75 protein-coding genes and 1 pseudogene are annotated in these 91,406 nt (G+C 62.9%); 38 read left to right on the top strand and 38 right to left on the bottom strand.

Annotated elements, in window-relative coordinates; genetic code table 11:
• The first annotated feature begins 58 nt into the window (after window positions 1-58).
• From nth to F4X08_12650, 5 genes are all read left to right on the top strand, one after another.
• Window positions 59-697, top strand: a complete 639-nt coding sequence (gene nth / locus F4X08_12670) for an endonuclease III (GenBank protein MYD26656.1) — start codon at window positions 59-61, stop codon at window positions 695-697.
• A gap of 218 nt (window positions 698-915) precedes the next feature.
• Complete coding sequence (locus tag F4X08_12665) at window positions 916-1,593, top strand: response regulator (GenBank protein ID MYD26655.1); 678 nt, start codon at window positions 916-918, stop codon at window positions 1,591-1,593.
• Between the two features lie 8 nt (window positions 1,594-1,601).
• Entirely contained in the window at window positions 1,602-3,464 is a 1,863-nt protein-coding gene (locus F4X08_12660; protein MYD26654.1) for a HAMP domain-containing protein, read from the top strand.
• A 417-nt stretch (window positions 3,465-3,881) separates the two neighbouring features.
• The gene (locus F4X08_12655) at window positions 3,882-4,211 is read left to right on the top strand and encodes a hypothetical protein (protein MYD26653.1); all 330 of its coding nucleotides are present in this window, start codon (window positions 3,882-3,884) and stop codon (window positions 4,209-4,211) included.
• A gap of 113 nt (window positions 4,212-4,324) precedes the next feature.
• Entirely contained in the window at window positions 4,325-4,654 is a 330-nt protein-coding gene (locus F4X08_12650) for a hypothetical protein (GenBank protein MYD26652.1), read from the top strand.
• Between the two features lie 132 nt (window positions 4,655-4,786).
• Here the strand turns inward: F4X08_12650 and ppk1 are convergent, their stop codons facing one another.
• Window positions 4,787-7,030, bottom strand: coding sequence for a polyphosphate kinase 1 (ppk1, locus tag F4X08_12645; GenBank protein ID MYD26651.1), 2,244 nt, complete (start codon window positions 7,028-7,030; stop codon window positions 4,787-4,789).
• Between the two features lie 336 nt (window positions 7,031-7,366).
• Between ppk1 and F4X08_12640 the strand changes: the two genes are divergently transcribed.
• The 6 genes from F4X08_12640 (at window position 7,367) to phoU (ending at window position 16,454) form a co-directional block, all read left to right on the top strand.
• Window positions 7,367-10,315 carry an outer membrane beta-barrel protein gene (locus F4X08_12640; GenBank protein MYD26650.1) on the top strand — a complete coding sequence of 983 codons (2,949 nt, stop codon included), beginning with the start codon at window positions 7,367-7,369 and terminating at the stop codon, window positions 10,313-10,315.
• A 98-nt stretch (window positions 10,316-10,413) separates the two neighbouring features.
• Window positions 10,414-12,141, top strand: a complete 1,728-nt coding sequence (locus F4X08_12635) for a T9SS type A sorting domain-containing protein (GenBank protein MYD26649.1) — start codon at window positions 10,414-10,416, stop codon at window positions 12,139-12,141.
• 96 nt (window positions 12,142-12,237) lie between these two features.
• Window positions 12,238-13,368 carry an ABC transporter permease subunit gene (locus F4X08_12630; GenBank protein ID MYD26648.1) on the top strand — a complete coding sequence of 377 codons (1,131 nt, stop codon included), beginning with the start codon at window positions 12,238-12,240 and terminating at the stop codon, window positions 13,366-13,368.
• A 34-nt stretch (window positions 13,369-13,402) separates the two neighbouring features.
• Window positions 13,403-14,830, top strand: a complete 1,428-nt coding sequence (gene pstA / locus F4X08_12625) for a phosphate ABC transporter permease PstA (GenBank protein MYD26647.1) — start codon at window positions 13,403-13,405, stop codon at window positions 14,828-14,830.
• 74 nt (window positions 14,831-14,904) lie between these two features.
• Complete coding sequence (gene pstB, locus F4X08_12620) at window positions 14,905-15,702, top strand: phosphate ABC transporter ATP-binding protein (protein MYD26646.1); 798 nt, start codon at window positions 14,905-14,907, stop codon at window positions 15,700-15,702.
• 47 nt (window positions 15,703-15,749) lie between these two features.
• A complete protein-coding gene (phoU, locus tag F4X08_12615) occupies window positions 15,750-16,454 on the top strand; it encodes a phosphate signaling complex protein PhoU (protein MYD26645.1) in 705 nt (234 codons plus the stop codon).
• On the opposite strand, the gene F4X08_12610 is transcribed toward phoU, so the two are convergent.
• Window positions 16,387-17,391, bottom strand: coding sequence for a tRNA dihydrouridine synthase DusB (locus F4X08_12610; protein MYD26644.1), 1,005 nt, complete (start codon window positions 17,389-17,391; stop codon window positions 16,387-16,389). The two genes, phoU and F4X08_12610, sit on opposite strands and share 68 nt — an antisense overlap.
• A gap of 188 nt (window positions 17,392-17,579) precedes the next feature.
• Between F4X08_12610 and F4X08_12605 the strand changes: the two genes are divergently transcribed.
• Together F4X08_12605 and F4X08_12600 are read left to right on the top strand one after the other, a co-directional pair.
• The gene (locus F4X08_12605; protein ID MYD26643.1) at window positions 17,580-17,897 is read left to right on the top strand and encodes a cupin domain-containing protein; all 318 of its coding nucleotides are present in this window, start codon (window positions 17,580-17,582) and stop codon (window positions 17,895-17,897) included.
• 345 nt (window positions 17,898-18,242) lie between these two features.
• Window positions 18,243-19,430, top strand: a complete 1,188-nt coding sequence (locus F4X08_12600; GenBank protein ID MYD26642.1) for an LbtU family siderophore porin — start codon at window positions 18,243-18,245, stop codon at window positions 19,428-19,430.
• A gap of 52 nt (window positions 19,431-19,482) precedes the next feature.
• Here F4X08_12600 and F4X08_12595 read toward each other — a convergent pair whose 3' ends face one another.
• The 17 genes from F4X08_12595 to F4X08_12515 form a co-directional block, all read right to left on the bottom strand.
• A complete protein-coding gene (locus F4X08_12595; protein ID MYD26641.1) occupies window positions 19,483-19,737 on the bottom strand; it encodes a hypothetical protein in 255 nt (84 codons plus the stop codon).
• Window positions 19,738-20,013: 276 nt separating this feature from the next.
• The gene (locus F4X08_12590) at window positions 20,014-20,538 is read right to left on the bottom strand and encodes a 3-hydroxyanthranilate 3,4-dioxygenase (protein MYD26640.1); all 525 of its coding nucleotides are present in this window, start codon (window positions 20,536-20,538) and stop codon (window positions 20,014-20,016) included.
• 16 nt (window positions 20,539-20,554) lie between these two features.
• Window positions 20,555-20,968, bottom strand: a complete 414-nt coding sequence (locus F4X08_12585) for a RidA family protein (protein ID MYD26639.1) — start codon at window positions 20,966-20,968, stop codon at window positions 20,555-20,557.
• An 80-nt stretch (window positions 20,969-21,048) separates the two neighbouring features.
• Window positions 21,049-22,491, bottom strand: coding sequence for an aldehyde dehydrogenase (locus F4X08_12580; GenBank protein MYD26638.1), 1,443 nt, complete (start codon window positions 22,489-22,491; stop codon window positions 21,049-21,051).
• 224 nt (window positions 22,492-22,715) lie between these two features.
• Window positions 22,716-24,104: an FAD-dependent monooxygenase gene (locus F4X08_12575; GenBank protein ID MYD26637.1), complete on the bottom strand. Its 1,389-nt coding sequence runs from the start codon at window positions 24,102-24,104 to the stop codon at window positions 22,716-22,718.
• 58 nt (window positions 24,105-24,162) lie between these two features.
• Window positions 24,163-25,449 carry a kynureninase gene (kynU, locus tag F4X08_12570; GenBank protein ID MYD26636.1) on the bottom strand — a complete coding sequence of 429 codons (1,287 nt, stop codon included), beginning with the start codon at window positions 25,447-25,449 and terminating at the stop codon, window positions 24,163-24,165.
• A gap of 3 nt (window positions 25,450-25,452) precedes the next feature.
• A complete protein-coding gene (locus F4X08_12565) occupies window positions 25,453-26,505 on the bottom strand; it encodes an amidohydrolase (protein ID MYD26635.1) in 1,053 nt (350 codons plus the stop codon).
• A gap of 140 nt (window positions 26,506-26,645) precedes the next feature.
• Complete coding sequence (locus F4X08_12560) at window positions 26,646-27,596, bottom strand: phytanoyl-CoA dioxygenase family protein (protein ID MYD26634.1); 951 nt, start codon at window positions 27,594-27,596, stop codon at window positions 26,646-26,648.
• Window positions 27,597-27,632: 36 nt separating this feature from the next.
• The gene (locus tag F4X08_12555) at window positions 27,633-29,042 is read right to left on the bottom strand and encodes a sulfatase-like hydrolase/transferase (GenBank protein ID MYD26633.1); all 1,410 of its coding nucleotides are present in this window, start codon (window positions 29,040-29,042) and stop codon (window positions 27,633-27,635) included.
• Between the two features lie 9 nt (window positions 29,043-29,051).
• Complete coding sequence (locus tag F4X08_12550) at window positions 29,052-30,488, bottom strand: amino acid permease (GenBank protein ID MYD26632.1); 1,437 nt, start codon at window positions 30,486-30,488, stop codon at window positions 29,052-29,054.
• A 42-nt stretch (window positions 30,489-30,530) separates the two neighbouring features.
• Entirely contained in the window at window positions 30,531-31,526 is a 996-nt protein-coding gene (hpaD, locus tag F4X08_12545; protein MYD26631.1) for a 3,4-dihydroxyphenylacetate 2,3-dioxygenase, read from the bottom strand.
• An 11-nt stretch (window positions 31,527-31,537) separates the two neighbouring features.
• Complete coding sequence (gene hpaE, locus F4X08_12540; protein MYD26630.1) at window positions 31,538-33,013, bottom strand: 5-carboxymethyl-2-hydroxymuconate semialdehyde dehydrogenase; 1,476 nt, start codon at window positions 33,011-33,013, stop codon at window positions 31,538-31,540.
• A 53-nt stretch (window positions 33,014-33,066) separates the two neighbouring features.
• The gene (locus tag F4X08_12535) at window positions 33,067-33,822 is read right to left on the bottom strand and encodes a 2-hydroxyhepta-2,4-diene-1,7-dioate isomerase (GenBank protein ID MYD26629.1); all 756 of its coding nucleotides are present in this window, start codon (window positions 33,820-33,822) and stop codon (window positions 33,067-33,069) included.
• A gap of 22 nt (window positions 33,823-33,844) precedes the next feature.
• Window positions 33,845-34,717, bottom strand: coding sequence for a hypothetical protein (locus tag F4X08_12530; protein ID MYD26628.1), 873 nt, complete (start codon window positions 34,715-34,717; stop codon window positions 33,845-33,847).
• Window positions 34,718-34,752: 35 nt separating this feature from the next.
• Window positions 34,753-36,411 carry an acetolactate synthase gene (locus tag F4X08_12525; GenBank protein ID MYD26627.1) on the bottom strand — a complete coding sequence of 553 codons (1,659 nt, stop codon included), beginning with the start codon at window positions 36,409-36,411 and terminating at the stop codon, window positions 34,753-34,755.
• Between the two features lie 34 nt (window positions 36,412-36,445).
• The gene (locus F4X08_12520) at window positions 36,446-37,417 is read right to left on the bottom strand and encodes a D-glycerate dehydrogenase (GenBank protein MYD26626.1); all 972 of its coding nucleotides are present in this window, start codon (window positions 37,415-37,417) and stop codon (window positions 36,446-36,448) included.
• Window positions 37,418-37,455: 38 nt separating this feature from the next.
• Window positions 37,456-38,232 carry a phytanoyl-CoA dioxygenase family protein gene (locus F4X08_12515; GenBank protein MYD26625.1) on the bottom strand — a complete coding sequence of 259 codons (777 nt, stop codon included), beginning with the start codon at window positions 38,230-38,232 and terminating at the stop codon, window positions 37,456-37,458.
• 326 nt (window positions 38,233-38,558) lie between these two features.
• Between F4X08_12515 and F4X08_12510 the strand changes: the two genes are divergently transcribed.
• Window positions 38,559-39,599, top strand: coding sequence for a site-specific DNA-methyltransferase (locus F4X08_12510; protein MYD26624.1), 1,041 nt, complete (start codon window positions 38,559-38,561; stop codon window positions 39,597-39,599).
• Window positions 39,596-40,522: a hypothetical protein gene (locus tag F4X08_12505; protein ID MYD26623.1), complete on the top strand. Its 927-nt coding sequence runs from the start codon at window positions 39,596-39,598 to the stop codon at window positions 40,520-40,522. The genes F4X08_12510 and F4X08_12505 overlap by 4 nt, the downstream gene beginning before the upstream one ends.
• Window positions 40,523-40,555: 33 nt before the next feature.
• Here F4X08_12505 and F4X08_12500 read toward each other — a convergent pair whose 3' ends face one another.
• The 6 genes from F4X08_12500 to F4X08_12475 all read right to left on the bottom strand — a co-directional run bounded on the left by F4X08_12500 (window position 40,556) and on the right by F4X08_12475 (window position 46,552).
• A complete protein-coding gene (locus F4X08_12500) occupies window positions 40,556-41,566 on the bottom strand; it encodes a DUF523 and DUF1722 domain-containing protein (GenBank protein MYD26622.1) in 1,011 nt (336 codons plus the stop codon).
• Window positions 41,567-41,598: 32 nt separating this feature from the next.
• Window positions 41,599-42,345 (bottom strand): phytanoyl-CoA dioxygenase family protein, encoded by a 747-nt coding sequence (locus tag F4X08_12495; GenBank protein MYD26621.1) that lies wholly within the window; start codon window positions 42,343-42,345, stop codon window positions 41,599-41,601.
• Window positions 42,346-42,435: 90 nt separating this feature from the next.
• A complete protein-coding gene (locus F4X08_12490) occupies window positions 42,436-43,560 on the bottom strand; it encodes a mandelate racemase/muconate lactonizing enzyme family protein (protein MYD26620.1) in 1,125 nt (374 codons plus the stop codon).
• A gap of 2 nt (window positions 43,561-43,562) precedes the next feature.
• The gene (locus tag F4X08_12485; GenBank protein ID MYD26619.1) at window positions 43,563-44,174 is read right to left on the bottom strand and encodes a hypothetical protein; all 612 of its coding nucleotides are present in this window, start codon (window positions 44,172-44,174) and stop codon (window positions 43,563-43,565) included.
• Window positions 44,175-44,205: 31 nt separating this feature from the next.
• Window positions 44,206-45,324: a hypothetical protein gene (locus F4X08_12480; GenBank protein ID MYD26618.1), complete on the bottom strand. Its 1,119-nt coding sequence runs from the start codon at window positions 45,322-45,324 to the stop codon at window positions 44,206-44,208.
• Window positions 45,325-45,358: 34 nt separating this feature from the next.
• A complete protein-coding gene (locus tag F4X08_12475) occupies window positions 45,359-46,552 on the bottom strand; it encodes a phytanoyl-CoA dioxygenase family protein (protein MYD26617.1) in 1,194 nt (397 codons plus the stop codon).
• A gap of 315 nt (window positions 46,553-46,867) precedes the next feature.
• On the opposite strand from F4X08_12475, the gene F4X08_12470 reads away from it, so the two are divergent.
• Genes F4X08_12470 through F4X08_12455 form a run of 4 tightly spaced genes read left to right on the top strand, consistent with a single transcriptional unit; the run spans window position 46,868 to window position 51,943 of the window.
• Complete coding sequence (locus F4X08_12470) at window positions 46,868-47,473, top strand: cysteine hydrolase (GenBank protein ID MYD26616.1); 606 nt, start codon at window positions 46,868-46,870, stop codon at window positions 47,471-47,473.
• A gap of 17 nt (window positions 47,474-47,490) precedes the next feature.
• Window positions 47,491-48,531, top strand: a complete 1,041-nt coding sequence (locus tag F4X08_12465; GenBank protein MYD26615.1) for a Gfo/Idh/MocA family oxidoreductase — start codon at window positions 47,491-47,493, stop codon at window positions 48,529-48,531.
• Between the two features lie 40 nt (window positions 48,532-48,571).
• Window positions 48,572-51,361, top strand: coding sequence for a protein kinase (locus F4X08_12460; GenBank protein ID MYD26614.1), 2,790 nt, complete (start codon window positions 48,572-48,574; stop codon window positions 51,359-51,361).
• Between the two features lie 54 nt (window positions 51,362-51,415).
• Entirely contained in the window at window positions 51,416-51,943 is a 528-nt protein-coding gene (locus F4X08_12455; GenBank protein MYD26613.1) for an adenine phosphoribosyltransferase, read from the top strand.
• Between the two features lie 39 nt (window positions 51,944-51,982).
• Here the strand turns inward: F4X08_12455 and waaF are convergent, their stop codons facing one another.
• From waaF to F4X08_12400, 11 genes are all read right to left on the bottom strand, one after another.
• A complete protein-coding gene (gene waaF, locus F4X08_12450) occupies window positions 51,983-53,149 on the bottom strand; it encodes a lipopolysaccharide heptosyltransferase II (GenBank protein ID MYD26612.1) in 1,167 nt (388 codons plus the stop codon).
• The gene (locus tag F4X08_12445) at window positions 53,041-54,081 is read right to left on the bottom strand and encodes a glycosyltransferase family 9 protein (GenBank protein MYD26611.1); all 1,041 of its coding nucleotides are present in this window, start codon (window positions 54,079-54,081) and stop codon (window positions 53,041-53,043) included. Before F4X08_12445 ends, waaF begins: the two co-directional genes overlap by 109 nt.
• 88 nt (window positions 54,082-54,169) lie before the next feature.
• On the bottom strand, window positions 54,170-55,315 hold the full coding sequence (rlmN, locus tag F4X08_12440; protein ID MYD26610.1) for a 23S rRNA (adenine(2503)-C(2))-methyltransferase RlmN: 1,146 nt from the start codon (window positions 55,313-55,315) through the stop codon (window positions 54,170-54,172).
• A gap of 175 nt (window positions 55,316-55,490) precedes the next feature.
• The gene (locus F4X08_12435) at window positions 55,491-58,178 is read right to left on the bottom strand and encodes a TonB-dependent receptor (protein MYD26609.1); all 2,688 of its coding nucleotides are present in this window, start codon (window positions 58,176-58,178) and stop codon (window positions 55,491-55,493) included.
• Window positions 58,179-58,859: 681 nt separating this feature from the next.
• A complete protein-coding gene (locus tag F4X08_12430; GenBank protein MYD26608.1) occupies window positions 58,860-59,621 on the bottom strand; it encodes a CPBP family intramembrane metalloprotease in 762 nt (253 codons plus the stop codon).
• 49 nt (window positions 59,622-59,670) lie between these two features.
• Window positions 59,671-60,933: an inorganic phosphate transporter gene (locus F4X08_12425; protein MYD26607.1), complete on the bottom strand. Its 1,263-nt coding sequence runs from the start codon at window positions 60,931-60,933 to the stop codon at window positions 59,671-59,673.
• Between the two features lie 190 nt (window positions 60,934-61,123).
• Window positions 61,124-62,773, bottom strand: a complete 1,650-nt coding sequence (locus tag F4X08_12420) for a thiamine pyrophosphate-binding protein (GenBank protein ID MYD26606.1) — start codon at window positions 62,771-62,773, stop codon at window positions 61,124-61,126.
• Window positions 62,774-64,183: a DUF4340 domain-containing protein gene (locus tag F4X08_12415; GenBank protein ID MYD26605.1), complete on the bottom strand. Its 1,410-nt coding sequence runs from the start codon at window positions 64,181-64,183 to the stop codon at window positions 62,774-62,776.
• Between the two features lie 2 nt (window positions 64,184-64,185).
• Window positions 64,186-66,906, bottom strand: coding sequence for an ABC transporter (locus F4X08_12410; GenBank protein MYD26604.1), 2,721 nt, complete (start codon window positions 66,904-66,906; stop codon window positions 64,186-64,188).
• Complete coding sequence (locus F4X08_12405; GenBank protein ID MYD26603.1) at window positions 66,903-67,727, bottom strand: ABC transporter ATP-binding protein; 825 nt, start codon at window positions 67,725-67,727, stop codon at window positions 66,903-66,905. Before F4X08_12405 ends, F4X08_12410 begins: the two co-directional genes overlap by 4 nt.
• 486 nt (window positions 67,728-68,213) lie before the next feature.
• Window positions 68,214-68,408 carry a hypothetical protein gene (locus tag F4X08_12400; protein MYD26602.1) on the bottom strand — a complete coding sequence of 65 codons (195 nt, stop codon included), beginning with the start codon at window positions 68,406-68,408 and terminating at the stop codon, window positions 68,214-68,216.
• Window positions 68,409-68,536: 128 nt separating this feature from the next.
• Between F4X08_12400 and F4X08_12395 the strand changes: the two genes are divergently transcribed.
• Window positions 68,537-69,187: a type 1 periplasmic binding fold superfamily protein gene (locus F4X08_12395; GenBank protein ID MYD26601.1), complete on the top strand. Its 651-nt coding sequence runs from the start codon at window positions 68,537-68,539 to the stop codon at window positions 69,185-69,187.
• 97 nt (window positions 69,188-69,284) lie between these two features.
• Window positions 69,285-71,633, top strand: a complete 2,349-nt coding sequence (locus tag F4X08_12390; protein MYD26600.1) for a TonB-dependent receptor — start codon at window positions 69,285-69,287, stop codon at window positions 71,631-71,633.
• A 469-nt stretch (window positions 71,634-72,102) separates the two neighbouring features.
• On the opposite strand, the pseudogene F4X08_12385 reads toward F4X08_12390, so the two are convergent.
• Window positions 72,103-72,189, bottom strand: a pseudogene (locus tag F4X08_12385) (MarR family transcriptional regulator).
• 319 nt (window positions 72,190-72,508) lie between these two features.
• Here F4X08_12385 and F4X08_12380 point away from each other — a divergent pair.
• From F4X08_12380 to F4X08_12330, 11 genes are all read left to right on the top strand, one after another.
• Window positions 72,509-73,135, top strand: a complete 627-nt coding sequence (locus tag F4X08_12380) for a type 1 periplasmic binding fold superfamily protein (GenBank protein ID MYD26599.1) — start codon at window positions 72,509-72,511, stop codon at window positions 73,133-73,135.
• An 81-nt stretch (window positions 73,136-73,216) separates the two neighbouring features.
• Window positions 73,217-75,565, top strand: coding sequence for a TonB-dependent receptor (locus tag F4X08_12375; protein MYD26598.1), 2,349 nt, complete (start codon window positions 73,217-73,219; stop codon window positions 75,563-75,565).
• A gap of 4 nt (window positions 75,566-75,569) precedes the next feature.
• Window positions 75,570-77,849 carry a carbohydrate binding family 9 domain-containing protein gene (locus tag F4X08_12370; protein MYD26597.1) on the top strand — a complete coding sequence of 760 codons (2,280 nt, stop codon included), beginning with the start codon at window positions 75,570-75,572 and terminating at the stop codon, window positions 77,847-77,849.
• A 35-nt stretch (window positions 77,850-77,884) separates the two neighbouring features.
• Window positions 77,885-78,244 carry a DUF2237 domain-containing protein gene (locus tag F4X08_12365; protein MYD26596.1) on the top strand — a complete coding sequence of 120 codons (360 nt, stop codon included), beginning with the start codon at window positions 77,885-77,887 and terminating at the stop codon, window positions 78,242-78,244.
• Between the two features lie 165 nt (window positions 78,245-78,409).
• Window positions 78,410-78,571, top strand: a complete 162-nt coding sequence (gene rpmG, locus F4X08_12360; protein ID MYD26595.1) for a 50S ribosomal protein L33 — start codon at window positions 78,410-78,412, stop codon at window positions 78,569-78,571.
• A gap of 23 nt (window positions 78,572-78,594) precedes the next feature.
• Window positions 78,595-78,834: a 50S ribosomal protein L28 gene (gene rpmB / locus F4X08_12355; protein MYD26594.1), complete on the top strand. Its 240-nt coding sequence runs from the start codon at window positions 78,595-78,597 to the stop codon at window positions 78,832-78,834.
• 11 nt (window positions 78,835-78,845) lie between these two features.
• Window positions 78,846-79,361 carry a MogA/MoaB family molybdenum cofactor biosynthesis protein gene (locus F4X08_12350; protein ID MYD26593.1) on the top strand — a complete coding sequence of 172 codons (516 nt, stop codon included), beginning with the start codon at window positions 78,846-78,848 and terminating at the stop codon, window positions 79,359-79,361.
• Window positions 79,362-79,583: 222 nt separating this feature from the next.
• A complete protein-coding gene (locus F4X08_12345) occupies window positions 79,584-81,002 on the top strand; it encodes a M28 family peptidase (protein ID MYD26592.1) in 1,419 nt (472 codons plus the stop codon).
• A 10-nt stretch (window positions 81,003-81,012) separates the two neighbouring features.
• A complete protein-coding gene (locus tag F4X08_12340) occupies window positions 81,013-81,621 on the top strand; it encodes a hypothetical protein (GenBank protein ID MYD26591.1) in 609 nt (202 codons plus the stop codon).
• A gap of 2 nt (window positions 81,622-81,623) precedes the next feature.
• Window positions 81,624-82,196 carry a HupE/UreJ family protein gene (locus tag F4X08_12335; protein MYD26590.1) on the top strand — a complete coding sequence of 191 codons (573 nt, stop codon included), beginning with the start codon at window positions 81,624-81,626 and terminating at the stop codon, window positions 82,194-82,196.
• Between the two features lie 24 nt (window positions 82,197-82,220).
• On the top strand, window positions 82,221-82,643 hold the full coding sequence (locus tag F4X08_12330; protein MYD26589.1) for a SufE family protein: 423 nt from the start codon (window positions 82,221-82,223) through the stop codon (window positions 82,641-82,643).
• A 29-nt stretch (window positions 82,644-82,672) separates the two neighbouring features.
• On the opposite strand, the gene F4X08_12325 is transcribed toward F4X08_12330, so the two are convergent.
• Window positions 82,673-83,614 (bottom strand): aldo/keto reductase, encoded by a 942-nt coding sequence (locus F4X08_12325; protein MYD26588.1) that lies wholly within the window; start codon window positions 83,612-83,614, stop codon window positions 82,673-82,675.
• A 250-nt stretch (window positions 83,615-83,864) separates the two neighbouring features.
• Between F4X08_12325 and F4X08_12320 the strand changes: the two genes are divergently transcribed.
• From F4X08_12320 to F4X08_12295, 6 genes are all read left to right on the top strand, one after another.
• Window positions 83,865-84,512, top strand: a complete 648-nt coding sequence (locus tag F4X08_12320; GenBank protein ID MYD26587.1) for a DUF1326 domain-containing protein — start codon at window positions 83,865-83,867, stop codon at window positions 84,510-84,512.
• Window positions 84,513-84,586: 74 nt separating this feature from the next.
• Window positions 84,587-85,468 (top strand): DMT family transporter, encoded by an 882-nt coding sequence (locus F4X08_12315; protein ID MYD26586.1) that lies wholly within the window; start codon window positions 84,587-84,589, stop codon window positions 85,466-85,468.
• Window positions 85,469-85,498: 30 nt separating this feature from the next.
• Entirely contained in the window at window positions 85,499-86,026 is a 528-nt protein-coding gene (locus F4X08_12310) for a dCTP deaminase (GenBank protein ID MYD26585.1), read from the top strand.
• Window positions 86,027-86,196: 170 nt separating this feature from the next.
• Window positions 86,197-87,912: an SIS domain-containing protein gene (locus F4X08_12305; protein MYD26584.1), complete on the top strand. Its 1,716-nt coding sequence runs from the start codon at window positions 86,197-86,199 to the stop codon at window positions 87,910-87,912.
• Window positions 87,913-87,931: 19 nt separating this feature from the next.
• Window positions 87,932-88,840, top strand: coding sequence for an HAD-IIB family hydrolase (locus tag F4X08_12300; GenBank protein MYD26583.1), 909 nt, complete (start codon window positions 87,932-87,934; stop codon window positions 88,838-88,840).
• Window positions 88,841-88,982: 142 nt separating this feature from the next.
• On the top strand, window positions 88,983-90,860 hold the full coding sequence (locus F4X08_12295) for a bifunctional homocysteine S-methyltransferase/methylenetetrahydrofolate reductase (GenBank protein ID MYD26582.1): 1,878 nt from the start codon (window positions 88,983-88,985) through the stop codon (window positions 90,858-90,860).
• The last annotated feature ends 546 nt before the right edge of the window (window positions 90,861-91,406 follow it).

Below are 91,406 nucleotides of genomic sequence, written 5' to 3'. Positions count from 1 at the left end.
CCCCTGGCCTACCTTCCCCCGCCTGTCCCGGCCCGAATCCCACAGGAGATGCTGAAACATGCCGACCGTGAAAGCGCAGCGTGAACGAATGGCGGAGGTCCTGTCCCGCCTGAAGAAGACCTACCCCGACGTGGGACCGGCATTGAGGTTTACAACGCCATTTGAACTGCTTGTCGCTACCATACTCTCGGCACAGTGCACGGATAAGCAGGTAAACGTAGTCACGGAATCCCTCTTCAAGAAGTATCCGTCTCCCAGGCACTACCTGGATGCCGCGCCCGGTGCATTGGAAGCGGATATCTTCACCACGGGCTTCTACCGCAACAAGGCGGCCAATATCCGGAAATGCTGCCGGTCTTTGGTCGATCTCCACGGCGGCGAAGTGCCCTCGGCCATGGAGGACCTGACGAATCTGGCCGGCGTGGGGCGGAAGACCGCCAACGTCGTGCGCGGCAACGCCTTCGGGATTCCGGGGATCGCCGTGGACACCCACGTGAAACGGCTGTCCGGGCTCCTCGGGTTCGCGAAACATGCCGACCCCGACCGGATCGAGCGCGACCTGATGAAGGTCGTGCCGGAATCGGACTGGACCGGCCTCGGTCACCTCCTGGCAGCCCACGGCAGGAAGACGTGCATCGCCCGGCGTCCGAAATGCGACGAATGCGTCCTGAGCGACCTGTGCCCTTCGGCAAAGTAGGCGTCATTGCCGGCCCGTACACAGGCCCGGCCGCCGGTCCGTACACACGCCCGATCGCGGGTCCGGCCGCCGTTTTGTGTTTTCAACAGACCCCGCGCCGGGTATATTTCGGATACCTCGATTGAGCCGCCTGCGCGCCGATGGCCCGCGGTGCGCACGCGAACAGTTGACCCGCGCGACGCGCGCGAGGTGGTCCCTTTAAGCAGACAGGAAGGGGAATGCGCCAAACGATACTGGTCGTAGACGACGAGCCCGATATCGTGGAAATCATCCAGTATAATCTGGAGAAATCCGGCTTCGACGTCATCGTGGCGTCGGACGGCTCGGCCGCGCTTGAAAAAGCCCGCGACGAGGCCCCTGATCTTATCGTGCTCGACCTCATGCTGCCCGGACTCGAAGGCACCGATGTTTGCCGCATTCTGAAACAGGACGAACGCACGAGGTCCATACCCATCCTGATGCTGACCGCGAAGAGCGAGGAAATCGACCGGATCATCGGTCTTGAACTGGGGGCCGACGACTATGTGGTCAAACCCTTCAGCCCCCGGGAAATCGCCCTGCGCATCCGGAACATCCTGCGCCGCCGGACCGAGCCGGAAACCGCGGGCCCCGTCCGTGCGGGACCCCTGGTCATCGACATGGAAGGCCACCACGTGTCCGTATCGGGATGCACGGTGTCCCTGACGGCCACCGAGTTCAAGCTCCTGGCCGTTCTCTTTCAGCGGCGCGGCAGGGTACAGACCCGGGAAGAACTGCTCGACGTGGTCTGGGGATATGACTACATGGGGTACGGACGCACCGTGGACGCCCACATCAAGCGATTGCGAGAGAAACTCGGCGAGGCCGCCGGCATGGTGGAAACGGTGCGGGGGGTCGGATACCGCTTCGCCAGGTAGGCCCTGTCATGCGATTTTCGCTACAGACAAAGATCCTGGTCGGCTATGTCGCCTTTACCCTGGTGGTGGCGGGCGCCGTGTACATCTATCTGAACACGTCCCTCCGCGAGGACGTCAGCGGCCATACCCGCGAGCAGTTACTCAATGACGCCCGCCTGATCCAGTCCTACCTGGAAAACGCGCCGCTTCCTTCCCTTTCCCCCGAGACGATCGATCCGATTGCGGACCGCCTGGGTGAGCAGTGCGGCGCCCGCGTAACCGTGGTGCGGGACGACGGCGTCGTGGCCGGTGATTCGTCCATACCCCTTTCGTCCGTTCCCCTCATGGAGAACCATGGCGACCGGCCGGAGATCCTCGAAGCCATCGCGTCGGGGATCGGTAACAGCATCCGCTACAGCAACACGCTGGAAACCGACATGGCCTACGTGGCGGTCCCCTTCCGGACCGAACAGGCAAGGGGCGTCGTGCGGGTCGCACTGCCGCTGCAGCAGTTCCGGTGGATCGAATCCCATATTTGGAAGATCGTGCTCGCGGCCCTCGGCATCGGCCTCCTGTTGAGCGTCGTGCTGAGCTGGGGCACGGAGAGACTGGTGTCCCGACCGATCGAACGCATGACGGAAGTCGCCCGTCGCCAGGCCGCCGGCGACCTCGAGGTCACCGCTTCCGCGCCGGCGCACGTCGAACTCTCCTCACTGGCGGCCGCCTTGAACGAGATGGCCGCGCAATCAAAGGAAAGGCTTTCGCGGATCCGGGAAGAGAACGCCCAGCTCGAAGCGGTGTTGTCCGGTATGGCGGAAGGCGTAATGGTGACCTCCGCGGAAGGGCGGATCCTGATGGTCAATCCGGCTTTCAAGCGCATGATGGACGTGGACGCGTGGTGCCTGAACAAGCGACCGATCGAGGTCGTGCGCAACCACGACCTGCAGAGCGTGGTGGACGCCGCGATCGATTCGGCGCCGTCCCTGCACGAGGATACCGTGTTCGACCTGACCCTGGAGTGGAACCAGCGCATCTTCCAGGTGCACCTGACTCCCGTACGCATCGGGGAGCAGCTGCACGGCGTGGTCGCCGTGTTCCACGACATGACCGAACTGCGCCGCCTTGAGCAGGTCCGGAAGGACTTCGTGGCCAACGTGTCTCACGAACTCAGGACGCCGTTGACGTCCATCAAGGGTTTTGTGGAGACGCTGCTGGACGGCGCCATGGAGGATACCGCCGCGCTGCGCCGTTTCATGACGTCCATCCAGCACCATGCCGACCGGCTCCAGGCCTTGGTCGAGGACCTGCTGCAACTGTCCAGCATAGAATCGGGCCGGTACGAGGTCGAATTCACGTCCTGCCGCCTGGACCGGATTTCGGAACGGGTCGCCGAAATCTTCGCGAAACAGGTCGACCGCAAGCAACTGGCTCTCTCCCTGCGGTTCGAAACGGACAGACCGGCGCGCGGAGATCCCGAACTCATGGAGCGGGCCCTGTCCAACCTGGTGGACAACGCCGTGAAATACACGGAGAATGGCGGATCGATCACCATCGGCACCGAGGAGCGGGTCGATGAGATCGTCCTGTCGGTTTCCGACACCGGACCGGGCATTCCGTCCGAGGCGCTTCCCCGGATCTTCGAACGTTTTTTCCGGGTTGACCGGGCGCGGTCCAGGGCCCTGGGCGGAACCGGCCTGGGCTTGGCGATCGTCCGGCACACCATGGAACTGCTCAACGGCCGGGCTTGGGTCGAGAGCAGGCTCGGCGAAGGCGCGACCTTCTACCTCTCCCTGCCCGCGTGGATCGAAGACGAGCCTTCCGAAGCGACCGGACGCCCCGCGCGGGCGCCGGGAAAACCGGTCAGCGAAACTTCAACGGGCGGAACTACTTAGACCGCACCATCCCTCCCTCGCGGTACACGACCGTGTGATCCCGCCGGGACCGTACGCTCCCAGGTCCCCTCGATCAACGGACCGCCGTAATCATCCGCTGCATTTCCGGTGTTTTTTGGATCAAAATACACATTTACCCTTGACAGTGCTTCCCTTCCGATATTAATTGGATACATAACTCAAAAACCTAATAAACCATCGGGACCACGACCCCGATACGCAGGACTCCGGCCAGGCTTCTGAAGGCAGTCGCACGATGCGCGGACGCGCGCGTCCGACTGAACCGTTTCGAAGGAAGTTAGTGACAGGTGCGGCTTACTGTGCGTACGCGACGCAAGTTCGTCTCGCCGTAGTTCCCGCCACGGCAACGCGCTGGTGCGGGCCGGTGGCAAAACCAATCTCCTCCAGGAGGTAGATATGGCAACCAGAGTAATTGTGGGATTGATCGCCCTTTTGGCGATCATCCAGGGGTTGGCTGGTGGCATGATGAATGATGGCGGGGCCATAATGATCCTGATTGTGCTCCTGGGTATCGTCTACGGCTTCATGGGGGTAGACGCTGAGGACGCGACGGACTACCTGGTCGTGACTATCGCGGTAGGCGCGGCGGCAGGCGCAGACGTGTTGAGTGGCATACCGGTCATCGGAATGTCCCTGGACGGCATTCTGGATCCGGCCAGCTCAGCGCTGTACGCCAGCGTGTTTTCCATCCTGATCATGCGTACGTTAAACCGGCTCAAGGGATAGGCGGCCGCGACCCGCGGCCTTCCGTGCCGGGGACCCGCGGTCTTCCGTGCCGCGAAGGTTCACCCGGCCTTCCCTGAACTGAGTCGTTTTCAAGTGCTTAGGAGGTAAGATATATGGCATCCCGGATAGTCGTTGGACTCGCGGTGCTGCTGGCGTTGCATGAGGGGCTGGTTAGCGGTATGCTGCTTGACGGTACCGTTGTCGGGCTGTTGCTGGTCATCCTCGGCCTGTTGCACGCGCACCTGTCGGTCGACGCGGAAGACGCCACGGGCTACCTGGCGGTCACCATTGCCGTCGGCGCGGCAGCGGGCATGGACGTGCTAAGCAACATACCGGCGATCGGCGCGACCCTTGACGCGATCATCGATCCGGTCAGCACGGTCCTGTACGCCGGCGTCGTTACCATTCTCCTGAAAAGGACGAAGGCCCGTATCGGGTGGTAACATTGAGGTAGTCGGCGTAAACACACAGGCGGACCGGGGAATTCACGACCTCCCTGGTCCGCCTGTTTTTTTTGTGTACCGGTTGTCCCCCGGCACCAATTGTCCCTGGTACCGGTTTTCTCCCGAATCCCCTCAGTTCCGGGCGGTCAGCGCAGTCCGGGAAGCCGCGGAGCGCTTCATCTTCAGGTCCGCGTTTATCCTCACGGTCTCGCAGGCCAGTTCGTACAGTTCCCGCTGCGACTGGAAGCGCCTTCCCGCTTTCTTCACGTACCGGTACGTCCCGTCCGACTGCAATTCACGCGCCTTCACGTTGTCCTTCAACTGTATTTTCAAATACGCCCACAGCTCCGCCTGGAGCGCCCGGTCGATGACCGGGAACGATATCTCGACCCGGCGGTTGAGGTTCCGGTCCATCCAGTCCGCGCTGGAAAACAGGTATTCCGGGTCTCCGTCGTTGTAGAAATAGAACAGCCGGACGTGCTCGAGGAACCGGTCGACGATGCTGATGACGCTGATGTTCTCGCTCAATCCCGGTACGCCCGGTCTCAGGCAACATATGCCGCGGATGATCAGCTGTATCCGCACGCCGGCCTGGGAGGCCTGGTACAGGGCCACGATCATGTCCGGGTCGACGAGGGAATTGATCTTCGCGATCACCAGGGCCGGATGCCCGGCGCGGGCCCGGTCGCTCTCCCGCTGAAGCCGCTTCACCATGTCCTCCCGCATCGACGTGGGCGAAAGGATGAGATGGTGAAAGCGCGAGGGCAGCGCGTAGCCGGTCAGCAGGTTGAACAGCTGCGTCACGTCTTCGCCGAATTCCTCCTTGTCGGTGAACAGGCCGAAATCGGCGTAGATACGCGCCGTCTTGTCGTTGTAATTCCCCGTACCCAGGTGACAGTACCGGTGTATCCCCTCGCCCTCCCGGCGCACGACCAGGCAGGCCTTGCAGTGGACCTTGATGCCCGGTATGCCGTAGATGACATGGGCCCCCGCCTCCTCCAGCTGCCTGGCCCACTGAATATTCGCGGCCTCGTCGAACCGGGCCTTTAACTCCAGCAGCACCGAGACTTCCTTGCCGTTCAGCGCCGCCCGCGTCAACGCCCGGGTGATGGGCGAATTGGCGCTGACCCGGTACAGCGTCATCTTGATGGCGAGTACCTGGGGATCCTCCGCCGCTTCCGAAACGAACCGGACCACCGCGTTGAACTGATGAAAGGGGTGGTGCAGCAAGATATCGTCCTTCTTGATGGCCTCCCAGATGGAAGGCGCGCCTTCGAAGGGCGTCGCCGGCTGGGGCGGGAAGGGTTCGTCCATGAGATCGGGCCGGTCGACGGCGTCGTACAGTTCGATGAGATCGGAAAAAGCGGTGAAGCCTTCCGTGGGGTAGAGATCCTCCGGCTCCAGTTCCAGTTCGTCCACCAGGACGTCCAGGATGCGCGAAGACAGCTCTGGGTCGTACTGCAACCGTACCGCGGCCCCGTTGCGCCGGTTGCGTATGCCCTCCTCGATGACCTTGAGCAGGTCCTCCGCGCCTTCCTCCTCGTAGTCCACGTCGGCGTCCCGCGTCACGCGGATCGACGCGCAGTTCAGCACCTCGTAACCGTTGTAGAACAGGTCGAGGTTCATCTGGATGACGTCCTCCAGCATGAAGAACGCCTGCCGGCCGTTTTCGGACGGGAGTTCGAGGAACCGCGGCATGACCGAGGTGGGCAGGTGAATGACTGAGAGGTTCGTATGAGGGAAAACGGATTTCTGGATCTTGCGGATTTCAGCCACGAGACAGAGCGTGCCGTTGGCCAGGTAGGGAAACGGATGGCCGGGGTCCACCGCCAGCGGGGTCACCACCGGCAGGATGGTCTTCCGGAAGTACTCGTCCAGATAGGCCTTCTGCGAAGGGCTGAGTTGCTCCGGTTCGAGGATGTCGATGCCCTGCTCGGTGAGTTGCGGGAAGATCTCGTTGATGAAGAGGCCGTGCTGCTTGTTGACCAGTTCGTGCATCCGGGACGAAAGCGCGGTCATCACCTCCCGGGGACTCAGGCCGTCGGCGGTCCGCGTGGACTGGACCTGCGCGTCGATCTGTCTCTTGACGCCGGCGACGCGGATCATGAAGAACTCGTCCAGGTTGGTACTGAATATGGCCAGGAACTTCACCCGTTCCAGCAGGGGAACCGTCGGGTCGAGCGCTTCCTCCAGCACCCGCGCGTTGAATTCCATCCAGCTCAGTTCCCGGTTGAAGAAGTGTTCCGGACGCCAGTAATCCGTCACCAGCGGCGCGACGGGAGGCCGGGGCTTATGGGTGAACCGGCGCCCCGCTCTCCTCGAAGCGATGGTTCGAACCGTGGCGTTACTGGTGTTGTTCCCATTCGGGGAAGACATGACTGAGCCACCTGGAGGATATGCGGATACACGTTGCGTGGCGGGCCCGACGCGTGCGATAACGCATTGCGACTGCCGTTCCGTATGTCTGCGGTTTCGTGCCGGATCAAGTATTCATAAAGCAAGACGGACGGCGGTTTTGTCAAGCCGTCTTTGACCCGCCGGTCGCATCCTACCGGAAAAACCAAACTTTATTCATATCGTCATGGCCTTGTATGCTGTTCGTAACAGAATCGTCAAATAACCTTTTTATATTTGCACCGTGTTCGATTCAAGCTTGCGTTCCAGGCACCCGCAGACGGATTGATTCGACGAAAACAAGGGGAGACGCCGTACATGACGAAGACATACCGGTTCCGGAACGGCCTTTACGCGAAATACGACAGAAGCCGGCTGGCCCCATCGATGCGGGCAGCGGTAGTCGTGGCCGCACTCGCGCTCCTTGCCGGCACAGCGATGGAGGTCCGGGGACAGGCGTCCATGGGCCGTATATCGGGTACGGTCGTCGACGCGGAGACGGGCGATCCGCTTATCGGCGCCACGGTGGTGGTGGTGGGACTGGAGCTTGGCTCGATGGCCGATCTCGAAGGCTTCTACTTGATCCGGAACGTCCCGGCGGGACTGCACACCGTCCGGGTATCCATGATCGGATACGCGGCGAAGCGGGTCACCGAGATCCAGGTCGAACCGGACCAGGTGAGCAGAATAGACATAACCGTCGAACAGGAACTCATCGTGGCGGACGTGGTGGAGGTGACGGCCCGGTCCCTGGAAAACACGGAAGCGTCACTGCTCAAGCGCCGCCAGAACGCCCTTTCCATCAGCGACGCCATCAGCGCCGAGGATATCTCCCGGGGCGCACAGGGCGATGTGGCCGCGGCCATGACCCGCGTTACCGGCGCATCGGTGGTGGACGGCAAGTACGTCTACATTCGCGGACTGGGCGAACGCTACAGTACCGCGCAGCTGAACGGCACCTCCCTGCCGAATGCCGATCCAAACAGCAAGTCGGTCCAGATGGACATCTTCGCTGCGAACCTGCTGGACAACATCACCACGGAAAAGACCTTCACGCCGGACAAGCCGGGCAACTTCACCGGCGGCAGCGTCAACGTGAAGACCAAGTCCCTGCCCGAGTCTTTCACCATGTCCTTTTCCACGTCCACGAAGTACAACACCCAGTCTTCCTTCAAGGACATGCTGAGCTACGAGGGCGGTGAGTACGATTTCCTGGGCTTCGACGACGGCACCCGGGATATACCCCTGCCCCTGCTGAATCCCGACGTGGAGATTCCCAGCATCACCAGCGCGCTCCGGGACCCGGAGGCCGCGCAACTGCTGGATCTGTATTCCAAGTCGTTTACCGACAAGTCTATGACGCCGACTACCATAGAAGGTGGGCTCGGCCAGAGCTACGCGTTATCGATCGGAAACCAGACGGAGATCGCGGAACGCCCGTTCGGGATGCTGGGCAGCGTGAGCTACAACCGGAACGTCTCGGCGTATGACAATGGCGCGTCCGGGATATGGAAGCGCGTGTCCCGGGAGGCCGAAGGGTTGAACAGGGAGCGATTCGCGACGGACATGAGCGGGTCCGAAGAAGTACTTTGGGGCGGCCTCGTGAACGCTACCTACCAACCGAGCATCACCCACGAGATCGGCGTCAACGTGCTTTACAACCGCAGCGGCGAAAAACTGTCCCGATTCCAGACCGGTGCGTGGCCATCCTCACTGCCCGGCGAAAACGTGCGGTACGAGACCCGCGTGCTGTCCTTCATCGAGCGCGAGATGCGGTCTCTGCAGTTCCGCGGCAAGCACGTAATGCCGTCCGTATCCAACATGGAAATCGAATGGACCGGCGCCTTCATCAGGTCGAACCAGGACGAGCCCGACCTTCGTTACTTCACCAACGAATTCCAGACGGTCGACGCGGCCGGCGAAGGTGCGCCGGATTTCGACAGCTACACGATCGCCCTGTCCAATTACGCGGCGCCGACCCGTTACTTCAGGAACCTTGAAGAATCCAACCGGGACTTCAAGATGGACGTGACGCTGCCCTTTACGCCATGGTCCGGACTCACGGCCCGTCTGAAGTTCGGCGGGGCCTACCTGGACAAGGACCACACCTTCCGGGAGCGGCGTTTTTCCTTCAGGCAGGACGCCCTGCAGTACCGGAATGATCCTGTCGTCTTCTTCTCCACGGCGCGCACCGGGATCCTGCCCGATGAATTCCAGGATACGCCCGGGTTTACCCGGTTCGGTAATTTCGTATCCGAGGACTCGGACCTGAGGAACAACTACGACGGCGACCAGGAAGTCCGGGCCGGATACGTGATGCTGGACGTGCCGATCACCAGGCGGTTCAAGGTCACGGGCGGCGCGCGGTACGAGTCCACCCTGCTGGACGTGGCCAGCCATGAAACTTCGCTTACGCCCGGCAGACTGGATGAGAAGGACTGGCTGCCCTCGATCAACACGGTGTACCAGGTCGTGGACAACATGAATTTCCGGGGCGCTTACAGCCGGACCCTGGCACGGCCCTCCTTTCGCGAACTGGCTCCATTTGCCTCTTTCCTCTTTGTCGGCGATTACATCTTCGTGGGGAACAGCGAACTGAAGCGGACGCTGATCGACAACTACGATTTCCGCTGGGAATGGTTCAACCGTCCCGGCGAGATCTATGCCCTCAGCTATTTCTACAAGAAGTTCGAGAACCCGATTGAACGCGTAATCGTGACGACGAACGGCGAAATCCAGTTTCAGAATGTCGACAGGGCGCTCGTCTCCGGGTTGGAACTGGAGTTCCGGAAGCAGCTCGACCAGCTCCATCCGTCCCTGGGCAACTTCCAGCTCGGCGGCAACCTGTCCCTGATCAGTTCCGAGGTGGATATCGCGCCGTCGGAACTCGCCATCATCCGGGCGCTCGATCCGGGTGCGGCGGAGACCCGCAAGCTGCAGGGCCAGTCTCCCTACGTAGTCAATATCGACGCCATGTACGACAACACGGACACCGGTACCCTGGTGAGCGTCCACTACAACGTTTTCGGCGAGAGGCTTTCCGAAGTGAGTACGGGCGGGACGCCCAACGCCTTCGAGCAGCCCGCCGGCATGCTGGATATCACGGGCTCGCAGAGGCTGTGGGACCGGGTAACGCTTAAGTTCTCCGCCAAGAACCTGCTGGACCCGGACATCAAGAAGGTGCATCCGTACAACAACGAGGAGTTCATCCGAAGCCTGTACAAGCGGGGACGGACGTTCTCCCTGGGATTCTCGTACGGGATATAACAGACCCGCCGACGGGCCGGTCCGCCGACCCGCTGGCCCGAGAGAACGACTATGACTTCATCTTCACAACTCGACCGCAAGCCCTTCAAGGAGAAGGTATGTTTCGGTGGATATCCATCGCCTTGGTTTCCGCACCATTGGTTTACCCGGTCCTCGCAGAAGCACAATCCCCCACCAGTCCCGTAGTAACCATCACCGACGCAGACATCGTCGGCAACACATCCTTCTCCTCGGACAACACCTATCTGCTGTCCGGCCTGGTCTTCGTCGAAGACGGCGAGACGCTGACGATCGAGGCGGGCACGGTGATCAAGGGCAAGTCCACGACCATCGAGGGCGAGGATACCGCCCTGATCGTAGCCCAGGGCGGCAAGATCATCGCCGACGGCACGGCGAGGAATCCCATTATCTTCACGGCCGAAGCGGACGACGTCGATGATCCGGACGATATCCTGCTGTCATCCCCCACTGCTTCCCGCGGGCTGTGGGGCGGTATCATCCTCCTCGGACGGGCGTCCATTAACACCGCCACCGGTGAGAACAACATTGAAGGCATCGACGCGACGACCGAACCCCGGGGTATCTACGGTGGTGGATCGAATCCCGACGACGACGACGACTCGGGCGTGCTGCGGTACGTGTCGATCCGGCACGGCGGCGCGGTCATCGGCGCGGACAACGAGATCAACGGGCTGACCATGGCCGGCGTGGGCCGCGGCACGACCATCGAGCACGTGGAGGTGTTCTATAACCAGGACGACGGCTTCGAATGGTTCGGCGGCACGGTGAATACGCGCTACCTGATATCCGCTTTCGCGGGCGATGACGCCTTCGACTACGACGAGGGCTTCCGGGGCGAGCACCAGTTCTGGTTCTCGATCCAGGACCCTTTCCTGGGCGACCATGCCGGCGAGCACGACGGCGGCACGGATCCCGAGGACGGCAGGCCCTACGCCCGTCCCACGATCATGAACGCCACCTACATCGGCCGCGGCGCTTCGTCGACGGGCGGCAAGGACAACAACGCCCTCATCTTCCGCGACAACGCGGGCGGGATGTATTTCAACAGCATCTTCACCGAGTTCCAGGGCCACGCGCTGTCGATCGAGGACCTGGATCCGACCCGCGGCGCGCAGGACAGCAAGGCGCGCCTGGACGCGGGAGACCTGGCCTTCCGGTATAACATCCTGGGCAGGTTCGGCACCGGGAGTTCACCCGCGGACCTGGGAGGCGACTTCCACACGACGGAACTGCTCGCCAACGAAGGCAACGCCAACCGGATCACGGATCCATTGCTCCAGGGCATCAGCTGGAACCGGAACCTGGGGCTTGATCCGCGTCCCGGCAACTCCAGTCCCGCCTGGGATGCGAGCAGGCTCATGGAAGAACCGCGGAACAGCGGGTTCTTTACGGACGTCGATTACGTGGGCGCATTCGGAACGGAAAACTGGGCGGACCATTGGTCGGCGCTTGCGGCATTGGGTTATTTCAGTACCGCACCGGCACCCATACCCCCGGAACCGGCTGAACCCGGCGTAGATGCACCCGACGGCTTCAGCCTGGCGCAGAACAGTCCGAACCCCTTCGGCATGGCCACGAACATCGATTACACCGTATCGTCGACGAGCCACATACTGATCGAGGTATACAATCTCCTCGGCCAGCGGGTGGCGACAGTGGTGAACGATATCAGGCTTCCGGGGCGCTACACCGAGCACTGGGAGGCGCGGCATCTCTCGAGCGGCGTGTACTTCTATCGCTTCGAGGCTACCGCGGATGGACGGACCGCCCACGTCTTCAACCGGAAGATGACCCTGTTGAAGTGATGCGCCGGTGTTGACGCCGTACGGACCCATCGTTTAACTTCCACTCGTTGCCCTCGTCCGATAGTGCCCTATTGAATCCCGATCCAGGACCCCCGGATGACCGATCGCCCCCAAGGACGCCGGTTTGACCGGCGCCTTCTGCTGGACCTTTTGGTTGGCCGACTCGCCGCCCTTGGCGGCGTGGTGTTGATCCTGACCATCCTGTCGGTCTTTGCCGTGATCATGTGGGTGATTTACCCCTTGTTCACGTCGCCCGCGGGATTCCGCTGGGGAGTTTCCGATCCCGGGGGGATCGACGCCGGGTACAGCATCCTGCCGCTGATCTCCGGGACCTTGAAAGGGGCGGTGTATACCTTGCTTTTCGCGGTGCCGGTCTCGGTACTCGCCGCGCTCTACGCGTCGCAGTTCCTGCCGCGGGCGCTTAAGGAAAGACTGAAACCGCTGGTGGAAATCATGGCCGCGGTACCGAGTGTCGTGCTCGGTTTCATCGGCGGCATCTGGCTTGCACCGTTCCTGGCGTCCCACGTCTTCGCCCTCTTCCTGGCGCCGGTATTCATTTCTGGCGCGGTGGTGGCCGCTTTTCTCATCAGGCACCATGCCCCGGTGCGGTTCCGGGCGTTCAATCCTCCGGGCCGGGAAATCTGGCTGCTTCTGGTTGCCGTGCTCGCCGGGGGATGGCTGGCCCTGGAATGCGGGGCGATGCTGGAGGCCGCCTGGCTGCAGGCCGGCTACGCGACCTGGTTCGAGGAATCCCTGGGACTGACCTATACGCAGCGGAACGCGATCGTCGTGGGTATGGTCATGGGCCTGGCCGTCACCCCGATCATATTCACCTTGTCCGAAGAAGCGCTTTCCGCCGTGCCCCGCTCATTCCTGGAAGGATCGATGTCGCTGGGGGCCACGCGCTGGCAGACCGCCGTGCGCATCGTCCTCCCCGCCGCGGGATCCGGCATACTGGCCGCCGTTCTGCTGGGGTTCAGCAGGGCGATCGGGGAGACCATGATCGTGCTGTTCGTCTCGGGCAATGTCCCGGTGATGGACTGGTCCGCCTTCTCCGGGTTCCGGGCTCTGTCCGCCAGCGTGGCCCTCGACCTGCCGAACGCCGCGCGGGACGACACGCTCTACCGGGTCCTGTTTTTCGCCGCCTTTCTCCTGCTCGTTTCGACTTTTGCGATCAACACCGTGGCCGAACTGGTACGACGGCGGCTGAGAAGGCGGTATGCTTAAGCGCCGGATGTTCCACCGGCCGCAGGGAGATGCGATGGGTTCGAAGTGGTCAAAGGATGACGCCCTGATCTGGCTGTCCGGCGGGGCCCTGGTCCTCGGCTTCCTGATGGTCGCGGGACTGATCCTGGTCATCGTCGTGCACGGACTGGACCGGTTCTGGCCCCAGGAACTCACGCGGTACGAGCTGCGCGACGGCAGGATTGTCCTGGGCCACGAGACTTCCCGCGTCAGCATTCGGACAACCGGCTCGTTGGGTGAGCGGTCCATGGCCTATCGATTGAGGGTCCGGACCGGCGACCGGGAACGGTTTCCGGTCGAATACGTCTGGCTGGAAGAAGGCCGGATCGCAGGGCGGGACGCCCCCCGCGAGGCCGTGGTCGTGGAGCAGGTTTGGGGCGGGGACATCTTCGGCTTCCTGGAATCCTTCGTGGACGACGGTACGGTCGTCGCCCGGGGTTACGAAGCCGTTCGGGCCCATTACCGGGAGCAGGCCCCGGAACTGGAACGCCTGCGCAGGCAGCGGGCGCTGTCCATCGTCCTGTCTTTTGCGGATGGCCGGCAGCACACCGTTTCCCTCGCGAACGTCCAGCGGATCTACACACCCAATGCGATGACCACGTGGACGAGGATCCGTCACTATATGGGCGGCGCCTGGTCCTACCTGTGGTCTCCGCCGAGAGACGAAAACCGGCTCGGCGGGGTCTATCCGGCGATTTTCGGCACGGCGGCGATGGTCATCCTCATGTCGGTCGTCGTTATGCCCTTCGGCGTGCTGGCGGCCTTTTACCTGAGAGAATACGGTAAACCGGGCCCGTTCCTGAACGTGGTGCGAATCGCCGTGAACAGCCTGGCCGGCGTACCCTCCATCGTATTCGGGGTTTTCGGACTCGGTTTCTTCGTGTATTTTCTGGGAGGAACCCTGGACCGTCTGTTCTTTCCCGCGGAACTCCCGGAACCGACTTTCGGCCGCGGCGGCATCCTCTGGTGCGCGCTGACCCTGGCCCTGCTCACCCTGCCCGTGGTCATCGTGGCCGTGGAGGAAGGGCTGGCCGGCGTGCCCCCGGGACTCCGCGAGGCGTCTCACGCCCTGGGTGCGACGCGGTTCGAGACGCTGTGGCGTGTCGTCGTGCCGGTGGTGCTGCCGTCCATACTCACGGGCCTGATCCTGTCCGTGGCGCGGGCGGCCGGTACCGTGGCGCCGCTGATGATCACGGGGGTCGTCGCCTTTTCCGCCGAGTTGCCCGTGGACGGCGCCTGGCCCTTCGTGCACCTGGAACGGGAGTTCATGCACCTGGGGTTTCACATCTTCGACACGGGTTTCAGGCCGGACGGCGGGGAGGCGTCTCTACCCATGGCGTACACGTCCACCCTGTTGCTGCTGGCCATCGTGGTCGCGCTGAACGCGGCGGCGATCGGGCTCAGAAGCCGGCTGAGGAGACGCTATTCACTGGCAGTGGGCTAGGCGTCCCCGGCGCGCGCCCCTGCGGCGCGCACAAGCATAGGCGATTTCCCCGTGCGCATAAGAGGTTCTAGCGAATGACGACGGAAAACGTACCGGTCAAGCCGAAGATCCTGCGTGAGGAAACGATCATCGATGTCGAGCACGTGTCCTTCTGGTACGGTGACCGGGCCGCGCTGAAGGACGTGACCATGGCGATCGACCGCCAGGTCATCACGGCCTTCATCGGTCCGTCAGGCTGCGGCAAGACGACCTTGCTCAGGTTGATCAACCGTATGAACGACCTCGTTCCCCAGGTCCGCATGACGGGTATGATCCGGATGAACGGGGTGGATATCTACGGGCCGGACACCGATGTCACGCGGCTGCGCCGGCGCGTCGGCATGGTCTTCCAGCAGCCGAATCCCTTCCCCAAGTCCATCTACGAGAACGTGGCCTACGGTCCCCGGATCCACGGCGTGAAGTCCGGCGGTTTCCTCGACGAGATCGTGGAACGGTGCCTGCGCCGGGCCTTCCTGTGGGAGGAAGTTCAGGCACAGCTCGAGGAAAGCGCCCTCGGGCTTTCTCTCGGACAGCAGCAGCGGCTCTGCATCGCGCGGGCGATCGCGGTCGAACCGGAAGTCCTGCTCATGGACGAGCCGTGCTCGTCGCTGGACCCCGTCGCCACGTCCAGGATCGAGGAATTAATGCTTGATCTGAAGGACGATTACACCATTGTTATCGTGACGCACAACATGCAGCAGGCGGCGCGTGTGTCCGAATACACCGGGTTCTTGCTCAAGGGCGAGCTGGTGGAAATGGGCGTGACCGACGCGATGTTCACCACGCCCAGCGACCGGCGCACAGAAGACTACATCACGGGCCGTGCGGGATAGCGCCGCGGACGGACAGCGCCGCGGCCTGAATCCCCTGGACAGCGATCATGGAAACCCAACTTCAACAACAACTGGAAGGTCTGAGGTCCGCGCTGCTGAGCATGGCCGCGCTCGTGGAGGAACAGATCGCCCGGGCGATCACGGCGCACGTGGAGCGCGACGTCGACTTGTGCGATCAGGTCATCGCCGGCGACGGGCCCATCGACGCCATGGAACTGGAGATCGACGAGCAGTGCATCCGGCTGCTGGCGCTCCAGCACCCCATCGCGCGGGACCTGCGCTTTGTCGCGGCCAGCATGAAGATCACGATCGACCTGGAACGGCTGGGCGACATCGCCGTCAACATCTCCAAGAAAACGAAACAGCTCGCCGGGATGCCCCTCCTGAAACCGCTCGTCGACCTGCCGCGCATGGCGGACCTTTCCCAATCCATGGTCAAGGACAGCCTCAACGCCTTCGTGCGCGGAGACGAGCAACTGGCCATGGACGTCTGCGACAGGGACGAGGAGGTCAATCAGTTGCAGGACCAGATCTTCGAGGAACTGCTGGCCTGCATGAAGGAGGATTCAGGGTCGGTGCCCCAGGCGATGCAACTGATCTTCATTTCCCGCCACATCGAACGCCTGGCCGATCACGCCACGAACATCGCCGAAGGCGTGGTGTATTTCTCGGAAGGCCGCGTGATCAAGCATCATACGGTTGACGATCCGAATCAGTCACCCATTGGTCAAGAATCCGGTGGGCCTGGGTGACGGTGTCCACCTGCACCAGGCTGGTCCTCAGGTGGGATGCGTTGGGGAAGCCTTTGAAGTAGGAGGCGAAGAACTTGCGCATTTCCATCACGCCCACCTTCTCCCCCTTGTACTCCACCATCATGCCCAGGTGGTCCCGGGCGAGCCGGACCCGCTCGGTAAACGTCGGTATCCGCGCGCCGGAGAAGATGTAGGGGTTGTCCCGCGCGGCCCGGGCGATCATCACGCCGGCGCACCCCGTCTCCTCCACCATGCGCACCGCGTCCTCGTAAATGAACACGTCGCCGTTTCCGAAGATCGGCACGGGGGAGACTTCCACGGCGCGGGCGATCCATGACCAGTCCGCGGTCCCGTTGAACTTCTGCGCCACGGTGCGGGCGTGCACCGCCACGGCGTGGGCGCCGGAATCCGCGGCGCGTTTCACCACTTCCAGGATGCTGATATTGTCGTGGTCCCAGCCCAGACGCGTCTTGATGATGACCGGAATCGAGACGGCCTCGGCCACGCTGCGCACCGCGTTCATCATCCGGTCGATGTCCTTGAGAAAAGCGGCGCCGGAATCGGACCGCAGGATCTTGGGCACGGAACACCCGAAGTTGATGTCCATGATCTGCGCGCCCTTTTCCTCCAGCACCAGCGCGCCTTCCACCATGCGGCCGATATCGTTCCCGTAGATCTGCGCCGCGAGCAGCGACATGCCGGTATCGCGGTAGATGTCGGCGTCGCAGAAGTTCATCATCTGAAGCGTCTTCGGGTTCTTGTGGAGAATGGCGTTGCAGTTGATGAATTCCACGCCGACCATCTGGGCGCCCATCTTCGCGCAGATCAATCGGAACGGCCAGTTGCTGATGCCCGCCATGGGCGCCAGCGTGAGGATGGGCATGCCGGGTTTAAGCGACTTAATGCGGTGCGGACCTATGGCGATTTCGTGGGTCATGCGTGCTGGACGACTCCTCGTTTTTCCCTTGCACGAACTCGCGGTCCGCACGTGACGCCCGTTGACAACAAGGCGTTGCGCAGGTACATTCAGTCGCGTTCAAAGTAAGCCGGGGTACCGATTTATCGCAAGGTCTTTGTCTGCCCGGCGACTTGTCCCTCAACCTGTCATCACAGGAGCCAGCCATCATGCCGGTGGCATACGTACCGGATCAGAAACGCTTCTCGGACGACAAGTTCCAGAAGGTCAATCTCTTCGATACGGATCGCATGTTCTGCGATATCTACTGTTTCGAACCCGGCCAGGAACAGAAGGCCCACAGCCACGCCGAAAACGACAAGATCTACTACGTGTTGGAAGGGAACGGCGATTTCACGGTCGGCGACGAAACCGTGAAGGGCGTTCCCGGTACGGCGGTGCTGTGTCCTCCCGGGGTGGCCCACGGCGTACTTAACTCGAGCGAAGGCCGGCTGGTGGTCCTGGTGTTCATGGCGCCCCATCCATGAACCGGATCGATCCGCCGGTAACGGGGATCCACAGGTACCGGGCACATCCCACGTCCGCTCGCCGGCATATCCGGCGTCCGCTCGAGAGCCTTCCCAGCGCCACTCCCCGTCCGCAGCCGATCATTGGTGTATCCCAGGTCGATTTGCCGTCCAGCGGGTGTGAAATCCACCTCATGCGCCGTCCGTACGTGAAAGATAGGGCTTGCGGTGATGACGGCCGACGGGACGCCATCAGGATTTTCTAAATCTAATTATTGACACATATCTCATATAACTATTTATTTAGTGCAGACTAAAAACTTGCATTGGCTTTCTGGATATTTCAAGTAAGCGTAAGTACCAAACATGGAGATTAGCCCGTTGAGAAGAACAGTAAAGATCCTGGTTGCCTTTGCCATGATGTTCCCGGTCGTGCTGTGCATTGGCTTCGCCTCCGCACAGGAAACCGACGAGAAGCCCGGCGAGGAGTCATTGTTCAGGTTTATTGAAATCGGGGGCGTGGCGGAGTTTACCGTTTCGCGCAAACAATCGTCCGAGGGGGAAACTTCCACGTCCACGGCGGCCGAGCAGTTGGAAATGGGCGTTGGCATCGAGCCCCACCCGTGGATCGGATCGGAGTTCGGATGGATCCACGAGCACGAAGAAGATCACGGTGAAGAGGAGGAGGGACACGAACTGGGGATCTTTACGGGTACGATCATCGTCGGACCGCCCGACGGCAACTGGTGGCTCAAGGGTGGGGTGCAATTCCTTCCCTTCACCATGTTCGAACTGGCCGAAGTCCACGCGGCGCACGATGCCAGTATCGGTCCCTTCGAGACCGGCGCGATTGTCGATCCGCTGTCTTTCGAGTTCGGATCCAAAAGGGAGAAATCCCTGCTGCTGGGTGTTTCACTCGGCGAGTTCCTGGGCAGCGTCTACGGTTACTATGGAGACGATGCGCGTTCGGATGAACCCCGGTCCGGTTTCGGCGCCGCGGTTGGTTACAAAAAGCACGTGGACGAAGAAGACGAAATCGCCTTCAACCTGTCGTATATCGATGACCTGGGCACGCTGGCGGGTTTTCAAGAAGAACTGTTCGGACATGAAAGCGAAGCGCACGGCGCCGACCACGGTGGCCTACCCGCCGGCAGTGATGATCAGGTGCCCGGATGGTCGGTGGCTACGGCCATTCACTACAGCGGCGTTGCGTTTTCCGCAGAGTACATGATTTCCCAGGATCGATTCGCGCCCGGCGTGCTGGCGCACGATGGCCGGGGCGCCCGTCCGGCGGCCTGGTCTCTTGAGGCCGGTTATGGATTCGAACTGGTGGGAAGGGGAGCCGACCTCACGCTGGGATACCAGGGCACTTCAGAGGCGGCGGAACTGGGCATACCGTCGATACGCTACCTGTCCGTAGTCACCGTCGACTTATGGAAGGACACACTCTTCAGCACGTTTGAATGGATCCACGACAGGGAATACGGAACAGCCAGGGGCGGCAGCGGCGAGAACACGAACAAATACACCCTTCAGCTGGGCGTCGAATTCTGAGCAGCGGATACAGCCGATTCGGATTCCACCAGTCGTTCTCCGCCAGCCGCGATCAGTGCATGGCGATTCCGTCTCCGAAGGGCGTGGTCGGTATGTGCCGCTCGTTGAGGGCCAGTCCCAGGCGGGACAGGCCTTCGGGATCTCCCCAGGCCAGGACGGATTTGCCGGCGCGCGTTTCGTCCAGCACCCGGCTGATGCACCGGTTGTAGAAGGGCTTAGCCGGAAACATCACGCTGACCCGGTCCGAGTCTCCCCGGCACCACTTGAACACCCTGTTGCCTTCGAATCCGCGGTAAATCAGGACCATATTCTACCCCCTTTCCGAAAGCATCACCGGACTACTAAACAAAGGATAAGCACAAATCGGCAATTTGTCAACTTTTTGTCGATTTTTGCTTCTAAATCCGGACAAAGAACGCGTTTTTTCGCAGAAATCCGCAATTCGTGTCGATTTCAGTGCGAAGGGACGTTGAATCCCTGTAAACGCGATCCTCGATGCTTGTACAGGCAATAGTCGGAAAAGGCCTGCATTTTCCCGCAGAAAACTAAAAGAGTACGTCTTCGAAGGGTATGGGTCTCCCGATCACCCGCCTTCCGGTTTCGGCATGACCGCGCCGCATATCCTGCAGGTACGGTGTTCTTCGCTGTTGAAGAACCGGTTCATGACAGGCGGCAACTGGCTGACGATATCTTCCAGTTCGAATCGTTCCTCGTAGAGTTTCTCCCCGCAGCTTTCGCAATACCACATGAACCCGTCGATCTCACCGCTTCTGCGCTTGGTTTCCATGACCAGGCCCACGGTGTCCGCCGGTCTCTGGGGCGAATGAGGGACCCCGGCCGGCAGGAGGAAGATCTCGCCTTCCCGGATCGGGACGTCCACCGGCTTTCCGTCGTCGATGATCTTCAGGACGATATCGCCCTCCACCTGATAGAAAAACTCTTCGCCTTCATTGAAGTGGTAGTCCTTGCGGGCGTTCGGTCCGCCGACGACCATGACGATGAAGTCTTCGGCCTCTGTATAGACGCACTGGTTGCCGACCGGAGGCTTGAGCAGGTGCCTGTGTTCGTCTATCCAGGCCTTGAAATTGAATGGAGCCGTTACGGCCATGATCGGACCTCCTTGTTCAGATCGTAGCGATACATTTCAATTCGATGGCAATCCGGGTGGGGAGCCGGGAAACCCCGACCGTGGTGCGACAGGGCTGATGCTCCCTGAAATACTCACGGTAGATCCGGTTGAATACCGTGAAGTCCTTTTCCATGTCGGTGAGGTACACGGTGATGTCCACGAGGTTCTCCCAGGCGCTGCCCGCGTCTTCCAGGATGGAGCGGACATTGTGGAAAACGGCGTGGCACTGCTGCTCGATATCGTAGGACGCGATCTCGCCGTCCGGCCCCAGGGTCACGCCCGGAATGTCCTGTCGTCCCCTTACGCGGGGCCCGATGCCCGACAGGAACAGCAGGTTCCCCACCCTTCGGGCATGGGGATAGGGTCCCACCGGCTCGGGGGCCCGATCGGAATCGTAATGCTGTTGCATCGCCGTGTCTCCGCGTTCCGACTGGTCTTGCGGGATATCGTCCGTACCGTCCATACCGTCCATACCATCCATACCGTCCGCTACATCTTGATGCACACGTTCTTGGGCTCGGTGAAGAACCGCAGGGCTTCAAATCCACCCTCGCGGCCCACGCCCGACTGCTTCATGCCGCCGAAGGGCGTGCGGAGGTCACGCAGCATCCAGCAGTTGATCCAGATGATACCCGCGTGCAGGCGTTCGGCCACGCGGTGGGCGCGGCCCAGGTTGTCGGTCCAGACCATGGCGGCCAGGCCGTAGGGCGTGCCGTTGGCCTGGTCCACCGCTTCGTCGTCGGAATCGAAGGGCAGGAGCGTCACCACGGGACCGAAGATCTCTTCCTGGTTGGTCCGGCAGTCCGGCGACAGGCCCTCGATCACCGTGGGCGCGACGAACCACCCGTCCTTGCAGCGGCCATTTACCCGTACCCGCTGCCCGCCGCAGAGGACCCGCCCGCCTTCTTCCCTGGCCAGTTCCACGTAGGACAGGATCTTGTCCATATGCGCCTCGGACACGACGGCGCCGAGCCGGTTGCCGGCATCCCTCGGATCCCCGACGGCCAGCCTGCGGGTCCGTTCTACGAAATCGTCCCGGAAGGTCTCGTACAGGGGCCGTTCGATGAGGATGCGCGGACCGCACAGGCAGATCTCTCCCTGGTTGGAAAAGGAGGACAGCAGGGCGGTCTGCAGGGTATCCTCGTAGGGACAGTCCGCGAAGACGATATTCGGGTTCTTGCCGCCCAGCTCCAGGGAGACCCGCTTGAAGTTCGGCGCGGCCGCGGCCGCGATGCTCCTGCCCGTCGCCGTCCCGCCCGTGAAGGAAACGACCGGAATGCCGGGATGGTCCGCCACGGCGGCGCCCGCCTTGTGGCCGTGGCCGTGCACGATGTTCAGCACCCCGGCGGGCAGTCCCGCTTCGATGCATATCCTGGACAGCAGGAACGCGGTCGTGGGCGTCAGTTCCGAGGGCTTGCCGATCACGCAGTTGCCGGCGGCAAGGGCCGGCGCGATCTTCCACGTCAGCAGGTAGAGGGGCAGGTTCCACGGGGAAATGCATCCGGCGAGGCCGATCGGCGCCCGGAGGGTGTAATTCAGGGCCGATCTGCCCATGGCGTGGGCGTCGCTGGCGAAGTGCTCGATGGCCGTCGCGTAGAACCGGAAGTTGCTCGCGGCGCGGGGGATGTCCACCGTTGCCGCCAGGGCCACCGGCTTGCCCGTATCGTTTGATTCCGCCAGGGCCAGTTCTTCCCGGTTCTCCTCGATCAGGCCGGCGATGCGGAGGAGGTGGGCGGATCGTTCCTGGACGGACAGGGACGACCAGGCCGGAAAGGTCTTTTCCGCGGCGACGACCGCTTCCTCCACGTCCCCCGTGCCGGAGTCCGGCGTCCTGCCGATCACGGCGCCCGTAGCGGGCTCGATATTGTCCAGGTACGTGCCGCCGGCCGGTTCGCGCAATTCACCGCCGATGTAGTTGAGTACATGCATCATGCCGCGAAACCGCCTGAAATGTGGTCTTGGATACGTGAGGCCGGGTGCGCCGCGCCAGATGTGCCGCGCCGGGTGCACCGCGCCGGGTGCGCCGCGCCAGATGTGCCGCGCCTGGTTACAGGTTAATGTAGAACGGTCCGGGAGACCTGTCAAGCCGGTGGACAGCCTCCATCGCGATCACCCCGCCATGTTCCTCCTGCCGGCCGTCACCCGTCATCCTGGCGTCATCCTGGCGTCATCCTGGCGCCGAGCCGTTCCCCGACGAGTCGCTCCGCCGTGTTCCAGTCGACCTGGTCCGCCGTGGAGATGGAGGCGCAGAGCTCCCGGAGGATGCCTTCCTGGATCTCGCCGCAGTGCAGTGCCTCGCTGTAGGGGTACCGGTGGAACGACACCATGGAATACCGCGGGATGAACCGGTCGGGGTACTTCTGTTCCAGCAGGAATCCCACCTTCTGCCGCAACTGGAAACCGGGATCGCTTACCAGGTCGCGCATTTCGACGTAATTGGCCAGCGCCATGTCGGCGATGGCATCCGTGTCTTTCTTCCGACGGCGCCCGAAGGACTCGAATACGCTTCCCCAGTCCGGCCAGTGCGTCTCGATACATTCGTCGAGGATGGTGCAGTCTTCGAAAGCGCAGTTCATCCCCTGGCCGAAGAACGGCACGATCGCGTGCGCGGCGTCACCCAGGAGCAGCACCCGGTCGCGGTAATGCCAGGGAGAACACTTGAGGGTGACCAGGGACCCGGTGGGATTGTCGCGGTACAGGGTGGCCAGATCGGGCATCAGCGCCGTCGCATCGGGAAACTGCATCTTGAAGAAGTCCAGTATCTGGCGCGGCTCCAGGAGACTGGCGAAACTGTACTCGCCTTCGTGGGGGAAGAAGAGGGTGCAGGTGTAACTGCCGTCCAGGTTGGGCAGCGCGATGAGCATGTACATGCCCCGTGGCCAGATATGGAGGGCATTGGGCTCCATCCTGTACGCGCCGTCCGGTCCGGCGGGAATGGTCAGTTCCTTGTAGCCATGGGTCAGGTACTGCTGGGAGAGGTCGAACCGGCCCACGTTCATCATGGCGGTCCGGATGGCCGATGCCGAGCCGTCCACGCCAATGACCCGGTCGGGGCGGAGGGAGTGGACGTGATTGGTCGCGTCGTCGCGGACGTACAGCACGCCGGTTCGGAATTCCAGTCCGGTGCACCGGGCGTTGAAATGCAGCCGCACGCCGTCTTCCCGTTCCGCGGCGTCCAGCAGGAACCGGTTCAGTTCGCCGCGGGATACGGAGTAGATGACCTCGTCCTCCCGCTGGCCGTAGGGCTGCAGGACCCGGTCGCCTTCCACGGGATGGATCAGCCGTCCCACCATGGGGATCGCCATGGCCAGGACTTCGTCTCGCAGGCCTACCTGCCCCAGCGCATGAAGGCCCCGCACCGACATGGCCAGATTGATCGACCTGCCGGCCTGGCCGGCGTGACCGGCGCCAGCCGATTCGCGGCGGATATCGGACCGCTTCTCGTACACCTCGACTCGGAATCCGCGGCGGGCGAGGAAGATCGCCAGCAGGGATCCGGCAAGGCCCGCGCCGATAAGGGTTACGGTTTCCCGCTTGGCTCCCATGACAACCCTCGATTGCTTCCGGACCGGATCGTAATCCTGCTCATCCTGCCCGCCTGGATCACCCGGCCCGCTTGGACCGCTCCATGCCTTCCGCCATGACCTCCACGAAGCGGCGGACGTCCGCAAAACTATTGTACAGCGGTACAGGGGCGACGCGGATCACGTCGGGCTCCCGCCAGTCGCACCAGATGCCGTGTTCCGCCAGATGCCGGTGCACGTAGCCGCCTCGCGGCCCCGTCCTGAGCGAAAGCTGGCATCCGCGCTGCTCCGGGTCCGACGGCGTGATGATGTCCAATTCACCCGGGAAGCGGTCACGGAGCAGGTGTTCCAGGTACCCGGTCAGCCCTCTGCTCTTTTCGCGCAGCCTGTCTATGCCCGCCTCGTCGAAAAGCTCCAGCGAGGCGCGCAGGGCCGCCAGCGGGAGTATGGGCGGATTGCTGAGCTGCCAGCCTTCCGCGCCCGGGATCGCCTCGAATGCCGAGGGCATCCGGAACCGGGTGGACTTGTCGTGTCCCCACCATCCGGCGAACCGAGGCAGGTCGTCTCTCCGTCCGTGCCGTTCGTGGACGAAGCACCCGCCTACGCAGCCGGGTCCGCCGTTCAGGTACTTGTAGGAACACCAGACGGCGAAGTCCACGTCCCAGTCGTGCAGCCGCAGTTCCAGGTTTCCCATGGTATGAGCGAGGTCGAATCCCACGACGCAGCCCTGGCGATGGCCCGCCGCCGTGATCCGGTCCATGTCGAAGGCCTGGCCGGTCAGGTAGTTCACCCCGCCCAGGAAGACCAGGGCGATGGACGCGCCTTCCCGTTCGAGCAGGTCCTCGATATCCCCGGTGCGGACCGTGTTCTCCCCTTCCCGCGGCCACAGCTCGATCACGCTCTCCGCGGGGTCGTATCCGTGCCAGGCCGCCTGCGAGGCGACGGCGTACTGGTCGGAGGGAAAGGCGGCCCCTTCGACGAGGATTCGGAATCTCTCCGGGGTCGGCCGGTAGAAGGAGACCATCATCAGGTGGAGATTCACCGTGAGCGTATTCATGGCGACGACTTCACCGGGCAGTGCGCCGGCAAGGCGGGCCAGCGGGTCCGCCAGCGCTTCGTGGTAAGGCATCCAGGGGTTCTCTCCCTTGAAATGCCCTTCGACGCCCAGGCTTCGCCAGTCGTCGAGTTCACGTTCCACGTATTCCCGTGCGGCTACGGGCTGGAGTCCGAGCGAATGGCCCACCAGGTAGACCGCCTCCGCCCCGTTTCCGGCCCTCGGGAAGTGAAAACGCGACCGGAAGGCTGAAAGCCCGTCCCTGGCGTCCATCTCGCCGGCGTCCGTTCGCTGGTCGGGTCGCGTGTCCATAGGCTAGTCGTTTCCACCGAAAAACCGGTCTGCTGCCAGGTTCAGCCACGCGAGCGCGGAGCGGTACAGCAGCCTGGACTTGACGTCATCGTCCAGGTGGCTCATGGACTCGATCATCCTGCCCGGCACCGCTTCACCGAGCGGGAAGGGATAGTCCGATCCCAGGGCGATGTGGTCCGGTCCGATGAGCTGGATCAGGTAGTCCAGGATGCGGCTGTCGTGGACGAGGGAATCCAGGTAGAACCGGCCCAGGTAATCGCTCGGCAGCACGTCGTTGTCCACCGCGCACAGGTCGGGGCGGATCTGGAACCCGTAGTCGATCCGTCCGATGGTCGCGGGAAAGGACCCGCCGCCGTGGGCAAAGGCCACGCGCAGGTCGGGCAGGCGCTCGAGCACTCCGCCGAAGATCATGGAACAGATTGCCCGTGAGGTCTCGGCGGGCATGCCCACCAGCCAGGGCAGCCAGTACTTCTCCATGGACTCCTGTCCCATGATGTCCCAGGGATGGATGAACACCGCCGCGCCGAGTTCAGCCGCCGCTTCGAACACCGGGAACAGGTGGGGTTCGCTCAGGTTGTTGCCATTGATGTGGGTCCCGATCTCAATGCCGGACAGGCCCAGTTCCCGGACGCACCGCTCCATTTCCCGGATGGCCAGGTCGGGCGCCTGCATGGGCACCGTGCCCAGGCCGATGAAACGCCGGGGCCAGGTATGGACGACATCGGCGATGTGGTCGTTGAGCATGCGGGACAGGTCCAGCGCGTCCGCCGGCTGCGCCCAGTAGCTGAACATCACCGGGACGGTGGAGAGGACCTGGACGTGCACGCCGGCGGCGTCGCATTCCCCGATCCGGGTCGGCGGGTCCCACGAGTTGGCCTGTATCTCGCGGAACTGCCTGCCGTCGATCATCATGCGCGCGCATCCCGGCCGGTAATGGTCCAGTTCGACGAACCCGCCGTACCCGTAGCGCTTGTGCAGGTCGGGCCAGTTCTCCGGCAGGATATGGGTGTGGATGTCGATCTTGGGTATGGGGTTGGGGCCGGTGTATTCGCACATGGTTCAAGGAGAGGTGCTGGGGCGGCGTCGGGACCATCTGACCGCCTGTCCGAAGCGTATTACGGCGACGCGTCCCGCGACCTGAAAGGGAACGGACGATGCAACATCAGGATAACGGGAAACGCCCGTTGATGTCAAGGTCATGATGCCCGGTGCAAAGCCTGGCGATAGGGGTCCAGGTCGATACCCGGGAAGGCCCGCGCGAGGAGGCCCAGGGTCTGTTCCGTGTAGTAGGGATGGCCGGGCTCGGGCCAGCCGAACAGCGACCGGACGCGCGGGGTCGTATCCGTTATGAATGGTAGCATGTACTCCCGCTCGCCGTAGATGAATGGATTCGAGAAACGTGTAAACCGGTCGGCGTCGCGGCGGCACATGGAAAGGGTCCAGAAGGCCCGCTGCTTTTTCTTGTCCTGAAAGGGCTGCGCCGAATGGAGCAGGTAGGACGAATAGAAGGCCGCGGTTCCCTTCGTGCCCACGGCCGGGACCGGATCCTGCAGGCCGGCCTTGCGGATGTCCCGGACGTGGCTGACGCTCGCCATGTTGCCGGTGTCCCATCCGTCGGCAAAGACCTCGGCCGCCCGTGTGTGCGAACCGGGTACGAGCAGCATGGGCGCGCCGTCGTCTTCGACGTCATGGAGATACACGCCGGAGTTGATGTAGGAGAATCGCGCGGCGTCCTTGGACGGTGGAAGAACGCAGTTCGTGTTGTGGTCGACGTGGTATCCGCTCCAGGATTCGTCGGGATACCGCTCGTCCACCGGTCCGGTGCGCATGAACAGGTGGGCGTTGCAATAACTAGGCCGGTCGTCCAGGAACAGCTCGAATAGATCAAGGTAGCGTTCGTTCTCGATGAGCCGGTCGAGCGCCGGATCGCCCACCGGAAACTGGGACCGTCCCACCACTTCGTCCTGCTTCGTGGTGAACCCGTCTCCCACGGATCCCTGTTCGCCCCGTTCGAAGTTCCCGAGCCAGGACGCGTAGGATTTGCCGTAGAAATTCCGCTCCATGGCCTCCAGCGCGGCGTCCATTTCTTCGGCGCTGAAGACGCCGGGAACGAGGATGTAGCCGTCGCGTTTGAACTGTTCCAGCATGTCGTTCCCTCCTGGATTGGGCAGGATACGCCTTCGTCAGGCGTTGCGTATCAGGTCGTCCCACGACGGCGCGATGCCGTCCCGCCGGCGACGGGAAATGTTCAGGGCCGGACCGTCGGGACGGACGCCGTGCTGGACGATCACGTCGAAATAGGGTTCCCGCGTGGCTTCCAGCAGGCTTAGCAGACGCGTCCGCATGTCCGCCAGCCGGACCGGATCCGCGTCCGCCAGGTTACGCGATTCGTACGGGTCTTCCCACAGGTCGAAGAGCACTTCGTGGCCGGTCTCGTAGAAGGCGTACTTCCAACGGTCCGTGACCAGTCCGCGCCAGTCCGCGTAGTCGAAGTGCACCCTGGGCGCCCCCACCATTTCGAGTAGTACTTCCCCGGGCCCGTCGAAATCCGCGCCCCTCAAGGCCGGAGAAAAGTCGGCGCCCTGCATGTGGACCGGCACGGGCACCCCGGCCAGTCCGAGGGTCGTGGGCGCCATGTCCACCAGGCTGAACAGGTCCGGCCGCGCGCCCTGCGGCTCGAGGACCCCCGGGGCGTAAAAGACCGCGGGTACCCGTACGGACTCTTCGTGGGGATGTCCCTTGTCCTCCATCTGGCCGTGGCTTCCCATGAAGTCGCCGTGATCCGAGAAGTACACCGTCACCGTGTTGTCCCGGAAACCGTCCATGCCGCCCACCGCGTCGAGCAGGCGGCCGATGTTCCCGTCCAGGTTCTCGATCATGGCGTAGTAGGCGGCCAGCCGTTCCCTCAGATCGGCTTGACCGCCGAAATTCGGGCGGGTCCTCAGGGACGCGGGATCGAACCGCATGTCGGCATCCGGCGCTTCGAGCGGCCAGTGGGGCGGCTCCACGCTGAGGACGAGAAAGAGCGGCCGGTCCCCGTCGTAGTCCCGCAGGTACGCGATGGCCATGTCGGTCAACGCGTCGGTCTGGTAACCCGGCATGCGCGTGGGGTCCACGTCGCCGTCCCGGTAGTAGAATCCCCTGAACGGCGCATTGTTCATCTCGAATCCGTACCAGTCCTGGAAACCGCCCCGGTGGAATTCCGGCGTGCGCGCCGCCCCTTCGAGGTCGTAGTAGCCCGGGTCGCGCCGAACCTCCGGGGGGATCTGGTCGCGCACCGTCCCGCAGTGCCACTTACCGAAATAGGCGGTGTGATAGCCGGCTTCTCGAAGCAGCGTAGCCGTGCTCGGCGCCGCCGGCTTGTACACGTCGTGAAACCCCTGCACCGGTCCGGCGTGGGCGTGGCGGCCCGAGAATATGGTGCCCCGCGAAGGCGTGCACACGGGACAGTTGGCCCGGGCGCGCATGAAACTCACACCCTCCGCGGCCATGCGGTCCATGTTGGGGGTCCGCAAGTTGGGATCCCCGGCGTGGCCCATGGCCTGGCCCGCGTGTTCGTCGGACAGGATGTAGATGACGTGCGGTCGGGACATGTGCCGGGTTTACTCCATGGCGGTCGAGCCGGCCGTCGAGTCGGCCACCGGGTCGGTCGTCGATCCGACCGCCGGGTTCGCCCGCTGCTGCCTCTTCCAGTAGAAATAGAAGGGCAGTCCGATGGCCAGGATGACGAGGCCCAGCAACGGGCGCGTAAAGTCGCCGATCAGGGCATTGGCCAGCACGCCCGCGGCGATCACGAGGAAAAGTACGGGGGTCACGGGATATCCCCACACCCGGTACGGCCGGTGCAGGTCCGGTTCCTTCCTCCGCAATATCATGAGACCGATCACCGCCAGCGTCAGGAATACGTAGGTGTAGAACATGGCGAAACTGACGATCTCGACGAAGGTGCCGGTCAGCGCGAAGACCGAAGCCCACAGCCCCTGCATCACGATGGAAACCACCGGCGTCCTGAAACGGGGGTGCACGTACTGGCACACGCGGAAGAAGATCTCGTGATTCGCCATGGCGTGATAGACCCTGGGCGCCACCATCAGCTGGGCGTTGACCGTGCCGAAAGTCGTCAGCATGATGGCCGCCGATATGGCCATCGCACCCGATGGTCCCACCAGGGCCTGGAGGGTATCGGCCGCCGGCCGGCGGGACGCCTGGAGTTCTTCGAAGGACAGGACCGTAAGGTAGACTACGTTGGCCAGGATATAGACCGTGGCCACGATCGCCAGTGCGGCGAAAATCGCCCGTGGAATGCTCCGCGCCGGGTCCTTGATCTCGGTCGCGATGAACGTCACGAAAAACCAGCCGTTGTAGGCGAACAGCGCCCCCAGGATCGCCAGGCTCAGGCCGCCGAGGAGCGCGGTCCCCGTCCTTTCCTGCACCAGCGGGGTCCAGGCGACTTCCGTTCCCGTTGCCATGGAAAAACCGAGGAGGATCACGGCCAGGACGGCGCCGACCTTGATGAAGGCGAACACGTTCTGGACCGATCCGCCGATCTTGACGCCCAGGCAGTTGACCACGGTCAGGAAGAGGATGCATCCCACGGCCAGCCACCGCTCGGTCCAGAGGTCTTCTATGCCGAAGAGTCCGCCGGCGTACCGGGCGAATACGGTGGCCACCGCGCCCATGGCCCCGGTGATGATGATGAAGAGAAAGGCCCATCCGAAAAGAAAGGCGACCAGGTCCGTGTTGTACGCCCGCCTGAGGAAGGCATAGGTACCCCCGCTGCGCGGTATGGCCGCGCCGAGTTCCGCGTAGCACAGGGCGCCCGCCAGGGCCAGCACGCCGCCGATGATCCACACGAACAGGCTGAGCGCGGGCGAACCGACCTGCGAGGCTACCGTGCTCGGCACCATGAAAATGCCCGATCCGATGATCGCACCGATGATGACCGCCGTACCGGTTTTTGCCGTCAGTACCCGGAGCAGCCGGGGTTGGCCCGCCGGCAGTATCTCTTCTACGAGTTCGTCGTCATGGGTATGGGACATGAGCGCTCCTGTTGGATTGCGGCCTGGATGTTCGTCATGTACTCATTCCGGTGCGATGACCGGTGCGGCTTCAAGTCGCGAAGGGACGGGTTCGACCCCGTTAAATCGGGTGCCGTGCTCGAACCAGGACCGCGGGGCGGCCTGCCCCCACAGGGTCTGGCGCCGGGTGTCCTTCAGGTCCCAGACCCGCGCGGGATGATCCGGGTCGACGGTGACGTAGTCTCCCGTGAACAGCTCGATCCGGTGGCCGTCCCGGTCGAAGAGGTACAGGAAGAAGGCGTTCGAGATGCCGTGGCGCCCCGGTCCCCGCTCGAAGGCGTCGCGGTGTTCCGAGCTGGCCAGCCGGTCGCAGAAATGGATGATGTCCATAGCCGTGGGCACGTAGACGCCGATGTGATGCAGGCGCGGCCCCAGCCCGTTAGTGAAGGCGATGTCGTGGACGCCGCCCCGGCGGTGCAGCCAGGTGGCCCAGAGGTCGGAGTGCTCGTCCCCGATGTCGGCCACGGTCACCTCCGTCGGCCGGAACCCCAGCGACTCGGTGTAGAAGGCCGTCATCCCGTTCACGTCATGGGAGAACAGGTTGAAATGGTCGATGCGCTGGATATGGGCGCCGTGGTAACGGTGGTACTCCTGCAGCAGCAGGTCCCGGCGCTCCATCTCGTGATAGAACTCCAGGGGGATGCCGAAGGGATCGTCCACGTGCAGCGTACGGCCCTGGGCGTACCGGTCAACGAAAGCCGTCCGGCAACCGGCGTCGTCATAGAAGGCTTCGGCCCGGTCCAGGTCGGCGTCTCCGGCGACCTTGAAGGCGATGCGGTGCACGACCGGTTCGTCCGCCTTCGTCAGGATCAGCGAATGGTGGTTCCGTTCCTCCATGCCGCGCAGGAAGAGCCTGTCCCCCGCGTCGTCCTCGCATACGTACCCTAGCAGGTCGATATAGAAGTCGCGGGCGTAGTCCAGGTCCGTCACCCCCCACTCCGCATGGCTGGCGCGGACGATATTGAAGGGCGGGGAAGGATTCGCTGCGGGAAGGGCCACGATGCGTCCTCTTATTTTCCCAGCTTCGGCACTGGGTGGTGTCCGAGGGCGATGTCGATGTTCTTCGTTTCCATGTAGAAGTCGAAGCTGTAGTCGCCCCCGTCCCGCCCGATCCCGCTCGCCTTCATGCCGCCGAAGGGCGTGGGCAGGTGGCGCACGTTCTCCGAGTTCACCCAGACCATGCCGGCTTCGAGGCGCTGGGCGAAGGCATGGGCCCGGGTGACGTCGCGCGTCCAGAGATAAGCGGCCAGGCCGTAGTCGACGTCGTTCGCCACCTCCAGCGCTTCCTCTTCCGAGTCAAAGGGAACGGCCGTGAGAAAAGGGCCAAAAACCTCCTCCCGGGCGATGCGCATGGACCGGTCGGCGTCGCCGAAGAGCGTGGCCTCGAAGTAGTTGCCGGCGCCGGCGAGCTCCGGGCATCTCCCCCCGGCGATCAGCGTGGCGCCCTCCTCCTGCCCTGCGGTCACGTAGCTCCGGACCTTCTCCAGGTGCTGCGGGTGGATCAGGGGACCCAGTTCGGTGGCCGGGTCGAAGGGGTTTCCCAGGCGGATGCGCTTCACCCGTTCCGCGAGCCGGCCGGTGAATTCGTCGTAGACCGCCCGCTCCACGAGCACCCGGCTGCCCGACGTGCACCGCTCCCCGTTGAGACTGTAGATCATGAATACCGTGGCGTCCAGTGCCCGGTCCAGGTCCGCGTCGGCGAAGACGACCACCGGGTTCTTGCCGCCCAGTTCGAAATGCACCCGCTTCAGCGTTTCGGCGCCCTGGCGCATGATGGCCCGCCCGGTCCTCGTGTCGCCCACGAATCCGATGGCCTTGATGTCCGGATGCTCGGTGAGCGCCCGTCCCGCGGTCTCGCCGATACCGTTGACCACGTTGACCACGCCCGGGGGAATGCCCGCCCCGTGGACCAGTTCGGCCAGGCGCGTGGCCGTGACCGGACTCCATTCCGCGGGCTTGTGCACGACCGTGCAGCCGGCTGCCAGCGCGGGCGCCATCTTCCACGTGCTGAGCATGAAAGGCGTGTTCCAGGGCGTGATGATGCCCACCGGCCCGATGGGCTGTCTCAGGGTATAGTTCAGGTGTCCGGCCGCCGGCAGGGAGAGGCCGTCCGACGCGCTTTCGGCCCGGTCCGCGAAGAACCGGAAGTTCTCGGCGGCCCGCGCCGCGGCCTTCGACATGAACCGGATGGGCTGGCCCGTGTCGTAGGTCTCCAGCAGGGCGATCTCCTCGCCGTTCGCCTCGATCAGGTCGGCAACCCGGTGCAGCAGCCGTTTACGCTCGGTCCCGGACGTATCGCGCCAGTCGACGAAGGCCTCCGTTGCAGCACGGGCCGCGGCGCCGACCTCCTCCGGTCCGCCGCTCGCCACGGTGCAAAGCACGGAATGGTCGATGGGCGTGGCGTTCTCGAAGGTGTCGCCGCCGGCGGAGGGGACGGACGAACCGCCGATGAAATGCCCGATGCCCTCCTCGCGGAAGCGGGCCATGAACCGCTTCGCTTCGGCCTCGTTCGGGTGTGCCTGCGTGGAAACCTGGATGGCTATGATCCGCCCTCCTTGAGACTGGCCACCACGTCGTTTTCCAGGGCGCCCAGTCCGTCCACTTCCAGCCGGAGGCTGTCGCCCGCGTGGATGTGGGATATGCCTTCCGGCGTGCCCGTCCAGATCATGTCCCCGGGGTTCAGGGTCATGTAGGCGGTGATGTACTCGATGAGTTCGGCGACGCCGTGGCGCAGGTCGCCGGTCCAGCCTTCCTGTCGGAGTTCCCCGTTGACGTAGGTGCGCAGGTGCACGTCGGTGGGATCGATTTCGTCCGCGGTGGTCAGGAAGGGGCCGAGCGGGCCGAAAGTATCGAAACCCTTGGCCTTGATCGGCGGCCTGAAGTAGTTGCTCACGAAGTCCCGGATCGTCAGGTCGTTGCCGATGGTGTAGCCCCCCACGTAGTCCAGGGCCTGTGCGGCCTTCACCTTCCGGGCGGGCCGGCCGATCACGGCGACGAGCTCGCATTCGTAGTGCAGGTAGTCGAATTCCGGGGGCACGACGATCTTCGCCCGGTGGCCGATAAAGGTCTGGGGCATCTTGTTGAACAGGATGGGTTCCTCGGGCAGGTCCAGGTTCAGTTCCTTCGCGTGCTCGGTGTACCCCAGCGCGACGCCGATGGCCTTGCTCGTATGGGCTACCGGCGGCAGGAACATGACGTCCTCCGGATCGTAGGCGACCGTGCCCACCATGAGTTGTCCGTTCTCGAAGACGGCCTCGAGGACCTGGCCGTTGCAGGCGAAGCGTGCGGTTTTCATACTTGATCTCCGTTATGCACTGTTACACCTCATACCACTGTTCCACGGCTTGCGCCAACGCTTCGGGACGGGCATACCGGTCTTCCATTTCCTGGATGGCGGCTTCCACTTCCGGCGCCGACGGGACGAGGTCCCGCTGTCCGGCGGAAAGGTCGTAGACCGACCGGCCTTCCGTGGACAGGAGCATGTCCAGGTCGATCCGGCCCGCGGGCCGGCGCTTGAGCAGGGCGGAATAGGTGTCGCAATACAGGTCCGGATCGTACTCGCCCGCCCCGCATGCCTGCCCTGTTTCATCGAGCAGGCCGAATCGCGACGCCACCTCCCGCAGGTCTTCCCACAGCGCATACATGATGTCGGGCTGCGCGTCCCCCTTCTCCCGCTCGTGCAGCGGGCTGACGCTACGTTCCTTGCGCTGTGTCTCGATGAGCCGCCTGACCCGCCGGGAGGGCGTCGGTATGGCGAAGCAGGCGGATTCCCCGTCCGAGAGCAGGGCCTCGACGGGGTCCTGCTCCCTGCGGACGAGTTCGACCAGCCGGTTGCCGATGATCGGGACCTCGCCGATGAGGATATCCCGGTCGTCCCGGTGCGCATCGGCCCAGTGCCCGACGGCGCGCCTGGCCCACAGGCCCACGGCCTTGCGGACGCCGGCGTGGGTGATCCCGTCCTGCTCGTGATAATGTTCCTTCACGCGGTCGTTTGTCAAGAACGGCAGCCGGCAGACGTCCCACTGGAGCAGGTGGGGCGTGCGCCCGCGGCCGTGGGCCAGGATGGCCAACTGCTGCAGAAGCAGGCTCTTTCCTGTGCCCGGCAGTCCGGCGAGGAAAACCATCTTCCGGGTGTCCACCAGATGCCGAAGGGTCCGAAAAAGTCCGCTGTCTTCGGGTATCAGAAACATGTGCTGTGCGTGTCCTGCGGGCTGGCTGCCGGGCCTTACCATTGCAGGGCGTGCTCGGAGCGTTCGGCCGTGCCCCGTACGCGGGCCCCCCGCTTGAAGCGGTCCACGTCCGGCATCTCGCCCACCGGGATCTCCACCAGGGTGGGACCGTCTTCGGCAAACCCCTCGCGGATGGCCCGGCGCAGTTCCTCCGGGGTCTCCGCCCTGATGCCCCGGGCGCCGAAGGATTCGGCCATCCGGACGAAATCGGGGTTGTGCAGGTCGGACGCGATCACCCGGTTGCCGTACAGTTTCTGCTGCATCCGCTTCACGTTGCCGTAGGCGTTGTCGTTGAAAAGGAGTGTCACCAGGCCGATGCGGTGCTGGACGGCCGTGGCCAGTTCCTGCACGCCGAACATGAACCCGCCGTCGCCCGTTACGGAGATGACGGGTTTGTCCGGGTGGGCGACCTTCACGCCGAGGGCCGTCGGGAAGCCCCAGCCCAGGGTGCCCTGGTAGCCCGTGGAGACAAAGGTGTAGGGTTTGTACACCGGCATGATCTGCCGGGCGGCGTAACCCACCTGCGTCAGTTCTTCCACGAAGAGGCCGTCCTCGCCCAGTTCTTCCCGGATCACCCGCAGAAAGGAAGTCTGGGGTTCCAGGAACGCGAACATCTCCTCGGTCTCCGCTCTAAGCGCGCGCATTTCGGCTTCCCTGGACGCACGAACGCGGTTGTGCCTTTCCACCGCTTCGACCAGCAGGGGCATGGCGTCTTCGGACCGTGCGGTGATGGCGATGTCCGGCCGGGCGATGCGGTCCTGGGCCCTGGCGTCCACTTCGATGCGGATGGTCGTCAGGTGCTCGTCCACGCCCCAGTAAAGCTGTGGGATCGCCAGGCGGGATCCCACGGCGAGGACGACGTCCACCTTCGGCCAGAGCTTGTGGGCCGCGGGATTGGGATGGCTCAGATAGTGGCGGCTGTCGAGCACGCCGCGGCCCGTCCGGTACCCGATGACCGGCGCCTGAAGCAGTTCGGCGAGCCGCGTGATCTCCCCGGAAACGTTCATGGCGCCGCGGCCGACGAAGATCATGGGGTTTTCGGCCCGGCCCAGTTTCCGCGCGGCGGCTTCCAGCATCTCCGTGTCCACCGGGGGATTGGATATGGGTAACGGTTCCGGAATGGGCGGCGCTTCGCCTTCGGACGCGAGCACGTCCCAGGGACATTCCAGGCCCACGGGGCGCGGCCGGCCGGAATTCAGCTGCCGGATGGCCTCGGCCGTTCTGGAAGGCGCACCGGCGGTACTGTCGATCCGTGCGGCCCACTTGGTCAGGGACCGCAGCACATCGAGCTGGCCGTTGATCTCGTGCAGCTGGCCCGTGTGCCGCCCAAGGTACTTCGTAGGGATCTCGCCCGTCAGGCAGAGCACCTTCGCGTTGGTGGCATAGGCCGTGGAAAGGGCGGCGGTCCCGTTGAGAAACCCCGGTCCAGGGACCACGTTGTAGACCCCGGGCCGGTCCGTCGAGAGGGCGTATCCGAGCGCCATGTACGCCGCGCCCTGCTCGTGGCGCGTGTGGACGAGGCGTATTTCGTCCCGATGGTCGTAGAAGGCGTTGTAGAGGGCGTCGTTCTGCACGCCCGGCAGTCCGAAGACGGTATCGATTCCGTGACCGATCAGCGTCCGGACGATGGCTTCGGCGGTGGTCATCTGTTGCATGGAGGTCGGGTTTCCGGGATAGGTGGCCGGCAGGTCACAGGTCGATCCGGTACAGGGGTTCCAGGCCCTGGGCGACCCGGTCCGTGTTCTCCGCGGCCGCGGCGGCCCGCCGGCGGGAGGTACCGTCCGTCACCCCGGCGATATGGGGCGTGACGACCACGTTGGGCAACTGGTAGACGGGCAGGGAAGGATCGGGCGGTTCCTGGGCGAAGACGTCGAGGCCGGCCCCGCCGATCTTCCCCTCGACCAGGGCGTCGTAGAGGGCCGCTTCGTCCACGAGGGCGCCGCGGGCCACGTTGATGACGCTGGCCGTCGGTTTCATGAGCCCCAGCCGCCGGCCGTCGATGATATGGCGGGTCTCGTCGTTCAGATGCAGGTGCAGGGAGAGGAAGTCGCTTTCGGCCACGACCCGGTCCAGGTCGTCCGGGCCGCCGATGAAGTCCGGCTCAATGTCGTCAAGCACCTCGGATTCGATCTCCCGGACGTCGATCCCCAGGATCCGCATGCCGAAGGGTTTCGCCCGGCGGGCCAGCGCCTGGCCGCTCGCGCCGAATCCCACGATGCCCAGCGTCTGGTGCTCCAGCTCGTATCCGAGCGGATTGTACATGCGGCCTTGTCGTAAATTGTCCACCGCTTCCCGGTACCGCCGCGATACCATAATGATGAACATCATGGCGGTCTCGGCCAGGGCGACGTCGCTGAACAGTCCGGGGGTATTGGCCGTGGGGATGCCCTTCGTCTTGATATAGGCCAGTTCGAAGTGGTCGAATCCCGTGCCCACGATCTGCCACAGCCGGCAGTCGGCCGCCGCGTCCATCATCTCCCGCGTGCCCCGGCTTCCGCCCTGGTCGATCACCACGTCCACGCCGGCGAACTGGGGCGCCAGGGGTCTGGCATCGTCGAGGTCCCGCAATTCGTGGCGGTCGCCGATGGCCGTCCGGATGTCCACGCACCACGGGCTGTAAATGGGGCGTACGGGAAGCAGCAGGACGTTCAGGCGTTCCATCGATTCTCCAGGAAATGAATCTCCAGTATAAACCTGGGTCAGGCTCCCGGCAGATCCACCGGGGTTGTATCCTGTACGTCGGTCCGGAACACCCAGGTGCCGTCCTTCACGTAGTGGACGGCGAAGGCCAGGCGCGGCCGGGTGTGCGACCGGTTGGCGTAGGAACCGTGCACCGTCCTGCTGGTAAAGAACACCCCGCTGCCGCGCGGCACCGTCAGCCGGACGAGGTCTTCCTCCTCGATGCCCACCACGTCGAAGGAGTAGAGCTTCTCGGTCCATTCGCGGCCGTCCGGCGATCTCATGCCGTAGTCGTTTTCCCAGCTCATGTGCTCCGGATTGGTATTCAGGGTTGTTTCCCGAAGGGTGTCCTTGTGGCTGCCCGGCGCCACGCAAAGTCCGCCGTTCTCCGGATCGGTATCGCTCATGGCGATCCAGCAGGCCATCAACGTGTCGGGCTCGTTGGGCAGGTAGTGGGAATCCTGGTGCAGCGAGATGCCGGCGCCGCCCAGTTCCTCGTCCGGCTTGGCCGGTTCCTTGGCCATGTACATGGTCTGTACGATGCGGGGCCGTCCGCCCAGGATCCGGCGGGCGACGCCGGCCACGTTGGGATGGTGGGACAGCCGGCGCCAGAAGGGGTCCGAAAGGTGGGTACGGAGCCCCTGCTTCAGGGACTCGGCTTCCGGATCGGCCTGGTGCCGGACGAACGCCTCGACTTCATCCGCCGTCAGCAGGTCCGGGACGACGAGATAGCCTTCTTCGTGGAACCGGGCGACCTGCGCGTCGGTGAGCTGGATGGAAACCAGGTTATCTACCATAAAAGCCGATCACCATGAATTCCTAAGGTGTATATTACGACCACGATACGTTCTCACTCAAACAAGGGAAAATTCATCTAATGGATGTAACGGTCAAGTACTTTGTAGAAAGGATTTAGAAACATCAATAGTAAGCCGAGAAGGTTAAACCTGTCACTAGATTCTGTTGCAAATGGAATCCACTTGACACTACCACGATAGCTTCTTCTAATAGAACTACCCTAGTCCGCGCCTTCGTTAGACTTGCTTAAAACTCATGACTCAGAAAAGCGATTAATCAACTGCACACAAAATATAATATGTGTTACACAACAATGGTTTATTGAATGTCAGTTCAACTAAGTGAAAAACAATCCACAAATTCACCAGAAAAAGGTGAGTCTTACACTCGCAATCAGGTGTCAATTCACTTTGACCATGCAGAAAGTCAATACGCAAACTGGCCACCGCCATCTTGTATAATCTCTGATGGTCCTTACGGTATCGGGGGGTTTCCTGGTGACAGTCATACCGCTGATTCATTGGCAGATTGGTACGAGCAACACATAAAAGCTTGGAGCATGTTTTCTACACCATCTACCACCCTATGGTTCTGGAATACCGAAGTAGGTTGGGCTACGGTACATCCGGTCCTTGTATCGAACGGGTGGGAGTATCGTTGTTGTAACATCTGGGATAAGGGAATAGGACATATTGCAGGAAACGCAAACACCCAGACTCTAAGGAAGTTCCCTGTAGTTACGGAAGTGTGCGTACATTATGTTAAAGCTACCAGATTTCAAGTTGATAGTGAATCTTACAATATGCAGGAATGGCTAAGGTACGAGTGGAAACGAACAGGTTTACCTTTGCGTTTAGCAAATGAAGCGTGCGGTGTACTCAATGCTGCGACAAGGAAGTACCTGACAGCCGACCATCTTTGGTACTTCCCGCCAGTTGAAACGTTTATAAAGCTGGTAGAGTTTGCAAATACACACGGTGAGCTCAAAGGTAGACCTTATTTTAGCGTGGATGGCAACAATCCGGTAACAGGTTCTCAGTGGGAAAAGATGCGAGCTAAATTTAAATGCGAAGTTGGTATCACGAATGTTTGGCGAGAACCCCAAGTCGGAGGTTCTGAGCGTATCCGTGGATCTCGCAGTGCGATGAAGTACAAATTCCGTAGTTTGCACGGGAGTCAGAAACCACTGAAATTCATTGATCGTATTGTCCGCGCGTCAACGGTTTCGGGCGATGTTGTTTGGGAGCCCTTTGGAGGTCTATGTCCCGGTGCCGTAGTGTCTTATCGATCAAGCCGAAGGTATTTTGCTACCGAGATAGTACCTGAATTCTATACTGCTGCGATAGAGAGATTGGCCGAACAATGAATAGTAACGAAAACCCAACCGTACCAGAAGCTCCAGTCAAGGAAGCACCCAACAGTGACTGGGAGCATTATCAACTTTATTGTGACGTTATAGAAGCGATAGCGAGCCTTCCAGTTTATTACCGTACGGAGACGCAGATATCTGGAATTATGGCAACTGATCTGCACACACTCAATACGGTCTTAGGAGCGACAATAGAAGAACAGGTAGTCGGTACTCTCAACCATATGCGAAATACTTGGGATCCTTTAGAAAAGTACCCTCTATACAGTTTTGTTCGACAAGCGCAGACTTTCCCTGATGTCCTATTACGTAAGGCGTCAAGTGGTGAGATCCTCATGGGAATCGAGCTCAAAGGTTGGTACCTCCTGGCAAAAGAAGCTGAGCCAAGTTTGAGATTCCAAACTACTGCCGCTGCTTGCACGAAGCAGGACCTGATTGTAGTCGTTCCATGGGTTCTCGGTAACGTAATAAGCGGTTCACCTATACTCTTTGAACCGTATATTGAATCTGCAAAATTTGCTGCTGAGTTTCGCAACTACCACTGGCAACATATTAGAAGAACTCAACTGAGTACGGTCATAAATATCCCAAACGGAATTGCTCCTTACCCACAAAAATCAGATCCAGTATTAGATAAACCTGAATCTGACGGTGGAGGGAACTTTGGTCGTTTAGCTCGTACTGGGATTATGGATTCTTACATGACGAAGTTAAACGACGTACAACTAAGTGGAATCAAAACAGTGTTTTGGCGCGAATTCCTTAAAACATTTCAGGAAGGAACAAACGACGAAGAGGCGCGAACAGCAATTTACCGACTGAAACAGAAAGTCCAGCAAACATCCGATGAACTTTCCCCCACAGTTAGTTCAACACTGGGAATAGTCGCAGAACTTGATCGACTATTAGACTCAACTTGATAACAGTATTTCTTGCGGAACTCGAGATCAGGGCTACAACTGGTTGAGCAGCATCAGTTCGCCGGGAAAGGGTTGGAGGTAGGTCTGGTCCTGCAGGTAGGTGATGTCGAACTCGCGCACGTAGTGCCGCAGCATGACCACGGGCACGATCAGGGGCAGTAGCTCCTCGTGGTACTTCTGGATCATGCGCGTCAGTTCACGGCGCGTACGGGCGTCGAGCCGGTCGGAGACATAGCCCGCCATGTGCTGCAGCACGTTGGTGTGATTCCGCCGGGACGGCGTTCTTTTCATGACGCGGTTGAATTCGCCCAGGTAGGCGTCCGACAGTTCCCCGGTGGTGGCGTAGCGTTCCGGTTTCGCCAGCAGCCGTCCGAGACGGCGCGTGCCCTCCTGGCTGTGCGCCATGAGGAGGTACTTGTAGGCCCGGTGATAGCTCATCAGCGATTGCCGGGTCAGGCCCGAATCGGCGAGCTGCAGCCAGCGGTAGCAGGCGAAAACCCGGCTGATGAAGTTCTCCCGGACCCGCGGGTTATGCAGCCGCCGCTCTTCTTCCACGGGCAGATGGGGCAGGGCATCCATCAGCCGCCGGGCGAATATCCCGCGCCCGTTACGGAGCGCGGCGCCCTCAGGCTGGACCACGGGCACCCTTCCCATGCCGCAGGAGGGTGACCGGCTCTTCAGGATATAGCCGCTGAGCCGGGCCTGCTCCAGGGTCTGCACGCGTTGGCGGGCGAACCAGTCCACCATGTCGGTGTGGTCGACCCCGTTTTTCGTCAGCATCCGGACATCGCCGTCGACCCGGGTCAACTGCACGGTCTCCCGCGGGGTACCCATGCCTGCTTCCACTTCCGGACACACCGGGATCCACTCCACGTAACGGCCGACCACGTCCACCAGGTAGTCGTCGCGCTTGTGCCCGCCGTCGTAGCGGACGCGCTCCCCGAGCAGGCAGGACGAGATGCCGATGCGTACGGGCATTTCGGCCCGATGGATATCCATCATGGACAATTCGCTCATCTCGTTCAACTCGCTCATCTCGCTCATCTCGCTCAGGGCAGGACGTCGGTCATGTTACGCTACCAGCGGTCGATTGCGCCGAGCAGCAGTTTCTGTTCCCGGGTTCCCTTCTCCCGCATGGCGGTCACCCGTGGGCCGTCGAAGGGTTCCCGGGACTTCATCCAGGCGTTCTGGTAGCACATCAGGCAGACCTTGCGGTTGCGGTCCGACTGGTTGGCGGCCCCGCGGTGAAAGAGCCAGCCGTCGAACAGGACGGCCTGTCCCGGCCTCGCCAGTACATGCTTCTCGTCCGGAAAACGGGCCTGGGTCTCCGGCGGCTTAAAGGGCGCCCGGTGGCTGCCCGGCACGATGACGATGGGTCCGTTTTCCATGGTCAGCTGGTCGAGGTAGTACCCGCAGTTGATCTGGCCCGGCTCGTTGCCGTAGGGCGGCGGCTCCGGATCCTTGGGCCAGGGTATGTCCCTGTGCCAGTTCTGGTCCGGTTCGCCCGGTTTCGTAACCCGCGCCGTCGCGCTGTGCAGCTGGATGCAGTTGCCGAGTATGGCCTTCATGCGGTCCAGGACGGGTGGGTTGTCCAGCAGGAATGCAAACCGTTGGTCCTCTTCCAGTAGTTGGTGAATGAAGGACTCGCCGCGCCGGGTGAAGGTCTCGTCGAGGGCGTCCCGAAGCTGCTCGATCTGCCCGGAGGTCAGCGCATCTTCCACGATCAGATAGCCCCATTTCAGGAAGAAGGCGGCCTCCCGTTCCAGTTCGGGGGTCAGGTCCGGGTTCATTCGCGGGCCGACGATTTCGGCATCATATCCCATGGTATCCGTGGTCTATTGGAATCCCAGGTCGGTCATGTGCTTCTCGGCCGGCAGGCGTCCCGGCCGGCCGCGCACATTCCCGGTCCATGATCAGAAGAAACCGAGGTCCTCCCGGGCCGCGCGCCGGGCTACTTCCTCGTCCAGCGTAACGCCCAGGCCCGGCGTCATGGGCAGGTCGATATGCCCGTCCCGGATCAGGTCCCGTTCCACCGTCAGCGTATTCCACACTTCGTCGTCCAGGTGATGGAATTCGAGCACCTGGAAGTTGGGTACTGCCGCGCACAGGTGGCACACGGCCATCGTCCCGATGGGGCCGCAGATGTTGTGCGGTGAAATGGGGATGTAGTACATGTCGGCCAGATCGGCAATCTTCCGGCCCTCCAGCAGGCCGCCCGCCTTGGCGTGATCGGGCGAGATGATGTCCGCCGCCTGCGCCTCGATGAGGTCCCGGAATCCGTGGCGCGTATAGAAGTTCTCCCCGGTGCAGATGGGGACACGCGTGGCCTGGGTGACCTTCGCCATGGCCTCGATGTTCTCCGGCGGCACGGGGTCCTCCAGCCACATCAGGTCGAGGTCCTCGATGGCGTAGGCCACCTTGAGGATGTCCACCGGAGCGTAGTTCCAGTGGGCGTCGATGAGCAGGTCGGTATTGGGATCCAGGGCCTCCCGCAAGGCGGTGATGACGTCGACGAAGTAGGCCACGTCGTGGTTGCTGATGGTCCGGTTGTACCGGTCCCGCCGGGAAGGCTGCGGATCGATGTCGAACTTGATGGCGTCGAAGCCCCGGGCTTCCACGGCCTGGGCCTTCTCCGCGTAGGCTTCCGGCGTTTCTTCGTCTCCCGCGTGACAGTCGTTGTATACACGGATGCGGTCCCTGAACTTGCCGCCGAGCAGTTGCCAGATGGGCACGCCACAGGCCTGTCCCGTGATGTCCCACAGGGCCATTTCGATCCCGCTGATGGCGCTCATGACCGCACCCTGGTAGAATCCGGAGGCGGACATGGAACCCATCATATCGTGAAAAAGCTTGTCCACGTTCCGCGGGTCCTGGCCGATGAGCGCCCTTTCGACCAGCCGGGGATCGGTGGCGATCTGGTGGACACCGGCGCCGTGATAGGCCTCGCCGATGCCGACCAGCCCCTCGTCGGTCTTCACCTTCACCAGCACCCAGGGCATGGGATGGAGCAGTACGGCCCCCACGTGTGTTATTTTCATGCTCATTGCATCCTGGTCAACGCATCCCGGGTGTTGAGAAAGGGAACCGATCGTTCAAGGAAGGTCTCCAGCAATTCCCCGGGCGTCAGATCGGACGTGTCGATGTCGAACTTCCGGTGGATCCACGACTGCGCGACCTCTTCATCGAACCGTTCCAGGATGCGTTCGACGTCCTCCGCCGGGACCAGTTGCCGGGGATGGGGGTCCGTCTCCATGCGCCGCCGGATGACCTCCGGACGAGCGTGGAGATGGACGAGGATCGCGTCGTCCGGCATGTCCGGTTCGTACTCGCGCACCGCGATGTTGATCCCCGGGTAATAGTACCGGGGTCCGTACACCATTTCCTCGATGTGGAACCCGCCGAGGAGAATGTGATCGAACTTGTGCATCAGGCGGACGTGGTACACGATCTGGAACCGCTGGAACCGCTCTTTGATGGCCGGCAGCATGTCGATGAATCCCTGCTGCTCCGCTTCGTCGAGGTGGTACGCGTCCGGTATGGTGAAGTGGTCGTCGAGGTGGTGGTGGACGCCCCGTTCGTTTCCCCAGGCGTAGAGGCCGTCGATCAGCGTCGTGACCCCGGCGTATTCGCAGCCCACGGCGATCAACCGCATGGACGCTCCTTCCGTGGTTCCGCATGGCGCATCAGTTCAGCTCCTCGTGTTGCTGCGTGTACCGCTGCAGCGCGTCGTAGTCCAGGTCGCAGCCGAGTCCCGGTTTCATCGGCGTGGGCACGTGTCCGTCCGCGAAGGAGATGGGCTCTACGATGAGATCGTCTTCCCGGGTCCACCCGCCGACGAAATCGGAGGCCATGGTGCAGTTCGGCGCGGCGGCGGCGGCGTGCACGAAAGAAGTGTCCGAGATCCCCAGGTCGTTTCCGGAACCGTGCCAGCAGGGAAGGCCGGCCGCGGCGGCCACGGCGGCGTTGCGCTGAAAGCCGAACATGCTGCCGCCCAGGTTCACGCAGTCCACCACGCCCCGGCCCCCGTCCGCCTGCAGGGCGCGCACGACCCCTTCCCCGTTCCCCAGGTGCATGGCCAGGGGGAAGGGGATGGCCCGGTGGATCTCCTCGTAGCCCGCGATGTCCGTCTTGGGTATGGGATCCTCGAAGACCTCCACGTTGCCCAGGGTTTCGAGACGGCCGGCCAGCTCGATGGCCTGGGCGGCCGTGTAGAACCGTTCGTTGGGGTCCACCGTCACCTTGAATCCCGGACCGGCCACGTCGCGCATGGCCTTCAAGCGCTCGTACATGGGTTCTTCGAGCCGACACTTGATCTTGACGCCCGTGAATCCCAGGCGCAGCCCTCTTTCCACGGCCTTTGCGCCGTCCTCCGGCGTCTGGTGGCCCATCCAGTAATCGGCCCGGACCCGGTCCCGGACCGCGCCGCCCAGGAGGGTGTGCACGGGCAGCCCCCGGACCCGTCCCACCAGGTCGAGCACGGCCATCTCGTAGGCGTCGTAGGCCGGCCCCGCTCCCACGGTGAGGTCGTCCGCCGCCCGTTCGGCGCGGCGCCCGAAGATGTCCTGCGGCGTGATTTCCTCGGGATCGCGGCCAATGAGCAGCCCTGCCCCTTCTCGGACCTGTTCGATGGGCAGGCCCCGGCCGGTCTCCCCGATCCCGGCGTACTCGGTGTCGGTATCGACCCGAATGATGTGCTTGGGCACCTCGTCCCACCCGGTCTTCTCCGCGTATTCCGGACTGTGCACCCGGCCGGGTATGGTGGGTACGACGACGGTCCAGACGGAAACTGCGGTGATCTTCATCGTGGTCTCCCCGGGAGGGCGCGATAGCGGCTCGTCAGTTGTTCCGCCATCCCGCCATGAAAGATCCCATATTCAGGCCGGAAGGCATTTCCTCGAAATAGTAGTGCATGGGATCCGACTGGAATCCCGGCACGTACTGGAGCGCATCGGACTGCATTTGTTCGTCCAGCGGCTCGAAGCGCCGCCAGAGCGTGTCCAGCTCGCCTTCGGTGAACCGTGGTTTCAAGTCTTCGTCGTGCGAGATGTCGCTGCCGTAGTGCGGTCGGACCGGATGGGTGGCGAACCTCATCTTGTACACGATCTTGGAAAGGAGCACGGCGCATACGATCCGTCCTGATTCACCGGGATGCAGCGCGGCGACGCCTTCCTGGAAAGCGTCCTCGTCGCCGTCGATGGCCGCGCGGAAGATGTACTCGATCCGGTCGGTCTCATCGTCATATCTGCGCCGGATGTCCTTGAAAACCGTCTGCATATCGGAAGGCAGGCATTCGATGAAGCCGAGGTCGCGGAAGGTCCGGTTGACGTAGGGGAAAATCGGCCCGCCGTAGGAACGGAAGCCCAGGTGGATGGTGCGACGGGTCCTGGCGCTGTAGTCGCTCCCCCAGTGCAGGATCGTGTTGGTATAGACCACACCGTCGCCCGCGTTGAGCTCGACCTGCACGCCGCCGGGCAGCGGTTCGCGGGGGTTTTGTGCCAGGCAGCGATTTTCTTCGGCCGTGTTCCCCCTGCGGTGACTCATCGGCACGACCCAGAGCACGTTGTCATCGTAGAGGGGGATGTTCCACTGGAGGTAACCGGGCGCGTTGTGCAGCAGGTCGTCCTGGAGACCCCGCAGCGGCGCCTGGTCTATGGGGTGTATGTCCCGGTGCCACGGCGCCGGTCCGCGGTCGGTCACCGGGTTGCACATGAAAAAGAAACCCGTGTTGCCGGCGGCTTCCGCGCCCATGATGCGCCGGCTGACGCCCATGGTGTTCTCGTGGAGGCAGAATGCCATCGTATTGGCCGTGTCCCCGTCCACGAGGGTCTCGAAATTCAACCTGGGCTGGTGGCCGGTTTCCCACGCTCCGCCAGGCGGATCGTCCGGTTTTCTTTCCCGGGCCCAGATCTCCCGCTGGCGGTCCACCAGGCACTCGAAGCTGTCCCTCAGCGGACCGAGCCAGTCAGGGGGAACCACTCCACGAAGCACGACGAAACCGTCTTCGAACAGTTTCCGAGGATCGAAATGCATGTAAGGTTTACCGTAAAACGATGCGACGCGGGACGATGCCCGCGCCGTAGAACAGGGTTAGCATTCAATCTACACCGGTCCACGGGAATGTCAAGGGCGGGAAGGCAGAAATATCCGTATTGATATAAAGGTTTTTTGACGGGAACGAAATTCCACCGGCAACTACTGCACCGACTGCACCGACTGAGCAATTCACCTTGCCCGAAGCCGGACTTAACACATGATTGATAGAGAAGAACAACGCGTTTCCACGGGTCAAAGTGGAACGACATTCTTTCGCCTTCAGACGAATCACCTTCAGTCGAAAGCAGGTCCATGGCTGACCAGACAGACTGGCGCCGGTTTGTGCTGTTGCTCATCGATGTCCAGCGTGATTTCTGGCCTGCAGCAACCGCGAAGGCATTTCCGGATTTCCCGTCGAATGTCGAAAGGCTGCTGGAATATGGCCGATCTTCGGGCCTCGACATCGTGCATGTGCGGGCGGAGTTCGAATCGGACGGGACGGACTGGATGGCGCCTTACCGCGTCAAGGGGGAGACGCCCTGCGTCCGGGGAACGTCCGGCGCCGGCGTGTTGCCTTGCGCCGCCGAACGGACCGGAGAAACGGTCCTGCGCAAGCAGACCTTCGATGCCTTCCTGCAGCCGGACCTATTAACCCATTTACATCGCGCGCGTAAATCCTTTATACTGGTTGCGGGACTGGAAACTTCCGTCTGCGTGCTGTTGACCGCGGCTTCCGCCGTGCAGCGCGGGTTCCTTGCCGCGGTCGTCGAGGACTGCTGCGCCGACGATCCATTCAAACATGCGGCGGCGATCACCGCTTATCCCTTCGTCTTCGAGCGGACCTCCCTCGCCACGATGGAAACCGACCACGGCCGGTGGATGACCATGTTGAACGACCTGCAAAGCTCCGGAGGCTGACCGTGAATCAACGGACCGTGGACCCACTGAACGTAGGCATAGTCGGCCTGGGCTGGGTGGCCGGGGCGCATATCGACGCGTTCAAGGCCGTGTCCGGGGCGGACGTCACCGCCGTCTGCTCCCGCAGGACCCATGACGACGCGGCGCTTTCGGATCAGTTCGGCACGCCGCTGAAGTCCTGCGTCGATTACGACGACCTGCTCTCCGACCCGGACATCCACGTGGTCGACATCTGCACGCCCCATCCCTTTCACGCCGATCAGGCCGTGGCCGCCGCGGAGGCCGGCAAGCATCTCATCATCGAGAAGCCCATCGCCCTTACGCCCGGGGACGCGGCGCGCATCCAGTCCGCCGTGGACCGGGCCGGCGTGTCGGTCTGCGTCTGCTTCGAATGTCGCTACAGCGCCCATTTCACCCTGATCCGATCCGTCATCGACCAGGGGCTTCTCGGCGATCTGCACTACGCCGAAGTCGACTACTATCACGGCATCGGACCGTGGTACGGGCAGTACGACTGGAACGTGAAGAAGGCCATGGGGGGGACCAGCCTGCTGACGGCCGGCTGCCACGCCCTCGACGCCCTGTTGTTCTTCATGGACGGCACGGTGGAGGAAGTCACCAGCTACAACACCAAGTCTTCAAGCCCCCACTTCGCGCCGTACGAGTACGACACGACCAGCGTTTCCATGCTGAAATTCGAGGGCGGAAGCCGGGTCGGCAAGGTGACCTCCTGTATCGACTGCCTGCAACCCTACTATTTCCACGTACACCTGGTGGGCAGCAAGGGCAGCCTGCTGGACAACCGGTTCTACTCCGAAAAGATCCGGGGGATGGACCGAAGCCGGTGGAGCACCCTCGAGACCTCGCTGATCGATTCGGGCGACGTGCAGGATCACCCTTACGAGCCCCAGTTCCAGGCCTTCGCGGACAGCATCCGAAGCGGCGGCTCCATGCCCCTCACCGACATGGCCGCCGCCTACGAGTCCCACCGCGTCGTGTTCGCGGCCGACCGGTCCGCGGCGGAGGGCCGGCCCGTGCGCCTGGACGAGCTGGACTAGCGATCGGCAGCTGGACTATCTATCGCCATGGAGTAAGCGCATGCAACAGGGCGACGCCGTCCTCCATTACCGCATCGAACGCACGCTCGGACGAGGAGGCATGGGTGAGGTCTACCTGGCCGAGGACACCCGTCTGAAGCGGCGGGTTGCCCTGAAGGTGCTGCCGGAGGACCTGTCCCGCGACCCCGCGCTGCTCCAGCGTTTCCGGATCGAGGCGGAGGCGGCCGCCAAGCTGAACCACCCGAATATCGCCCAGGTGTACGCCATCGAGGAAGCGCGGACGGGCGGACCGGGCGAGCCGGGCGGTTCCGCCACCGTGTACTTCATCACCATGGAATACGTTTCCGGCCGGCCGCTCCACGAGCACCTGTCCGGTACGCTCCTCCCGCTGGCATCCTTCTACGACTGGTTCATGCCCATCGTGGAGGCCCTGGACCACGCCCACGAGCGGGGTGTGGTGCACCGGGACCTGAAGCCTGCGAACGTCATGATTTCCGACGACGGCGTCCCCAAGGTCCTGGACTTCGGCCTGGCCCGGGTCGTCTCCGGGCCTTCCGACGAAACCGATGGCGCCGGGCCCACGATGAGTCTCACCCAGGCCGGCACGGTACTGGGCACGCCGGCGTACATGTCGCCCGAACAGGCGACTGGCAACAACGGCGATCACCGGAGCGATATTTTCAGCCTGGGCGTCATGATGTACGAGGCGCTGACGGGCGTCCGGCCCTTCACGGGTGATAACTACGTGTCCGTCATCAGCAGTACCCTGAAGGATGACCCGGAACCGGTGAGCGCGGCGAACAGTAAGGTGCCTCCCCTACTGAACCGGGTCGTCCGGCGCTGCATGGGCAAGGAACCCAGGTCCCGCTACCAGTCCGTGCTCGACGTGTGCCATGACCTGTCCGACAGCCGGAACGAACACGAGGCGGGGCCGGCGGCCGGTACGGCCGGCGGCGTATCGCAGCCGGGGTCCGCCCTTACCCTCCTGCGGAATCCAGTCGTGCTCGGTGTCTGCGCCGCCTGCCTGGTCGCCGGGTCGCTGATCGCCGCGGCGCTAATGGGTACGGTGAATGAGAATCCCGGCGCGACGCTGCGCAAATTCCAGATGGGCATGGACAACCTGGGCCGCGACAACGCGGCCATCTCGCCGGATGGTTCGATGCTCGCCTATGTCCACGAAAACCACCTCTGGGTACGATTTCTTGACCAGGACGAGGGTCGGGCGATTCCCGGAACGGAGGATATCGAAAGGGTATTCTGGTCACCCGACAGCCGCCATATCGGATACGTTGCCAGACGGTCGCTCTGGAAGGTCGCGGCGGACGGGGGCGGTCAGATACATCTCTGCGATCTGCCGGAACGGGGTCTCATGGGGATCTCCTGGGGCGGTGACGGCCAGATACTCTTCAGCACGGCCGGCGTAAGGCCCGGCGGCGGGATATTCGCCGTATCCGAAAACGGGGGTGACCTGGCCCTGTTGCTGGAACCGGACGGGACGAATGACGAAAGGGCGTTGATTTCCCCTCTCGTCCTGTCCGAGTACGGCCTGCGTCTGTACACCGTGGTCTCGTCCTCGGGCGATCCGCAGGTGATCGCCGACCTCAGCGAAAAGTACCGGGGGAATGGGGATCTGAGTATGATGATCTCGATGGCCCGGATCACGGCCTCCCGCATTGCCGTGGAGTTCCCCGGACCGCCCAGTCCGTCCCGGTCCGGCCGCCGCATACTGTCCCTGGAGGGCGACTTTCTCGCCGTTGCGGGATATGCGTCGGGTCACCTCCTGTACTACCGGGAGACCACGACCCATCCCGAGGATGACCTCTGGGCCGTTCCCTTTTCGCCGGGATCCGGTGAAATGACGGGCGAGGCTTTTCTGGTTGCCCGGCACGTTAATTCGCTGAGCGTATCCGACGACGGGATCATGGTTTACCGGAAAACCTACCAGTCACCCAAGCACCTCGCCCTGGTGGATCGTCGCGGCCGGATCGACCGGATCATCAGCGAGCCCATGGAAGAGATCAGAGAACTGGTCCTTTCCCCCACTGAAGACCAGGTCATAGTGGAAAGGGAGGAAGGGGGACAGTCCGCGCTGTGGCTGTACGAGCTCGATAGCGGTATCGGTACCCGGCTTACCTTCGCGGATCTGAACTACAGCAGACCGAGCTTCACACCGGACGGCGGCTCGATCGTGTTCACGGTTACCCCGGCCGTAAACCCCGGGCGTTCGAGGGAGAATGCCCTTTTCATGCGCTTGGATCTCGACGTCCTGGACGAAATGACGGTCTTTTCCGCCGATTCGCTGAGGGGTCGGGGACCCATGCTCTCCAGTGACGGCCGGTTTCTCGTTTATTTCCACCAGGGGCAGGTTCGGTATGTTTCAACGGAAGAAGGCGCCGAATCCCAGGTGCTCGTGGCTGACCAGGGACGCGTGGTTCAGGCCGCCCTTTCGCCGGACAACCGCTACCTGGCCTACGTATCGAACCAGGGGGCCGGCTGGCAGGTTTTCGTGACCCGGTTTCCCACGAGTACGGGACGATGGCAGGTTTCGTCAATCAGTGGATGGACGCCCCGCTGGAGCCCGTCGGGCGATATGTTGTATTTCGTTGAGGGCAACAGGCTGATAGCTGTACCCGTGGTGGAAGGCCAGGGTTTCCGGTTTGGCCGTCCCGAAACGCTCTTCGAAGGCGTCCCGGTCGGCGCCGACGACCTGCGGTTTCCCGGTTACGAAGTGTACAGGGGAGGGGAATCGTTCATCATCGCCGCCAACGCGGAAGAAGCCCGCCCTTCCCTCACCATCGTGCAGAACTGGATACGTGAATTCGAACAGTGACCTGCGCGGTCTGCACCGCATCGGGTTTCGAAGGTATCTGAATCGAGGTGTGAATTGGACGTCCTGAAACAGAAGATCCGCAACGTGCCGGACTTTCCCATTCCCGGCATCAACTTCAAAGACGTGACCACGCTCTTCAAGGATCCCGCCGCCTTTCGCAAGGCCGTGGATCGTTTCGTCGATGAATACGCGGAGCGTTCCATCGATCTCGTGGCCGGAATCGAGGCCCGGGGGTTCATCCTGGCGCCGGTGCTCGCCTACCACATGGGAAAGGGAGTCGTTCCCTTGCGCAAGCCCGGCAAGCTCCCGGCGGAGACGCGGCGGATCGAATTCGAACTGGAATACGGCACGGACGCGTTGGAAATGCACCTGGATGCCGTGAGGCCCGGAGACCGCGTGCTCATCGTGGACGACCTGCTGGCCACGGGGGGGACCGCGACGGCGGCGTGTCAGCTGGTCGAAGACGCGGGCGGGGTCGTGGCCGGCGTAGGGTTCCTGATCGAACTATCCTTCCTGGACGGCCGGAAAAAGCTGGGTGAGCGTCCCGTATTCTCGCTCCTCGAATACGGCGCCGACGAGTAATTCTGCACCGCAGCCGCCGGTCAACCTGCGTTATTTCCGCTAAACCGGTACCCGGCGCTCCGCCTCGGCAATTACGCGCGAGGGATCGAGATCAACCATGCACGCGTGCGTGTGAAACCGGCAGGCCCGGTTCCCGTGCAGGCTGCAGGGGCTGCACGGCAGGTCGAGCGTTATGGCGGCGTCCGCCGGTCCGACCGGCGCGAACCCCAGGCGGGGATGGGTGGCGCCGAATACGCCGATCACGGGTGTGCCCACGGCCGTGGACACGTGCATTGGGCCGGAATCGTTGCTGACCAGGAGCGCGCACCGCCGCACGGCCGCGGGCAGCATCGCGAGATCGGTCGCCCCGGTCCAGTCCACGGCCGGACGCTCCATGGCATGGACCACCTCGCCGGTGACCGGCCGGTCCGCCTCGCTGCCCAGCAGCAGTATCTTCATGTCGCGGGATTCCGCCATGTGGTCCGCTACCCGGGCAAACCGCTCCGGCGGCCAGCGTTTCGGACCATGGGAGGCCCCCGGCGCTACGCCGAGTATACGGACATCCGGCCCGATGCCGGCACCGGCCAGTCGTTCCTCCACCATGGCCGCCGACGCTTCGTCGACTTTCAGTTGCGGCAGCCTCTTCTCCGCTGCGTTTTGTGCGCCTTCCAGGCCAGGTGCGGCGCTTGCTTCGAACCGGTCGAGCACTTCCAGATAACAGTCGATCGTATGAGGTACGGGCCTGGACCGCCTTCGCCTCCTGACGATGGCCATCCGGGCGAACCGGCGTTTGTCGTAACGAAGCACTCGCCTCGCGATGCCCGTCATGGCAACGAGTCTGCTGCGCAGGTTCCCGTGCAGGTCGATCGCCAGGTCGTAGCGTCTTTCGCGCAGGCGGGAGACGAGGCTCAAGAGGCCGGTGCCTGGATCGAAGCGCTGCACTTCGGCGACCCCGGGGAGCGCGCGGGCCAGGGGAGCGTATTCACTGCGCGTGAGGAAGTCGATCTCCGCATCCGGAAAGAGCCGGTCCAACTGTCGTGTGACCGGCGAGGTCAGCACGATATCGCCCATTGAGCTGAACCGGATGACGAGGATGCGGGATGGCGTGTCAGAGACGGTCATCGTTTCGCACATCCGCGGGCCAATTGCTCCCCAACGGCCTCCCCGACCATGTCCACGGTGATGCCGGACAGCTCGCAGAAGGGGCCGCGGTCGCAGGTCGGGCATTGTCCCTCCGGCGGCAGGAGGTTGCGGTCCCGGCCGCCCAGCGGCCGCCACCGTTCGGGCGACCTGGCGGGCAGGGGACAGAAGACGGACACCGTCGGAACGCCCAGCGCCCCGGCCAGGTGCATGGGCCCCGTGCTGCTGCTCACCAGGAGGTCCAGTTCACCGATTACCGCGATGAGCTCGCCCAGTGTCAGCCGCCCCGCCAGCGAAAGGGCGGGTCCGTCCAGGGGGGACACAATCGCTTCGGCGAGATGCTCCTCCTCCGCGCTCCCGGTCACGACGATCTTCGCGCCGTGGCGATCCTGCAGGGTCCTCGCAAGTGCCGCGTAACGCTCGACCGTCCAGTTCGGCGCGTTGCGCCCGTTGCCGGGATGGATGCCGATGACCGGCCGTCCGTGTGACCGGGCCAGGACCGCGCGGGCCCCCTGACGCTCCTTCTCCTTCAATTCGATCAGCGGCCGGTTCCCGGGTTCCCGGGCATCGATGATCCGGGCCAGGTCCAGGCAGAAGTCGGATTCGTGGCGGAGCGGTATATAGCGGTGGCGGCTGAGGGACCGGGTGCGGGTGAGCGCGTGGTAGACCTTCCGTCCCACGCTGATGCGCCGGGGAATGCCCGCCAGGCATATCATCCACACATGACGCATGGTCGGCATGAGCACCAGGGCGGTGTCGAAGGCCTGGGCGCGCAGTCGCCGCACCTGCCTTAAAAAACCCGCCGGACCACGGTGAACAGACTCCGGATCGTCTTCGAATATGGCGTCCAGGCAGGGATTTCGCTCGAGTACGTCCCGGGTGTAGGGACGCGCCAACATGGCCAGGTAGGCCTTTGGCCAGCGATGCCGAAGGGCGTCCAGCACCGGCAGGGAGAGCACCACGTCCCCGATCCGGTCGGGCCGCACCACGAGGATCCGGGGTGACGATGCATGATCCATGGTGATTCTCCGGCCCGCCTGGTCCGCCCGGTCCGCCTGGTACGCCTGGTACGCCTGGTCCGCCAGGTCCGCCAGGTCCGCCAGGCCGTCAGCGGCTCCTGCGGGATTCGGCGAGGCGCAGTTGCCCGCACGCCGCGTCGATGTCCCGTCCGCGCTCCCGGCGAATGGTCAACTGCAGTCCGCCCGCCCGCAACGCATCCGCGAAGGCCGTACGCCGGTGTTCGTCGGGCGTTTCGTAGGGCAGGCCCTGTACCGGGTTATAGGGAATGAGGTTAAGCTTGCACTTATCCTTTTTCAACAGCTTTACGAGATTCTCCGCGTCCTGGAACCGGTCGTTCACGCCCTTGAGCAGGACATATTCGTAGGTAATGATGCGGTCGGTGGTCCCGGTGTAATGGCGGCAGGCCCTCATGAGCTGCTTGAGCGGATAGCGCCGGTTGATCGGGACGATCGAGGTCCGCGTCCGGTCGTCGGCGGCGTGGAGTGAAACGGACAGCTCGAACTGGATCTTCTCTTCGGCCAGTTGGTAGATCTTCGGTACCAGTCCGCTGGTGGACAACGTGATCTTGCGGGCGCCGATACCGAGCCCCCAGTCGGCGTTGATGATCCGTACGGCCCTGAGCACCGGGCGGTAATTCGCCAGCGGCTCCCCCATGCCCATGACGACGATGTTGTTGATGGGGCGGTCATCGCCGGCCAGCATGACCTGCTTCTTTACCTGCACGACCTGGTCGACGATTTCGGCCGACGTCATGTTTCGCACGAGGCCCTCGAGCCCACTCGCGCAGAACCGGCAGCCGATGGCGCATCCCACCTGCGTGGAGATGCAGAGCGTGTTGCGCCGCGACCCGCCGATCAGCACCGTTTCCACCTTCTGGCCGTCCTGGAGTTCGAACAGGTACTTCGTGGTCGGTCCGTGACGGGACTTCGACTTCCGGATGGGGGTCAGGGGGTTCAGGCACGCACGGTCGGCCAGTTCGGTCCGTAGCGACTTGGACAGGTTGGTCATCTCGTCGAAAGAACCCGCGGCCTTCTTGTATACCCACGAGGCGATCTGCCCGGCCCGGTACGCCGGTTCGTTCATCTCGGCGACGATCCGCGAGATCTCGGGCAGGGTAAGGCCTCTCAGCTCGGGTTTCCTGCCATCGGGTTTCCTGCCTTCGGGCTTCCTGCCTTCGGGCTTCCCGCCTTTCGTCTTCCGATCGGCCTGGTTTTTGGTTTTTCGCCGTGTCATTTGCGCAGTCATGCAGCCACTCCGGTTATCACGTATGGGCCGGATCAAGATACGGCGGGAGGCCCCCATTGTCTATTGAATAGTCATCCCCGGCCACCTGGCAAAAAAAGAAACGCCCCGGAACCTTGAGGGTCCCGGGGCGTATTCGAGCCGTACTCAGCGCGACAAACCCTACCTAGAGCGAGAAGCCATACTTGACGTACCAGAATGCGCCGCCGAAGCCGAACGGACTGTACTGGCTGTACTTGTTGCCGGGTCCGCCCGAGGGGCCACCGGCTGCATGGGGATTCTCGTCCGGATAGGTGTTCAGGATGTTCTGCGCGCCAACCGTTATCCTGGACCGGTCGTCGTTGAACCTGATGGTACTTTCCAGATCCACCAGGACCTTGCCGTCATAGGTCTCGCCATCGCGAAAATCGTACCAGGAACCGAAGTAACTGGCCCGCCCCAGGGCGTTCCAGTTATCGGCCAGGGGCTGGGTCAGGGTCAGATTGCCGCGTTGCCTGGGGAGTCCCTCCTCCAGCGCCTTGATCTGCGTGGCATCCAGGATTTCCGGATTATGATCGGTGACTTCGGAGCTCGTGTAGTTGTAGGCCAGGCTCATCGTGCCCGTCCCCACCGGCGCCGATATCACCACATCGATACCCCGGTTGGCGGAGTCGAAGTCGTTGGTGAAGAACTGAAAGCCCTGCAGCCCCGCCGCGCTGGTGATGCCTTCGGCGATCAACTGGGCTCTCTCCTCGTCGGTGAGCTCGAAATTCTGGGAGACCGTCAGCCGATCGCGCACCCGGATATCGAAATAATCGATGGTGGCGCTCACGGTGCCCAGATCGAAGACGAGGCCCGCGGAGATATTCACGGATTTCTCCGCGTCGAGCGGCTTGCCGCCCTTCAACTCGGCCGCGCGGCTGTTGGAAGGCACCGTACCGTTGTTCACCAGGTCGTTCAGTTCCAGGTCGAACTCCGTCGTGATGTTGAAGGCGTTCTGCTGGCCGGGCGTCGGCGCCCTGAAACCCGTGCTGGCGCTGCCGCGTAGTTTCACTTCGTCGGTCAAGCTGAAGTTCGTGGCCACCTTGTAGTTGGTGGTCGTACCGAAATCTTCGAAATCTTCGGCACGCACGGCCAGGTCGAGCAGCCAACGGTCCGTGGGCGTGAGTCCGCCTTCCAGGTAGACCGCGTTGTTGGAACGGTCCCATGAACCCGCGGCGACCTTGCTGAATCCCGCGAAACCATTGGTAGCCGGCGTGAACCCCTGGCTGGCGAGCGGCTGGCCGATCAGGTAGGACTCGATCTGACCTTCGACCAGTTCGAAGGTCTCGGTCCGTCGTTCGAGGCCGGCAGCCAGGACCAGGTTGTTGCCGACCGGGTAGGTCATGTCGAAGTTCAGGTTGACTTCGGACTGGACGTAGGAGCCCGGATCGAAATAGGTCGGAGTGTCGGGACCCATGGAGGCGTTAACCGTATTGTAAATGAAGTAGTCGGCCTCGTTGCGTCCGTACGCCGCGCTCAGTTCCCAGCGCAGCAATGTCGCCGCCCGTCCCCTGATGCCAAGCACCACGGACTCGTCCGACGCGAAAGCGCCGAAACGGGGTGTGAACCCTCCGGGAAACATCTTCAGGAACGAGAAGCAGTTGGGATCGTCGCGAACCCGCAGCCAGGCTTCCTGGTCCGGCCGGTCGTTGATGATGGGCACCGGTGCGCATTCACTGCCCTGGCCCAAGCCGTCCAGGTCGCCGACCAGCAGTGTAGCCCGGTCCACGCCGTCGATGGTCACCACGGGGCCCTGGTACACGCCGCCGCGGGTGTGCGGATTCCGGAAGTAGAAACCGCCGTCGACTTCCTTGCTGGCGTAGTTGGCGTGGCCGAAGAATTCGAGGTCATCCCCGATCGCCGCGCCGAAGTTTGCGAAGATCTTCAGGTCGTCCCGAACGAAGGGCTGGCCCCAGAAGGTCTCGGGATTGGCGATTTCGAGATTGCCGGCCGCGATCAGGGCTCGGCCGGAAGCCGTCTGCACCGAACGGACCGATTCGCTGGAGTTGCCGTATTCCGCGCTGAGGCTGAGCCACGCGTCTTCGTGGCCCACCCCCACATTACCCGCGATCAGGAAAAGCTCCCCGTCGCCGAGAAACCTGCCGGAACCGTCCTGGAAGCTGCCGACCTTGGTCTCCAGGTTGAATCCGTCGTAATTGTTCTTGAGCTGGAAGTTCAGCACCCCCGCGATGGCATCGGAACCGTACTGCGCCGAGGCGCCGTCCCGCAGTACTTCCACTCTTTCGAGCGCAATGGATGGAATCGCCGCCAGGTCGGGGCCCTGCGCGCCTTCGGCCACGGCGTTTGCATACCAGTTGATCACGGCGCCGCGGTGCCGGCGCTTGCCGTTGACCAGGACCAGCACCTGGTCGGGCGCCAGGCTGCGCAGGTTGGCGGGCCGGACGATCGTGCCCGCGTCGCTGATCGGCTGGGTATTGACGTTGTAGGAGGGAACGACGTTCCGCATCAGGTCGGCCAGGTCCGAACCGCCCTGCTGGATGAATTCCTCGACCTGAATCACGTCGATGGGTACGGTGGACTCGGTGATGGTCCGGGGCTGTGTCCGCGCTCCGACCACCGTCATGCTTTCCAGTTCCTCTTCCAGCACGATGGGCAATTCGGGCAATTGCTGTTCGGCCGAAGTCGACTGTTCTTCACCGGTTGCCGTCTCTTCGGCGGACTCCTGCGCCAGGGTCTGCTGCGCGGTGACCATGAGGAATGCCGCCATGAAGCAAAACAGCGCGATGGAGCGCAGTACGAACGTCGCTGGTTTGTTGCCGGAAATCCTGATCATTGTATCCCCCATCCCCCTTCGTGCATACTGCGCAGTCATCGCGAAGATGCATGAACACTTAAGGGGGTTCTGGACGATGCTTCTCGATTAACCATACGATTGCACACGTAAGTACAGCGGTTACATGGCTTATCCCTACAGATCCATGTTGTCTCCTCTCGCGGCAGGGCTTATGGTTCAAGTATATCGCCCCGAACCGGCGATTTGCGGGCTTCCGGTGCACCCACGCACGCCGGAATCGCAGACAGGTTCCGATGACAGTTACTTTGATCTTGATGTTTTTTATTGCATTTGTCAAGCAGAATCGTTAGATTGGACGCGTTTAGAAGACCAACGAGCCGATCGCGGCCGCACTGTAACGAAACAGGAATTCACCTTCAAGGAGGAAACGGAAATGGCTAAGGACAGGAGCTTTGCGGCCAAGATGGCCAAGGGAAGCGATAAGAACCAGGAAGACGAAGCCCAGACCGTACTGCTGGTCAAACCCGTCAAGTCCGAAGAGGGCCACTACAAGTTCAAGCGCACGCTGACCAGGCTGACTCCCGAGAACAAGAAAGCCCTCGGCGTCTGAGGCTGAACCAGGTCAGGTTGAACCAGGTCAGGCCGGGCGGGACCAGGCCGAGCGGGGCCGGGTCAGGCCGAGCGGGACCAGGTTAGTCCTGGCCAGGCAGGTCCGTACGCCGCGGAATCCCCACCTCTACCAAACGAAACGCATCATCTCTAAAATAACGCGTTGACGAGCGCGTCTCTTTCTTCCGTCATCTGAAGGGTACTGAGCAGGTTGTTCACCCCGTGGATGGCGAGGGGGACGTACAGCGAACCAGTATACTCGCGGGCGATCCCGAGCAGGATGCCGATCAGGGCGATCAGCGTCAGGAAGAACTGGTCGTACTGGGCGGCGTGCAGCATTGTCCAGAGCAGCGTGGTGACAACGATCGTTCCCCCGGCGCCTAACTTCGTCCGGCGCAGCCCCGTGTAGAGAAACCCCCTGAACAGCGCTTCTTCGAAGACCGGCGCGGCGATCACGAGCGCGAACCAGAGCAGCGCCGTATACCGGGTCGTTTCGATGACCGACTCCATGACCGGCGGTACCGGCGACCGTCCGAATTCCACGGTGATCAGGTCGGCAAGCTGAAGCAGCACGAAGGCGAATACCACCCAGGCGAGCACGGTGGAATCCCGGACCGGTTGGAGCGCCAGCCAGGTTCGCGGGTCCATGCCACGCGCGCGGCCGGGGCGGTCCAGGATGAGCAGCAGGAGGAATGTACAGGGTATGGCGGAGAGGATTACGCCCACGGCGATCAGGTCGCCCATGCGTTCCGTCGGATCCAGGTCCAGCACGGCTATGAGGACGACCGTCACAGCGACCTGCAGCATCAGGTAGGCGCCCAGTACCAGCGCGGTGGAAGCGAGGGTGAACGCGAGTCGCGGCCGCGGTTGGATTTCTTCAGGGTCGACGGCGTCCAGCGGGGGTTCGTTCATGCGGCGTCATCCAGACCGTCCGGGCCGGTCGTCCAGGCCGTCCGCAGGTTTAAAGTATGGCCCGGAAAACGTAGAAGAAGATTATCGCCAGCAGGGCGCCGACGGGTACGGTGATGATCCAGGAAGCCGCGATCCGGCCCAGGATGCTCAGGTCCAGGGCCTTGACGCCCTGGGCGAGTCCCACGCCCATGACCCCGCCGACCAGGGTCTGGGTCGTCGAGATGGGCAGTCCGAGGCGGCTGGCCAGGACGATGGTAATGGCCGCGGCAAATTCGGCCGAGTATCCCCGGGTGGGCGTCAGCTCCGTGATCTTGGTGCCGATGGTCGCCATGACGCGGTAGCCCATGGTCGCCAGGCCGATGACGATGCCGATGCCGCCGACCAAGAGGAGCCAACTGGGCACCGGAGACTCCGGGTTGACCACGCCGGACTGGCTGATATTCACCACGGCCGCCAGCGGTCCGATGGCGTTCGCCACGTCGTTGGAGCCGTGGGCGAAGGCCACGGCGCAGGCGCTCATGATCTGGAGCACGCCGAACATCTTCTCGACGATGGCCATCTGGCCGTCACCGGACGATGTGTCCATAGCTTCGGTCCCCGACCGGTTACCGATCATCCCGAGCAGGAAGTGGCCGGCGATTACCGCGAAGATGCCCAGGACGCCGGACCAGAGGAGCGACTCGGCGAGCGTGAGATCCAGGTCGACGTTCTGCAGTCCCTTGAACAGGGTGACGAGTGAAATCACGACGACGACGCTGAAAATATAGAGCGGCGCCCATTTCCGGGTCCGCCGCACGGGATCCGAGTGGCGGAGGATCGTCCATTTGATCGCGCTGAAGATCAGGTAGGCCAGTATGCCGCACAGCAGCGGCGAGACGACCCAGGAGGCGACGATTTGCGTTAATTGGTCCCACTGTACGACGTTGAAGCCGAAGGCGACGATGCCGAAGCCCGCGATGGCTCCCACGATCGAATGAGTGGTCGACACGGGCCAGCCCAACCGGGAAGCGACTACGAGCCAGGTACCCGCGGCCATGAGCGCCGCGAGCATGCCGTACACGATGAGCTCCGGCGCAGCCGCCGAAATCTGGGGGTCCAGTATGCCTCCCCGAACGGTTTTGGTGACCTGGCCTCCCACCAGGAAGGCCCCGAGGAATTCGAGCACGCCGGCGATCAGGATGGCCTGCTTGATCGTGAGCGCCTTGGACCCCACCGACGTACCCATGGCGTTGGCCACGTCGTTCGCGCCGATGGAGAAGGCCATGTACAGCCCGAGCGCTACGGCCAGATACAGGGTAAAGTCGCCCCCCATAGATGCAGTTTCTCTCCTGGCGTACGGTGGGTAGTGAGACGTTGGTCCGGGCCGGAGGTGGACCGGGTCCGTTAAAGGCGGGTTCAATATACCGACGAGGCGCTTCAGCGCCACGCTTTTTTTCGCTGCGCCGCGGATAGCTTTCCGTACCGCAGTGCTAGCTAACGAATCCTCCCTGGAACCCGGAAAATCAGTACTTCAACCCCGTGTAGAGCCGTTCGTCCACCCGGGCGACCAGGACCCGCGCATCCCGCCGACGCACCCACCGCGCAACGGCGTCGCGGGTTTCGTCCGGGGTGCTTACGTCCTCCGCGGGGATTCCGAATCCTTCGGCGACCTTCACCCACTCCACCGGCGCGAAGTCGACCCCGGTCACGGGGAGTTCCCTGGCCTGCTGGGCGATCTTGATGACCGCCAGCGACGCGTCGTACAGGACGACGATCAACGGCGCGATGCCGGTGCGCCTGATCGTCTCGAGTTCCTGGACCATCATGGCGAAGGCGCCGTCACCGGTCACCGCCGCCACCGGGCGGTCGGGCAGGGCCATGGCCGCGCCCATGGCCGCGCCTACCCCGTAACCCATGGAAGAAAGGCCGTTGGACATGAGGAAGGTGCCCGGTTCCGGCGCCCGCCATCGCTGTCCCATTACGTTCTTGTGCGCGCCCACGTCCGAGGAAACGACGGCGTCGTCCGGGAGCGCGTCCCGCAGGGCGCCCACCAGGTGGTAGGGCGACATGCCTGCCGGTCCCTCCTCGGACGGCGGGTGATAGACCGCGTCGACCCGGGCCCTCAGGTAACCGATGTCGTCGGCCGTCCACAGGCATCGCCCGCGGTATCCTTCCGCGATGCGGCCCAGGAGGGCGGACACGTCGCCCACGCAGGCCGCCGGCGGCGTAAAGGTACCGAACCCCACGGGGGCGTTGGCGACGATCTGCAGCGGCGCGTCGAAATGCCAGAGCCGGGAGACCTCCACCGGATCGAAGCCGATGCCCAGCACACAGTCGCTTTGCTGCAGCCATTCGATGATCCGGTCTTCGCCGGCGGCCGGCGCGATCGTGCCGAGAAAACCGTCACCGAGTTCATCGGCGATCCCCTTCGCCTGCACGGTCGACGCGTAGGGCAGGCCGGTATCGCGCAGGAAACGCCGGACGGCCGGTGCGTCTCTGGCCGCGTCCATGGCGATGCCGACCACGGCGACGGGTCTTTCGGCGCCGTTCAACGTGGACAGGATGCGGGGTAGATCCGATTCGTGTGCGGGGGTCGGAAGCGGTGGATGCACTGTCCCGCGGCCTGCCTGGCTGCCCGCGGAATCCGGGCCGGCGACCGGCTTTCCCGCCACGTCCGACGGCAGGGAGAGGTATACCGGGCCCCGCGGCGGCCCCGCCGCGACGGAAAGGGCGGTTTTCACGGTGTCCTCGACGTCCGCGCCTTCGAGGTCGACGGACCACCGGGTGATGGGGGTGAAGAGGTCGATCAGCGGCAGGTTCTGCTTGTTGCTCCGGTGGTGCCTTTCCGTCGACGTCCGCGCAGAGATGGCCAGGACGGGGTCGCGGTCCAGGTAGGCGGTCCCCACACCGAGCACCAGGTTGCACGCACCGGGTCCCAGGGTCGCCACGCAGACCCCCGGGGTACCGGTCAGGCGTCCCACGGCCGCCGCCATGAAGGCCGCCGTGGACTCGTGTCCGGTCAGGACGAACCGGATCCCCGACCGTTCCAGTGCGTCCATCAACTCAAGTACTTCACCACCGGGATGCCCGAAAGCGAATCGGACGCCGGCTTCGTGAAGGGTCTGCGCGATGACCTCCGCGCAGGTGGGATTTCGGGTTAAACCGGTCACCATTTACTCGGAGGTTACCAGGTCGGTGCGCCTCAGGCGGATCCGGTCGAAGCTCTCCGCGGATATGACGTAGTACCACTGGGCGAAACGGGCGTTCAAGTCCGCGGAGGTCCGGCGTCCCGTATCGACGCGCTGCCGCCAGGTCTCGTGTTCTTCGTGTAGATCGGCATTGGTCCGGTCGGCATTGGTCCAGAGGGAGTCCGCCCGGGCCTGGAATCCCAGGTCAGCGGGCCTGGACGGTTCCGGGAAGAGGCCGGCGTCGAATCCGGTCGTGATGAACAGGTACCGGTTCTCGCCCGGTCCCGCGGGGCTTCCGGCTCCTGATCCGCCGGGGCCGCCCGAGCCGCCCAGACCGCCCGCACTACTCGCGCCTGCCAGACCGGCCGTGACCTCGTCTCCCGCGCCGTACACGATCTCCCCGAACCGCAGCGTGTAGAGGACGCCGTCCTCCGTGCGGACCTGGGTTTCGCCTTCGTTGGAGACCAGCTGGCCGTCCCCCGTGAAGTAGTAACCCTTCTGCTGTAACGAGGCCAGATCGCCGCGGGTAATGCTGATGCCTTCGTCGTTGTCTTCCAGGCTCCGGGTAAGACCGGCGGGCTTGGGCCGGACGCCCACGATGGTCAACTCGTCCAGGGCCTTGAGCAGGTCTTCCATCTTTACGGCGTCGACCTGCTGCCCGGTCCGCATGCGGTTGGCCGTCCAGTCGGCGTCCCCTTTCGACAGCACGATCGTGTCGCGCTGGTTCAACATGCGGGTGCCCTCGTCTATGGAGTAGTCTTTCAGAATCACCTGGTCGATACGCGCCTGGTCCACTTCCAGCAGGTCCTTTTCGATCCAGTCGCCGAACCGGGAGGATACGTCCACGTCGAACCGCGCCGCGTAGGTCCGCTTCTGGCCGGGTACCCGGAGGTAGCGGTACTGGCCTTCCCGGCCCGGGACGTTCCTGCCGACGATGAGGTCGGCGAGCAGGTTATCGTTTCCATCCTTGATCGTAACGCGCTTGCCGCGTCCCGACAGGGAGGCGATCGACTCGTCCAGCGGGTCCACCACGCCCAGTGCTTCGTGGTCCGCGGCGATCTCGGCGACCACGTCGTCCTTGCGGACCTCGATGAGTCCGGCGGCCGTGCGGGCGAGGCGGTCCTTGTCGTCGGCGGGGTAGTTGTGATGGGAGGGAATGCGCCAGCGCGTTCCTTTGAACGCCACGCTGAAAGCGACGATGCCTCCCGTCGCTTCGTCGAAGTCGATGACCTCGAGGGAGACCGCGTCGTTCGGATCGACGAAGTCCGGAAAGAAAGCCTCGCCGCGGTCCGAGAAAGCTTCCGGCGTCGGGTCGGCCGGAGCCGCCAGGAAGGCGGCGGCGGTCACTACGACCGCCGCGGCGACGAAGGCCAGGGTCTTGCGTGTCTCGTCCATGTTCAGCTCCTCAACCTCCGCGCGGCGGCGGCCGCTTCGTTTTCGCGACGCCTGCGCCGGAGGAAGATGAATACGCCCAGGAGGAAGACCGGCACGGGCGGAAGCAGGGCGGCCAGGTTCTTTATGGTGTTCTGGATCAGCCGGACCTGGCTTTCCATCATCTCCTTGCTTTCCTGGATCCTGGCTTCCTTTTCGGCCTCGATATTGGTCTGCAGCGTCTCGAACCGCCGATTCTCCACTTCCTCCAGGTTGCGGACCATGATCCGCCGGGTCTGTTCGTCCAGGTCGGTCCGCTGGCGGACCTCGTCCACCCGGGCCGTGAGCCGGCGGCGGGCCTGGTCCAGTGCCGCCTGCGCCTCCTCCTCGGCGGCGTCCTCGTCCCTGACCCGTTGCTCCGTATAGGCCATGGTCTGCCTTTCGACGGTCTCGAGCGTGCGGTAACGCACCCGCTTGCTGCGCAGGGCGATGAAGGACTCGTCACCGACCAGAACGTCCATGAGGTTAAGGAAGAAGGTGACGTTGTCGAAGCTTAGCCCGGCGGCGCCCATGCGGCGTATGTCGAAGAACTGCTGCGAAGCGAAATCCACGTCGGCCACGACGACCAGGTTGACCGGCGTACTTACTCCGGTTCCCACCGCGCCTTCCCCGGCCGCGTCGTCCGTGGCCGCGGTGCCATCCGCGTTGCCCGTGACGTGGGCCGCCACCGTGTAGGCGTTCTGACTAGCGCGCCGCGGGATATTGGTGAGCACCAGTTGCGAACCGCCGAAGAAGTTGCGCTGAACGAGCTGGGAATAGGCGGTCAGCCCCGACATGATGCCGCTTTGTACCAGGGGGGTGAACGTGAAGTCCGCCGAGCCGGCATGCTGCAGCCGGCCCGGGAAGATGAAGACGAGTTCCTGCAACGACGCGGTGCTGACGGCTTCCTGGTTGAAGGTGTCCGGATTCTCGTTGCCCGGGGACGCGAAGACCACTTCCGGCGGGAGGTGGGCCATGCCGGGGTGGGGGTTATACTGGTCCCATACGATCAGGCCGGTGGTCCATTCCACGCCGAACCTGCGCAGCAGGCCCTGGATATCGCCCTTCGGCACGGGAGCGGGCTGCTGGTTGCCGGCGAAGGGATTGGCGCTTGCCCCCTTCTGCTCGGAAGGGGAAAGGGCCAGGTTGAAGGAGGGCAGCGGGTCCGTCAGGAGCAGCGTGGGGTTCCCCGAGGCGATGTAGTCCGACAGCCGGTCCATTTCGGGCTGGGTCAGGGTGTTGGGCAGGGCGGCCAGGAGCACGTCCAGGTCGTCGGGATAGTCCTCCTGGGGCTGGACCTGCACCACGTCGTACTGCTTGCGCAGCTCTTCGGTCATGGCCCAGGGCTGGCGGCTCTGCATGGTGTTGAAATCGAATCCCCCGAAAAGCCGCACTTCCGTGGCGAGTATGCCGAGTTTCGCGCGGTCCGCCCGGGCGGCCACGCGCAGACTGCGCACCAGTTCGTACTCGACGGGGAGTCCGGTGTCCAGGAACCCGATCACCTGTTCCTCGGGGCCGCAGGTAACGGCGATCCCGGCGAAGACGTTCGTGAACCCCGATCGGGCACTGCGCAGGTCCGGCAGCTCGCGGGGAGTTATGCCGAATCGCTCACTGGCCTCCCGGGCCTCGGGAGTGTACATCTCCGTGGCCTGGATCCGAACCTGGACCCGGCTGCCGCCCACGGCGTCCAGCTCCTTGAGCACGTCGATCAGGCTCGATCGGGTCTGTACGTAGGACTCCGGCACCTCCGGACTCACGAAGGCCTGGATGAATACGGGACGCTCCGGGTCCAGCTCCGACAGCATCTGCACGGTCTCGTCTGAAAGCGAATGGAGCCCTTCGGCGGTTACGTCCAGGCGGACGCCCGCCCGGCCCAGGATGACGTTCAGTCCGATTACCACCGCCACGAGGGCCGCCGCCCTCGCGCCGTGGTGGATCCCCATCCGGTATCCGCCGGCCTGCACGGGCCAGTGGCGCCGACCGATCAGCACCACGTTGAGATACAGCATCAGACCGGCGACGGAGACGAAGTGGACCAGTCCGGAGAAACTGACGACGCCGCGCGCGAAGTCGTCGAAGGCGGTAAATAACCCCAGGGGCGACAGCAGGCTCCGCAGTCCGTCGCTGATTCCGCCGGCTATGGGTCCGATGAGTACGAAGGCGGCGCAGAACAGCGCGCCGAGGATGAAGGCGATGGTGACGTGCGAGGTCAGCAGGGACGCCAGCATGCCGGCGGAGATCAGGGCGGCGCCGGCGAGCCAGTATCCGAGGTAATTTCCGGCCATGAGCCCAAGGTCGGGACTGCCGAGAAACATCAGGACCAGCACGTGGGTCAGGGACAGCACGAGCGAGGCCGTATAGACGCCCACCACCGAGAGGTATTTTCCGAGGACGATTTCCAGGTCCGTCGCCGGGAGCGTAAGCAGCAGTTCATCCGTACCCTGCCGGGTTTCCTCGGCCCAGACGCCCATGGTCAGCGCCGGGATGAAGAAGAGCAGCAGGTAGGGGAACACGGCGTTCAGCTGATCGAGGTTCGCCAGGTTGTTCAGGAAGAACGGGACCTGCCAGAACGCGGCGGCCGCGCTGAGGAAGATGAACAGCGTAACGAAGACGTATCCCGTGGGATTGCTGAAGGCCAGGCGCAGGTCCCTTCGGACGATGGCCGCCACCAGCCGGACGTTGATTCGGTTTGCCGGGCCGAGGTTCATTCGTCCGCCTCCTCGCCGTGTCCGGTCACGCCACCCGACGCCGCTTCGTCATTCGACGCCGCCTCGCCACTCACGCCACTCTCGCCACTCGACGCCTCCCCTTCGTGTCCGGTAAGGGCGTGGAAAGACGCTTCGAGCGATCCGCCGCGACGCAGATCGGCAGGCGGGCCATCGAAGACTATCCTGCCCTCGTTGATCAGGAGAACGCGGTCGGCGATGAGGTCCACTTCCTGCAGGATGTGGGTGGAAAGCAGGATGGTCCTGGTCTGCCCGAGCAACCGGATATCCTGGCGGAAGTCCCGGATCTGGTTGGGATCGAGCCCGGCGGTCGGTTCGTCCATGATGAGCACATCGGGGTCGTGGAGCAGGGCCTGCGCCAGACCGACCCGCTGCTTGTTGCCCCGGGAAAGCTTGTCGATGGGTTTTTCGAGCGCTTCGTGGAGGCTGCACCGGTCGATGACGTAATCCAGGCGCTCGGACAGCCGGAGTCGATCGAGACCACGGGCCTCGCCGAAGAACCGCAGGAGTTCCAGCGGTGTCATGTTCTGGTACAGCGGACCGTTCTCCGGGAGGTATCCAAGACGCCTTGACATGGAGAGGCGGTCCCGTCTCACGTCGAGTCCGGCGATGGCCGCGGTGCCCGCGCTGGCGCCCAGGTAGCCGCTGAGGATCTTCATCGTCGTGGACTTGCCCGCGCCGTTCGGTCCGAGGAAGGCCACGATCTGGCCCTCGGGTATGGTAAAGGAGATGTCTTGCACGGCGACGAAGGAACCGTAGTACTTGCATAGGTCCTTCGCTTCGATCATGGTTTTCCCGGACACCCCTGTTCTCGCTCCTTTTCTTGCGTTTAAAAGCAGATGTCCGCGCATTTTTCGCGTTGCTTTTTTCGCGGCGTCGGATAATAACAAGGGGCCCTGTCCGTGTCAAGTCCGTATTGTGCGAAGGCGCGAAATCACTTGACAAATCGGCTGAATTGGCGCAATATTACGTGACTGAAACAAGCTAAAAATCTCGAAAATTGCACCATATTCGATGGGTCCGTTTTCCGCGTGACGAGTCCGGCATGAAATTGCTTACGCTCTCTTTCGTCCTGGTATTCGCCTTTCTATTCACCAGTCCGCCGCATCACTGTCATGGACTGGAATCGGACGCCGCGAATGCAGACCACTGCCAGGGGTGTCTTTTAGGTGCCGCATCCTCCGCGGTGCTAGAAGATTCGCCTGATTCGCCCCCGGACCACGCGTTGGTCGGCTTCGTGGCCGGCGCGCCTGAAACCGGGTACCCCCAGACACGTAACGCGCAGCACCTCAACCGCGCACCGCCTCTTCCCTGACCTGACACTCCGCAGGCTCCGGCCGATCGCCAAATCCACTCGGCACGGTCCGCGACCATAACAAACTTAACCGATTCATTTCGTCCAGGCCGTTCACCGGCTCGGCATAGGATTTGAAGACGGTCACGTCGCTGGCCGCGCTGATCCCGGTCGAGGTAGCACCGATCATGGTCGCACCGGTCCTGACGCCGGCCCGGATCGAGACCGTTGGCAAGTGCATAGTCGCAATAGCCGTTTGATTCACACAGCAGCATCAATTCAACCCACGCTACGCAACACATTGAGGAGAAGCTCGATATGTTCAGGCATCACTGGAACGTACTGACCATCCTGACCGCCGCCGTATTCGTCTCCGCCGCGTTGACGTTCGGCTGCGCCGATGACGACGACAGTCCCACCGGTCCTTCCGATCCGGAAGAACATGAGGAAGACGACCATGACGACGACCACGACCACGGACCGGGCGAAGAAGAACTCATCACGACGCTTGCGATCACCCTTACGCCCAGTGGCGGAGGATCGCCGATAACCGTGCGATTCCGTGACCTGGACGGTGAAGGCGGCAACGAGCCGGTCGTGGACGTGCTGGCCGTAACTTCCGGAACGGATTACAACGGTATGGTCGAGGTATTGAACGAGACCGAAACCCCGCCGGAGAACATCACCGAGGAGGTGGAAGAGGAAGCTGAGGCCCACCAGTTCTTCTTTGAGACCCTCGGGGGATTCTCAGCGGCTACCGTCGAGTATGCGGACAAGGAATCCGATTACGTGTCGAATTCGGGAGCGGACCATCCCGTTGGCCTCGCGTTTACCCTTTCCGTGCCGGACAACGCGCAGAACGGCCAGTTACGCATCATTCTGAGTCACTTTGATGAAGCACCCAAGGACGGCGTGAACCAGAGCGACGAGACGGACATCGACGTGACCTTCGAAGTCCTCGTGCGTTAATACGTCTGGTAGCATTTAACACGTTAAGTAGTCTTAATGCAGTGTGAGTTGCTTGCAGAGTGATCTGTTCGTGGAATCGCGCGCCAGAGGGTTTCCCATGAATGCAACGAAAACCCTGAGCGTCATACTGGCGATAGCCGTGTCCTGTCTGGTACTTCCGGTCGAAGCGCATGCCGCCACGGTGAGCGGAAAGGTGCTGAACGAGACTGGAGAGCCACTGCCGGCGGTGACCGTTATCCTGCCCGATCTCGAGATCGGAGCGTTCTCCGACGAGGAAGGCCGGTTTCGCCTGGAGAACGTGCCGGTGGGCAGGCACACGATCGAGTTCCGGTTCGTCGGTTACCGAACGATCCGAAGCGAGGTGGTCGTCTCCGAAACCGAGCCGAAGGTGCTTGAAGTCAGCATGCAGCCTGAGGCGCTGCTCGGCGAGGAGGTCACCGTCACCGGCGACCGGGACCTGGCGGGCGAACTCACCGGGTCCAGCCAGTCCGTCCTCGTCCTCCCCCTCTCCGACCTGGAAGAGCGGCGGGGACAGACGGTGGGCGAGACACTGGAATCCCTGCCAGGCGTAACCTCCCTGACTACGGGGCCGGCCGTATCGAAACCTGTGCTGCGAGGCGTCCACAGCGCCCGGGTGCTGGTACTCAACGCCGGCATTACCCAGGAAGGACAGCAGTGGGGCGGAGACCACGCCCCGGAGATCGATCCCTTTTCCCCGGCCCGCATCGAGGTGCTCAAGGGCGCCGCCGGCGTGCAATACGGCGCCGGCGCCATCGGCGGCGTCATCCGCATCGAACCGCCGGAACTGCCCACGAGGCCGGGCATGGGCGGCCGGATCAACACGAACCTCTTCTCCAACAACCGGCAAGGCGCGGGCTCTCTGCTCCTGCAGGGCGCTCTGCGGCAGCTTGGGGGACTCAAGTGGAGGGTCCAGGGTAGCCTGCGCCGGGCGGGCGACGCCCACGCGCCGGTCCACGTCATACGGAATTCCGGGTTCGACGAGCGGGACTATTCGATGGCGCTGGGCTATACGTCGGACCGCGTGGACACCGAAGCCTACTTCAGCCATTTCGGTACCTGGATCGGGATCTTCAAAGGGGCCCACATCGGCAACACCACGGACCTGCGAAGGTCCATCGAGCGCGGCGAGCCGACCATCGTGGGCTCCTTCACCTACGAAATCGATAATCCGTGCCAGCGGGTGGACCACGATCTCCTTTCCGTTCGATCTCTTGTACGTATTGAAGGGAAGGGCAATCTCGAACTCCGGTACGGACAACAATACAACCGGCGGGAGGAATGGGACTCCCACGCCAGGAGCGGCGGGGTGGCCAGACCCGGCTTCTCCCAGGGGCTACAGACCCACAGCGGCGACGCGATCTTCCAGCACCGCAACTTCGGAAACTGGTACGGAAAAGTCGGCGTCAGCGGCATGCGCCAGGAGAACAAGCGCTTCAGTACCGGTTTCCTGATTCCCGACTTTCTGGCCTACAGTGCCGGCGTGTTCGCCCTGGAGTCCTGGACGAAGGGAAAAACGACGGTGGAGACCGGACTGCGTTACGACTACCGGTGGATGGAGATCTACTCGAACACGGGTCGCCGCGCCACCGAGATCGTGGATGGCGGCGTTTTCACCTACAGCAACATGACCGGTGTGCTCGGCCTGATCTACGAGTTGACGCCGAACACGGCCGTCGCCGCCAACGTCGGCCGGGCCTGGCGGCCGCCAGGGGTGAACGAATTGTACAGCCACGGCGTCCACCACGGCACCGCGCAGTTCGAGATCGGGGACAAGGAACTGGGCACGGAATCGAGCCTGAACACGGACCTGACCTTGCGGTACCAGGGGGACCGGGGCCGCGGCGAACTGGGGCTTTTCCGTTCCCAATACAGCAACTACATCTCCCTGTTGCCGGCGGACGATCTCGTCTTAACCATCAGGGGCGCATTTCCCAAATTCACCTACGTCCAGTCCGACGCGGTGATCCAGGGATTCGACGGGTACCTGGAATACGAACTGACGCCGCACATCGACACCCATTTGTCCGCTTCGTTCGTCCGGGGACGAAATACGGTGGAACGCCAGCCCCTGTACCAGATGCCGGCCACCCGGTTCATCGCCGGCTTGAGTTTCCACCTGCCCACCGGCGGGCGGCTCCTCGACGCCGGGATTGGGTTCGAAGGCCGTTTCGTCTTGAGGCAGGACAACTTTCCCGAAGGCATCGACTATGCGGACCCGCCGGCCGGCTACGAGCTCTTCGACCTGGACCTGCACGCTGAAATAGCCGTGGCCGACCAGCCCGTGCGCGTGCAGTTCGGCGTTCGCAACCTGTTCAACCAGCGGTACCGGGACTACCTGAGCCGTTTCAGGTACTACATCGACAATCCGGGCCGCAACGTCACTTTCGGCATGTCCATACCCTTCGGACAGGCCATGTCAGAATAGAAACCGATTGACAAGCCAGCGCTCACCGTTTTAATTCGCGCGACTGGTATTTCGTTGAAACAGTTCCATTTCTTTGATAGATCAAGCCACTTGGTGTCGGGTCTCCCATGAAACTCCTCACGCTATCCTTCGCCGTCGCGTTTGCCGTGTATTTTGCGCATCCCCCGCACGACTGCGATGAGCTGGAGACCGAAGCCGGGCATGTGGAACACTGCCAGTTCTGCCTTGGCGCCGCCGCGTTCACCGCGGTGCTTGAGCATGCATCTCCTACCCTCCCGGACTACGATATCGTCGGCTTTGCGGCCGGTGTATCGCAGCCCGGTCACCCTCGAATTCAGGTTAAGCAGCACAGAAACCGCGCACCGCCCCTTCCCTGACCTGCTAGCCCGGATGCTCCGGACGAACGCCTGAATCCATCAGGCGCGGACCTTGACCCATGCCGGACATCGCTGGCTTGTAAATCCAGACCTCCAGGTCTTCCAGACCGTCCAGACCGTCCAGACCGTTCAGACCGTTCGGTCCGTCCAGACCGTTCAGACCGTTCGGGCCGTTCACTCGCATCGGTCAGCACCGATGTCCGTAACGGAACCTGCAGTCTCGGTGCGGGTAATCTGGACCGGCGCAGATCCGCCGATCGCGGAACCTGCTCACGCGCTTCGCCGTGCGAGCAGCACCGGGATCAGCCGGGTCGATGCACGCGCACGATGGCCGTAGGGGCCTTTTATCGAAGTCGAGAGATTGGAACATCGAGATGCCGAGTTCCAGGCACTGAAGGATCAGTTTACGATCGAAGAAGCAGCTCACGTACTTGACGCAACTCAGCAAAGGAAGAGAAGCCGAAAATGTTGAAATTCCGATGGAACTTACTGTCCGTAATGACCGCCGCGATGTTGGCTGCCGCGCTGACGTTTTCCTGCGCAGACGACAATGACTCCAATCCAATGGGTCCGGACGAGCCGGACGCACATGACGATGACCACGACGATCACGACGACGATCATGGCCACGGACCGGGTGAAGTAGAGCTCATCACGACGCTCAAGATCACGCTTACGCCCCAGGGCGGGGGATCTCCGCTCACCGTGCAGTTCCAGGACCTCGACGGTGAAGGCGGCAACGCACCGGTCGTGGACAGAATCGTCGTGGACGCGGGTACAGTTTACGACGGCATGATACAGGAGTTGAACGAGTTGGAAAGCCCGCCGGAGGATATCACCGAAGAGATCAGGGAGGAAGCCGAAGTCCACCAGCTGTTCTTTGAAACCCTCGGGGGATTTGCACCGGCCACCGTCGCCTACGCGGACAAGGAATCCGACTACGTGACGAACACGGGCGCTGATCATCCCGTCGGACTCAAATTCACGCTTACGGTCCCGTCTAACGCACGGAACGGTCAGTTCCGGGTCTCTCAGAGTCATTACGATGCCGGACCCAAGGACGGCGTGACGCCGAGTGATGAGACGGATATCGAAGTGACCTTCGAAGTGGAAGTGCGGTCATAGTACGGACACGGCCGTGTCCAATTCGCAGCCCGGACACGGCCGCGGCCTTTTCCCGTCAATGCGAGCTTGGAGTATTTCCTGATGAAAGCAACGAATGTACGGTGCGCCATCCTGGCGATCGCCGTGTTCTTCCTTGTACTTCCGGCAGCGGCACGGGCCGCCACAGTGAGCGGCAAGGTGCTCAGTGAGCGCGGCGAACCGTTGCCGGCGGTGACCGTAGTTTTGCCCGTGCTCGAAATCGGTACATTTACAGACGAAGAAGGCGTATTCCGTCTCGAAAACGTACCACAGGGCCGCCACACGATCGAATTCCGGTTTATCGGCTACCGGACGGTCCAAAGCGAGATACACGTTACCGAAAACAGGTCTCCCGTGCTCGAAGTCAGCATGGAGCCGGAGATCCTGATGGGTGATGAGGTCACCGTCACGGGCGACCGGGACCTTGCGGGCGAACTCACCGGATCCAGCCAGTCCGTTCTCGTCCTGCCCCTGTCCGCACTGGAAGAACGCCGGGGCCAGACGCTGGGTGAGACGCTGGAGTCCCTGCCGGGCGTATCCACCCTGACCACGGGCCCCGCCATCTCGAAGCCCGTGGTGCGCGGAGTGCATAGCGCCCGGGTGCTGGTACTCAACGCCGGTGTTACCCAGGAAGGACAGCAGTGGGGCGGAGACCACGCCCCGGAGATCGATCCTTTTTCCCCGGCCCGCATCGAGGTGCTCAAGGGCGCCGCCGGCGTGCAGTACGGCGTCGGCGCCATCGGCGGCGTCATCCGCGTCGAACCGCCGGAGCTGCCCGTGGAACCAGGGGTGGGTGGCCGGCTCAACACGAATCTCTTTTCCAACAACAAGCAGGGGGCGGCTTCCCTCCTCCTGCAGGGAGCGCTTCACCGCCTGCCCGGACTCAAGTGGCGGGTGCAGGGGAGTCTTCGCCGGGCGGGCGACGCCCGGGCGCCGAAGCACGTCATACGCAATTCCGGATTCGACGAACGCAATTACTCCGTGGCACTGGGTTATACGACCGACCGGATGGACACGGAGGCATATTTCAGTCATTTCGGAACCTGGCTGGGGATCTACAAAGGCGCGCACATCGGTAACACCACGGACCTGAAACGGGCCATCGAGCGGGGCGACCCACTGTTCACGGGCGAATTTACCTACGATATCGGCAATCCGCGCCAACGGGTGGACCACGATCTCTTGTCCGTTCGATCCCTGGTACGTTTCGAGGGGATGGGCAATCTCGAACTGCGGTACGGACAGCAATACAACCGGCGCGAGGAGTGGGACGCCACCCGGAGCGGCGCCGCACCCACACGCCCCGGGTTCGATCTTGGATTGCAGACCCACAGCGGCGAAGTGATCTTCCACCACCGGAACTTCGGTAACTGGTACGGAAAGATCGGCGCCAGCGGCATGCGTCAGCGGAACGAGCGGTTCAGCACGGGATTCCTCATTCCCGACTTCCAGGCCTACAGTTCCGGCGTATTCGCCCTGGAATCCTGGACGAAGGGAAAGACTACGGTAGAAACAGGCCTGCGGTACGACTACCGCTGGGCGGAGGTCTACTCGAACGAAGGCCGGCGCGCCACCGAGATTGTCGAGGGAGGGATCTTCACCTACCGCAACGTGACCGGGGTTGTCGGCCTGATCCGCGAGTTGACCCCGGCCCTGGCCGTCGCCGCCAACATCGGGAGGGCCTGGCGTCCACCCGGGGTGAACGAGTTGTACAGCTATGGCGTTCATCACGGTACGGCGCAGTTCGAGATCGGAGACAAGGAACTGGACACGGAATCGAGCGTGAACACGGATCTCACCCTGAGGTACAGGGGGGACCGGGGCCACGGCGAACTGGGGTTCTTCAGATCGAGTTACCGGAACTTCATCTCGCTGCTGCCGGCGGGCGATCTTGTGTTGACAATTCGGGGTGCGTTCCCCAAATTTACCTATGTCCAGTCGGACGCGGTGATCCAGGGATTGGACGGATACCTGGAGTACGAACTGACACGGTACGTGGGTACCTACATTTCCGCCTCGATCGTCCGTGGACGAAACACAGTGGATAACCAACCCCTGTACCAGATGCCGCCCACCCGGTTGATCACCGGCCTGGAGTTCCGGCTGCCCACCGCCGGGCGCCTGCTGGAAGCCGGGATTGGTTTTGAAGGCCGCTTCGTCCTGCGGCAGGAGGATTATCCCGAAGGCATCGACTTTGCGGATCCGCCAGCCGGCTACAACCTCTTCGACGTGTCGCTTCACGCGGAGCTGGCCGTGGCCGACCAGCCCGTCCGCATGCAGTTCGGCGTACACAATCTGTTCAACAAGCGCTACCGGGACTACCTGAGCCGGTTCCGCTATTTTACCGACGATCCAGGTCGGAACATTACAGTCAGCCTGTCCGTGCCGTTCGGGCAACCCATGGAGGAATAGCAAGATGTACCGTGTTTGTACATCCCCGCACACATTGCCCCCCTTCTGCTTCGCTGTCCTGCTGGCCGCCCTTCTGGCTATGCAGACCATGCTGACCGCTGGCTCCGTGTCGGCACAGGGGCGGGAGATCGTCCCGCTGCGCATTCTGGAAGCGTTGCACATGGACGGCGTCCTGGACGAGGATATTTGGCAGAACGCTCTGGCCGCCAGCGGCTTCACCCAGCAACGCCCCGACGAAGGCCAGCCGGCGTCCGAGCGGACCGAGGTGCGGGTCCTCTACGATGAGCAGACGATGTACATCGGCGTCTGGGCCTACGACTCGGACCCCTCCCAGATCATTGCCACCCAGATGGCGCGGGACGGCGACCTGGCGGACGACGACTACTTCCAGATCATCCTGGACACGTTCATGGACCGGCAGAACGGCATTCTCTTCGCCACCAACCCGGACGGCGCCCGCTATGACGCCCAGGTGCGCAACGAGGGCCGTTCGGAAGGCCGCTTCAATACCAACATCCTGACGGACTGGAACGGCGTGTGGGACGTATACACCTCCCGGAACGAAGAGGGGTGGTACGCCGAGATGGCCATTCCCTGGAGCACGCTGCGCTTCGAGACCGGGGACGACGTCGATTTCGGGATCAACCTGGAGCGCCAGATCCGCCGCCGCAACGAACAGTCCTTCTGGGCGCCCGTCATCCGTCCCTTTAACATCTCCCAGGTGTCGGTGGCCGGCACGCTGTCGGGCATGAACCTCACGCGGCACGACCACCGTTACCTGCAGGTTACGCCGTACTCCCTGGGCGGGGCCACGTGGACCTACGAGCCCGGCCCTTCGACGCGGGACGAAGACTTCGACGGCGGGGTGGACGTGAAGTACGGCCTGACCAACAACCTGTCCCTCGACCTGACCTACAACACGGACTTCTCCCAGGTGGAAGTGGACGACGCGCAGGTCAACCTTACGCAGTTCAACCTGTTCTTCCCCGAAAAACGTGCCTTCTTCCTGGAGAACGGCGGACTGTTCCGCTTCGGCGTGGCCCGGGAGACGGAACTCTTCTACAGCCGCAACGTCGGCCTGGCGCGCGATAATACCGGCGCGCTGAGGCAGGTGCCGATCACCGGCGGCGGCCGCCTGACGGGCAAGGCCGGACGCACGAACCTGGGCCTGCTGCTCATGCGCACGGGCGACGAGCGGTTCGGCGAAACCAAGCTCGAGGACAACATCTACGCCGTGGCGCGGATCAGCCAGGACGTGGGTGAGAAATCCAACGTGGGTTTCATCGTCACTAACCAGCGGGTCGGCGGCGGCGACTACAACCGGGCGGTCGGCGGCGACTTGAACCTGGCCATCGGTCCCAAGCTGGCCGTCAGCGGGTTCCTGGCCGGAACCACTTACCAGGCAGGCGAGGAAAGCGAATCGGGCTTCGCGGGACGGCTGTGGTCGCGCTGGAACGGTCCACTCTGGCAGTTCGAGGGCCTGTACATGGGCGTGTCCGAGTTCTTCAATCCCGGCATGGGCTTCTTCAGCCGCCGGAGCCTGGCCCGTAATTTCGGCGGATTCCACGAGGTCTCGGCTCGTGCGTTCTTCACGCCCGAACCCACCCACAGCATCGTCCGCCGGTACTTCCCCCATATCGTGCTGTCCGCCACATTCGGCGACGACGGCACGCAGCTGACCCGGCGGGAGCACTACCACTGGGAGCTGTTCTTCACCGGCGGCGAGCAGGCCGGGATCACTTTGGACCGCGCCTACCGCAGGATCAGTGAAAGCACCCGCCCGATTCTGGGCATCAAGCTCCCCGCGGGAAACTACACGGACGCGTCTTCGCGCATGCATTACACGACGAACCTGAGCAAGCCCGTATTCGGCGATTTCCAGCTCATCCTCGGCCAGTACATCAATGGGAACCGGCGTTCGCTGAATCTCGAGGGCGGACTGCGCGCCGGTTCGAAATTCACCATCGGTCCTCGGTACGAGCTCAACGACGTGACGCTCACCGATAACGGAAACAGGGAGCGGGACGTCACGGCCCATCTGTTCGGCGTCCGGACCAGCTATTCCTTCTCGCCCGATGTGTCCCTCAACGCGCTGGTACAGTGGGATACGAACCAGGACCGGTTCGTGTCGAATTTCCGGTTCAACTACATCATCAGTCCGGGCAGCAACGTCTACGTCGTGTACAACGAGCGGCGCGACAACGGGGACGCCACGGAAGCCCTGCTCGGCGACCCGCTGGATCGTACCTTGATCGTCAAGCCGGCCTACCTGTTCGATCTTTGATCAATCCTTTCGGCGGGACGGCTCGCGATTTTCTCATGAACGTACTCGGCGGACCACTCACAGGCTGTTCGATGGATCCCCTGACCGGATTCTACCGCGACGGCGCGTGCAACACCGGATCGGGCGACGCGGGCGTTCACACCGTGTGCGCGGTGATGACCGAGGAGTTTCTGGTCTTTTCGAAGGAGGCGGGAAACGACCTCAGCACGCCCGTGCCCGCCTTCGGCTTCCAGGGCCTGAAACCCGGCGACCGCTGGTGCGTCTGCGTGAACCGGTGGAAAGAAGCCTACGATGCGGGCGTGGCGCCGCCTGTGGTGCTGAGCGCCACCCACGCCATGTCCCTGGAATTCGTGTCGCTGGAAGAGCTGCAAGCCTGCGCCATGGACGAGGCGTAGACCGGCAGCCAGCCATCACGGACGAACCGCACCAGCCATCACGAACGACCAAAGCATGGCCGGTCTTGTTTTATTTCCTTGATTTCGGCGGACGCGCCCCTTAAATTTGAACGCCTGATTGGTAGAACCGGCATTTAAAAGATGGGCTCGCTTTAGGAGTACAGCATGGCCAAGAGCAAGAACCGTGAACTGGTGAAACTCAAGAGCACGGAAAGCGCGCACTGCTACTACACGAAGAAGAACCGGCGTAATACGACCGCCCGCGTCGAACTCAAGAAGTACGATCCCACGCTGCGGCGGCACGTCATGTACCGGGAAACGCGGTAAAGTCGTTCCTGGAGGCTGACCTCATGTCCAGAAAATGCAAGTTGACCGGAAAAGGGCCCCTGGTCGGCTTCAACATATCCCACGCTCATAACAAGACCAAGCGGCGTCAATATCCCAATCTTCAGTTGAAGCGTATCTACGTGCCCGAACTCGGCCGCACGGTGCGCATCAAGATGTCCGTCAGCGCCTTGCGGACGGTCACGAAGATTGGACTGATGCCCTTCCTGAAGAAGCAGGGACTGCGGCTGCAGGACGTGCTGTAGCATCCGGCCTCATGTCGTCCAAGAGCACTTCATCCCACAAGTCCCAGGCGGCCGAGCTCGGACCCCTGGCCGTTGCCGTGGTAACCGTCAGCGATTCCCGCACGCCGGAAACGGACATCAACGGGAATTACCTCCGGACACGCATTGAGGAAGCGGGCCACCGGGTCGCCGGCTATCACCTGATCCAGGATGAACCAGACCAGGTCGAAGCCGCCCTGGAGGCGAGTACCGGCGATGACGTCCAGATCGTCATTTTCAACGGGGGCACCGGCATCTCGAAGAGAGACCGGACCTTCGACGTGCTGCACCGTAAATTGGAAAAGCCGCTGACCGGTTTCGGCGAGCTTTTTCGCATGCTCAGCTACGAACAGGTCGGTGCCGCATCCATGTTGTCCCGCGCCACCGCTGGCGTGTACCGCAACACGGTGGTCATCTCCACGCCCGGCTCCCCGGCCGCGGTGGAACTGGCCTGGGAGAAACTGATCGCGCCGGAGATTGCCCACCTGGGCTGGGAACTGACGCGGTAGTCGTCTGCACTGAACGCTTCGAATCAATCAGTTCGTATCAAACAATTTAAATCAAGCAAGGCCGCCCGGCCATGGGTGGGGGCGGTCCCTTTCCATATCAACACGGAGGTCTACATGCTGTCCGCTATTACCGGATCACTGCCAGGTCTCGCGCACCGCGTCGGCCCACGCAGCTTCAGCCCGCACCGCGTCGGCCCACGCAGCTTCAGGACGCGCGTCCCAATGCTCACCCTGTCCTTCTCGCTGGCCGTTTCGGTGACGCTTTCACTGGCCCTTTCGACGGCCTTACCGGGCGAGGCCCGCGGGCAGACCGATGACGAAAAAACGGTCACCGCGATCTTCAGCGAACGGCTGACTTCCGGAGAGATGTACTACCTCCTGGAAGACCTGAGCAAGAATATCGGACCGCGCCTCAGCGGTTCGGAAGGCGCCGAACGCGCCGTAGTATGGGCAAAAGAGGTGATGGAAGGCTACGGATTCGACCGGGTCTACCTGCAGGAAGTCATGGTGCCCCACTGGGAACGGGGCGAACCGGAGCAGGTGCGGATCGTCAACGTCAACGAAGGCATGATCGAGCTGACCGCCCTGGCCATCGGGGGATCGGTGCCGACCGCTCCGGTGGGGCTCACGGCGCCCGTCGTGGTAGTCCACTCCCTGGAAGAAGTGGAAGAACTCGGCCGCGAGGCCGTTGAAGGGAAGATCGTCTTCTACAACCGGCGCTTCGACCAGACGGTGATTGCCACGGGCCCCGGCTACGGCGGAGCGGTGGACCAGCGGACCGCCGGACCGTCCCAGGCGGCCAGGTTCGGCGCCGTGGGCGTAGTGATCCGGTCGGCCGGTTCGGACTTCGGCGATGCGCCTCACACCGGCGGACTGCGCTATCTCGAAGACGTGGAGCGCATCCCCGCGGCGGCCCTGGGCTACCAGTCCGCCGACCGCCTGGAACGGGCGCTCGAGGAGCAGCCCGAAGCCATGCTCTACATGCGCCTGGACAGCAAGTGGCACCCCGACGCCCTTTCGCATAACGTGATCGGCGAGATCCGGGGCAGCGAACGGCCGGACGAGATCATCCTGGTGGGCGGTCATCTCGACTCGTGGGACGTGTCTGAAGGCGCCCACGACGACGGCGCGGGCGTGGTCCATTCCATCGGCGTGCTGCGGACCTTCCAGAAGCTGGGCATCCGGCCCCGCCACACCATCCGGGCCGTCCTGTTCATGAACGAGGAAAACGGCCTCCGCGGCGGTCTCAAGTACGCCGAGGTGGCGAAGGAAACGGGCGAGGATCACCTGATCGCCCTCGAAAGCGACGCGGGCGGATTCAGCCCCCGGGGATTCGGCGTGTCTGCGGACGATGACGTCATTGAACGCTTCCGGTCGTGGCTGCCCCTGTTTCCCCAGAACACGATCTCCTACATCAATAGGGGCGGCGGCGGCGCCGATATCGGTCCGCTCCGCAGGGAGACGGGTACCCCGACCATCGGGTTCAACCCCGACTCGCAACGGGCGTTCGACTACCATCACGCGCCCACCGACGTCTTTGAAGCCGTAAACCGCCGGGAGCTGGAACTGGGCGGTGCGTCCATCGCCACGTTGATCTACCTGATCGATAAGTACGGCCTGCGGGACGATATGGCCCAGTAGGATGGTGGCGATGAAGACGCTCGGGGTCCTGCTTTGCCTGTTGTTCCTTGCCGCATCCTTCCCGGGTCCGGCCGCGGGTCCGGGTCCGGCTGCGGTTCCGGCCGCGGGACCAAGTCCGGCTGCGGTTCCGGCCGCGGCTCCTGCCGCTGTCCCGAGTTCCGCCGCGGCACCAGCCCACGTGTTCTACGTGAGCATAGCGCGGGTCAAGTGGAACGCGGACGATGCGCGTCTCGACATATCCGTGCGGATCTTCACGGACGACCTGGAAGAGGCCATCGTGGCGAAGGGCGGCCCCCGGCTCAGGCTCTGGACCGACCAGGCCCACGCCGACCGAGACCGGCACGTTGCCGAGTATCTGGCCTCCCGGCTGGCCTTTCGAGTCAACGGCGTAGACCGGCAATTGACCTACGCCGGCATAGAGGACGCACTTGACGCCACGGCCTGCCTGGTGCAGATTACGGGTGTGGACCGCGTGGAGACGATCGAGGTCGAGAACAGGATCCTGATCGAAATGTTCGACACGCAGGCCAACGTGATGCGGTTCGAAATCGGCGGCGAGAAGAAATACGTCAACCTGAGCAAGAAAACCGTCACGGGGACGGTTCGTTTCGGGGCATGACGATGTCCGAATTCCAGGTATATCTGCAACTCGGTTTCGACCATATTTCGGACCTGAACGCCTACGACCATATCGTCTTCATCATCGCGCTCTGCGCCGCCTATCCGCTGAACCGGTGGCGTTCGGTGCTCCTGCTGGTCACGGCCTTCACGGTCGGGCACTCGGTCACCCTGGCGCTGGCTACGCTCCGCCTCATCCTGGTCCCGACGGATCTGGTCGAGACGCTCATTCCGGTGACGATCCTGGCGACCTGCCTGATGAACGTGTACCGGCCGTTCGAGGGGAAAATCGGCCGGAAGACGAGCTACGGACTGGCCCTCTTCTTCGGCCTGATCCACGGCCTGGGTTTCTCGAACTACCTGAGGGCGCTGCTCGGCATGGAGGAATCGATCGTCGTGCCGCTCCTGTCCTTCAATATAGGGCTGGAACTGGGCCAGTTGATGATCGTGGCGCTCTTCGCGGCCGTGGCCTTCGTGATCCTGCGGATCCTGGGAACGCCGCATCGGCAGTGGAACCTCTTCGTATCGGGAGCGGCCGCCGGCGTATCGGCCGTGCTGTTGATCGGGGCGAACTGAAGTGGAGGACGTACGATCGTGACGATGGACACGACCATAGAAGAAGTGCTGGAAGACTTCGAATACCTGGATGACTGGGAAGAGCGTTACCAGGAAATCATCGACCTCGGCAAGAAGCTCCCGCCCCTTGACGATGCCTACAAGACCGATGCGTACAAGGTCAAGGGTTGCGTGAGCCAGGTCTGGCTCGTTCCCCATGTGGCCGAGACCCTGCCGCCGACCATCAGCTTCGACGCCGACAGCGACGCCCACATCGTCCGCGGCCTCGTGGCCATCCTGCTCATGGTCTATTCAGGGAAGACGCCTCGCCAGATCCTGGACGCCGACATCGAGGGCATCTTCAGCCGGCTGGACCTGGCGTCCCACCTCAGCCCGAGCCGGAGCAACGGCTTCCGGTCCATGGTCAAGAAGATCCGCTCGATCGCCGACGGCGCGCTGGCCAACTAGGGACGCCCGCGCGCCCGCCCGATCCCGACCTAATCACTCATGCCGGCAACGATCCCGTCGACCTGCGCGCGGTGATCTTCGGACAGCTCCCAACCCACCGCTTCGATGTTCTGTTCAACCTGGGCCGGCCGCGTCGCGCCGCAAAGGACCGACGTGATGCCCGGCTGCCGGGCCGTCCAGTGGATCACGAGCTGGGCGATGGACTTGCCGTATTCGTCCGCGATCGGCTTCAGCAGGTCGAGCATGTCGAGGGTGCGTTCGAGTTCCTTCCCCTGGAACCGGACGTCCTCGCTGCGGTTATCGCCTTCGGGAAATTGGTGGCCTCGTCCGTATTTCCCGGTCAGCAGCCCCTTGTACAGCGGCCAGTAGGAGATCACGGCGATGTTGTTGTCGCGGCAGTAGGGCAGGATCTCCGCCTCGATGTCCCGCTTGAGCAGGTTGTACGGCGGCTGGTCCGAGTGGAGCGGCGCGTGGCGGGCGAACTCCCTCATCTGCGCTACGTCGTAATTGCTCACGCCGATGGCGCGGATCTTGCCCTGCTCCTTCAGTTCGGCGAGCGTGGCGGCCGTCTCCTCGAAGGGCGTGTTCTCGTCGGGCGCGTGCACCTGGTACAGGTCGATGTAGTCGGTATTCAGCCTGCGGAGGCTCTCTTCGACCTGATCAAGGACACGCTTCCGCGAACTGTCGCGAAGCAGCGTCGTGCCGTCCCAGTACAGGCCGCATTTCGTCGCCAGGACGATCCGGTCGCGCCTGCCCGCGATGGCCCGTCCCACCAGCCGTTCCGATTCGCCGCTGCGTCCGTACATGTAGGCGGTGTCGATGAGGGTGATGCCGCCGTCCATGGCCGCCTCGAGCGCCGCCAGGGACGCGTTGTCGTCGATTCCGGTCCACCCGACGCCGGCCATGGGCCAGCAACCCATGCCGATGGCCGATACCGTGAGTCCCGATTCACCGAGCGCTCTGTATTCCATATTCGTTTCCTCGATCGATTCGATTAGCGATTGACTTAATGGGCGGTGAGCACATATATTGAATATACTGCGATGTTTCCGGTACGGTAGAATATACCGCGTTACTTTTTTGCGCCCAAACGATATTGACCCGAGATCGAAGCAGCGGTCCGTTTTGAGCCTGCGAAGCCGCAGTCCTCGTCACGAACGGCGTGGCCGGATGCGCTGACCCCCAAACCAGAGTTCCAGCAACGCATAACAGGGAGGCACTATGATGAAGACCGGTTTCGCACTCATGGCCGCGATCGTCCTCGCGGCGTCTCCGGCCCTGGCCGGCTCACCGTCCATTGCCGGCGATTACGTGGAGGTCCGCTCCAACCACATCCTGGGCGGCGGCTGTACCTACTCGGCGGAAGCGGGTGGCGATGCCAACCAGGCCGTGGTGGCCTGGCACATCCGTGAAGGCGCGCTGGCCGATCTGTCCGTCGTCGCCGTCATTCTCGGCAAGGGCAACCTGCAACTCGGTCATCACGCCCGCGAGACCGTGCTGTTGATCGACAGCCGGGCCACGCCGGTCCAGCGCCAGGACCTGAAGAGCGCATTCACCGCCCGGTACGGCGAGCTGTTCGGCACCGTTAAGACGGTAAAGCCCACGGACATCTCCTTCCGCCACGACGGCAGGGACGCCTACACCGTTACGGTGGACGGCCAGGTGCGCGTGGCCACCAGGACCATGCTGGCGACGGATCACGAGCCCAACTGCGACCGCATGGTCTGGTACGATCCCTTCACGAAAGACGCATCAGCCGCGCTGGTCCAGACCGCCGCTCACGCGTACAGCGGTTCGGACCTGATCGCGACGTGGAGCATTCCGAACAAGCGCAGCGCCTACGTGGGAACTTTCGCCTTCACGCCTTAAGCGGCACCTTCGAGCGGAACCCACGGCGATCATGAATCTGGAAGCCGGCGAGGAGGTACACGTTCGCCGGCTTCTTGCTATCTAAGGACGGAGAACAGACTACGGCGCTCGGACTCCTTCTGCTGATCACGGCGACCGTCGTGACGTCGTGCTTCGGCCTGATCCTGAAGTCCGCCCACCACAACGGACACAATGCCCTGGCGGTGGGCAGCCTCAATTACGGCGCCGGCGCCGTGATCTCCGGCCTGCTGATGCTCGCGGACCCGGGCTGGGTCTGGCACTGGACTACCGTGTGGATCGGCGCGGCCAGCGGATTCTTCTATTTCGTCGCCTTCCGCTTTCTGATCCAGGCGCTCCTGCAGGGCGGGGTGGCCGTGACCCTGGCCATCGTCCGCCTGTCCGTCCTCATCCCCATCCTCTGTTCCATCGTCATATGGTACGAGGTCCCCAACCTGGCGCAAATCGCGGGCATCATAACGGTCTGCATCGCCCTGCCGCTTCTGACGCTCGGCGTGGGCAGACAGGCCGAGTTGTCCCTGCGCGGCGTCGCCTGGCTGGTCGGCGCCCTCTTCATCACGACCGGATTCTGCCACCTGTCCCCGAAGGTCTTCAGCGAACTCGCGCCCCAGAGCCAGATGCCGCTCTACCTCTTTTCCCTCTTTGCCGTATCCGGAATCATGGGGTTCTTCTACTTCTGGACTAAACCGATACAGGCACGCATGCCCGAGTTGCGGTGGAGCGTCCTCCTTGGCGCGGTCAACGTCTCGGGGACCTGGCTCCTGGTCCTCACGCTCAAGTACCTCCCCGGCACGGTCGTCTTTCCCTTCGTCAGCGCGGTCGGCCTTGTCATCACTACGCTCGTGGCTATATTGTACTGGAAAGAGCAGGTGCGCGGGCTGGCCTACGTCGGCATCGGCCTGACCCTGGTCGCGGTCGTACTCGTAAACAGCGGCTGAGACAACCCACAACCAAAAAGGACTATTGTAGTGATCCTGTCGGGAAAAATGATTCACGAGCGTATTGGAAAAGACATTTTTATCGAACCATTTGATCCTGCCAGGCTCAATCCGAATAGCTACAATCTCTCGCTCGCCGATGAACTCATGTTATACGAGGATGACGTGCTCGATATGAAGAAGCAACACCGCACGCGATCCATTCAGATTCCGGACGATGGGTACGAGTTGCGCCCTCATACGCTTTATCTTGGCAGGACAGCGGAGTTTACCAGGACGGACAAGTACGTTCCCATGCTCGAGGGGCGGTCATCCGTGGGTAGATTGGGGCTATTTGTACACGTAACCGCGGGTTTCGGCGATGTGGGATTTGCCGGCTACTGGACTTTGGAGATGTTCTGTGTCCGGCCCATCAGGATCTATCCGAACGTGGAAATCTGCCAGGTTTACTATCACACGCTGGATGGCGATTTCGAGACCTATGAAAGTGGGAAGTACCAGAACAACACGGGCATTCAACCCAGTCGTTTGTATCTCGATTTTTTAGACCGCAAATAATTAAAGCACGTCCATAACGTAAGCTTGCCCATAGCGCAGGCATGTCCATCACAAAAATATATGTTGATTCTTATTTTAATCAATGTTGACAATATAAAATTACGCGTGTTAAGAGGTACCGGCCACTGAGATACCGGCCGCTCGAGTGATTCCCAAGAAGGTGGTATTTCGTGATCCAGGAGATCGACCGGACCCGCAGGGTAGTGGGTATCGGAAGCAACGTCGTGGACGTGATCTACCGGGTGAACCGGATCGCGGGTCCGGAGGAGAAAACCTATATCCTGCCGGATGAATCGGGATCGGTCGTCACCGAGATCGCGGGCGGGGTGACGCTGAATCACCTGGCCTGGACGGCCCAGATGGGGGTTCCCGCCGGGCTGTTCGGATTTCAGGGAGATGACCGGTACGGCGCGATGATCCGGGACGAGATGGACCGCCACGGCATCGACCGGTCGGCCATTCGGGTCGTCGAAGGACGCGCATCGGGCTTTTCGGTGGTGAACGTGGCCGAAGACGCGGACCGGGCAATCTACATGGCCCGTGCCCTGACGGCGGAGACCACGGCCACGCACGTGGAGACGCATTTCGCCGACTACATTCGGTCGGCTGCCATGGTGACGACAGAGATCTCCCAACTACCGCTGGATGCCGTCATCGCCGTGCTGCGGATCGCCCGCGAGGCCGGCGTGCCCACCGTGCTGGACGTGGATGTCCCCCCGGATTTCGCCATCGAAGTGGCCGGACTCGGTTCGGCCGAAGATTTCGAGGAAGCCCTGAGTCTCGCCGACGTCGTGAAACCCGCAAAAGCCGCCGCATTGCAGATGGTGGAAGCCGACACTTCCGAAGAACGGGCCGAGGGTATTTTCAACCGGTACGGCGCCCGCCTGGTGGCCATCACCGAAGGAGCGCAGGGCTCGGTCGTCACCGACGGGAAGCAGACGGTCCGTGCGCCTGCGAAACCCGTGGAAGCCCGGGACACCACCGGCGCCGGGGATGCCTTCCTGGGCGGACTGATCGCGGGACTTTTCCACGGGCTTTCTTTACGGGATACCGCATCGCTCGCCAACGCCTGCGGCGCCGTGTGTTGCCGCATCCCAGGGGCTTTCCCGCAGCTGGGATCGAGCCGGGAAGACGTGATGGCCCTGTACGAAGGCGCTCCGATCCCTGTCCGGAACGCGCCCGAAACCGTGGCCGCCTCGGAAACGGCAACGGTGAAAGCCGAGATACCCGATTCCACCGAGACAGCGTCGGCCGCGGCGACCCCCGGCACAGCGACCCCCGGTGCGGCCGGACTGAAGGCCGTACAGCGGACTGCCGAAGCGCTTTCCACGTTGCATGAAGGCATGTCCAACACCTACTTCGACGAAGCCATCGCAATCATTCGAAAGGCAGAAGCCGCCGGGGGGCGCGTACACGTCACCGGCGTGGGGAAGTCCCGTCATATCGGCCGCAAGCTGGCGGCCACGCTGCAGAGTACCGGCACGAAGGCGTATTTCCTCGATCCGGCCGACTGCAATCACGGAGACAGCGGCCAGGTTGCGCAAGGGGACGTGGCCATCGCTCTTTCCCACAGCGGGGAGACAGCGGAACTGATGGCCGCCGTGCAAACCCTCACCGCAAACGGCGCGACGATCATCGCGATCACGGGGGATCCTTCATCCAGTCTAGCCCGGTCGAGCGCGGCGATCCTGCACGTGCCCGTGGCGAGTGAGGCCGGTCCCCTCGGCCTCGCGCCGACGGCGAGCACGTCCTGCCAGCTCGCCGCGGCCGACGGGCTTGCCATGGCGCTGAAGGCCGGCCGCGGATTTACCCGCGAGGACTTCGCCCGGTACCATCCCGGAGGCAGCATTGGAAAGCGACTGAAGGATAGCGAAGCAGAAACCTGAGGGTTCGGAAAGGAACGCCATGATCGCGGAAGTACCGAAAGCCAGCGACGAAACCCCCGTAATCAAGCTGATCGCCTTCGACCAGGACGACACGGCGCTGTTGCCCAACGGGAAACCCTCCTCCGAGGGGCTGCACGCCATCGAAGCCGCCCTCGAACAGGGACTGGTCGTGAGCTCCGTGAGCGGTCGCAACATCGACCGCAGCTGCGAGCCTTTCAGCGATGCTCGGCAGTTGTTCGACCGGCTTTACGTCATCGCCAACAACGGCGGCATCATTCTCGGGCCGGTCCGGCAGGGGCAGAGGCCCTTGCTCTTCGAAAAGCGCATTCAACGAGACGTCTTCCTGGACCTGCTGGATTTCATCGAGGAAAACGGATTCAATTTCGTATACAGCTGGCTGCGTGTGACGGAAAGCGGCCCCCTGGACAGCGTGATCACCAACGAATACACCCCTTCCATCGCATCCATCGAGGAACAAAGCCGCGCCGCCGTCGACCGGGACGACGACCTTATGGCGAGACTGAGACGGGGCGACTATCCCCCGCCGCCCAAGATGCTGATCCTGCCCGGCCTGGACCGGCGCGAGGCGGTCCTGGCGGAGTTGAAGACCCGTTTCGCCTCCCGCCTCTATCTCGTCAAGACGAATCCGGACCGGATCGAAGCCATGCACGCCGACGTCAACAAGAAGGTCGCCGTCGAGTTCGTCGCGCGCGAGCACGGGATATCCATGGATCACGTGATGGCCGTCGGGGACGGCGACAACGACCTGCCCATGCTGTTCAACGCGGGTCTGGGCGTAATCATGGAAAACGCCCAGGACGCGGTCAAGGATGCGGGCCGGGCGCAGGGCCTGTTCATCGCCCCGCCGAACCACGAGAACGGCTTTGCCTGGGCGATCCGTCGATACGCGTTGAACAACGGCCATTGAACCAGGCGCGTCGATACGTGCCGAACGGCGGCCCGTGTGCGGCGCTTCTGCCCGACGGCCCGCGTGCGGTGTTTCCGAACGGCGGCCCGAGCGCGGCGCTTCTGCCCGACGGCCACGGTGCGGCGACAACGGATTCCCTCCCATGAACACATCCCTCCTCGACCATCTCCAGTCCTCCCTGCTGGTGGCGGACGGCGCCATCGGAACCATGCTGTACGCCCGCGGCGTGCCCATGGAAGTCTGTTTCGATGAGATCAACCTGAGCCGGCCCGATCTGATCCGCAAGATCCACGAGGAATACGTGGACGCGGGTGCCGGGTTGATCGAAACCAATACTTTCGGGGCCAATGCCCTGTCCCTGTCGAAGTACAATCTGGAAGACCAGGCGGAGTCGTTGAACGCCCGGGGCATCGAGATCGCACGGCAGGCCGTGGGCACCCGCGCCTACGTGGCCGGCGCCGTGGGACCGGCCCGGGGCCTGCCCCACCGGGAATACACCGAAGACGACCACAGACGGGTGTATACGGAACAGATCGCCGCCCTTGCCGGCGGCGGTGCGGACGCGATCATCCTGGAGACTTTTCTCCGGCTCGATGACCTCAAGGCGGCGCTCGCGGTCTGCCGGGAAGTCTGCGGCCTGCCGGTGATTTGCCAGCTTGCGGTGGACCAGTACGGACAGTCGGACGACGGGTTCGAGGTCGTGGAGGCCTTCGACCAGTTGCGTGCGGCCGGCGCCGACGTGGTGGGGGTCAACTGCCGCAGCGGCCCCAAGGGCCTGCTGGACGCGCTCGCGCCGGTTCCCTTAACGGAGGGGCTGGTGCTCTCGGCTTTCCCGAATGCCGGTTCCCCCGTTTACGTGGACGGCCGGTTCATCTACGAGGCGACGCCGGAGTACTTCGCGACGAGCGCGCTCCGCCTTCGCGATCAGGGCGTGCGGCTGATCGGCGGGTGCTGCGGTACCATGCCCGAGCACGTGCAAGCCATGGCCCAGGCCCTGGAAGGCCGGGAGATCGTCAAGCGCAAGAAGGTCCTGCCGGTTGAAGTCCGGGTCCCGGCGCGTCCGGCGGGACCGGGCCGACCGGCCCGTCCCGCACCCGCGCCCCCGGCGGTTGAACCGTCGATCGTGGATCTGGTCAAGGAACGGGTGACCGTCATCGTCGAGCTCGACCCGCCCCGGGACCTGGATCACGGGCCTATCGTGCGGGGAGCAAAAGCCCTGAAGAAGGCGGGCGCCGACGCCCTCACCATGGCCGACAATTCCCTGGCCGTCACGCGGATCAGCAACATGGCGGTAGGGCAGATCGTAAAGGAGGAGGCCGGCATCAGGCCGTTGTTGCACATCACCTGCCGAGACCGGAACCTGGCCAGCCTGCAGTCCCAGGTGCTGGGCCTGCACGCCCTGGGTATCGACCACGTCCTCGCCGTCACGGGCGATCCTGTCAAATTCGGCGATCAGCCTGGGGCAAGCAATGTCTACGACGTTTCGTCCTTTGAGTTGATCCGGCTGATCAAGCAGATGAACGAGGGCGTGGGGTTTTCGGGCCGCGCCCTGAACGGGAGGACGGCGTTTACCGTGGCGGCCGCCTTCGATCCAAACGGACCCAACCTGGATCGAAGGATCAGGAGGCTTGAAAGGAAGGTCGAAGCCGGCGCCGACATGATCATGACGCAGCCTCTCTTCGACCACCGCCAGGCGAAGCAACTCTACGAGGCGACCCGGGATGCCGCCATACCCATTCTGCCGGGCGTCATGCCGCTGGTCAGCGACGGCAATACGGAGTTCCTCCACAACGAGGTGCCCGGATTCGTCGTGCCCGACGAAGTTCGCGCGCGAATGGCCCGCGTCGGCCGTGGACGCAAGGCCAGACGGGAGGGCGTCGCCATCGCCCGGGAACTCATCGAGTCCGTCCTGACCTACTTCAACGGCCTCTACCTGATCACGCCCTTCAACCGTTATCCCATGACGGTTGAACTGACGGAGTTCGCCCTGCAGGCCGCTGCGCGCAATACGTCTGGGTGAGCTCGGTCGGACCAGCACTAACCGCCGTAAAGCAGGCCGGCGATAACCGACCCGGCAATTACGAGCAATAATACCATCAACTTGTTGTTCGCCGATGTCACGAAATGCTCGATCTTGAGTTCCTGTGATTTGAATTGCTGCTCAACCAGATCGAATCTCCCCTCGGTTTTGGTATCCAGTTCCACAATCATTTGTTCTAGTGTTGCGGACTGAACCCCGTTTCTGGCGTCCATTTCGGCCAGGTTTTTCTCGAGGACCGCAAACCTGCCATCGATCGCTTCGAAGCGTCTTTCAAACTTGGTGTCCATCGCGACCAAGTTTTGTTCGAGGACGGCAAACCTGCCTTCGTTTCTGGCATCCATCTCGGCCAGGTTTTTCTCGAGGACCCCGAACCTGCCATCGATCGCTTCGAAACGTCTCTCGTTCCTGGCATCCATTTCGGCCAGGTTTTTCTCGAGGACGGCAAACCTGCCATCGATCGCTTCGAAGCGTCTTTCAAACTTGGTGTCCATCGCGACCAAGTTTTGTTCGAGGACGGCAAACCTG

This window comes from Gemmatimonadota bacterium (assembly GCA_009841265.1).
Taxonomy (GTDB): Bacteria; JAAXHH01; JAAXHH01; order JAAXHH01; family JAAXHH01; genus JAAXHH01.
Note: the sequence above shows the minus strand (reverse complement) of the source record. Positions and strands in the feature narration are given on the sequence as shown.

Excerpts from the sequence above, each read along its gene's own strand:
- nth (MYD26656.1), top strand. The coding sequence starts at position 59 with ATGCCGACCGTGAAAGCGCAGCGTGAACGAATGGCGGAGGTCCTGTCC.
- F4X08_12665 (MYD26655.1), top strand. The coding sequence starts at position 916 with ATGCGCCAAACGATACTGGTCGTAGACGACGAGCCCGATATCGTGGAA.
- F4X08_12660 (MYD26654.1), top strand. The coding sequence starts at position 1,602 with ATGCGATTTTCGCTACAGACAAAGATCCTGGTCGGCTATGTCGCCTTT.
- F4X08_12655 (MYD26653.1), top strand. The coding sequence starts at position 3,882 with ATGGCAACCAGAGTAATTGTGGGATTGATCGCCCTTTTGGCGATCATC.
- F4X08_12650 (MYD26652.1), top strand. The coding sequence starts at position 4,325 with ATGGCATCCCGGATAGTCGTTGGACTCGCGGTGCTGCTGGCGTTGCAT.
- ppk1 (MYD26651.1), bottom strand. The coding sequence starts at position 7,030 with ATGTCTTCCCCGAATGGGAACAACACCAGTAACGCCACGGTTCGAACC.
- F4X08_12640 (MYD26650.1), top strand. The coding sequence starts at position 7,367 with ATGACGAAGACATACCGGTTCCGGAACGGCCTTTACGCGAAATACGAC.
- F4X08_12635 (MYD26649.1), top strand. The coding sequence starts at position 10,414 with ATGTTTCGGTGGATATCCATCGCCTTGGTTTCCGCACCATTGGTTTAC.
- F4X08_12630 (MYD26648.1), top strand. The coding sequence starts at position 12,238 with ATGACCGATCGCCCCCAAGGACGCCGGTTTGACCGGCGCCTTCTGCTG.
- pstA (MYD26647.1), top strand. The coding sequence starts at position 13,403 with ATGGGTTCGAAGTGGTCAAAGGATGACGCCCTGATCTGGCTGTCCGGC.
- pstB (MYD26646.1), top strand. The coding sequence starts at position 14,905 with ATGACGACGGAAAACGTACCGGTCAAGCCGAAGATCCTGCGTGAGGAA.
- phoU (MYD26645.1), top strand. The coding sequence starts at position 15,750 with ATGGAAACCCAACTTCAACAACAACTGGAAGGTCTGAGGTCCGCGCTG.
- F4X08_12610 (MYD26644.1), bottom strand. The coding sequence starts at position 17,391 with ATGACCCACGAAATCGCCATAGGTCCGCACCGCATTAAGTCGCTTAAA.
- F4X08_12605 (MYD26643.1), top strand. The coding sequence starts at position 17,580 with ATGCCGGTGGCATACGTACCGGATCAGAAACGCTTCTCGGACGACAAG.
- F4X08_12600 (MYD26642.1), top strand. The coding sequence starts at position 18,243 with ATGGAGATTAGCCCGTTGAGAAGAACAGTAAAGATCCTGGTTGCCTTT.
- F4X08_12595 (MYD26641.1), bottom strand. The coding sequence starts at position 19,737 with ATGGTCCTGATTTACCGCGGATTCGAAGGCAACAGGGTGTTCAAGTGG.
- F4X08_12590 (MYD26640.1), bottom strand. The coding sequence starts at position 20,538 with ATGGCCGTAACGGCTCCATTCAATTTCAAGGCCTGGATAGACGAACAC.
- F4X08_12585 (MYD26639.1), bottom strand. The coding sequence starts at position 20,968 with ATGCAACAGCATTACGATTCCGATCGGGCCCCCGAGCCGGTGGGACCC.
- F4X08_12580 (MYD26638.1), bottom strand. The coding sequence starts at position 22,491 with ATGATGCATGTACTCAACTACATCGGCGGTGAATTGCGCGAACCGGCC.
- F4X08_12575 (MYD26637.1), bottom strand. The coding sequence starts at position 24,104 with ATGGGAGCCAAGCGGGAAACCGTAACCCTTATCGGCGCGGGCCTTGCC.
- kynU (MYD26636.1), bottom strand. The coding sequence starts at position 25,449 with ATGGACACGCGACCCGACCAGCGAACGGACGCCGGCGAGATGGACGCC.
- F4X08_12565 (MYD26635.1), bottom strand. The coding sequence starts at position 26,505 with ATGTGCGAATACACCGGCCCCAACCCCATACCCAAGATCGACATCCAC.
- F4X08_12560 (MYD26634.1), bottom strand. The coding sequence starts at position 27,596 with ATGCTGGAACAGTTCAAACGCGACGGCTACATCCTCGTTCCCGGCGTC.
- F4X08_12555 (MYD26633.1), bottom strand. The coding sequence starts at position 29,042 with ATGTCCCGACCGCACGTCATCTACATCCTGTCCGACGAACACGCGGGC.
- F4X08_12550 (MYD26632.1), bottom strand. The coding sequence starts at position 30,488 with ATGTCCCATACCCATGACGACGAACTCGTAGAAGAGATACTGCCGGCG.
- hpaE (MYD26630.1), bottom strand. The coding sequence starts at position 33,013 with ATGGCCCGCTTCCGCGAGGAGGGCATCGGGCATTTCATCGGCGGTTCG.
- F4X08_12535 (MYD26629.1), bottom strand. The coding sequence starts at position 33,822 with ATGAAAACCGCACGCTTCGCCTGCAACGGCCAGGTCCTCGAGGCCGTC.
- F4X08_12530 (MYD26628.1), bottom strand. The coding sequence starts at position 34,717 with ATGTTTCTGATACCCGAAGACAGCGGACTTTTTCGGACCCTTCGGCAT.
- F4X08_12525 (MYD26627.1), bottom strand. The coding sequence starts at position 36,411 with ATGCAACAGATGACCACCGCCGAAGCCATCGTCCGGACGCTGATCGGT.
- F4X08_12520 (MYD26626.1), bottom strand. The coding sequence starts at position 37,417 with ATGGAACGCCTGAACGTCCTGCTGCTTCCCGTACGCCCCATTTACAGC.
- F4X08_12515 (MYD26625.1), bottom strand. The coding sequence starts at position 38,232 with ATGGTAGATAACCTGGTTTCCATCCAGCTCACCGACGCGCAGGTCGCC.
- F4X08_12510 (MYD26624.1), top strand. The coding sequence starts at position 38,559 with ATGTCAGTTCAACTAAGTGAAAAACAATCCACAAATTCACCAGAAAAA.
- F4X08_12505 (MYD26623.1), top strand. The coding sequence starts at position 39,596 with ATGAATAGTAACGAAAACCCAACCGTACCAGAAGCTCCAGTCAAGGAA.
- F4X08_12500 (MYD26622.1), bottom strand. The coding sequence starts at position 41,566 with ATGAGCGAGATGAGCGAGTTGAACGAGATGAGCGAATTGTCCATGATG.
- F4X08_12495 (MYD26621.1), bottom strand. The coding sequence starts at position 42,345 with ATGGGATATGATGCCGAAATCGTCGGCCCGCGAATGAACCCGGACCTG.
- F4X08_12490 (MYD26620.1), bottom strand. The coding sequence starts at position 43,560 with ATGAAAATAACACACGTGGGGGCCGTACTGCTCCATCCCATGCCCTGG.
- F4X08_12485 (MYD26619.1), bottom strand. The coding sequence starts at position 44,174 with ATGCGGTTGATCGCCGTGGGCTGCGAATACGCCGGGGTCACGACGCTG.
- F4X08_12480 (MYD26618.1), bottom strand. The coding sequence starts at position 45,324 with ATGAAGATCACCGCAGTTTCCGTCTGGACCGTCGTCGTACCCACCATA.
- F4X08_12475 (MYD26617.1), bottom strand. The coding sequence starts at position 46,552 with ATGCATTTCGATCCTCGGAAACTGTTCGAAGACGGTTTCGTCGTGCTT.
- F4X08_12470 (MYD26616.1), top strand. The coding sequence starts at position 46,868 with ATGGCTGACCAGACAGACTGGCGCCGGTTTGTGCTGTTGCTCATCGAT.
- F4X08_12460 (MYD26614.1), top strand. The coding sequence starts at position 48,572 with ATGCAACAGGGCGACGCCGTCCTCCATTACCGCATCGAACGCACGCTC.
- waaF (MYD26612.1), bottom strand. The coding sequence starts at position 53,149 with ATGCCCGACCTGCGACCGCGGCCCCTTCTGCGAGCTGTCCGGCATCAC.
- F4X08_12445 (MYD26611.1), bottom strand. The coding sequence starts at position 54,081 with ATGGATCATGCATCGTCACCCCGGATCCTCGTGGTGCGGCCCGACCGG.
- rlmN (MYD26610.1), bottom strand. The coding sequence starts at position 55,315 with ATGACACGGCGAAAAACCAAAAACCAGGCCGATCGGAAGACGAAAGGC.
- F4X08_12435 (MYD26609.1), bottom strand. The coding sequence starts at position 58,178 with ATGACTGCGCAGTATGCACGAAGGGGGATGGGGGATACAATGATCAGG.
- F4X08_12430 (MYD26608.1), bottom strand. The coding sequence starts at position 59,621 with ATGAACGAACCCCCGCTGGACGCCGTCGACCCTGAAGAAATCCAACCG.
- F4X08_12425 (MYD26607.1), bottom strand. The coding sequence starts at position 60,933 with ATGGGGGGCGACTTTACCCTGTATCTGGCCGTAGCGCTCGGGCTGTAC.
- F4X08_12420 (MYD26606.1), bottom strand. The coding sequence starts at position 62,773 with ATGGTGACCGGTTTAACCCGAAATCCCACCTGCGCGGAGGTCATCGCG.
- F4X08_12415 (MYD26605.1), bottom strand. The coding sequence starts at position 64,183 with ATGGACGAGACACGCAAGACCCTGGCCTTCGTCGCCGCGGCGGTCGTA.
- F4X08_12410 (MYD26604.1), bottom strand. The coding sequence starts at position 66,906 with ATGAACCTCGGCCCGGCAAACCGAATCAACGTCCGGCTGGTGGCGGCC.
- F4X08_12400 (MYD26602.1), bottom strand. The coding sequence starts at position 68,408 with ATGATCGGTGCTACCTCGACCGGGATCAGCGCGGCCAGCGACGTGACC.
- F4X08_12395 (MYD26601.1), top strand. The coding sequence starts at position 68,537 with ATGTTCAGGCATCACTGGAACGTACTGACCATCCTGACCGCCGCCGTA.
- F4X08_12390 (MYD26600.1), top strand. The coding sequence starts at position 69,285 with ATGAATGCAACGAAAACCCTGAGCGTCATACTGGCGATAGCCGTGTCC.
- F4X08_12380 (MYD26599.1), top strand. The coding sequence starts at position 72,509 with ATGACCGCCGCGATGTTGGCTGCCGCGCTGACGTTTTCCTGCGCAGAC.
- F4X08_12375 (MYD26598.1), top strand. The coding sequence starts at position 73,217 with ATGAAAGCAACGAATGTACGGTGCGCCATCCTGGCGATCGCCGTGTTC.
- F4X08_12370 (MYD26597.1), top strand. The coding sequence starts at position 75,570 with ATGTACCGTGTTTGTACATCCCCGCACACATTGCCCCCCTTCTGCTTC.
- F4X08_12365 (MYD26596.1), top strand. The coding sequence starts at position 77,885 with ATGAACGTACTCGGCGGACCACTCACAGGCTGTTCGATGGATCCCCTG.
- rpmG (MYD26595.1), top strand. The coding sequence starts at position 78,410 with ATGGCCAAGAGCAAGAACCGTGAACTGGTGAAACTCAAGAGCACGGAA.
- rpmB (MYD26594.1), top strand. The coding sequence starts at position 78,595 with ATGTCCAGAAAATGCAAGTTGACCGGAAAAGGGCCCCTGGTCGGCTTC.
- F4X08_12350 (MYD26593.1), top strand. The coding sequence starts at position 78,846 with ATGTCGTCCAAGAGCACTTCATCCCACAAGTCCCAGGCGGCCGAGCTC.
- F4X08_12345 (MYD26592.1), top strand. The coding sequence starts at position 79,584 with ATGCTCACCCTGTCCTTCTCGCTGGCCGTTTCGGTGACGCTTTCACTG.
- F4X08_12340 (MYD26591.1), top strand. The coding sequence starts at position 81,013 with ATGAAGACGCTCGGGGTCCTGCTTTGCCTGTTGTTCCTTGCCGCATCC.
- F4X08_12335 (MYD26590.1), top strand. The coding sequence starts at position 81,624 with ATGTCCGAATTCCAGGTATATCTGCAACTCGGTTTCGACCATATTTCG.
- F4X08_12330 (MYD26589.1), top strand. The coding sequence starts at position 82,221 with ATGGACACGACCATAGAAGAAGTGCTGGAAGACTTCGAATACCTGGAT.
- F4X08_12325 (MYD26588.1), bottom strand. The coding sequence starts at position 83,614 with ATGGAATACAGAGCGCTCGGTGAATCGGGACTCACGGTATCGGCCATC.
- F4X08_12320 (MYD26587.1), top strand. The coding sequence starts at position 83,865 with ATGATGAAGACCGGTTTCGCACTCATGGCCGCGATCGTCCTCGCGGCG.
- F4X08_12300 (MYD26583.1), top strand. The coding sequence starts at position 87,932 with ATGATCGCGGAAGTACCGAAAGCCAGCGACGAAACCCCCGTAATCAAG.
- F4X08_12295 (MYD26582.1), top strand. The coding sequence starts at position 88,983 with ATGAACACATCCCTCCTCGACCATCTCCAGTCCTCCCTGCTGGTGGCG.